General features: G+C 71.4%; 105 protein-coding genes, 7 tRNA genes and 2 pseudogenes (1 of these 114 cut by a window edge). 84 read left to right on the top strand and 30 right to left on the bottom strand.

Going from position 1 to position 115016, the window contains the following annotated elements; genetic code table 11:
- Positions 1–107: 107 nt before the first annotated feature.
- The 3 genes from LN251_RS01345 to LN251_RS01335 all read left to right on the top strand — a co-directional run bounded on the left by LN251_RS01345 (position 108) and on the right by LN251_RS01335 (position 1952).
- Positions 108–305 (top strand): hypothetical protein, encoded by a 198-nt coding sequence (locus tag LN251_RS01345; protein ID WP_058926448.1) that lies wholly within the window; start codon positions 108–110, stop codon positions 303–305.
- A gap of 301 nt (positions 306–606) precedes the next feature.
- Positions 607–1572: a phosphotransferase gene (locus LN251_RS01340; protein WP_458242712.1), complete on the top strand. Its 966-nt coding sequence runs from the start codon at positions 607–609 to the stop codon at positions 1570–1572.
- Between the two features lie 80 nt (positions 1573–1652).
- On the top strand, positions 1653–1952 hold the full coding sequence (locus tag LN251_RS01335; RefSeq protein WP_079078205.1) for a TFIIB-type zinc ribbon-containing protein: 300 nt from the start codon (positions 1653–1655) through the stop codon (positions 1950–1952).
- A 54-nt stretch (positions 1953–2006) separates the two neighbouring features.
- Here the strand turns inward: LN251_RS01335 and LN251_RS01330 are convergent.
- The 5 genes from LN251_RS01330 to LN251_RS01310 all read right to left on the bottom strand — a co-directional run bounded on the left by LN251_RS01330 (position 2007) and on the right by LN251_RS01310 (position 2469).
- A tRNA-Val gene (locus LN251_RS01330) sits at positions 2007–2078 on the bottom strand.
- A gap of 31 nt (positions 2079–2109) precedes the next feature.
- Positions 2110–2181: transfer RNA gene (locus LN251_RS01325), tRNA-Val, on the bottom strand.
- Positions 2182–2210: 29 nt separating this feature from the next.
- Positions 2211–2282, bottom strand: a tRNA-Val gene (locus LN251_RS01320).
- A gap of 1 nt (position 2283) precedes the next feature.
- Positions 2284–2357 (bottom strand) — tRNA-Cys (locus LN251_RS01315).
- 39 nt (positions 2358–2396) lie between these two features.
- Positions 2397–2469 (bottom strand) — tRNA-Gly (locus LN251_RS01310).
- A gap of 177 nt (positions 2470–2646) precedes the next feature.
- Here LN251_RS01310 and LN251_RS01305 point away from each other — a divergent pair.
- The 3 genes from LN251_RS01305 to LN251_RS01295 are packed head-to-tail and all read left to right on the top strand — an operon-like array spanning position 2647 to position 5398.
- Positions 2647–3702, top strand: coding sequence for a chorismate-binding protein (locus LN251_RS01305; protein ID WP_458242711.1), 1056 nt, complete (start codon positions 2647–2649; stop codon positions 3700–3702).
- Positions 3699–4520: an aminotransferase class IV gene (locus LN251_RS01300; protein WP_458242710.1), complete on the top strand. Its 822-nt coding sequence runs from the start codon at positions 3699–3701 to the stop codon at positions 4518–4520. Before LN251_RS01305 ends, LN251_RS01300 begins: the two co-directional genes overlap by 4 nt.
- A gap of 53 nt (positions 4521–4573) precedes the next feature.
- On the top strand, positions 4574–5398 hold the full coding sequence (locus tag LN251_RS01295; RefSeq protein WP_458242709.1) for a GNAT family N-acetyltransferase: 825 nt from the start codon (positions 4574–4576) through the stop codon (positions 5396–5398).
- A gap of 19 nt (positions 5399–5417) precedes the next feature.
- Here the strand turns inward: LN251_RS01295 and LN251_RS01290 are convergent, their stop codons facing one another.
- A complete protein-coding gene (locus LN251_RS01290) occupies positions 5418–5927 on the bottom strand; it encodes a DsbA family protein (RefSeq protein ID WP_362987546.1) in 510 nt (169 codons plus the stop codon).
- Positions 5928–6165: 238 nt separating this feature from the next.
- Between LN251_RS01290 and LN251_RS01285 the strand changes: the two genes are divergently transcribed.
- Positions 6166–6615 (top strand): hypothetical protein, encoded by a 450-nt coding sequence (locus tag LN251_RS01285; protein WP_458242708.1) that lies wholly within the window; start codon positions 6166–6168, stop codon positions 6613–6615.
- Between the two features lie 154 nt (positions 6616–6769).
- A complete protein-coding gene (locus LN251_RS01280) occupies positions 6770–6922 on the top strand; it encodes a hypothetical protein (RefSeq protein WP_362987550.1) in 153 nt (50 codons plus the stop codon).
- Positions 6923–6993: 71 nt separating this feature from the next.
- Here LN251_RS01280 and LN251_RS01275 read toward each other — a convergent pair whose 3' ends face one another.
- The gene (locus LN251_RS01275; RefSeq protein ID WP_458242707.1) at positions 6994–7554 is read right to left on the bottom strand and encodes a CGNR zinc finger domain-containing protein; all 561 of its coding nucleotides are present in this window, start codon (positions 7552–7554) and stop codon (positions 6994–6996) included.
- A 282-nt stretch (positions 7555–7836) separates the two neighbouring features.
- Positions 7837–8250 carry an SsgA family sporulation/cell division regulator gene (locus LN251_RS01270; protein WP_004002642.1) on the bottom strand — a complete coding sequence of 138 codons (414 nt, stop codon included), beginning with the start codon at positions 8248–8250 and terminating at the stop codon, positions 7837–7839.
- Positions 8251–8499: 249 nt separating this feature from the next.
- On the opposite strand from LN251_RS01270, the gene LN251_RS01265 reads away from it, so the two are divergent.
- The 7 genes and pseudogenes from LN251_RS01265 (at position 8500) to LN251_RS01235 (ending at position 16312) form a co-directional block, all read left to right on the top strand.
- On the top strand, positions 8500–8931 hold the full coding sequence (locus tag LN251_RS01265; RefSeq protein ID WP_458243241.1) for a TIGR02611 family protein: 432 nt from the start codon (positions 8500–8502) through the stop codon (positions 8929–8931).
- 57 nt (positions 8932–8988) lie between these two features.
- Positions 8989–9060 (top strand) — tRNA-Val (locus tag LN251_RS01260).
- A 635-nt stretch (positions 9061–9695) separates the two neighbouring features.
- A pseudogene (locus LN251_RS01255) lies at positions 9696–10982 on the top strand (ABC transporter substrate-binding protein); the annotation flags it as partial.
- Between the two features lie 36 nt (positions 10983–11018).
- Positions 11019–11975 (top strand): carbohydrate ABC transporter permease, encoded by a 957-nt coding sequence (locus tag LN251_RS01250; RefSeq protein WP_362988581.1) that lies wholly within the window; start codon positions 11019–11021, stop codon positions 11973–11975.
- On the top strand, positions 11972–12859 hold the full coding sequence (locus tag LN251_RS01245; RefSeq protein WP_458242706.1) for a carbohydrate ABC transporter permease: 888 nt from the start codon (positions 11972–11974) through the stop codon (positions 12857–12859). The genes LN251_RS01250 and LN251_RS01245 overlap by 4 nt, the downstream gene beginning before the upstream one ends.
- A 10-nt stretch (positions 12860–12869) precedes the next feature.
- Complete coding sequence (locus tag LN251_RS01240) at positions 12870–13460, top strand: hypothetical protein (RefSeq protein WP_458242705.1); 591 nt, start codon at positions 12870–12872, stop codon at positions 13458–13460.
- Positions 13461–13576: 116 nt separating this feature from the next.
- A complete protein-coding gene (locus tag LN251_RS01235; protein WP_458242704.1) occupies positions 13577–16312 on the top strand; it encodes an exo-rhamnogalacturonan lyase family protein in 2736 nt (911 codons plus the stop codon).
- Positions 16313–16387: 75 nt separating this feature from the next.
- Here the strand turns inward: LN251_RS01235 and LN251_RS01230 are convergent, their stop codons facing one another.
- A complete protein-coding gene (locus tag LN251_RS01230) occupies positions 16388–18787 on the bottom strand; it encodes an SCO7613 C-terminal domain-containing membrane protein (protein WP_458242703.1) in 2400 nt (799 codons plus the stop codon).
- Between the two features lie 102 nt (positions 18788–18889).
- Here LN251_RS01230 and LN251_RS01225 point away from each other — a divergent pair, with 102 nt between their 5' ends.
- Together LN251_RS01225 and LN251_RS01220 are read left to right on the top strand one after the other, a co-directional pair.
- Positions 18890–19336 carry an SRPBCC family protein gene (locus LN251_RS01225; RefSeq protein ID WP_458242702.1) on the top strand — a complete coding sequence of 149 codons (447 nt, stop codon included), beginning with the start codon at positions 18890–18892 and terminating at the stop codon, positions 19334–19336.
- Positions 19337–19375: 39 nt separating this feature from the next.
- Positions 19376–19447 (top strand) — tRNA-Val (locus tag LN251_RS01220).
- Between the two features lie 37 nt (positions 19448–19484).
- On the opposite strand, the gene LN251_RS01215 is transcribed toward LN251_RS01220, so the two are convergent.
- Entirely contained in the window at positions 19485–20210 is a 726-nt protein-coding gene (locus LN251_RS01215) for an exonuclease domain-containing protein (RefSeq protein ID WP_458242701.1), read from the bottom strand.
- Positions 20211–20379: 169 nt separating this feature from the next.
- Between LN251_RS01215 and LN251_RS01210 the strand changes: the two genes are divergently transcribed.
- The 3 genes from LN251_RS01210 (at position 20380) to thrS (ending at position 24259) form a co-directional block, all read left to right on the top strand.
- Complete coding sequence (locus LN251_RS01210) at positions 20380–20946, top strand: DUF4365 domain-containing protein (RefSeq protein ID WP_058926466.1); 567 nt, start codon at positions 20380–20382, stop codon at positions 20944–20946.
- Entirely contained in the window at positions 20943–22169 is a 1227-nt protein-coding gene (locus LN251_RS01205) for a hypothetical protein (RefSeq protein ID WP_458242700.1), read from the top strand. Before LN251_RS01210 ends, LN251_RS01205 begins: the two co-directional genes overlap by 4 nt.
- 110 nt (positions 22170–22279) lie before the next feature.
- The gene (gene thrS, locus LN251_RS01200) at positions 22280–24259 is read left to right on the top strand and encodes a threonine--tRNA ligase (protein WP_458242699.1); all 1980 of its coding nucleotides are present in this window, start codon (positions 22280–22282) and stop codon (positions 24257–24259) included.
- A 30-nt stretch (positions 24260–24289) separates the two neighbouring features.
- On the opposite strand, the gene LN251_RS01195 is transcribed toward thrS, so the two are convergent.
- Complete coding sequence (locus tag LN251_RS01195) at positions 24290–24946, bottom strand: potassium channel family protein (RefSeq protein WP_458242698.1); 657 nt, start codon at positions 24944–24946, stop codon at positions 24290–24292.
- A 67-nt stretch (positions 24947–25013) separates the two neighbouring features.
- On the opposite strand from LN251_RS01195, the gene LN251_RS01190 reads away from it, so the two are divergent.
- Positions 25014–25574 (top strand): HIT family protein, encoded by a 561-nt coding sequence (locus tag LN251_RS01190; RefSeq protein WP_458242697.1) that lies wholly within the window; start codon positions 25014–25016, stop codon positions 25572–25574.
- 140 nt (positions 25575–25714) lie between these two features.
- Here LN251_RS01190 and LN251_RS01185 read toward each other — a convergent pair whose 3' ends face one another.
- Together LN251_RS01185 and LN251_RS01180 are read right to left on the bottom strand one after the other, a co-directional pair.
- On the bottom strand, positions 25715–27370 hold the full coding sequence (locus LN251_RS01185; RefSeq protein WP_458242696.1) for a hypothetical protein: 1656 nt from the start codon (positions 27368–27370) through the stop codon (positions 25715–25717).
- A 295-nt stretch (positions 27371–27665) separates the two neighbouring features.
- Complete coding sequence (locus tag LN251_RS01180; protein ID WP_458242695.1) at positions 27666–29864, bottom strand: elongation factor G-like protein EF-G2; 2199 nt, start codon at positions 29862–29864, stop codon at positions 27666–27668.
- Between the two features lie 218 nt (positions 29865–30082).
- Here LN251_RS01180 and pgsA point away from each other — a divergent pair, with 218 nt between their 5' ends.
- From pgsA to LN251_RS01105, 15 genes are all read left to right on the top strand, one after another.
- Positions 30083–30826: a phosphatidylinositol phosphate synthase gene (gene pgsA, locus LN251_RS01175; RefSeq protein WP_362988824.1), complete on the top strand. Its 744-nt coding sequence runs from the start codon at positions 30083–30085 to the stop codon at positions 30824–30826.
- The gene (locus LN251_RS01170; RefSeq protein WP_458242694.1) at positions 30823–31743 is read left to right on the top strand and encodes a phosphatidylinositol mannoside acyltransferase; all 921 of its coding nucleotides are present in this window, start codon (positions 30823–30825) and stop codon (positions 31741–31743) included. Before pgsA ends, LN251_RS01170 begins: the two co-directional genes overlap by 4 nt.
- The gene (locus LN251_RS01165; protein WP_458242693.1) at positions 31740–32909 is read left to right on the top strand and encodes a glycosyltransferase family 4 protein; all 1170 of its coding nucleotides are present in this window, start codon (positions 31740–31742) and stop codon (positions 32907–32909) included. Before LN251_RS01170 ends, LN251_RS01165 begins: the two co-directional genes overlap by 4 nt.
- 44 nt (positions 32910–32953) lie before the next feature.
- A complete protein-coding gene (locus tag LN251_RS01160) occupies positions 32954–33496 on the top strand; it encodes a hypothetical protein (RefSeq protein ID WP_458242692.1) in 543 nt (180 codons plus the stop codon).
- Positions 33497–33644: 148 nt separating this feature from the next.
- Positions 33645–34556 (top strand): pyridoxal 5'-phosphate synthase lyase subunit PdxS, encoded by a 912-nt coding sequence (gene pdxS, locus LN251_RS01155; RefSeq protein WP_450852499.1) that lies wholly within the window; start codon positions 33645–33647, stop codon positions 34554–34556.
- A gap of 13 nt (positions 34557–34569) precedes the next feature.
- Entirely contained in the window at positions 34570–35172 is a 603-nt protein-coding gene (pdxT, locus tag LN251_RS01150; protein WP_458242691.1) for a pyridoxal 5'-phosphate synthase glutaminase subunit PdxT, read from the top strand.
- A gap of 52 nt (positions 35173–35224) precedes the next feature.
- Entirely contained in the window at positions 35225–35977 is a 753-nt protein-coding gene (locus LN251_RS01145) for a YebC/PmpR family DNA-binding transcriptional regulator (RefSeq protein WP_351580797.1), read from the top strand.
- A gap of 126 nt (positions 35978–36103) precedes the next feature.
- Positions 36104–36664 (top strand): crossover junction endodeoxyribonuclease RuvC, encoded by a 561-nt coding sequence (ruvC, locus tag LN251_RS01140; protein WP_362988610.1) that lies wholly within the window; start codon positions 36104–36106, stop codon positions 36662–36664.
- Positions 36661–37266 carry a Holliday junction branch migration protein RuvA gene (ruvA, locus tag LN251_RS01135; RefSeq protein ID WP_362988612.1) on the top strand — a complete coding sequence of 202 codons (606 nt, stop codon included), beginning with the start codon at positions 36661–36663 and terminating at the stop codon, positions 37264–37266. The genes ruvC and ruvA overlap by 4 nt, the downstream gene beginning before the upstream one ends.
- Before the next feature lie 25 nt (positions 37267–37291).
- The gene (gene ruvB, locus LN251_RS01130; RefSeq protein ID WP_058926482.1) at positions 37292–38359 is read left to right on the top strand and encodes a Holliday junction branch migration DNA helicase RuvB; all 1068 of its coding nucleotides are present in this window, start codon (positions 37292–37294) and stop codon (positions 38357–38359) included.
- A gap of 187 nt (positions 38360–38546) precedes the next feature.
- A complete protein-coding gene (gene yajC / locus LN251_RS01125) occupies positions 38547–39038 on the top strand; it encodes a preprotein translocase subunit YajC (RefSeq protein WP_458243240.1) in 492 nt (163 codons plus the stop codon).
- A 133-nt stretch (positions 39039–39171) separates the two neighbouring features.
- Positions 39172–40938 (top strand): protein translocase subunit SecD, encoded by a 1767-nt coding sequence (secD, locus tag LN251_RS01120; protein WP_458242690.1) that lies wholly within the window; start codon positions 39172–39174, stop codon positions 40936–40938.
- A 1-nt stretch (position 40939) separates the two neighbouring features.
- Entirely contained in the window at positions 40940–42058 is a 1119-nt protein-coding gene (gene secF / locus LN251_RS01115; protein ID WP_458242689.1) for a protein translocase subunit SecF, read from the top strand.
- Positions 42055–42594 (top strand): adenine phosphoribosyltransferase, encoded by a 540-nt coding sequence (locus LN251_RS01110; RefSeq protein WP_458242688.1) that lies wholly within the window; start codon positions 42055–42057, stop codon positions 42592–42594. The genes secF and LN251_RS01110 overlap by 4 nt, the downstream gene beginning before the upstream one ends.
- Positions 42595–42835: 241 nt before the next feature.
- The gene (locus LN251_RS01105; RefSeq protein WP_458242687.1) at positions 42836–45370 is read left to right on the top strand and encodes a RelA/SpoT family protein; all 2535 of its coding nucleotides are present in this window, start codon (positions 42836–42838) and stop codon (positions 45368–45370) included.
- Positions 45371–45437: 67 nt separating this feature from the next.
- On the opposite strand, the gene LN251_RS01100 is transcribed toward LN251_RS01105, so the two are convergent.
- Complete coding sequence (locus LN251_RS01100) at positions 45438–46667, bottom strand: DUF349 domain-containing protein (protein ID WP_458242686.1); 1230 nt, start codon at positions 46665–46667, stop codon at positions 45438–45440.
- A gap of 157 nt (positions 46668–46824) precedes the next feature.
- Complete coding sequence (locus LN251_RS01095) at positions 46825–47643, bottom strand: peptidylprolyl isomerase (RefSeq protein ID WP_249835922.1); 819 nt, start codon at positions 47641–47643, stop codon at positions 46825–46827.
- Positions 47644–47832: 189 nt separating this feature from the next.
- On the opposite strand from LN251_RS01095, the gene LN251_RS01090 reads away from it, so the two are divergent.
- Both LN251_RS01090 and hisS read left to right on the top strand, forming a co-directional pair.
- Positions 47833–48540: an MBL fold metallo-hydrolase gene (locus LN251_RS01090; protein ID WP_249835921.1), complete on the top strand. Its 708-nt coding sequence runs from the start codon at positions 47833–47835 to the stop codon at positions 48538–48540.
- A gap of 11 nt (positions 48541–48551) precedes the next feature.
- Positions 48552–49814, top strand: coding sequence for a histidine--tRNA ligase (gene hisS, locus LN251_RS01085; protein WP_458242685.1), 1263 nt, complete (start codon positions 48552–48554; stop codon positions 49812–49814).
- A gap of 40 nt (positions 49815–49854) precedes the next feature.
- Here hisS and LN251_RS01080 read toward each other — a convergent pair whose 3' ends face one another.
- The 4 genes from LN251_RS01080 to LN251_RS01065 are packed head-to-tail and all read right to left on the bottom strand — an operon-like array spanning position 49855 to position 53382.
- Positions 49855–50481, bottom strand: coding sequence for a response regulator (locus LN251_RS01080; RefSeq protein ID WP_458242684.1), 627 nt, complete (start codon positions 50479–50481; stop codon positions 49855–49857).
- Positions 50478–51716 (bottom strand): sensor histidine kinase, encoded by a 1239-nt coding sequence (locus LN251_RS01075; RefSeq protein WP_458242683.1) that lies wholly within the window; start codon positions 51714–51716, stop codon positions 50478–50480. The genes LN251_RS01080 and LN251_RS01075 overlap by 4 nt, the downstream gene beginning before the upstream one ends.
- Positions 51674–52519, bottom strand: a complete 846-nt coding sequence (locus tag LN251_RS01070) for an ABC transporter permease (protein ID WP_458242682.1) — start codon at positions 52517–52519, stop codon at positions 51674–51676. The genes LN251_RS01075 and LN251_RS01070 overlap by 43 nt, the downstream gene beginning before the upstream one ends.
- Positions 52516–53382, bottom strand: coding sequence for an ABC transporter ATP-binding protein (locus LN251_RS01065; protein WP_458242681.1), 867 nt, complete (start codon positions 53380–53382; stop codon positions 52516–52518). The genes LN251_RS01070 and LN251_RS01065 overlap by 4 nt, the downstream gene beginning before the upstream one ends.
- 146 nt (positions 53383–53528) lie before the next feature.
- Here LN251_RS01065 and LN251_RS01060 point away from each other — a divergent pair, with 146 nt between their 5' ends.
- From LN251_RS01060 to rpsD, 3 genes are all read left to right on the top strand, one after another.
- Positions 53529–54188: a vitamin K epoxide reductase family protein gene (locus LN251_RS01060; protein WP_058926495.1), complete on the top strand. Its 660-nt coding sequence runs from the start codon at positions 53529–53531 to the stop codon at positions 54186–54188.
- A gap of 41 nt (positions 54189–54229) precedes the next feature.
- Positions 54230–55585 carry a replication-associated recombination protein A gene (locus tag LN251_RS01055; protein WP_458242680.1) on the top strand — a complete coding sequence of 452 codons (1356 nt, stop codon included), beginning with the start codon at positions 54230–54232 and terminating at the stop codon, positions 55583–55585.
- 297 nt (positions 55586–55882) lie between these two features.
- A complete protein-coding gene (gene rpsD / locus LN251_RS01050) occupies positions 55883–56497 on the top strand; it encodes a 30S ribosomal protein S4 (RefSeq protein ID WP_058926497.1) in 615 nt (204 codons plus the stop codon).
- Positions 56498–56521: 24 nt separating this feature from the next.
- On the opposite strand, the gene LN251_RS01045 is transcribed toward rpsD, so the two are convergent.
- A complete protein-coding gene (locus LN251_RS01045) occupies positions 56522–58675 on the bottom strand; it encodes an ATP-binding protein (RefSeq protein WP_458242679.1) in 2154 nt (717 codons plus the stop codon).
- Positions 58676–58828: 153 nt separating this feature from the next.
- Between LN251_RS01045 and LN251_RS01040 the strand changes: the two genes are divergently transcribed.
- From LN251_RS01040 to nusB, 13 genes are all read left to right on the top strand, one after another.
- Positions 58829–59272 (top strand): DUF948 domain-containing protein, encoded by a 444-nt coding sequence (locus tag LN251_RS01040; RefSeq protein ID WP_458242678.1) that lies wholly within the window; start codon positions 58829–58831, stop codon positions 59270–59272.
- 9 nt (positions 59273–59281) lie between these two features.
- Positions 59282–59635, top strand: coding sequence for a hypothetical protein (locus tag LN251_RS01035; protein ID WP_458242677.1), 354 nt, complete (start codon positions 59282–59284; stop codon positions 59633–59635).
- Positions 59635–62307: an alanine--tRNA ligase gene (gene alaS, locus LN251_RS01030; RefSeq protein ID WP_458242676.1), complete on the top strand. Its 2673-nt coding sequence runs from the start codon at positions 59635–59637 to the stop codon at positions 62305–62307. Before LN251_RS01035 ends, alaS begins: the two co-directional genes overlap by 1 nt.
- Before the next feature lie 35 nt (positions 62308–62342).
- Positions 62343–62807 (top strand): Holliday junction resolvase RuvX, encoded by a 465-nt coding sequence (gene ruvX, locus LN251_RS01025; RefSeq protein ID WP_058926501.1) that lies wholly within the window; start codon positions 62343–62345, stop codon positions 62805–62807.
- A 129-nt stretch (positions 62808–62936) separates the two neighbouring features.
- On the top strand, positions 62937–64610 hold the full coding sequence (gene mltG / locus LN251_RS01020) for an endolytic transglycosylase MltG (RefSeq protein ID WP_458242675.1): 1674 nt from the start codon (positions 62937–62939) through the stop codon (positions 64608–64610).
- Complete coding sequence (locus LN251_RS01015) at positions 64610–65425, top strand: shikimate dehydrogenase (RefSeq protein WP_458242674.1); 816 nt, start codon at positions 64610–64612, stop codon at positions 65423–65425. The genes mltG and LN251_RS01015 overlap by 1 nt, the downstream gene beginning before the upstream one ends.
- Positions 65426–65579: 154 nt before the next feature.
- Positions 65580–66764, top strand: coding sequence for a chorismate synthase (aroC, locus tag LN251_RS01010; RefSeq protein ID WP_458242673.1), 1185 nt, complete (start codon positions 65580–65582; stop codon positions 66762–66764).
- Entirely contained in the window at positions 66761–67276 is a 516-nt protein-coding gene (locus LN251_RS01005) for a shikimate kinase (protein ID WP_458242672.1), read from the top strand. Before aroC ends, LN251_RS01005 begins: the two co-directional genes overlap by 4 nt.
- Positions 67273–68364, top strand: a complete 1092-nt coding sequence (gene aroB / locus LN251_RS01000; protein WP_458242671.1) for a 3-dehydroquinate synthase — start codon at positions 67273–67275, stop codon at positions 68362–68364. The genes LN251_RS01005 and aroB overlap by 4 nt, the downstream gene beginning before the upstream one ends.
- Before the next feature lie 165 nt (positions 68365–68529).
- Positions 68530–69381: a Pro-rich N-terminal domain-containing protein gene (locus tag LN251_RS00995; protein WP_458242670.1), complete on the top strand. Its 852-nt coding sequence runs from the start codon at positions 68530–68532 to the stop codon at positions 69379–69381.
- Positions 69382–69556: 175 nt separating this feature from the next.
- Positions 69557–70663, top strand: a complete 1107-nt coding sequence (locus LN251_RS00990; protein WP_458242669.1) for an aminopeptidase P family protein — start codon at positions 69557–69559, stop codon at positions 70661–70663.
- A gap of 52 nt (positions 70664–70715) precedes the next feature.
- The gene (gene efp / locus LN251_RS00985) at positions 70716–71282 is read left to right on the top strand and encodes an elongation factor P (protein ID WP_458242668.1); all 567 of its coding nucleotides are present in this window, start codon (positions 70716–70718) and stop codon (positions 71280–71282) included.
- Between the two features lie 2 nt (positions 71283–71284).
- Positions 71285–71719, top strand: coding sequence for a transcription antitermination factor NusB (nusB, locus tag LN251_RS00980; RefSeq protein WP_058926510.1), 435 nt, complete (start codon positions 71285–71287; stop codon positions 71717–71719).
- A gap of 162 nt (positions 71720–71881) precedes the next feature.
- Here the strand turns inward: nusB and bldD are convergent, their stop codons facing one another.
- The gene (gene bldD / locus LN251_RS00975) at positions 71882–72382 is read right to left on the bottom strand and encodes a transcriptional regulator BldD (RefSeq protein ID WP_007829306.1); all 501 of its coding nucleotides are present in this window, start codon (positions 72380–72382) and stop codon (positions 71882–71884) included.
- Between the two features lie 254 nt (positions 72383–72636).
- Between bldD and pyrR the strand changes: the two genes are divergently transcribed.
- The 14 genes from pyrR (at position 72637) to LN251_RS00905 (ending at position 89251) form a co-directional block, all read left to right on the top strand.
- Positions 72637–73203, top strand: coding sequence for a bifunctional pyr operon transcriptional regulator/uracil phosphoribosyltransferase PyrR (pyrR, locus tag LN251_RS00970; protein ID WP_458242667.1), 567 nt, complete (start codon positions 72637–72639; stop codon positions 73201–73203).
- An 84-nt stretch (positions 73204–73287) separates the two neighbouring features.
- Positions 73288–74265 carry an aspartate carbamoyltransferase catalytic subunit gene (locus LN251_RS00965; protein WP_142150447.1) on the top strand — a complete coding sequence of 326 codons (978 nt, stop codon included), beginning with the start codon at positions 73288–73290 and terminating at the stop codon, positions 74263–74265.
- 5 nt (positions 74266–74270) lie between these two features.
- Positions 74271–75557: a dihydroorotase gene (locus LN251_RS00960; RefSeq protein WP_249835902.1), complete on the top strand. Its 1287-nt coding sequence runs from the start codon at positions 74271–74273 to the stop codon at positions 75555–75557.
- A complete protein-coding gene (locus LN251_RS00955) occupies positions 75554–76114 on the top strand; it encodes a PH-like domain-containing protein (RefSeq protein ID WP_458242666.1) in 561 nt (186 codons plus the stop codon). Before LN251_RS00960 ends, LN251_RS00955 begins: the two co-directional genes overlap by 4 nt.
- Entirely contained in the window at positions 76111–77253 is a 1143-nt protein-coding gene (gene carA / locus LN251_RS00950) for a glutamine-hydrolyzing carbamoyl-phosphate synthase small subunit (protein ID WP_362988665.1), read from the top strand. The genes LN251_RS00955 and carA overlap by 4 nt, the downstream gene beginning before the upstream one ends.
- Positions 77246–80554, top strand: a complete 3309-nt coding sequence (gene carB / locus LN251_RS00945; protein ID WP_458242665.1) for a carbamoyl-phosphate synthase large subunit — start codon at positions 77246–77248, stop codon at positions 80552–80554. Before carA ends, carB begins: the two co-directional genes overlap by 8 nt.
- A gap of 51 nt (positions 80555–80605) precedes the next feature.
- Positions 80606–81712 carry a quinone-dependent dihydroorotate dehydrogenase gene (locus LN251_RS00940; RefSeq protein ID WP_458242664.1) on the top strand — a complete coding sequence of 369 codons (1107 nt, stop codon included), beginning with the start codon at positions 80606–80608 and terminating at the stop codon, positions 81710–81712.
- Positions 81709–82554, top strand: a complete 846-nt coding sequence (gene pyrF, locus LN251_RS00935; RefSeq protein WP_458242663.1) for an orotidine-5'-phosphate decarboxylase — start codon at positions 81709–81711, stop codon at positions 82552–82554. The genes LN251_RS00940 and pyrF overlap by 4 nt, the downstream gene beginning before the upstream one ends.
- Positions 82555–82891: 337 nt before the next feature.
- Positions 82892–83215 (top strand): integration host factor, encoded by a 324-nt coding sequence (locus tag LN251_RS00930; RefSeq protein ID WP_003977346.1) that lies wholly within the window; start codon positions 82892–82894, stop codon positions 83213–83215.
- Between the two features lie 59 nt (positions 83216–83274).
- The gene (gene gmk / locus LN251_RS00925) at positions 83275–83868 is read left to right on the top strand and encodes a guanylate kinase (protein WP_058926519.1); all 594 of its coding nucleotides are present in this window, start codon (positions 83275–83277) and stop codon (positions 83866–83868) included.
- 53 nt (positions 83869–83921) lie between these two features.
- Positions 83922–84194 (top strand): DNA-directed RNA polymerase subunit omega, encoded by a 273-nt coding sequence (gene rpoZ, locus LN251_RS00920; RefSeq protein ID WP_003988945.1) that lies wholly within the window; start codon positions 83922–83924, stop codon positions 84192–84194.
- 134 nt (positions 84195–84328) lie between these two features.
- Complete coding sequence (gene coaBC, locus LN251_RS00915; RefSeq protein ID WP_458242662.1) at positions 84329–85531, top strand: bifunctional phosphopantothenoylcysteine decarboxylase/phosphopantothenate--cysteine ligase CoaBC; 1203 nt, start codon at positions 84329–84331, stop codon at positions 85529–85531.
- Positions 85532–85771: 240 nt separating this feature from the next.
- Positions 85772–86980, top strand: a complete 1209-nt coding sequence (metK, locus tag LN251_RS00910) for a methionine adenosyltransferase (RefSeq protein ID WP_458242661.1) — start codon at positions 85772–85774, stop codon at positions 86978–86980.
- Between the two features lie 111 nt (positions 86981–87091).
- Positions 87092–89251: a primosomal protein N' gene (locus LN251_RS00905; protein ID WP_458242660.1), complete on the top strand. Its 2160-nt coding sequence runs from the start codon at positions 87092–87094 to the stop codon at positions 89249–89251.
- A 201-nt stretch (positions 89252–89452) separates the two neighbouring features.
- On the opposite strand, the gene LN251_RS00900 is transcribed toward LN251_RS00905, so the two are convergent.
- The gene (locus LN251_RS00900; protein ID WP_458242659.1) at positions 89453–89995 is read right to left on the bottom strand and encodes a hypothetical protein; all 543 of its coding nucleotides are present in this window, start codon (positions 89993–89995) and stop codon (positions 89453–89455) included.
- A gap of 275 nt (positions 89996–90270) precedes the next feature.
- Here LN251_RS00900 and fmt point away from each other — a divergent pair, with 275 nt between their 5' ends.
- Both fmt and LN251_RS00890 read left to right on the top strand, forming a co-directional pair.
- On the top strand, positions 90271–91200 hold the full coding sequence (gene fmt / locus LN251_RS00895; RefSeq protein WP_458242658.1) for a methionyl-tRNA formyltransferase: 930 nt from the start codon (positions 90271–90273) through the stop codon (positions 91198–91200).
- A 70-nt stretch (positions 91201–91270) separates the two neighbouring features.
- Positions 91271–92698 (top strand): RsmB/NOP family class I SAM-dependent RNA methyltransferase, encoded by a 1428-nt coding sequence (locus tag LN251_RS00890; protein WP_458242657.1) that lies wholly within the window; start codon positions 91271–91273, stop codon positions 92696–92698.
- On the opposite strand, the gene LN251_RS00885 is transcribed toward LN251_RS00890, so the two are convergent.
- Entirely contained in the window at positions 92679–94838 is a 2160-nt protein-coding gene (locus LN251_RS00885; RefSeq protein WP_458242656.1) for an MMPL family transporter, read from the bottom strand. The genes LN251_RS00890 and LN251_RS00885 overlap by 20 nt on opposite strands.
- Positions 94839–94972: 134 nt before the next feature.
- On the opposite strand from LN251_RS00885, the gene rpe reads away from it, so the two are divergent.
- From rpe to LN251_RS00850, 7 genes are all read left to right on the top strand, one after another.
- Entirely contained in the window at positions 94973–95659 is a 687-nt protein-coding gene (gene rpe / locus LN251_RS00880; RefSeq protein ID WP_383673054.1) for a ribulose-phosphate 3-epimerase, read from the top strand.
- 88 nt (positions 95660–95747) lie between these two features.
- Positions 95748–96794: a sugar-binding transcriptional regulator gene (locus tag LN251_RS00875; protein ID WP_458242655.1), complete on the top strand. Its 1047-nt coding sequence runs from the start codon at positions 95748–95750 to the stop codon at positions 96792–96794.
- Between the two features lie 40 nt (positions 96795–96834).
- Positions 96835–97212, top strand: a complete 378-nt coding sequence (locus LN251_RS00870) for a ribonuclease domain-containing protein (RefSeq protein ID WP_458242654.1) — start codon at positions 96835–96837, stop codon at positions 97210–97212.
- Complete coding sequence (locus tag LN251_RS00865; RefSeq protein WP_458242653.1) at positions 97209–97511, top strand: barstar family protein; 303 nt, start codon at positions 97209–97211, stop codon at positions 97509–97511. Before LN251_RS00870 ends, LN251_RS00865 begins: the two co-directional genes overlap by 4 nt.
- 131 nt (positions 97512–97642) lie before the next feature.
- Complete coding sequence (locus LN251_RS00860) at positions 97643–99085, top strand: GuaB1 family IMP dehydrogenase-related protein (protein ID WP_458243239.1); 1443 nt, start codon at positions 97643–97645, stop codon at positions 99083–99085.
- Between the two features lie 350 nt (positions 99086–99435).
- Positions 99436–100902, top strand: coding sequence for an amino acid permease (locus tag LN251_RS00855; RefSeq protein WP_458242652.1), 1467 nt, complete (start codon positions 99436–99438; stop codon positions 100900–100902).
- A 10-nt stretch (positions 100903–100912) separates the two neighbouring features.
- Entirely contained in the window at positions 100913–101365 is a 453-nt protein-coding gene (locus LN251_RS00850) for an Lrp/AsnC family transcriptional regulator (protein ID WP_058926532.1), read from the top strand.
- Here the strand turns inward: LN251_RS00850 and LN251_RS00845 are convergent.
- Complete coding sequence (locus LN251_RS00845) at positions 101354–101815, bottom strand: hypothetical protein (RefSeq protein ID WP_458242651.1); 462 nt, start codon at positions 101813–101815, stop codon at positions 101354–101356. The genes LN251_RS00850 and LN251_RS00845 overlap by 12 nt on opposite strands.
- A gap of 151 nt (positions 101816–101966) precedes the next feature.
- Here LN251_RS00845 and LN251_RS00840 point away from each other — a divergent pair, with 151 nt between their 5' ends.
- The 3 genes from LN251_RS00840 to LN251_RS00830 all read left to right on the top strand — a co-directional run bounded on the left by LN251_RS00840 (position 101967) and on the right by LN251_RS00830 (position 105837).
- Positions 101967–103193 carry an MFS transporter gene (locus tag LN251_RS00840; RefSeq protein WP_458242650.1) on the top strand — a complete coding sequence of 409 codons (1227 nt, stop codon included), beginning with the start codon at positions 101967–101969 and terminating at the stop codon, positions 103191–103193.
- A 101-nt stretch (positions 103194–103294) separates the two neighbouring features.
- Entirely contained in the window at positions 103295–104083 is a 789-nt protein-coding gene (locus tag LN251_RS00835) for a carbon-nitrogen hydrolase family protein (RefSeq protein WP_458242649.1), read from the top strand.
- Between the two features lie 50 nt (positions 104084–104133).
- Positions 104134–105837, top strand: a complete 1704-nt coding sequence (locus LN251_RS00830; RefSeq protein WP_458242648.1) for a flavin monoamine oxidase family protein — start codon at positions 104134–104136, stop codon at positions 105835–105837.
- 12 nt (positions 105838–105849) lie between these two features.
- Here LN251_RS00830 and LN251_RS00825 read toward each other — a convergent pair whose 3' ends face one another.
- Together LN251_RS00825 and LN251_RS00820 are read right to left on the bottom strand one after the other, a co-directional pair.
- Positions 105850–106782, bottom strand: coding sequence for an LLM class F420-dependent oxidoreductase (locus tag LN251_RS00825; RefSeq protein WP_458242647.1), 933 nt, complete (start codon positions 106780–106782; stop codon positions 105850–105852).
- Positions 106783–106816: 34 nt separating this feature from the next.
- The gene (locus LN251_RS00820) at positions 106817–107503 is read right to left on the bottom strand and encodes a DUF5995 family protein (RefSeq protein WP_458242646.1); all 687 of its coding nucleotides are present in this window, start codon (positions 107501–107503) and stop codon (positions 106817–106819) included.
- A 169-nt stretch (positions 107504–107672) separates the two neighbouring features.
- On the opposite strand from LN251_RS00820, the gene LN251_RS00815 reads away from it, so the two are divergent.
- Positions 107673–108797, top strand: coding sequence for a glycoside hydrolase family 6 protein (locus tag LN251_RS00815; RefSeq protein WP_458243238.1), 1125 nt, complete (start codon positions 107673–107675; stop codon positions 108795–108797).
- On the opposite strand, the gene LN251_RS00810 is transcribed toward LN251_RS00815, so the two are convergent.
- Positions 108776–110155, bottom strand: coding sequence for a uracil-xanthine permease family protein (locus LN251_RS00810; protein ID WP_458242645.1), 1380 nt, complete (start codon positions 110153–110155; stop codon positions 108776–108778). The genes LN251_RS00815 and LN251_RS00810 overlap by 22 nt on opposite strands.
- A gap of 137 nt (positions 110156–110292) precedes the next feature.
- Here LN251_RS00810 and LN251_RS00805 point away from each other — a divergent pair.
- Together LN251_RS00805 and LN251_RS00800 are read left to right on the top strand one after the other, a co-directional pair.
- Positions 110293–110739, top strand: a pseudogene (locus tag LN251_RS00805) (alginate lyase family protein); the annotation flags it as partial.
- Between the two features lie 118 nt (positions 110740–110857).
- Complete coding sequence (locus tag LN251_RS00800; RefSeq protein ID WP_058926541.1) at positions 110858–111316, top strand: acyl-CoA thioesterase; 459 nt, start codon at positions 110858–110860, stop codon at positions 111314–111316.
- Here LN251_RS00800 and LN251_RS00795 read toward each other — a convergent pair.
- The gene (locus tag LN251_RS00795; RefSeq protein WP_458242644.1) at positions 111276–112490 is read right to left on the bottom strand and encodes an MFS transporter; all 1215 of its coding nucleotides are present in this window, start codon (positions 112488–112490) and stop codon (positions 111276–111278) included. The genes LN251_RS00800 and LN251_RS00795 overlap by 41 nt on opposite strands.
- Before the next feature lie 144 nt (positions 112491–112634).
- Between LN251_RS00795 and LN251_RS00790 the strand changes: the two genes are divergently transcribed.
- Positions 112635–113876 (top strand): ROK family transcriptional regulator, encoded by a 1242-nt coding sequence (locus LN251_RS00790; protein ID WP_458242643.1) that lies wholly within the window; start codon positions 112635–112637, stop codon positions 113874–113876.
- 13 nt (positions 113877–113889) lie between these two features.
- On the opposite strand, the gene LN251_RS00785 is transcribed toward LN251_RS00790, so the two are convergent.
- The gene (locus LN251_RS00785; protein WP_458242642.1) at positions 113890–114630 is read right to left on the bottom strand and encodes an SDR family oxidoreductase; all 741 of its coding nucleotides are present in this window, start codon (positions 114628–114630) and stop codon (positions 113890–113892) included.
- 89 nt (positions 114631–114719) lie between these two features.
- On the bottom strand, positions 114720–115016 hold the 3' end of the coding sequence (locus LN251_RS00780; RefSeq protein WP_458242641.1) for an RNA polymerase sigma-70 factor. 591 nt of this gene lie beyond the right edge of the window; only the last 297 of its 888 coding nucleotides appear in the window; its start codon lies off the right edge, out of view; the stop codon is at positions 114720–114722.

Raw genomic sequence — 115016 nt, 5'->3', positions numbered from 1 at the left:
CACGCCGGACGCCTAGATTTGAGGTCAAGCGGCGGGTGCAGCACTCGTCCCCCGAGGTCAGACACCCGCCGCTGCCAATGACAACAAGATCGGTCAGGAGAGGGACCATGGCCTGGACGGCACCGCGGACACAGTTCCGCACGCTGGAGCGCAGTACGCTCCGCCCCCGCCGCACGGGCCGCCGCCACCCCCTGGTGGCGACGCTCATGGTCCTCCCCCTGGCGGCCCTGCTCTTCTTCGTCTTCGACGGCTGGGAGACCGTGGCCACACAGGCGTCGTCCGTGGGAGTGATGCTGGGGCGCTGAGCGGCGACCCCAGGCCCGGAAGAGCGGTCCGGGCGGGGACCTCCACCCATGAAACCCCGTGGGGACGGGGGTGCGGCGGACGGCACAAAATGCCGGCGCAGCTGGGGAGCTGCGCCGGCATTGCCGTGCCCGGGCACGCTCACCACCACGCGACGTGGCCACGGCCACCACCACGCGACGTGGCCACGGCCACCACCACGCGACGCGGACCCGGCCGGCACGATCTGCGCACCCGGCCCGTACGACCGTCGCACCCGAAGCCGTACCCTGCGCAGGCAGCCGCACCGCCCCAGGGAGCCTCGTGACCGCCACCCCCTTGCTCGCCGAGCTCACCGTCCGGGCCGAGGCCACGGCCCACACCCGCACCCCGAGCTGCCCCTGCGGCGAATCCGTCACCCTCGCCGACCGGCCGGACGCCACCGTCGTCCGGCACGCGGACACGGTCGCCAAGGCCCACGCCCCCCGCACCGGCCTGCGCGACCTCGCCCCCCGCCTCGCGGTCGCCGCCCATCTCCCCGGCATCCTCCTGCCCCCACTGATCGTCACCCCTGTCGACCTGCACGGCCGCGTCGTGACGTTCTGGCCCTACGGCACCCCCGTGGACCCGGACACGCCCGACGCCGCGCCCTGGGAGGCCGCCGCCACGCTCCTCGCCCGCCTCCACCGCACCCCGGTCCCGCCCGCGGCCGCCCCCCTGCCGCCCATGCGCGGCCCGGCGAAGGCGGCCGACGCCGTCGCCCGTCTCGCTGCCACGGCCACAGGTTCGGCCGCGGCCGGCCACCCCGCCGTCGCACCCGTCCTGCGGGCCTGGGCCACGCTGCCCGCCTGGGCCCGCGGCGAGGCCCCCATGCCGGACACCACCACCCTCTGCCACGGCGACCTCCACCTCGGCCAGCTCGTCCGCCATCCCGCCCCCGACGGCGCGTGGCTCCTCATCGACGTCGACGACCTCGGCACCGGCGTCCCCGCCTGGGACCTCGCCCGCCCGGCGGCCTGGTACGCCTGTGGGCTGCTCCCGCCCGACGAATGGACCCGCTTCCTCACCGCCTACCGCGCCCGAGGGGGCCCGGCGGTCCCGGCCGACGGCGACCCGTGGCCCGCGCTGGACGTCCCGGCCCGCGCCCTGACCGTCCAGACCGCCGCCCGGGCCGTCACCAAGGCGATCACCGGCAACCGCCCCCTCGACGAGATCGAGATGTCCGTGATCGACGCATGTGCCCGAATGGGTTCCCTCCCGCCGCAGTTGATCCCGTCGCGCGCGAAGTAGTGTGCAACCGACCGCAGCCGGACAGTGTCTGTCCTGGCGAAACACGAAGCAGGACCGACCGGCGAGGAGTTGAGCCGACCATGCAGTGTCCGAAGTGCCATGCGCCGATGCACACGTACAACCGCAACGGCGTCCAGATCGAGCAGTGCAGCGGCTGCCGCGGGATCTTTCTCGACTACGGCGAGCTGGAGTCGCTGACCCGGCTGGAGTCCCAGTGGTCCCAGCCCGCCCCGCCGCCTCCGCCCGCGCCGCAGGCCTACCCGGCCCCGCCCGCGCCGGCCTGGGGCGCCCCGCACGGTGGCCACGGCGGTGGTCACTACGGCGGCCACGGCGGTCACCACCGCCACAAGAGCTTCGGCCACATGCTGTTCTCCAGCTGACCGAACCCACGAAGAAGCCCCCGGCCGTCTGAGACGGCCGGGGGCTTCGGTGTGTGCGCGATACTGGGATTGAACCAGTGACCTCTTCCGTGTCAGGGAAGCGCTCTCCCGCTGAGCTAATCGCGCGGGAACCACGATCGAGATCGTGTGTACTGCGTGCGCGATACTGGGATTGAACCAGTGACCTCTTCCGTGTCAGGGAAGCGCTCTCCCGCTGAGCTAATCGCGCGGGTCAGACCTTCGATGCCGAAGATCCAGTGGACGATACTGGGATTGAACCAGTGACCTCTTCCGTGTCAGGGAAGCGCTCTCCCGCTGAGCTAATCGTCCTTGGAGGTGGAGACGGGATTTGAACCCGTGTAGACGGCTTTGCAGGCCGTTGCCTCGCCTCTCGGCCACTCCACCAGGAGTGCAGGGGTTCGGGAAGATCCCCTTGTTCCTTCGAGCGGACGACGAGGCTCGAACTCGCGACCTCAACCTTGGCAAGGTTGCGCTCTACCAACTGAGCTACGTCCGCTTGTCGTTTCGTTCCGCTCTCGCGGCCCGGCGACGTGTTGAACTCTAGCGGATACCGCGGCCAGTACAAAAACGCGTTTGCGCAGCGTGCTGCGCTGCGCCTGCTCAGGGGCGTGGTCAGGGCCTCCGGCGGGACACGCCGAGGTCACCTTTCGGACACCCGCCCTAGACTCGACGCGTGCACGACCTCCCTCCCCTCGCCCGCTTCGGCACCCGCGTCGCCACCGGTCTCCGCGACGTCACCGCCGACCCCGCCGCCCTGGACTCCACCGGTTTCTGGGCCGTCGTCGCGGACTTCGAGGGCCGCCTGACCTGCGCCCGCTTCGACGACGTACGGGAGGAGCCGGTGCCCGCGCCGGTCCCGGGCCGCTGGCAGGGGCCGGCGGTGGGCGACTGGTCGTCGTCCCTCGACCGCGCCGCGTACACGGCCGGAGTGCGCCGGATCCGTGAGCACATCGCGGCGGGCGAGGTCTACCAGGCGAACCTCTGCCGGGTGCTCGCCGCCCCCGTGGCCGCCGACGCCGATGTGGACGACCTCACGGCGCTGCTGGCCCGCGGCAACCCGGCGCCGTACGCAGGAACGATCCGGCTGCCGGAGCACGGCGTCGAGACGGCCACCGCCTCGCCGGAGCTCTTCCTCCGCCGCCGGGGCCGGGTCGTGGAGTCCGGGCCGATCAAGGGCACCGGGCGCACGGAGGCGGACCTCCTGGAGAAGGACTACGCCGAGAACGTCATGATCGTCGACCTGGTCCGCAACGACATGGGCCGGGTGTGCGCCACCGGCAGCGTCACCGTCCCCGACCTGTGCGCCGTGGAGAAGCACCCCGGTCTGGTCCATCTCGTCTCCACGGTCCGCGGCGAGCTGCGCGACGGCGCCGGCTGGCCCGAGCTGCTCGACGCGGCCTTCCCGCCCGGCTCCGTCACCGGCGCGCCCAAGTCCAGTGCCCTGCGAATCCTCGACGCCCTGGAGCCCGTGCCCCGCGGGCCGTACTGCGGGGGCATCGGCTGGGTGGACGCCGACCGCGGGACCGGCGAGCTGGCGGTCGGCATCCGCACCTTCTGGATCGACCGGACCGCCGGGGGCCGGGCCCTGCTGCGCTTCGGCACCGGCGCCGGCATCACCTGGGGCTCCGACCCGGAAGGGGAGTGGCGGGAGACCGAGCTGAAGGCGTCCCGACTGCTCGCGGTAGCGTCGGGGACGTACGAGGTGAGTGGAGAGGGAATCACGACGTGAAGATCTGGCTCGACGGCGCGCTGCGGGACCTCGAGTCCGCCCGCGTCTCCGTCTTCGACCACGGCCTGACCGTGGGCGACGGCATCTTCGAGACGGTGAAGGCGGTCGACGGCAAGCCGTTCGCGCTGACCCGCCATCTCGACCGGCTGACCCGCTCGGCGCGCGGTCTCGGTCTGCCCGACCCCGACCACGACGAGGTGCGCCGCGCCTGCGCCGCCGTCCTCCAGGCCAACCCGATGCCGCTCGGCCGGCTGCGCATCACCTACACCGGCGGCCACGGCCCCCTCGGCTCCGACCGGGGAGAGTACGGACCCACCCTCGTGGTCGCGCTCGGCGAGACCGCCCGCCGCCCCGACTCCACGGCCGTGATCACCGTGCCCTGGACGCGCAACGAACGGGGCGCCCTGACCGGCCTGAAGACGACCTCGTACGCCGAGAACGTGGTCGCCCTCGCCCGCGCCCACGAACACGGCGCCTCCGAGGCCCTGTTCGCCAACACGGTCGGGCAGCTCTGCGAGGGCACCGGCTCGAACGTCTTCGTCGTCCTCGACGGCGAGATCCACACCCCGCCGCTCGCCTCCGGCTGCCTCGCGGGCATCACGCGCGCGCTGGCGATCGAGTGGACCGGCGCCGCGGAGACCGAGCTGCCCCTGGACGTGCTGGAGCGGGCCGACGAGGTCTTCCTCACCTCCACCCTGCGCGACATCCAGGCCGTCCACCGCGTCGACGACCGCGAACTGCCCGGCGCGCCGGGCCCGGTGACCGCCAAGGCCATGCGCGTCTTCGACGAGCAGGCGGGCGCCGACCAAGATCCGTGACAGACACGGAAAATGGGCTGACGCATGGCCTCCCGGCGGGTAGAACTCCCCTGATGACGACGACCCTGCGGCCGACCGAGCCGCTCCAGCGTGCCGACGACGGGGCGCTGTCGCGCCACTACCAAGTGTGCGTGAACGGCCGCCCCGTGGGCACGGTGCACCTCGCCACGAGTCCCGCCTTCGGCGAGGCGGTGGCCCAGATCCTGGACCTGACCATCGAGGAACCCGACCGCCGGCGCGGCCGGGGCACGGTGGCCGCGCTCGCGGCCGAGGAAGTGCTGCGCGGCTGGGGCTGCAAGAGGATCGAGGCGTCGGTTCCGGCCGGCGCCGAGGCGGCGCTCCGGCTGGCGAGGACCCTCGGGTACGTCGTCCGCAACCGTCACATGGAGAAGCCGCTCGGTGCCACCGCACCCGAGTTGCCCGCCGGGAGCCGCGGCCGGCCCATGACCCAGGAGGAGTTCGGGCCCTGGGAGGAGCAGGACAAGGAGAGCTACGCGCAGAGTTGGATCGAGCGCGGGGTGCCCGAGGCCGAGGCCCGTGCCAAGGCCGAGCGGGACCATGCCCTCGCGCTGCCGGACGGACCGGACACCCCGGGAATGGATCTGAGCGTCCTGGAGCACGAGGGGGAGAAGGTCGGCGTCCTCTGGATGGGCGCCCGCGACGGCAAGGGCTTCGTCTTCAAGGTGGAGTCCGCCCCGAACCACCGGGGCCGGGGCCACGGCCGCGCGCTGATGCTCCTGGCGGAGGTCCAGAGCGTGGCCGCCGGTCGCCCCGCGATCCAGCTGAACGTCTTCGCGGGCAACACCCCCGCCGAGCGGCTGTACGAGTCGCTCGGCTACGAGACGATCACCTACCACCTGTACAAGGAACTGCTCTAGGCGCTGGCGGCCGGCACGCTCACGGGTTCCCGGCGAGCAGCCGGTCCGCGATCTCCTCGATCCGTTCGCGCAGGCCCTCCTGGCCCTTGCCGCCGTCCAGGCGCTCGCCGTCGATGACGTACGTCGGCGTGCCGGTGACACCGATCGCCTTGCCCTCCGCCTGGTCGGCGTCGACGATCAGGATGTGTCGGCCGTCGATCAGCGCGGTGTCGAACTCCTCGGCGTCGAGACCGAGTTCGCGGGCGACCTCGACGAGGAAGGACTCGCCCGCGCGGTCCAGCTCCTCCACCCGGCCCAGCACTGCCTCCACGTACTCCCAGCCCTTGCCCTGCTCAAGCGCCTCCTCGGCGGCCTGCGCGGCGGCGAAGGCGTGCTTGTGCTTCTCCAGCGGGAAGTGGCGCAGGCGCAGCTCCAGCCGGTCGCCGTAGCGGGCGCGCAGGGCACGCAGGTCGTCCAGGGCGGTGCGGCAGTCCGGGCACTGGAGTTCGCACCAGACGTCGAGGACGGGGGCGGGGGAGGAGTCGCTCATGGGGACAGTCTTCCAGTCCGGCCGCGCCGGTCCCAATCGGCCGGTACGCCGGTGACCTGCGGGCCCTGCCCAAAGCCCCTCCCAAGGAAGCGCCCGGGGACGGCACCTGCGGAGGAGCCGACCCGGAGATCTCCCTGATGTCCGCCGGAGGCATGGCCCGGCGGGGGCCGGTCGGTGCAGGATGGAAGGGAAGGGACGAACCGCCCCTGCCTGATCGAACCGCGCCCTGGAGGACCGGATGATCGCCGAGACAGTCTGTTCCGCCGTGGCCGCGGCCGGCCTGGGCATCGCGGCGGTCACCGCCTACCGCAAGCGTTTCCTCTCGGCCGCCCGCATCGCCGCCTACTCGCTGGTGCCCCTCGGCCTGGTGATGACCGGGGTCGTCCAGTGGCTGGCGGACACCGCCTTCAGTGTCACGGCCTGGGCCGGCTTCGCCGTGCTCGGCCTCTCCTGGCTGCTGTTCGCGACGACACGCGCGGTGGAGCGCCGCCGGGGCGGCACCCGCAAGGAGCGCAGGGAGGCCAGGGCGGCCGAACGGCGCGCCGCGGCCCCCACGGCTCCCACCGCCTCCGCTCCCTCCCTCGGTCCGGGCACGCGCGCCTCGACCCGGCCGGCGACCGCGCCGCGCGGCGACTCCGCGGACGACTTCAGCGACATCGAGGCCATCCTGAAGAAGCACGGCATATGACCTGCGGATGACGCCTGAAACGTCACAGTGGACCAAGGTGTCGCCCGGAAGTGATCACGCCCGAAACGGGACGTCACGGGATTCGGTGAACTCCCGGTCATTTCGGGTGCCTTGATCGCGCCGAGGGTGTCGTTTGCGCCATCATCGCCGCGAGATGCTGGACACGACACCAAGGGATACCGCGCCGCCGAAGGACGAGCCGCGCGGGTGCCTCTTCGCCCTTTCCCAGCCACCGCTGATGATCTTCCTTGCGGTGATCGGGTGTCTGCTGCTCATGGCTGCGCTGCACGATCTGCTGCTGCTCTGAGCCGTACCCGTGGTCCCCGGCGTCACCCGTCGGGGACCACGTCGACATCGTCGGACGGCCGTCGGCCGGCCTCAGCCCGCCGCCTCCTTGCGGCGCGCCCGGTACGCGGCCACGTGCAGGCGGTTGCCGCAGGTCCGGCTGTCGCAGTACCGCCGTGACCGGTTGCGGGAGAGGTCGACGAAGGCGCGCCGGCAGTCGGGCGCCTCGCAGCGGCGCAGCCGTTCCTGCTCCCCGGCCACCACGAAGAAGGCGAGAGCCATCCCGCAGTCGGCCGCCAGATGGTCGGCGACGGAGGCACCGGGGGCGAAGTAGTGCACATGCCAGTCGTAGCCGTCGTGGTCCGTGAGGCGGGGCGTGGTGCCCGCCGCGGCGACCAGTTCGTTGATCAGTCCGGCCGCCCTGCGGGCGTCGGGCGAGGCGAACACCGAGGCGAACCGGCCGCGGATCTTGCGCACCGCCGAGAGGTCGAACTCCGACAGCACTCCGACGTCGCTGATCTCGTGGTTTCGTACGAACTCCTCGAGTGCCGGGACGTCCGGCAGCGCGTCCGGCGTCGTGTCGTCCTCCGGCGCGGTGTTCACCAGATCGACCACGGTGTCGAGGGCGCACCGGGTGTCGTGGGTGATCAGCACGTTTCGCTCCCTGGCCTGGGGGGTCGGGCACACGCCCGCCGATGCTGGCCGATGGTAATGCGTCCCACGGCGTACGGACCGGCGCCGAGCGTCACGCGAGGCCGTCAGACGGGCGTGGAGGGGCGGACGCAGCCCTCTGGGGCGCAGGAGGCGTGGAAGCGGACACGCCGACGCCGTCCCGTGACGGACACGGGACGGCGTCGGCGTGAGCCCTATGCGATTGTTCCGGCCCGAGCCGTCTCCCCGAGTCGACGGCGCCGGGCGGCTTGGTGCTCGCTCGGCCTAGCTCTCCGCCAGGATGTGCGAGAGCTCCTGATCGAGATCGAAGTGCCGGTGTTCCGTGCCGGGAGGCACGGCGGCGTCCGTCCGCTTCAGGAAGGACTCCAGAGCCCGCGCCGGAGCTTCCAGCAGGGCTTCGCCCTCCGGGGAGCTCAGGGCGATGCACACGACGCCCTGACCGTGACTGCGTGACGGCCAGACACGGACGTCGCCTGTGCCGGTCGGGCGGTGCAGGCCTTCCGCGAGAAGGTCGCGGGCGAACACCCACTCGACGGTCTCCTCGGCTCCGGTGTGGAAGGTGGCGTGCACGGCGTAGGGGTCGGCCGTGTCGTACCGCAGTCCTGCGGGGACAGGCAGGGAGGACTCGCTCGACACAACGAGGCGCAGGTGCAGCTCGCAGCTGACCGTGGTGTTCATAAGCGCCAGGGCCTTTCGCTCAGTGTGCGCTCGGGGATTCGCACGTCGGCGAAATCGACATGCCACCTACGGTGCCGTTGTAAACCCCTCTGAGTGTTTTGCGTGCGTTTACGTAACTCTTCCGGCCGAGAGCTCCTTCGTACGGTACGGCCATTCCGGTGACTGGTTTCCGGTCAGTAAAGTAAGGTAAAGTTTGGCCGCATGGATACGGGGAGTAACCGGGCGGGCCCGGCCGGCGGGGAGATCGTCATGGCGCCGGGGGAGTCCGAGGCGGCCGGGATCGAGGCGAGCGAGGTGAGGGACACGCAGGGGCTCGGCTCCAGGGCGCCGACGTTCATCAAGCGCCGCCGCGCCCTGCATCTGAGCTGGCAGGTCGGCGTCTTCGTCGTCGGGCTCGCCGTCGTCGCCGCCGGCATCGTCATGCTGCCGCTGCCCGGTCCGGGCTGGGTCGTGATCTTCGGCGGCATGGCCATCTGGGCGACCGAGTTCGTCTGGGCCCAGCTGGTGCTCCGCTGGACCAAGCGCAAGGTCACGGAGGCGGCCCAGCGGGCCCTCGACCCCAAGGTGCGGCGGCGCAACATCACGCTGACCGTCATCGGGCTCGTGATCATCGGCGTCCTGGTCGGTATCTACGTGTGGAAGTTCGGCGTCGTGATGCCCTGGAAGATCGAGGACCAGTGATCTTCACACGAGGGTGCGGGGCGCCGCCTGACATGGGGTAATGTTCTTCCTGTGCCCGGGCGATTAGCTCAGTGGGAGAGCGCTTCGTTCACACCGAAGAGGTCACTGGTTCGAACCCAGTATCGCCCACCCGGAAACGGCGGCCCATCTGCTTCAGTGCAGGTGGGCCGCTGTTGTGTTGTGCGGGAGGCGGCCGCGGCGCGGGCGTGGTGGCCCAGGAGTGGGGTGCTCCGGCGGCGGGTGTAGGTCGCTGGGGGCGCGGTCTCGCGAGGGGAAGTCGGCCGGGTGGCAGGGTCGGTCCCCTGGCGGTCCGCCGCCCAGCACGCCCCCGGCACCCCCGCGACGCGCGCCCCCGGCACCCCCGCGACGCGCGCCCCCCGGCACTCCCGCGATGCGCGCCCCCTCAGCACCCCGCGATGCGCGCCCCTCCCTGCCCCGCCCCACCGCCACCCGTTCGACCACACCCCGTCACCCATCGCCGGACGCCCCGTCAACTCGCGTCCGCGCGGCCCTCTTTCGGCCGGGCCGCTTTCTCCCTCCCCGGCCCGCCGACCGTTCGGCCGCCCGACCGCGCGCCCCTCACCTGCGGAATCTCCCCGCCGCCCGCATCGACCGGCCCCTCTCCGTCACCCGGCCTCCCGTGAGCCCCCGAGAAATTCCTGTCCGAGTCATTGACGCACCCCGAGCCCCTCCGTAACTTGTGCCAGCAAGCGCTTACTTGAAACGATTCATGCATGCGGCGACGATGCCGGGGAGGCCCGACTGTGGGAACCAGCAGGAATGTTGAGAGGCGTACGATCCTCAAGGCCGCGGGGGCCACGGCGGCCACGCTGGGGCTGGCCGCGACGACGGGGTGCGGAGGGGACAGCGGCACGTCGGCCGACGGGACGGTGACGATCCGTTACTCGTGGTGGGGTGCCGACGAGCGGGCCAAGAAGATCAACCAGACCATCAAGCTCTTCGAGAAGAAGTATCCGAAGATCAAGGTGAAGACGGACTTCCAGGACTACGTCTCATTCTGGGAGAAGTTCCAGACGCAGGCTTCCGGCGGAAATCCCCCGGACGTTTTCCAAAACGCCGTCACATTCCTTCGGAAGTACGACAAGAGAAGTGTTCTGCTCGACCTGAAGTCGCAGATCGACGCGGGCAATCTCAGCCTCGACAACTTCCGTGCGGGCGTCACCAAGGTGGGCGAGGTCGACGGCAAGCAGCTCGGCGTCCCCGTCGGCTCCAACACCATGGCGCTGGTCATCGACAAGAAGGTCTTCCGGAAGGCCGGCGTCGAGCCGGCGCCCGGCTGGACCTGGGACGACTACTTCAAGGCCCTGAAGACCGTCTACGACAAGACCAAGGTCCCCGGGGACACCGGCTACTTCAGCATCATGTACCTGTACGACCTGTACCTGCGCCAGAACGGCAAGGCCTTCTACACCAAGGACGGACTCGGCTTCGACAAGGCCGACCTGACGGAGTGGTGGCAGGACGGCTACAACCGGACGAAGGCCGGCATCATCACCAGCCCGAAGATCGTCGCGCAGGACCGCCCCAAGTCCTCGCTCTCCGCGGGACACGGCGCCTCGGAGTTCACCTGGGACAACTTCACCGTCCGCTACACGGCCGAGGGCGACAGCGAGTACGGCCTCGCCCCGATCCCGACGACGGACGGCAAGCACACCGGCCAGTACCTCGCCTCCCTGATGCTGAGCGCGTCCGCGCGCACCCAGCACCCCAAGGAGGTCGCCCAGTTCATCGACTTCATGGTCCACGACCCCGAAGTCGGCAAGATCATGGGCTACGACCGGGGCATCCTCGCCTCCACCGAGCAGTACGACGCGTTCAAGCCGACGGACCCCGTCAACAAGGAGATCGCGCAGTACGAGGCCGACACCGCCAAGGCGGGCGTACTCGGCACGATCACCCCGCACCCCTCCGGCGCCGACACCATCGAGGCGGCCTTCCTGCGCATCGGCGGCGACCTCGCCCTCGGCAAGTCGTCGGTCTCCGCCGCGGTGAAGCAGTTCTTCGACGAGTCGCAGGCCGCCTTCCAGGGCCTGACCGGACCGCACCGGAACCGATTGGGAAGCACCGTGACGCTCGTCAAGGACTCACCGCCCACCGCCCGCAAGGTCCGCTCCATCGCCCCCGCCGCCGAGAAGCGGCGGGGCCGCCGGGAGAACCTGGCCGGCTACCTCTTCATGTCCCCGTGGATCGCGGGCTTCCTGCTCCTGACCGCGGGCCCCATGGTCGCCTCGCTCTACTTCGCGTTCACCGACTACAACCTCTTCAACACCCCGAAGTGGGTGGGTCTCGACAACTTCACCAAGATGTTCGACGACCCGCGATGGCAGAAGTCGGTCGAGGTGACCGCCAAGTACGTCGTCATCGGCACTCCGCTGAAGCTGCTCCTCGCGCTCGGGGTCGCCCTCCTGCTCGCACAGAGCCGCCGCGGCCAGGCCTTCTACCGGGCCGCCTTCTACGCTCCCTCGCTCATCGGCGCGAGTGTCTCCGTGGCCTTCGTCTGGCGGTCGATCTTCTCCGACAACGCGATCGTGGACCGCGCCCTGTCCGCCGTCGGCATCCACGCCGGCGGCTGGGTCGGCAACCCCGACTGGATCCTGTACTGCCTGGTCGCGCTGACGGTGTGGCAGTTCGGCGCTCCCATGGTCATCTTCCTCGCCGGCCTCAAGCAGGTGCCGAGGGAGCTCTACGAGGCCGCCGAGCTGGACGGAGCGGGGGCCCTGCGCAAGTTCTGGAGCATCACGCTCCCGATGATCTCCCCGGTGCTGTTCTTCAACGTGCTGCTGGAGACCATCCACTCCTTCCAGATCTTCGGCTCGGCCTACGTCGTCTCCAACACCTACTGCGGTCCGGCCGACGCCACGCTCGTCTACACCTGCTACCTCTACCAGCAGGGCTTCAAGAACGCCCAGATGGGCTTCGCCTCCGCGATGGCGTGGATGCTTCTGATCGCCGTCGCCCTGGTGACGGCCGTCCTGTTCTGGTCGCAGAAGAAGTGGGTGCACTACGAGGAGGACGCCCGATGAGCGCGACCACGACCGAGCCCGCTGCCACGAAACCCCTGGCCCTCGGCCGCCGCCGGACCGGCTCCCTGGCCTGGCACATCGGCGCGCTGGTGATCCTCGCGGTCATCCTCTATCCCGTGCTGTGGGTCATCGGCGCGTCGTTCAAGCCGAGCAAGGACATCATCAACAGCCTGCAGCTGTTCCCGTCCCGCCCGATCCTCGGCAACTTCAAGGGCCTCGCCGACGGCATAGCCGACATCTCCATCTGGACCTTCTTCCAGAACTCGCTGTTCTACGCGGGCGGGGCCGTCGTCGGCATCCTCGTCTCCTGCTCGCTCACCGCGTACGCCTTCGCCAAGATCCGGTTCGCCGGCCGGAACCTGCTGTTCTCCCTGATGATCGGCACGCTCCTGCTGCCGTATCACGTGCTGCTCATCCCGCAGTACGTGATGTTCCAGAAGCTGGAGCTGATCAACACCTATGTGCCGTTGCTGCTGGGCAAGTACCTGGCCACCGAGGCGTTCTTCGTCTTCCTGATGGTGCAGTTCATGCGCAACCTGCCGAGGGAACTGGACGAGGCGGCGCGCATCGACGGCTGCGGGCATCTGCGGATCTACTGGTCGATCGTGCTGCCGTTGTGCCGGCCGGCGCTCATCACCAGCGCCATCTTCACCTTCATCAACGCCTGGAACGACTTCATGGGCCCGCTGATCTATCTCAACGAGCCCGGCAAGTACACCGTCTCGCTCGGCATGATGATGTTCCGCGACTCCGACGGCGTCGCCGCCAACTACGGCGGCCTGATTGCCATGTCGCTGGTGGCGCTCCTGCCCGTCCTGCTGTTCTTCCTCGCCTTCCAGCGCTATCTGATCGACGGAATGGCGACCTCCGGACTGAAGGGCTGAGGCGCTGACCATGGTCCAGGGGCGCGTGAAGGCACGCAAGGAGTCCGTGCTCGCCGAGCGGTTCGCCGTGTTCGCCGAGTGCCTGCTCACCGGGGTGTGGATCGCGGTGGCCTCGCTCGGCGTGGTCACCTACCCGGCGGCGTTCGCGGCCGGTGCACGGCATCTGCGTCGGCGCACCGCCCATCAGGGCGGCGGATGGCGGGAGTTCACGGACGACTTCCGCGCGGCCCTGCGCGGCGGCTGGGCCGTGGGGCTCGGCGGGTGGGCCGCGGCGGCGGTGGTCTGGGTGGACGTCCAGGCCGTACGTGCCGGGATTCCCGGCGGGCCGCTGGTCGGGGCCGTCGGGCTGTTCGCGCTGATCGGCGCCGCGGTCGCCGGGCTGCGGGCGGCGGCGGTCTGGGCTCCGGGCGCGCGCTGGCGGGACCTGCTCGGCGCCGCCGGCCGCCGTACCGTCCTCGACCCCGCCGGGTCCTTCCTGCTCATCGGCGGGTCGGCGCTGGTCGCCCTTTCCGCCTGGGTCGTCGCGCCGCTGGCGGTCCCCGTCCTGGGGGCCGTCGCGGCGGCCGCCGTCGCCGTGGAGGAGCGCTACCGGCACCGCTGACGGGCGGTGCCCGCGCCCAAGGCCGGCGCCATCGGCGCCGTCCCTCGCCCTGTCATGCCCCTGACCAGCTGCAAGGAACGCACGCTTCCCGCACGGAAAGGAAAGGCTGAACTCTCATGTCTCCCATCCCCCGCAGGTCCCTCCTCAAGGCGGCCGCCGTCGCCGGAGCCGCCGCGCAGTTCAGCTGGGCGCTGGGCGCCAAGGACGCGCAGGCAGCGCCGAGAGCCGAGGCCGCCGACGCCGATCCGGTGACTCTGGACTGGCTGGAGGACGGCGGCCTCGGCGCCGCACCCGGCTCCACGGTCGGTGTCCCCTGGCCGAAGGGCGCGTACGAGGCCGACCAGACCTTCGCGCTGACCGACGCCGACGGCAAAGCCGTCCCCGTGCAGACCTGGCCGCTCGCGTACTGGCCCGACGGCTCCCTCAAGTGGACCGCGCACGCGGTGAGTTCGGGTTCGGGCAAGCTCACCCTCGCCGCCGGTGACGCGGCCGCCCCCGACAAGAAGGTCACCGTCGACCGAAGCGGCGGCACGGTCGACGTCTCCACCGGCGTCATCACCGTGAAGATCGGCAAGGACGGCTCCACTCTGGTCAAGTCGGTCCGGCGCGGCTCGACCGAGATCGCCAGGAACGGCCGGCTCGTGCTCATCCGCCAGCCCGAGATCGAGGACGAGGACCAGGGCACCGTCAAGACCGAGCGCTTCGACGGCGCCATCGGCGAGGTCACGGTGGAGCAGGACGGGCCGGTCCGCGCGGTCGTCCGCATCGACGGCAAGCACCGCAAGGGCAGCCGGAGTTGGCTCCCGTTCTCCGTCCGCCTGTACTTCTACGCCGGCGCCGACTCCTTCCGCATGGTCCACACCATCACCTACGACGGGACGCAGGAACCCGGCAAGGCGAGCGGCGACTTCGTCCGCGGGCTCGGCGTCCGCTTCTCCGTCCCTCTGCGGGACGCGGCCTACGACCGGCACATCCGCATCGGCGGCGAGGGCAAGGGCCTGCTGCGGGAGGCCGTGAAGGGCATCACCGGTCTGCGCCGCGACCCGGGCGCCGCCGTGCAGGCCGCCCAGTACGCGGGGCAGAAGCTGCCCGATCCCTCCACCTGGGACCAGCGGGTCACGACCCGGCTGCAGTACATCCCCGAGTGGGGCGACTACACCCTCGCCCAGCTCTCCGCCGACGGCTTCACCCTGCGCAAGCGCACCAAGAAGGGTCACGGCTGGATCGGCGCCGGCGGCGGCAGACGGGCCTCCGGCTTCGGGTACGTCGGAGGCGCGAGCGGCGGACTCTCCTTCGGCCTCAGGGACTTCTGGGAGAAGCACCCCGCCCAGCTCGACATCCGCGACGCCCACACCGACGAGGCCGAGGTCACCCTCTGGCTCTGGTCGCCCGAGGCGCAGCCCATGGACCTGCGCTTCTACCACGACGGCATGGGCCAGGACACCTACGCCGAACAGCTCGAGGGCCTCAACATCACCTACGAGGACTACGAGCCCGAGTTCGGCACCCCCTACGGCATCGCCCGCACCTCGGAACTGCTGTTCTGGGCCAACGAGTCGACACCCTCCGCGGACACCCTCGCCCAGCAGGTCGAGGCCGTACGGACCCTGCCGCAGCTCGCCGCCCCGCCCAGGCAGCTCATCAAGGCCAAGGTCTTCGGCCCCGGCCTGTACTCCGAGCCCGACCGCTCCACCCCGGCCAAGGCGAAGATCGAGGACCACCTCGACTTCCTCTTCACCTACTACAAGGACCAGGTGGAGCAACGCCGTTGGTACGGCTTCTGGGACTACGGCGACATCATGCACACGTACGACACCGTGCGGCACGTGTGGCGCTACGACGTCGGAGGCTACGCCTGGGACAACTCCGAGCTCTCGCCCGACCTGTGGCTCTGGTACGCGTACCTGAGAAGCGGCCGGGCGGACATCTTCCGCTTCGCCGAGGCCATGACCCGGCACACCGGCGAGGTCGACGTCTACCACCTCGGCAAGTGGGCCGGCCTGGGCACCCGGCACGGGGTGCAGCACTACGCCGACAGCGCCAAGCAGCAGCGCATCGCCAACACCACCTACCGCCGCTTCTACTACTTCCTCACCGCCGACGAGCGGGTCGGCGACCTCATGCACGCCAACGTCGACTCCGACGAGACCTTCCTCGTCCTCGACCCGCTGCGCAAGGTGCGCACCGACCCCTACACGCCCGACCGGCACGCCCTGTCCGTCGGCTTCGGCACCGACTGGAGCGGGCTGGTGTCCGCCTGGCTGACCGAGTGGGAGCGCAAGGGGCCCAAGTGGGAGAAGGCGAAGGCCCGCGTGCTGTCGACGATGGAGGGCATCGCCGCCCAGCCCAACGGATTCGTCCAGGGCAGCGGGCTGTACGACCTCGACACCGGGAAGTTCGCGGTCGCCTCGGCGCCGGTGGTGTCGGTGTCCCACCTGTCCGCGGTCTTCGGCCTCAACGAACTGTGCGCCGAGCTGATCGACCTGGTCGACATGCCGAAGTTCAACGACGCCTACTTCGACTACTGCCGGTACTTCAACGCCACCAAGGCCGAGCAGAAGGCCCGTTACGGCTCCGACTTCGGCACGCTCCTGCTGTTCCAGGGGCATGCGCGGCTGGACGCCTACGCCGCCGTGCAGACGGGGGACGCGGCGCTGGCGAAGCGGGCGTGGACGAAGTTCTACGGCTCCGACGGGTACACCGAGTCCTCGCCGTGGAAGACGGAGGCCGTGAACGGGCCGATGGCGTTGGTCGCGGGCCGTGAGGCGAGTTGGGTGTCGTCGAACGACACCGCGTTGTACGGGCTCGCCGCGATCGAGAATCTGGCGTTGCTGGGGGACAAGATGCCGTAGACGGAAAGGCAGTGGGGAACCGCGCGACCGTTGTGGCTGGTCGCGCAGTTCCCCGCGCCCCTTTCGGAGCGTGTTTCAGTGCATGCCTCCCAGGAAGTCGCGGAAGTGGCGGGCCTGGCTCAGGCGGCGTTCGTAGGTGGCGCCCAGGGTGAGCAGGAGGAGGCCGGCCAGGGCGAAGGGGGCCCAGCGGGGGAGGGCACCGGTCAACTGGACCAGGTACGGCGTCAGTTCGTGCAAGGCGTCCAGCACCAGGACCGAGCCACCGAGGACGAGCGGGGCCTGGAGCCGGTGCCGGGCACCCACCAGGGTGGTCACCAGCGCCGCGGCGGCCAGCAGGACGGGACGCACCCAATGCGGGTCGGCCCAGGCCGCGGCGAGGCTCGGCAGGAGCGTGGCGGCCAGGCCGGGGCCGTACGCCGTCCAGGACGAGGCCCGGGAATCACGGCGCCTGCGCAGCCCGCCCACGACCAGCGCCGGAACGGTCACCGGCAGGGTGTACGCCTCCACCGTGCCGACGTCCCAGGCCGCCAGCCGCACCCAGGCGGCCAGGACGAAGAGGATGGCGGCCGCGTAGCCGACGGGGCGGCGGTCCGGACGTACGGCCGTCCCGGCGGCGAGTACCCCGCACAGGGCCAGCACCAGCGCGAGCATCGGCCGGTCCGCCACCGCCAGACCGATCGCGAGCACGGCGGCGGCGACACCGGACACCTCGACCGGCACGGTGGCGCGGTGCTCGCCGAGGCGCGCGGCGAGCAGGGCCGCGGCCGTCGGCACCGCGAGGACCAGCAGCGCCGTGTGCTGCGGAGCCCAGTCCGCCGCCGCGCCCGTCGCGCAGGCCAGCGCGGTGGCGTGGACGAGCGCGGTCGGCGCGGTCACCGGCGTCAGCCGCGGGCGCAGGGACGCCGCCGCGAACAGCGCGGTCAGAGCCGACAGCACGGCAAGGGTGGCCGACTGGGAGGGCAGGGCGAGGAAGACGAGGGGGACGGAGGTGCCGACGGCGAGCGTGGCCCAGGGCTGCGGGCGGGAGGCTGCCGACGCGAGGGCGGCGGCGGTGAGGAGGCCCGGTACCAACAGGGCGACGAGATAGGGCAGTTCGAAGGCGGACGGGAGGGTCATGACGGTCACCCACGCGAGGACCGTGGCACCGGTCAGCGCCCTCGGCCGCCATGTCGTGTCGCGCACGAGCAGAGCGAGTACGACGGCCACGACCGCGGGGGCGAGGAGCAACTGGGTCGGGAAGACCGGCCAGGGCGTGTGGACCGTCACCGCCGCTCGCGCGTCGGAAGGCGCACCGGACCAGGGCTCCCGCGCCCACCCCAGCGGGCCGAGGAGCGCGACGACGACCAGGGGCAGCGCACTCACGGTGGCGACCGCCTGCACGGCGCCGGAGGCCCACACGAAACCGCGCCGGACGGCCGTCGGCAGCGGCCCCCGCAATGCCGCCGTCAGCGCGACACCGCAGGCCAGGTACGCGGGCACGGTCCACTCTCCGGGCAGCGGCACCCGCAGCAGGCCGCCGCCGGCCAGCACCAGAAGAAGCGCACCGGCCAGCGCGTGACCGAAGGCGCCGCCGGCAGCCCCGGCACCTGTCCCACCGTCGCTCACCGACCTCGCGAGGCGCCACGAGGCCGCGAGCGCGATCCCCGCCGCGAGGAGGAGGAGCGCCGCCGCACGGGCGGCGGCGCTCGGGCCGGTTGCGGTCCAGGAGAGCAAGCCGGCCGTCAGGACGCCCCAGCCGCCCGTGCCGTACGCGCCGACCATGGCCGTGAGGCGTACGGATGCGGGGGCCGAAGAGGCAGGGCGCAGGGCCACGAGCGTGTCGAGTCCGGCCGTCACCAGCAGCGCGGTCGCGCAGCCGTACGGTCCGGTCTCGGCCGCCAGGGCCCAGAGCAGCAACGGGAGTTGGCCGGCGACCACCGACGCCGGCACCGGCAGCCGCAGGGCCGACGTGCGCGGCAGCAGGCCGTACGCCGCCCACAGGACCGCCAGGGCCGTCGTGGCGGCCGCCGCGTAGGCCGTGCCGTCCGTTCCCGCGAACACGGTCTCGTGCAGGGCGTACGCGTCCAGCGCCGTGAGCGCCAGCCCGAGCCCGGCCATCGACTCCGCCGTCGAGCGCAGCCCGCGTCGCAGCAGCGGCACCGGCGCCGCGAGGACGCCCAGCGTGAGCACGCCGAGCACCGCGGCGCGCCCGGCGATCCCCAGATGCCCCCAGCTGACCAGCGTGAACACCATGGCGGCGACGGTCAGCAGCACACCGCCGAGAAGGAGCAGCACGTTCTGAACGCGCGGCGCGTCCGTCTCGGGGCGGGGTGGCAGGGTGTGCGGCGCGGGGGCGCCGGGCGGTCGCGGTACCGCCTGCAGGGCCGCGACCAGCCAGGCGCGGCGTGCGAGCAACTGGGCCCGGCGGTTGTCGAGCTGCCACAGCTCGGCGTCGAGGAGCCGCAACTCCTCGGCCGGTGGCGGAACATGCGTCATGCCACGAAGTGTGGTGCCGGTCACGCGCCACGACATGAGCGCAGGTACTCAGTGCCTACTCAGATCCCGCACGAAAGCACCTGGTGCGGGCAGACTCCTCCCATGGACTGGTCCCACTACCGCTTCCGCAGCCTGTGGCGGCTGACCGCGCCGCCCGCCGTCGTGTACGAGACGCTGGAGCGGGCCGACGACTACCCCCGGTGGTGGCCGCAGATCCGCGAGGTCACCCGGCTCGACGACACCGCCGGCATCATCCGCATCCGCTCCGTCCTCCCGTACGACCTGCGATTCACCGCGCGCGAGACGCGCCGCGACCCCGGGGCCGGCGTCCTGGAGATCGCCATGACCGGCGACCTCGACGGCTGGGCGCGCTGGACGCTCACGGTGGACGGCACCGGCACCCTCGCCCGCTACGAGCAGGTCGTCGACGTGAACAAGCCGCTGCTCAGGCGGTTCGCGGTCCCGGGGCGGCCGGTGTTCCGGGCCAACCACCGGGTCATGATGCGCTCCGGACGGCGCGGCCTGGCCGCGTACCTGGAAGCGGTTTGAAGGAAACCCGCGGAGACCTGTATGGTTCAGTGCGTTCCCGGGCGATTAGCTCAGTGGGAGAGCGCTTCGTTCACACCGAAGAGGTCACTGGTTCGAACCCAGTATCGCCCACCGGGAGAGCCGGTCCGCAGCAGCGGACCGGCTTTTTTCATGCCGCCGCCGGCAGCTCCGGGCGCAGCGGCCACGACGTGTCCACGATCTCGTCGGTGCCGCTGCGCGCGAACCACGCCTGCAGCCCACGGGCCTGCGCCGCGTGCCACGTCGCCTGCAGCGAGTGCAGCTCGGCGGGGGAGAGGCGCTCCAGCCGGGCCGCGAAACGCCGCCCGAGCGCCCGTACGACGTCCAGCGCGGCCAGCGCGTCGGCGGCCGCGTCGTGCGCGCCCTCCAGCGTCACCTCGTAGTGCGCGCACAGGTCCGTCAGGGTGCGGCGGCCCTTGCGGTAGCGGTCCAGGTGCTTGTCCAGGACCCTCGGGTCCAGGACCCGCAGCGCCGACGCCTGCAGCCAGCGGTCCAGCGACGAGGCGCGATGCCGGCGCAGCTCGCGGTCCAGCAGCGTCAGGTCGAAGGGCGCGTTCATCACGACCAACGGGCGGTTCATCGCCGCCTGTTCGGCCAGCACCTCCGCTATCTCGTACATCACCGGCGCCGGCCAACGGCCGTTGCGCTGCAGGTGTTCGTCCGTCAGACCGTGCACCGCCGTCGCCGCCTCGGGCACCGGCACACCCGGGTTGACCAGCCAACGCGTCACCCGGGGCCGGCCGCCCGGCGCGTCCTGGACGACGACGGCGGCCGACACGATCCGGTCGGTCTCCACGTCGACGCCCGTGGTCTCCGTGTCGAAGGCCGCGAGGGGCCCCTCGTACCAGCACGTCATGCCTACCCAACTCCTCCATCGCGCCTGGCAGCTGACGTCCCGTCTTCTGCCCGTTTGGTGATACCCGGGCTGTTTGCGCACTACGCCGGAAGGACACAACAGGAGTACGGGTCTTTGCAGTTCAGCGGCCCGCCACGGGGAATCCTTTGGCTTGGAAGGCTGTTTGGTCATGGCGATAGCGCAGCCCGAGCGGGGCGGGCTGCTGCCCGAACGCACGGGCCCCCTTCGCGGCACACTCGCCACCACCGCGTGCATGGAGACACTGCAGGTGGGCTATCTGCACGCCGTCGCCGCGGCGGCCGGCTGCTCGCTGTCGCAGCCGTTCCCGGACAACGGCATCGACTGGCACGTCAGTCACGGCTCGCCCGGGCACACCGTCGACGACGAGGTGACCATCAAGGTGCAGCTGAAGTGCACCTACCAGGTGCCGCCCAACCCGCCGGGCCGCTTCTTCTCCTTCACACTCGACAACGACCATCTGCGCAAGCTCGCGCGCACCCCGGTCTCCGTGCACAAGATCCTGGTCGTGATGCTCGTCCCGCGGACCCAGGACGACTGGCTCCGAGCCAGCCACGACCGCCTCGACCTGCGCCACTGCTGCTACTGGGTCAACCTCGCCGGCCACCCGGTCACCGGCCGCACCCGCACCACCGTCCGCATTCCGACCTCACGCATCTTCGACGACCGAGCGCTGTGCGAGATCATGACGCGGGTCGGGACGGGAGGCAGACCATGACCCACCGCCCTTTGGAGGAGCCCGTCCGAGCGGTGCGGCCGCACCCCGTGGACGTCGCCTGGCACCGCGCCCCCGAGCCCGGCGAGGTCGACCCCGCCGTACTCGCCGCCCTGCTGCACCGGCACGGCTGGCAGCGCCGCGGCGGCGCCGCCGGACGCTACGGCCGCTGGACCCCGCCCGGCCCCGGCGGCAGCGGCACCAGCCTCCTGGTGCCCGAGAGCCGCGCGTTCCCCGACAGCGACGACCTGCTCGGCGAGGCCCTTCTCGCCCTGACCCGCAGCGGCACCCCCTCCGCCCGGGAGGTCCTGGTCGGCCTCGCCGTGCCCAGCGACGAGATCCGCTGGTGGCGCGACGTACCCGCCGGTCCCGCCGACACCGCGCCCTGGATGGTCGAGGAACAGCTGCGCTCCGCCGCCCGCCAGATGCTGCTCGCCGCCGCGCTCGCCACCCGCGCGCGGGCCGGCTACTACGGCGCCCGGCACCGCCGCTCCGCCGCCGCCCTGCTGGAAAGCGTCCTCGTCGGCCCCGCTACCGGCGGCGGACGGCTGGCCGCCTTCGTGCCCGTCGGCACCGGCAGGCCCCTCGCCGTACGCCTCCACCAGGCCCTGTACGCGGCCCGGGAGGCCATCGACTACCGGCGGGCCGCCGGCGGCATGGACGCCTTCGACGGGGCGGTCGAGGCGGGCGTCAGCCGCGAGCTGACCGAAGCGCTCATCGCCCTCGTGCGCGGCACCGAGGGCGCCCGGATCGCCGTCGAGTGGGCGCCCGCCGCCGGGGTGCCCGAGGACTGCGGGGCGGGCGTCGAGCCCGTGGAGTTCTCGCCGGGCGACCTGCCCGTGCTGCGCGAGGCCGGCGCCCGCTTCCTGCGCGACGAACCGTCCGTGCCGGTCCACGTCACCGGAGCCGTGATCCGGATGCGCAGGTCGGGGCCGCGCGGCGAGGGCAGCGTACGGCTGCGGGTGCTCGCCGGCGCCGACATACCGCACCTGCGCGTCACCCTGGACGAGGAGGACTACCGCATCGCCGGACACGCCCACCTCGTGGGACTGCCGGTGCGGGTGCGCGGCCTGCTGGAGAGCCGGGGCGGCTTCCGTCGGCTGACCGGCGCCGAGGGCGTCGCACCGGTGCAGGTGGACGACGCGGAACGGGACCGGCTGATGAAGGCGCTGCACGAGAACCTCGACTTCTTCGAGGAGGCGTGCGGCGGCGAGGAGTGCGACTGAGCACCTGCTCCGGTGACCGTTTCGCGGTCGGTGTGTCGGGGTCGGTACGATCCCACTCATGCGCGCGCTCCTGGTATGGCGCCGCACCCACCTTCAGTCAGGAGAGACCGGTGTCAGACGTCCGTGTGATCATCCAACGCGATTCCGAGCGGGAAGAGCGCGTGGTGACGACGGGCACTACGGCCGCCGAGCTCTTCGCCGGCGAGCGCTCGATCATCGCCGCACGCGTGGGCGGGGAGCTGAAGGACCTCGCGTACGAGGTCCGCGACGGGGAGACCGTCGAGGGCGTCGAGCTCTCCTCCGAGGACGGCCTGAACATCCTGCGCCACTCCACCGCGCACGTCATGGCGCAGGCCGTGCAGGAGCTCTTCCCCGAGGCCAAGCTGGGCATCGGCCCGCCGGTCAAGGACGGCTTCTACTACGACTTCGACGTGGACAGGCCCTTCCACCCCGATGACCTCAAGGCCATCGAGAAGAAGATGCAGGAGATCCAGAAGCGGGGACAGAAGTTCTCCCGCCGAGTGGTCACCGACGAGCAGGCCCGCGAGGAGCTGGCGAACGAGCCGTACAAGCTCGAGCTCATCGGCCTCAAGGGCTCCGCCGCCTCCAGTGACGACGGCGCGGACGTCGAGGTCGGCGCCGGCGAGCTGACGATCTACGACAACCTGGACGCCAAGACCGGCGAGCTGTGCTGGAAGGACCTCTGCCGCGGTCCGCACCTGCCCTCCACCCGCCTCATCCCGGCGTTCAAGCTGATGCGCAACGCGGCCGCCTACTGGCGCGGCAGCGAGAAGAACCCCATGCTCCAGCGCATCTACGGGACCGCCTGGCCGTCCAAGGACGAGCTGAAGGGCTACCTCGACTTCCTCGCCGAGGCCGAGAAGCGCGACCACCGCAAGCTCGGCTCCGAACTCGACCTGTTCTCCATCCCGGAACAGATCGGCTCCGGCCTCGCCGTCTTCCACCCCAAGGGCGGCATCGTCCGCCGGGTCATGGAGGACTACTCGCGCCGCCGGCACGAGGAAGAGGGCTACGAGTTCGTCTACACCCCGCACGCGACCAAGGGGAAGCTCTTCGAGACGTCCGGGCACCTGGACTGGTACGCCGACGGCATGTACCCGCCCATGCAGCTCGACGAGGGCGTGGACTACTACCTCAAGCCGATGAACTGCCCGATGCACAACCTGATCTTCGACGCGCGCGGCCGCTCCTACCGTGAACTGCCGCTGCGCCTGTTCGAGTTCGGCACCGTGTACCGCTACGAGAAGTCGGGCGTCGTGCACGGCCTGACCCGCGCGCGCGGCTTCACGCAGGACGACGCGCACATCTACTGCACCCGCGAGCAGATGTCGGAGGAGCTCGACAAGACGCTCACCTTCGTCCTCGGCCTGCTGCGCGACTACGGCCTGACCGACTTCTACCTGGAGCTGTCGACCAAGGACCCGGAGAAGTTCGTCGGCTCCGACGAGGTGTGGGAGGAGGCCACGGAGACGCTGCGCCAGGTCGCCGAGAAGCAGGGCCTGCCCCTCGTCCCGGACCCGGGCGGCGCCGCCTTCTACGGCCCGAAGATCTCCGTCCAGACCAAGGACGCCATCGGCCGCACCTGGCAGATGTCGACGATCCAGCTCGACTTCAACCTCCCCGAGCGCTTCGACCTGGAGTACACCGGCCCCGACGGTTCCAAGCAGCGCCCGGTCATGATCCACCGCGCCCTGTTCGGTTCGATCGAGCGGTTCTTCGCGGTGCTCCTGGAGCACTACGCGGGCGCCTTCCCGGCCTGGCTGGCCCCGGTGCAGGCGGTCGGCATCCCGATCGGCGACGGGCACGTGGAGTACCTGCGGAAGTTCGCCGCCGAGGCCAAGAAGAAGGGCCTGCGCGTCGAGGTGGACTCCTCCTCCGACCGCATGCAGAAGAAGATCCGCAACGCCCAGAAGCAGAAGGTGCCCTTCATGGTCATCGCGGGCGACGAGGACATGGCGGGCGGCTCGGTGTCCTTCCGCTACCGCGACGGCTCGCAGGAGAACGGCATCCCGTTCGACGAGGCCATCGCGAAGATCATGAAGGTCGTCGAGGAGCGGGTGCAGGTCTGACGCCCGACCGGCACGAAGGCCCCCGGGAGCTCAGTCTCCCGGGGGCCTCTCGTCGTCCTCCCGTGCGAACACCTGCAGCAACCAGGAGGCGAACGTGCCGGTCACCGCGCCCAGCAGGGCCAGGCCGACGGCCATCATGCCGACCGCGATCACCCGGCCCATCGGTGTCACCGGGGTGACGTCGCCGTAGCCGACGGTGCTGAGGGTGGCGCAGGCCCACCAGACCGCGTCCCCGAACGACGTCATGGTCGTGCCCGGAGCCCCTCGTTCCTGCTGGTAGACGGCGAGCGCGCCGGCGAAGCCGAGCAGCACGGTGGAGAGCCCCGAGTAGAGGATCACGCGCGCGTGCAGCGCCAGCCGCGGCTTGCCGTGCCGGCGCTGGACGGCCTCGTAGACCTTGACGACCCGGAGAGGGCGCAGCAGCGGCAGGACCACCACCACCGCGTCCAGGGGGTGCTTGCGCACGAAGCTCAGCCCCTGTCCGCTCAGGCGCCACAGCACCGCGTAGTTGGCGGCGAACAGGACCCAGGAGGCCAGCAGCACCGCGAGGGCCACGGTCTGCAGCAGGTCCGTCAGACCGGGCGCGAGGACGCGGACGGCATAGGCGGCGAGAAAGGCCAGCGAGGCGACGGCGAGCGGCAGCTCGGTGCGCTGCTCCCAGCGTGCTCTGCGAGTGTCATCGTCCACGAGCCCAGCTTGGCGCGGCGGGCTTTTCCCACAACCCCGCCGACACGCCGCGAACGGGCGACGCCATATGCTGCACTGCATGACGAGTGAGCCGGAGCAGCAGTGGGGAGTGGGCACCCAGGACGCCTTCCAGCGTCTGTGGACGCCCCATCGGATGGCCTACATCCAGGGCGAGAACAAGCCGACCGGCCCCGGGGCCGACGACGGCTGCCCCTTCTGCTCCATCCCGGCGAAGTCCGACGAGGACGGGCTCGTCGTCCGGCGCGGCGATCAGGTCTACGCCGTCCTCAACCTCTACCCCTACAACGGCGGCCACCTCATGGTCGTCCCCTACCGTCATGTCGCCGACTACACGGACCTCACGGACGCCGAGACGGTCGAGCTCGCCGCCCTCACCAAGCAGGCGATGACGGCCCTGCGCGCGGCCTCGGGCGCCCACGGCTTCAACATCGGCATGAACCAGGGCTCGGTGGCGGGCGCCGGCATCGCGGCCCACCTCCACCAGCACATCGTGCCCCGCTGGGGCGGCGACACGAACTTCATGCCGGTGGTGGGCCACACCCGCGTCCTGCCCCAGCTCCTGGCGGACACCAGGAAGATGCTGGCGGACGCCTGGCCGGCGACCTGATCAAGCTGCGTCCGGCCTCATTCAGCCCGTCCGGCGCTTGAGGACGAGGCCGAAGGCCGAAAGGGGGGCCTGGGGGCGCAGCCCCCAGAGACGCACACCCCCACCCACCCGCACCAAAACCCGGCCCAACCGCCGGAGGCTCACGCGTCGTACACGTCCGCCTTCCGCGGCGTCGGATCCTGCACCTGCGTGCTCAGGAACGCCGACCTCGTACCGAACTTCTCCGTGTCCACGCCGTTCTCCTGCAGCACCCGTATCGCCGCCGAGTGCACCACCCGCAGCACCGGCGTGGCCGCGCGCAGCGCGTCGTCGGCCATGAAGCGGTGCCGCCAGGGCTGATCGGCCCACGCGTGCCGCAGACCGAACGGCTCGGGCAGGGCTATCGTGCCGCCGAGCCAGTTCAGCAGCGGCGGGTACCAGGAGAGCGGGGCGCGCACGGCCAGCCGTACGACCTCGTCGGTGTTGACCAGCGGAAGCGCCACCTTGCGGGTCTCCCACGGCTTGAACGACTTCTGGACCTCCTTGGACGGCGCCTCGGGCTTGCTGGTGAACAGGCCGTTGACGGGGCCCAGCGCATGGCCGGTGACCTCGATGCGCAGCGTCTGGTGCAGCACGGTCACCGTGATCATCATCGTGATGACCAGCTGGCCGTCCCAGAGTGTCCACTGCACGCCCAGATAGTGCCGGTCGCCGGCGCCGAACTGCTGCTTGTTGCAGATGTCCTGTATCGCGTGCGACTTGACCTGGAAGGCGTCCACGTCCGTGCCCTCGGGCCGGGAGACGGCCTTCGCGCCCTCCGCGATCGGCGTGACGATCCAGTGCCGTACGGACGGGGTGGGGAAGCCGCCGGTGTTGATGGTGTTGCGCTCCAGCATGCGCAGGTCGTCGTGGATCGCCCTGATCACGTCCCAGCTGCGGAACGGGTGGATCTCCCGGTTCGGGTCGGCCGCCACGAGGTCCTCGGCGAGCTGCCAGCTGCCCCAGCGGGTGCCCATGCCGAGGATGCCCTTCGGCCCGGCGTAGAACACGGAGTTGGACTGCTGCTCGGCGGCGAGCCGGGCCAGCGACTGGCGCAGCGCGTCCGCCTTCGTCTCACCGGGGCTGGTGGGCACCGCCTCGGGCACCTTGGCGCCGATGCTGCTGCCGGCGAGCAGGCTGTCCCAGCGCCCGCGCAGATCCTTCGCCGTGCGCTCGCAGATCTGCTTGGCCCAGAACCAGCCGATGACCGGCATGACGACGCACGCACGCGCGTACAAGGCCCAGAAACCGGTGAACGGCATACGGATCAGGAAGATCACCGCGAGGGCGCCCACGGCCACCAGGAGCGTCGTGCCCAGGGCGCCGGCCCGCCGGTCCGCACTCCGGGAGACCGCCATGCGGATCTGGAAGACCATCAGCCAGACGAGCAGGCCCGGCAGGAACAGCACTCCGCACAGCACCATCACGATGGACAGCATCTGGTCGCGGGCCTTGCGGATGTTGTTCGCCGCGAGGGCGTGCTCCACGGCGACCTGCGGCTCGGAGCCGAAGGACTGGATGAGCGGCTTGCGGCCCGGACCCAGCATGCGGTCGACGATCGCCCGGGAGAAGGCCTCGCCCAGGTTGGGCCGGAATATCCTCGCCCGCCCCGGATTCACCCCGGTCTGGTGCCACTCGTTGTCGGCCTTCTTGATGTCCACCACCGGGTTGTCCCGGTAAGCCGCCGAGGCCAGCGCGAACGTCGCCGTCTGGCTCTCGTCCCCCGTGCGCGGCACCTGCGGACCGAAGATGTCCCCATAGCCGCTCTCAACGGTCATTCCCGCCCCCGATCGCCGCCGCATACCGCCTCTGCGGCTCTTCCCGACTTCCGTGCTCCGCACACCTGTTGATCAGGTCATCTCGCAGATGCGTTAATTCGACCACGAGTTGATTCGACGACGCGTCGATCCGACGAACGCTCCCGCGAGAACTTGATCAGCTTGTCATCAGCGTATCCGCAGCCACCGACGATCGTCGGCGGACGGCCGAAGCCGCCCGCCGACGCGGAGGGGAGCCTTCCGCGAAAGCCGTCCGCGTGCCCCCGTACGCCACTTGCGGGGCATCCGGCGGCAACTACGAGGCCTGCCGGGCCTCTTCACGAATCCTTTCCGCGATCTGCGGCGGCATCGGCTCGTGCCGCGCGTAGGAACGGTTGAAGCGCGCGGTGCCGTGCGAGAGGGAGCGCAGGTCCACGGCGTACCGCCCGATCTCGATCTCGGGCACCTCGGCCCGTACGACGGTACGGCCGCCGCTGGTCTGCTCCGTGCCCAGCACCCGGCCCCGCCGCCCGGACAGGTCGCTCATCACGGCGCCCACGTAGTCGTCGCCGACCAGCACGCTCACCTCGGCGACCGGCTCCAGCAGGTGGATCTTCACCTCGGCCGCGGCCTCCCGCAGCGCCAGCGCGCCCGCCGTCTGGAAGGCGGCGTCCGAGGAGTCCACGGAGTGCGCCTTGCCGTCGAGCAGCGTCACCCGGACGTCGATCAGCGGATAGCCGGCGGCGACTCCCTTGGCCGCCTGGGCCCGCACGCCCTTCTCGACCGACGGGATGAACTGCCGCGGCACCGCGCCGCCGATCACCTTGTCCACGAACTCGATGCCCGAGCCGCCGGGCAGCGGCTCCACCTCGATCTCGCAGATGGCGTACTGCCCGTGCCCGCCGGACTGCTTCACATGCCGCCCGCGCCCGCCCGACTTGCCGGCGAACGTCTCCCGCAGGGAGACCTTGTGCGGTACGACGTCCACCTGGACGCCGTAGCGGCTGCGCAGCCGCTCCAGTGCCACGTCCGCGTGTGCCTCGCCCAGGCACCACAGGACCACCTGGTGGGTGTCCTGGTTCTGTTCGAGCCGCATCGTCGGGTCCTCGGCGACCAGCCGGGACAGACCCTGCGAGAGCTTGTCCTCGTCGGCCTTGCTGTGCGCTTCGATGGCGAGCGGCAGCAGCGGGTCGGGCATCTGCCAGGGCTCCATCAGCAGCGGGTCGTCCTTGGCCGAGAGCGTGTCGCCGGTCTCGGCGCGGCTCAGCTTGGCCACGCACACCAGGTCGCCCGCGATGGCGTGCGTCACGGGCCGCTGCTGCTTGCCGAACGGTGTGGACAGGGCGCCGACGCGCTCGTCGACGTCGTGGTCCTCGTGCCCGCGGTCGGCGAGCCCGTGCCCGGAGACGTGCACCGTCTCGTCGGGGCGCAGGGTGCCGGAGAAGACGCGGACCAGGGAGATGCGGCCGACGTAGGGGTCGGACGCGGTCTTGACGACCTCGGCGACCAGCGGCCCCTCCGTGTCGCAGGCCTTGATCTCACGCGGCTTGCCGTCGATGGTCGTGACCCCGGGCGTCGGGTGCTCGAACGGCGTCGGGAAGCCGCCCGTCACCAGTTCCAGCAGCTCGACCGTGCCGAGCCCGTGCTTGGCGCCCTCCGCCGCGGGGGCGGCGGCCAGGACCGGGAAGAACACCCCGCGCGCGACGGCCCGTTCCAGGTCCTCGACGAGCGTCTTGACGTCGATCTGCTCGCCGCCCAGATAGCGGTCCATGAGGGTCTCGTCCTCGCTCTCCGAGATGATCCCCTCGATCAGCCGGTTGCGGGCCTCCTCGATCTCCGGCAGCTGGTCCTCGCCGGGCTCGGATTCCTTGCGCTCCCCGGTGGAGTAGTCGAACAGCTTCTGCGAGAGCAGCCCGACCAGGCCCGTCACGGGTGCGTGTCCGTCCGGGCCCTGGGGGCCGTGCAGCGGTGTGTAGAGCGGGAGCACGGCGTCCGGGTCGTCGCCGCCGAAGGCCTCCGCGCAGGTGCGCGTCATCTCCTCGAAGTTCGAGCGGGCGGCCTCCAGGTGCGTGATCACGATCGCCCGGGGCATGCCGACGGCCGCGCACTCCTCCCACACCATGCGCGTCGAGCCGTCCACGCCGTCGGAGGCGGAGACGACGAAAAGGGCCGCGTCCGCCGCTCGCAGACCGGCCCTGAGCTCACCGACGAAGTCGGCGTATCCGGGGGTGTCCAGAAGGTTGATCTTGATGCCGTCCCATTCGACCGGCACCAGGGAGAGCTGCACCGAACGGCTCTGCCGGTGCTCGATCTCGTCGTAGTCGGAGACGGTGCCGCCGTCCTCCACGCGGCCCGCCCGGTTCACCGCCCCCGCCGTCAGCGCGAGGGCCTCCACCAACGTCGTCTTGCCCGATCCGGAGTGGCCGACCAGCACCACATTCCGTACGGACGCGGGGTGGTCGGCCGCTGTTGCCCTGCCGGCGGCTCCGGGGTGTGCGTTCGCCTTGTCGCCCATGATCCTGCCTCCCGTGCACGGTGAGGTCACTGTGGGCGCGGGCGTGCCGGGCCGCGTGCGGTGACGGCTCCGATGACGCCCGCGGTTCTTCGAGCTTTCCACTCCCGTCACGGTGCGTCCATACGAAGGACGTGATCGTGCCCGTAGGTCCCTGCGCGACGGCCACTGGTCCTGCTCCGCGAGTGCCCGGCGGTCGCACACACGCGCGCGTGGCTACGATGGGCCAGCCGGTGGCCACAGGGGCCGAGCCGGTCACACCGACCGTCGGGAAGGCCATGCTGAACAAGTACGCGCGTGCATTCTTCACGCGTGTCCTCACGCCGTTCGCCGCGTTTCTCATCCGCCGGGGCGTCAGCCCGGACACGGTCACGCTGCTGGGCACCGCGGGGGTGGTCGCCGGCGCCCTGGTCTTCTACCCCATGGGCGAGTTCTTCTGGGGCACGGTCGTCATCACGCTGTTCGTCTTCTCCGACCTGGTCGACGGCAACATGGCCCGCCAGCTCGGACGCAGCAGCCGCTGGGGTGCGTTCCTCGACTCCACGCTCGACCGCGTCGCCGACGGCGCCATCTTCGGCGGATTCGCCCTCTGGTACGCCGGTCACGGTAACGACAACGTCCTGTGTGCCGTTTCCATCTTCTGCCTGGCCAGCGGCCAGGTGGTGTCGTACACGAAGGCCCGGGGCGAGTCGATCGGCCTGCCGGTCGCCGTCAACGGCCTCGTGGAGCGCGCCGAGCGCCTGGTCATCTCGCTCGTCGCGGCCGGACTCGCCGGCCTCCACAAGTTCGGCGTGCCCGGGATCCAGTACCTGCTGCCCGTCGCCCTGTGGATCGTCGCCGTCGGCAGCCTCGTCACCCTCGTCCAGCGCGTCGTGACGGTCCGCCGCGAATCGGCCGAGGCCGAGGCGGCGGCCGCCGCCCAGGAGAGCGAGAATGCCTCCCAGGGGAGTGAGGCGGCGAAGTGACGTTCCGCGATCAGCTGACCGACGGGCTGTACGGCCTGGGCTGGAGCACGGTCAAGAAGCTTCCGGAGCCGGCCGCCGTGCGGCTCGGCCGGAGCATCGCCGACCTCGCCTGGAAGCGGCGCGGCAAGGGCGTGCAGCGCCTGGAGGCCAACTACGCGCGCGTGGTGCCCGACGCGGGCCCCGAGCGCCTCGCCGAGCTCTCGCGCGCGGGCATGCGCTCCTACCTGCGCTACTGGATGGAGTCCTTCCGGCTGCCCGCGTGGAGCGCCGAACGCGTCAGGACGGGCTTCGAACCCAAGGACCTGCACTACCTGACCGACGGGATCGCCGCCCGCAACGGCGTGATTCTCGCGCTGCCCCACATGGCCAACTGGGACCTGGCCGGCGCCTGGGTCACCACCGCACTCGAGACGCCGTTCACCACGGTCGCCGAACGCCTCAAACCCGAGAGCCTGTACGACCGTTTCGTCGCCTACCGCGAGGGCCTCGGCATGGAGGTCCTGCCGCACAGCGGCGGCACCGCCTTCGGCACCCTGGCCCGCCGGCTGCGCGACGGCGGCCTGGTCTGCCTGGTCGCCGAACGCGACCTGTCCTCCTCGGGCGTCGAGGTCCGGTTCTTCGGCGAGGCCACCCGGATGCCGGCCGGCCCCGCCCTGCTGGCCCAGCAGACCGGCGCGCTCCTGCTGCCGGTCACCCTCTGGTACGACGACTCGCCCGTCATGCAGGGACGGGTGCATCCACCGGTCGAGGTCCCCGAGACAGGCAGCCGGGCCGAGAAGACGTCCTTCATGACACAGGCGCTGGCCGACGCCTTCGCCACCGGCATCGCCGACCATCCGGAGGACTGGCACATGCTGCAGCGGTTGTGGCTCAAGGACCTCGACCCCGCGCGTGATCCCGCCAAGGGGGCCTCGTGAGGATCGGCATCGTCTGCCCGTACTCCTGGGACGTACCGGGCGGCGTCCAGTTCCACATCCGCGACCTGGCGGAGTACTTCATCCGGCTCGGCCACGAGGTGTCCGTGCTGGCACCCGCCGACGACGACACCCCGCTGCCGCCGTACGTCGTCTCGGCCGGCCGCGCGGTCCCGGTGCCGTACAACGGCTCGGTGGCCCGCCTGAACTTCGGTTTCCTCTCGGCGGCCCGGGTGCGCCGCTGGCTGCACGACGGCCACTTCGACGTCGTGCACATCCACGAGCCGACCTCGCCGTCGCTGGGCCTGCTGACCTGCTGGGCGGCGTCGGGCCCGATCGTGGCCACCTTCCACACCTCCAACCCGCGCTCCAAGGCGATGATCGCCGCGTACGCGATCCTCCAGGCCGCCCTGGAGAAGATCAGCGCGCGGATCGCGGTGAGCGAGTACGCCCGCCGCACCCTGGTCGAGCACCTCGGCGGCGACGCGGTCGTCATCCCGAACGGCGTGGACGTCGACTTCTTCGCCAAGGCCGAGCCCAACCCCGACTGGCAGGGCGACACGATCGGCTTCATCGGCCGCATCGACGAGCCGCGCAAGGGCCTGCCGGTGCTGATGCGGGCCCTGCCGGGGATTCTCGCGGCCCGGCCGCAGACGCGGCTGCTGGTCGCGGGCCGGGGGGACGAGGAGGAGGCCGTCGAGTCGCTGCCCGCCGAGCTGCGCTCCCGCGTCGAGTTCCTGGGCATGGTCAGCGACGAGGACAAGGCCCGCTTCCTGCGCAGCGTCGACCTCTACGTCGCCCCGAACACCGGCGGCGAGAGCTTCGGCATCATCCTGGTCGAGGCGATGTCGGCGGGCGCGCCGGTCCTCGCCTCCGACCTGGACGCCTTCGCGCAGGTGCTGGACCAGGGAGCGGCCGGCGAGCTGTTCCCCAACGAGGACTCCGACGCGCTGGGGGACGCGGCGGTACGGCTCCTCGGGGACCCAAAGCGCCGCGCCGAGCTGCGCGAGCGGGGCAGCGCGCACGTACGGCGGTTCGACTGGTCGACGGTCGGGGCGGACATCCTGTCGGTGTACGAGACGGTGACGGACGGCACGACGGCGGTCGCCGCGGCGGAGGACGAGCGGGCGCCGGGGCTGCGGGCGCGGTTCGGGCTGGCGCGGGACTGATGCCCCCTCCGGGCGCCGTGACGTGCCCGGTAACGTGAGCGCCCGTGACCGCAACCCTGATCTGGATTTTCGTCGCCCTCGTCGCGATCGGCCTGTACCTGAGCTGGACCGCGGGCCGCCTGGACCGGCTGCACACCCGGATCGACGCCGCCCGCGCCGCACTCGACGCCCAGTTGCTGCGCAGGGCGTCGGTGGCCCAGGAACTGGCCACCTCCGGAGTCCTCGACCCCGCCGCCTCGATCGTCCTGTACGAGGCCGCGCACGCCGCCCGGCAGGCCGAGGAGGAGCAGCGGGAGGTCGCCGAGAGCGAGCTCAGCCAGGCGCTGCGGGCCGTGTTCGCCGAGCACGCGCAGGTCGAGGTGGTGCGCGAGGCGCCCGGCGGCGAGGCGGCCACCCACGAGCTCACGGAGGCCGTGCGCCGGGTGCCGATGGCGCGCCGCTTCCACAACGACGCGGTCGGCGCGGCCCGGCGGCTGCGCGAGCACCGCAAGGTCCGCTGGTTCCGCCTGGCCGGTCACGCCCCCGTTCCGTTGTCCTTCGAGATGGACGACGAACCCCCGGCGGCCCTGGTGGACCGGATGGCGTGAGCCGGCGGCCCGGCGGCTGGCGGTCCCGCATCGGGCGGATCGGAGACAAAACGATCCACCGGGTTGTCATTGGCCCTTGCCGTGGACTGGTGTGCTCGCGTTTCCTCGGGGATTGCAGAAACCCTCTTTCCCTTCAGTGAGGTCATCCGTGTCCAGCACGCTCTCCGAAAACCAGGCCCCCGAGACCGGCACCGCGCGCGTGAAGCGCGGTATGGCCGAGCAGCTCAAGGGTGGCGTGATCATGGACGTCGTCACGCCGGAGCAGGCGAAGATCGCCGAGGACGCGGGCGCCGTCGCCGTCATGGCCCTGGAGCGGGTCCCGGCCGACATCCGCAAGGACGGCGGCGTGGCCCGCATGTCCGACCCGGACATGATCGAGGGCATCATCGAGGCCGTCTCCATCCCGGTCATGGCCAAGTCCCGCATCGGCCACTTCGTCGAGGCCCAGGTGCTGCAGTCCCTCGGCGTCGACTACATCGACGAGTCCGAGGTCCTCACCCCGGCCGACGAGGTCAACCACTCCGACAAGTGGGCCTTCACCACCCCCTTCGTCTGCGGCGCCACCAACCTGGGCGAGGCCCTGCGCCGCATCGCCGAGGGCGCGGCCATGATCCGCTCCAAGGGCGAGGCCGGCACCGGCAACGTCGTCGAGGCCGTCCGTCACCTGCGCCAGATCAAGAACGAGATCGCCCGCCTGCGCGGCTACGACAACAACGAGCTGTACGCCGCCGCCAAGGAGCTGCGCGCCCCGTACGAGCTGGTCAAGGAGGTCGCCGAGCTCGGCAAGCTCCCCGTGGTGCTGTTCTCCGCCGGTGGCGTCGCCACCCCGGCCGACGCGGCCCTGATGCGCCAGCTCGGCGCCGAGGGCGTGTTCGTCGGTTCCGGCATCTTCAAGTCCGGAGACCCGGCCAAGCGCGCCGCCGCCATCGTCAAGGCCACCACCTTCTACGACGACCCGAAGATCATCGCGGACGCGTCCCGCAACCTCGGCGAGGCCATGGTCGGCATCAACTGCGACACCCTGCCCGAGGCCGAGCGCTACGCCAACCGCGGCTGGTAAGGCACCGGATCACATGAACACCCCCGTCATAGGCGTCCTGGCCCTCCAGGGCGACGTACGGGAGCACCTCATCGCCCTGGCCGCGGCCGACGCCGTGGCCAGGCCGGTCAGGCGCCCCGAAGAACTCGCCGAGGTGGACGGCCTCGTCATCCCCGGCGGCGAGTCCACCACCATCTCCAAGCTGGCCGCCCTCTTCGGCGTGATGGAGCCCCTCCGCGCGCGTGTGCGGGCCGGCATGCCCGTCTACGGCACCTGCGCCGGCATGATCATGCTCGCCGACAAGATCCTCGACCCGCGCTCGGGCCAGGAGACCTTCGGCGGCATCGACATGATCGTGCGCCGCAACGCCTTCGGCCGGCAGAACGAGTCCTTCGAGGCGGCGGTCGACGTCAAGGGCGTCGAGGGCGATCCTGTAGAGGGCGTCTTCATCCGCGCCCCCTGGGTGGAGTCCGTCGGCGCCGAGACCGAGGTGCTCGCCGAGCACGAGGGCCACATCGTCGCGGTCCGCCAGGGCAACGCGCTCGCCACGTCGTTCCACCCGGAACTGACCGGCGACCATCGCGTGCACTCCCTGTTCGTCGACATGGTGCACGCGAACCGGGCGACGGAGTCCTAGTAGGATTCCTGGCGTTCGTTGCAGAGATGGGTTACGCGAAGGAGACAGGCAGATGTCCGGCCACTCTAAATGGGCCACGACGAAGCACAAGAAGGCCGTGATCGACGCCAAGCGCGGCAAGCTCTTCGCGAAGCTGATCAAGAACATCGAGGTCGCGGCGCGTATGGGCGGCGTGGACCTCGACGGCAACCCGACGCTCTACGACGCCGTCCAGAAGGCCAAGAAGTCGTCGGTCCCGAACAAGAACATCGACTCCGCGATCAAGCGCGGCGGTGGTCTCGAGGCCGGCGGCGCCGACTACGAGACGATCATGTACGAGGGCTACGGCCCGAACGGCGTCGCGGTGCTCATCGAGTGCCTCACCGACAACCGCAACCGCGCCGCCTCCGACGTCCGCGTCGCCATGACCCGCAACGGCGGCTCGATGGCCGACCCCGGCTCGGTGTCCTACCTGTTCAACCGCAAGGGCGTCGTCATCGTCCCCAAGGGCGAGCTGGCCGAGGACGACGTCCTCGCCGCCGTCCTGGACGCGGGCGCCGAGGAGGTCAACGACCTGGGCGAGTCCTTCGAGGTGCTCAGCGAGGCCACCGACCTGGTCGCGGTCCGCACCGCCCTGCAGGACGCCGGGATCGACTACGACTCCGCCGAGGCCAACTTCGTCCCGACCATGCAGGTCGAGCTGGACGAGGAGGGCGCCAAGAAGATCTTCAAGCTGATCGACGCGCTCGAGGACAGCGACGACGTGCAGAACGTCTTCGCCAACTTCGACGTCAGCGACGAGGTCATGGAGAAGGTCGACGCGTAGCGCTGCCGCGGGCTGAGCGGTTTTCGGCGGGCCGATGGGACACGTCCCACCGGCCCGCCGCTGTTGTCAGTGCCGGCGGATAGCCTTGCGGCAGTCAGTGATCACCGCAGAGAGGGGAGGGGCGCGGTGCGCGTACTCGGGGTGGACCCAGGCCTGACCCGATGCGGAGTCGGCGTCGTCGAGGGGGTGGCGGGCCGGCCGCTGACCATGGTCGGCGTGGGTGTCGTACGGACGCCCGCGGACGCCGAACTGGGACACCGTCTCGTCGCGATCGAGCAGGGCATCGAGGCCTGGCTGGACGAGCACCGGCCCGAATTCGTCGCCGTGGAGCGGGTGTTCAGCCAGCACAACGTCCGGACCGTCATGGGCACCGCCCAGGCCAGCGCCGTCGCCATGCTCTGCGCCGCCCGCCGCGGCATCCCCGTCGCCCTGCACACCCCCAGCGAGGTCAAGGCGGCCGTCACCGGCAGCGGACGCGCCGACAAGGCCCAGGTCGGCGCCATGGTCACCCGCCTCCTGCGGCTCGACGCGCCCCCCAAGCCCGCCGACGCCGCCGACGCCCTCGCGCTCGCCATCTGCCACATCTGGCGCGCCCCCGCCCAGAACCGTCTCCAGCAGGCCGTGGCCCTGCACACCGCCCAGGCGGCCCAGGCGGCCCGGGCATCATCGAAAGGCCGTATCGCATGATCGCGTTCGTCAGCGGCCCGGTCGCCGCCCTCGCACCCGACTCCGCGGTGGTCGAGGTGGGCGGGATCGGCATCGCCGTCCAGTGCACCCCCAACACCCTCTCCGGGCTGCGCATGGGCCAGCAGGCCAAGCTCGCCACCTCCCTGGTCGTACGGGAGGACTCGCTCACCCTGTACGGCTTCGTGGACGACGACGAACGCCAGGTCTTCGAGCTGCTGCAGACGGCGAGCGGAGTCGGCCCCCGCCTGGCCCAGGCGATGCTGGCCGTGCACAGCCCCGACGCCCTGCGCCGCGCGATCGCCACCAATGACGAGAAGGCCCTGACCGCCGTCCCCGGCATCGGCAAGAAGGGCGCCCAGAAACTGCTGCTGGAGCTGAAGGACCGGCTCGGCGAACCGGTCGGCGCCCCCGCGGTCGGCGCCCCCGTCACCCAGGGCTGGCGCGACCAGCTGCACGCCGCGCTCATCGGCCTGGGCTACGCCACCCGCGAGGCCGACGAGGCGGTGACCGCCGTGGCACCGCAGGCCGAGGCGGCCGAGGGCACCCCGCAGGTCGGCCAGCTGCTCAAGGCGGCCCTGCAGACCCTCAACCGCGCCCGCTGACCCCTTCGAACCCGAGGCACACCACATGAACTGGGACGACACCACCGACACCTCCGCCGAGCGGCTCGTCGGTGCGTCCGCCGACCGTGAGGACCAGGCCGTCGAGGCCGCCCTGCGCCCCAAGGACCTGGGCGAGTTCATCGGCCAGGAGAAGGTCCGCGAGCAGCTCGACCTGGTGCTGCGCGCCGCCCGCGCGCGCGGCGCCACCGCCGACCACGTGCTCCTCTCCGGCGCCCCCGGCCTCGGCAAGACCACCCTCTCCATGATCATCGCGGCGGAGATGGGCGCCCCCATCCGCATCACCAGCGGACCCGCCATCCAGCACGCCGGCGACCTGGCCGCGATCCTGTCCTCCCTGCAGGAGGGCGAGGTCCTCTTCCTCGACGAGATCCACCGCATGTCCCGGCCCGCCGAGGAGATGCTGTACATGGCGATGGAGGACTTCCGCGTCGACGTCATCGTCGGCAAGGGCCCCGGCGCCACCGCGATCCCGCTCGAACTGCCCCCGTTCACCCTGGTCGGCGCCACCACGCGCGCGGGTCTGCTGCCGCCCCCGCTGCGCGACCGCTTCGGCTTCACCGCGCACATGGAGTTCTACGAGCCCGCCGAGCTGGAGCGGGTCATCCACCGCTCCGCGAACCTGCTCGACGTGGAGATCCAGGCCGACGGCGCCGCCGAGATCGCCGGCCGCTCCCGCGGCACGCCCCGCATCGCCAACCGCCTGCTGCGCCGCGTACGGGACTACGCCCAGGTCAAGGCCGACGGACTGATCACGCGCGACATCGCGGCCGCGGCCCTCGCGGTGTACGAGGTGGACGCCCGCGGCCTGGACCGCCTCGACCGCGGGGTGCTGGAGGCGCTGCTGAAGCTGTTCGGCGGCGGACCCGTCGGTCTGTCCACTCTCGCCGTCGCGGTGGGGGAGGAGCGCGAGACCGTAGAGGAGGTCGCCGAACCCTTCCTCGTACGGGAGGGACTGCTGGCCCGAACCCCGCGCGGACGGGTCGCCACGCCCGCCGCATGGGCGCATCTCGGCCTCACCCCGCCCCGGTCCGCTACTGCGGGAAACGGACAACAGGACCTGTTCGGGACGTGATGCCATTGTGACGGCGCAGGCATTGGCCGGGGCAGGAACCCAGGTGCCATGCTGAGCGTTGTTCCATGCGCGCGGACTCGCTTAGACTCCGCCGATGCCGCTTTTGTCGGCGGTATACATACCCCCATCCATGAGGCCGCTCTCCATCGCGGTCGTGCGAAGGAAATTCCGTCCCGTGAATATCACCATGCTCCTCCCGTTCATCGTGCTCATCGGGGCCATGTTCCTCATGACCCGTTCGGCCAAGCGCAAGCAGCAGCAGGCCCAGCAGATGCGGAACGAGATGCAGCCCGGCAGCGGCGTCCGCACCATCGGGGGCATTTACGCGACGGTCAAGGAGGTCAACGAGGACACGGTCCTCCTCGACGCCGGTCCGGGCGTCGAACTCCTCTTCGCGAAGAACGCCATCGGTACCGTGCTCAGCGACGACGAGTACAACCGCATCGTGCACGGAATCGAGCACGACCTGAAGTCCGACACCGACGTCGTCCCGGACGACGCCTCCTCCCTCACCGAGACCGACGACTCCGCCGACGAAGCTGCCGCCGCCTCCGACGACAAGTCCGTCGACCTCGGCAAGAAGGACGCGACCGAGGAGCCGGCCGACGAGACGGCCGCCACGGAGACGAAGTCGGACGAGGAGCCGAAGAAGACCGACGGCGACTCCGACGCGAAGTAGTCACGTCCCGGGGCGCGCGGCCGACCTCGCGCGCCCCGGGACGTGTCGTCTCGCACACGGGGATCCCGACACCATGTCATGGCCGACACCGCGCTGACCCGGCACGGAGCGGCCCGAGAGGGAGTACGAGAAGGTGGCAGCACCTAAAAAGGGCCGAAGCGCGAGCGCCCAGAGCAAGCCAGGGCGCTCGCTGGCCCTCATTCTGATCGCCATCGTGGCGCTCACCGCCGGCATGTTCGCCTCCGGCAACACCACTCCGCGCCTCGGCATCGACCTTGCGGGCGGTACGAGCATCACGCTGCGGGCGGTTCCGGAGAAGGGCCAGGAATCCGCGATCAACAAGACCAACATGAACACCGCGGTCGACATCATGAACCGCCGTGTCAATGGTCTCGGTGTCTCGGAGGCGGAGGTTCAGACCCAGGGCGACCGCAACATCATCGTCAACATCCCCAAGGGCACGAACTCCAAGGAAGCTCGCCAGCAGGTCGGCACCACCGCCAAGCTGTACTTCCGCCCGGTGCTCGCCACCGAGGCCGCCGGCGGCAGCGCGACGGCCAGCCCGTCCCCGACCGCCACGGGCGGAGCGTCCGCCAAGCCGTCGGCCGGGGCCTCCGAGAAGGCCACCGGCAAGTCGACCGCGTCGCCCTCCGCCGGCGCCACCTCCCAGGGCCGCGCCGTCACCGACGGCCTCAAGGCGGACGCGACGCCGAGCGCCACCGCGTCCTCAGGCAGCAAGGCGTCCGCCAGCCCCACCCCGTCGGCGAGCGGCAGCTCCGCCGCCAGTGACGCCGCGGCCAAGCTCCAGGCGCAGTACGCCGCCCTCGACTGCACCAAGAAGACGGTGCAGAACACCGCCGGCAAGAGCGCCAAGGCCACCGAGCCCACCGTCGCCTGCGGCAAGAACTCCTCCGGCCAGTGGCAGAAGTACGTCCTCGGCCCCGCCGCGGTCGACGGCACGGACGTGAAGAAGGCCCAGGCCGTCTTCAACACCCAGACCGCCGCCGGCTGGACCGTCACCATGGAGTTCACCTCCAAGGGCACCAAGAAGTTCGCCGACATCACCGGTCAGCTCGCCCAGAAGCAGACGCCGCAGAACCAGTTCGCGATCGTCCTCGACGGCAACGTGGTCTCCGACCCGTACGTCAAGGAGGCCCTCACCGGCGGCAGCGCGGAGATCTCCGGCAGCTTCAACCAGACGGAGGCCCAGGGCCTCGCGAACATGCTGTCGTACGGCGCCCTGCCGCTGACCTTCAAGGAGGACAGCGTCACCACGGTGACCGCCGCGCTCGGCGGCGAGCAGCTGCACGCCGGTCTGATCGCGGGCGCGATCGGCCTCGGCCTGGTCGTGATCTACCTGCTGATCTTCTACCGCGGCCTGTCGATGATCGCGATCCCCTCGCTGCTGGTCTCCGCGGCCCTCACCTACGCGATCATGTCGCTGCTCGGTGAGGCCATCGGCTTCGCGCTGAACCTGCCGGCGGTCTGCGGCGCCATCGTCGCCATCGGCATCACCGCGGACTCGTTCATCGTGTTCTTCGAACGCATCCGGGACGAGATCCGCGAGGGCCGCTCGCTGCGCCCCGCCGTCGAGCGGGCCTGGCCGCGCGCCCGGCGCACCATCCTGGTCTCCGACTTCGTGTCGTTCCTCGCCGCGGCGGTGCTGTTCATCGTCACCGTCGGCAAGGTCCAGGGCTTCGCGTTCACGCTGGGGCTGACCACCGTGCTGGACGTGGTCGTCGTCTTCCTCTTCACCAAGCCGCTGATGACGATCCTCGCCCGCCGGAAGTTCTTCGCCAACGGCCACAAGTGGTCCGGTCTGGACCCGAAGGCGCTCGGCGCGAAGCCACCGCTGCGCCGCACTCGTCGTCCCGCCCCCGTCGACCCGAAGGAGGCGTGAGATGTCGAAACTCGGCAGCATCGGCGCCCGTCTGCACCGCGGCGAGGTCGGTTACGACTTCGTCGGCAACCGCAAGATCTGGTACGGCATCTCGATCCTGATCACCATCACGGCCATCGTCGGCCTGGCGGTGCGCGGCCTGAACATGGGCATCGAGTTCCAGGGCGGCGCCGTCTTCACCACGCCGAAGAACACGTCGGCCTCGGTGGCCCAGGCCGAGCGGTACGCGAAGGAGGCCTCGGGCCACGACGCGGTCGTCCAGAAGCTCGGCAACGGCAGCCTGCGCATCCAGGTCGCGGGCATCGAAACCGGCAAGGCCGACAGTGTCTCGGCGCAGCTCGCGAAGGACATGAACTTCGCGGAGAAGGACGTCACCGCCGACCTGGTCGGCCCCAGCTGGGGCGAGCAGATCGCCGCCAAGGCGTGGCAGGGCCTGGCGATCTTCATGATCCTCGTGGTGATCTACCTGGCGATCGCGTTCGAGTGGCGCATGGCCGTCGCCGCGCTCGTCGCCCTGATCCACGACATCACGATCACCACCGGCATCTACGCCCTCGTCGGCTTCGAGGTCACGCCGGGCACGGTGATCGGTCTGCTCACGATCCTCGGTTACTCGCTCTACGACACGGTCGTCGTCTTCGACAGCCTCAAGGAGCAGACGAAGGACATCACCAAGCAGACCCGCTGGACCTACAGCGACGTCGCCAACCGCTCGATCAACAGCACCCTGATGCGGTCCATCAACACGACCGTGGTCGCGCTGCTGCCGGTCGCGGGCCTGCTGTTCATCGGTGGCGGCTTCCTCGGCGCCGGTGTCCTCAACGACATCTCGCTGTCGCTGTTCGTCGGCCTCGCGGCCGGTGCGTACTCCTCGATCTTCATCGCCACGCCGCTCGTCGCCGACCTCAAGGAGCGCGAGCCGCAGATGAAGGCGCTCCGGAAGCGCGTCCTCGCCAAGCGCGCGCAGGTCGCCGCCGAGGGCGGGCAGCCCCGGCAGGAGACCATGGACGACGAGTACGCCGACGAGCCCGAGGACGCCGCTGCGGCGGTCGTCGGCCCGCGCAACCAGCCCGCGTCCCGAAACCGCGGCCGCGGCCGTCCGTCGGGGAAGCGCCGATGACCGACATCCAGGAGCTGCTGCTCAGCCGTATCCGCGACGTCGCGGACTACCCGGAGCCGGGCGTGATGTTCAAGGACATCACCCCGCTCCTGGCGGACCCGGCGGCGTTCACGGCGCTCACCGACGCCCTCGCCGAGATCGCGGCGAGCACGGGCGCCACCAAGGTCGTCGGCCTGGAGGCCCGCGGCTTCATCCTCGGCGCCCCGGTCGCCGTCCGCGCCGGCCTCGGCTTCATCCCCGTGCGCAAGGCGGGCAAGCTCCCCGGAGCCACCCTCGCCCAGGCGTACGACCTGGAGTACGGCTCGGCGGAGATCGAGGTCCACGCCGAGGACCTGTCGGCCGACGACCGCGTCCTCATCGTCGACGACGTCCTCGCCACCGGCGGCACCGCCGAGGCCTCGATCCAGCTGATCCGCCGGGCGGGTGCCGAGGTGGCGGGCCTCGCGGTCCTGATGGAGCTGGGCTTCCTCGGCGGTCGCGCCCGCCTGGAGCCGGCCCTCGGGGCCTCCCCGCTGGAAGCACTGCTGGCGCTCTGATCCCGAGCCCGACGAGAACGGCCGTCCCGCCATCCATGGGACGGCCGTTCCGTTTCGGCACGGGTGCCGTCGGTGCCCCCGGCTCCGGGCGCCGGACCCCCAGGAATCCCGCGGACGCCTCTCGTGTTCCTGGGGTAGACGGTCCTCACATCGGCCTGAAGGCGATCCTGAGGCCCAGGATCGCTACCATGGGTGCTCCGGAGCCTGACCGGGGGACCCGGATCGCGCACGAGGAGTCCTCTTGCCAGACGAGGCCCAGCACCTGACCGCCGCCAAGCCCGAGTCCGCCTCGGCAGCCGCGGCCAAGCCCGCGCCGACCGAACCGGTCGCCAAGAACGACACCCGCGGGCCGGTCGAGCACGCCCAGTCCGCGCCCGTCGACAAGTCGGCCGAGCAGGTCCGCCCCAAACCGGCCCCGTCCGACAGCCCGACGCCCACGGCCCCCGCGGTGCGCCCGAACACCGGTCAGCCCGCCCGCTCCGGTTCCTCCAACCGCGTCCGCGCCCGCCTCGCCCGCCTCGGCGTGCAGCGCTCCAACCCGTACAACCCGGTGCTGGAGCCGTTGCTGCGGATAGTGCGCAGCAACGACCCGAAGATCGAGACGGCCACGCTCCGCAAGATCGAGACGGCCTACCAGGTCGCCGAGCGCTGGCACCGCGGCCAGAAGCGCAAGAGCGGCGACCCGTACATCACGCACCCCCTCGCGGTGACGACGATCCTCGCCGAACTGGGCATGGATCCGGCCACGCTGATGGCGGGCCTGCTGCACGACACCGTCGAGGACACCGAGTACGGCCTCGACCAGCTGCGCCGCGACTTCGGCGACTCCGTCGCCCTGCTCGTAGACGGCGTCACCAAGCTGGACAAGGTCAAGTTCGGCGAGGCCGCGCAGGCCGAGACCGTGCGCAAGATGGTCGTGGCCATGGCCAAGGACCCGCGCGTCCTGGTCATCAAGCTCGCCGACCGTCTGCACAACATGCGCACCATGCGCTACCTCAAGCGCGAGAAGCAGGAGAAGAAGGCGCGCGAGACGCTGGAGATCTACGCGCCGCTCGCCCATCGCCTGGGCATGAACACCATCAAGTGGGAGCTGGAGGACCTCGCCTTCGCGATCCTCTACCCCAAGATGTACGACGAGATCGTACGGCTGGTGGCGGAGCGGGCGCCGAAGCGCGACGAGTACCTGGCCATAGTGACCGACGAGGTGCAGCAGGACCTGCGCGCGGCCCGGATCAAGGCGACCGTCACCGGGCGCCCGAAGCACTACTACAGCGTCTACCAGAAGATGATCGTCCGCGGCCGGGACTTCGCGGAGATCTACGACCTGGTGGGCATCCGCGTCCTCGTGGACACCGTCCGCGACTGCTACGCGGCCCTCGGTACCGTGCACGCCCGCTGGAACCCGGTTCCGGGGCGGTTCAAGGACTACATCGCGATGCCGAAGTTCAACATGTACCAGTCGCTGCACACGACGGTCATCGGCCCCAACGGCAAGCCCGTCGAGCTGCAGATCCGCACCTTCGACATGCACCGCCGCGCCGAGTACGGCATCGCCGCGCACTGGAAGTACAAGCAGGAGGCCGTCGCCGGTGCCTCCAAAGTGCGCACCGACGTGCCCAAGGCCGGCAAGAAGGACGACCACCTCAACGACATGGCGTGGCTGCGCCAGCTGCTGGACTGGCAGAAGGAGACCGAGGACCCGGGCGAGTTCCTGGAGTCCCTGCGCTTCGACCTGTCCCGCAACGAGGTCTTCGTCTTCACCCCCAAGGGTGACGTCATAGCGCTCCCGGCGGGTGCCACCCCGGTGGACTTCGCGTACGCGGTCCACACCGAGGTCGGCCACCGCACGATAGGAGCACGGGTCAACGGCCGCCTCGTACCGCTGGAGTCGACGCTCGACAACGGCGACCTGGTGGAGGTCTTCACCTCCAAGGCGGCCGGCGCGGGCCCCTCCCGCGACTGGCTGGGCTTCGTCAAGTCCCCGCGCGCCCGCAACAAGATCCGGGCGTGGTTCTCCAAGGAGCGCCGTGACGAGGCGATCGAGCAGGGCAAGGACGCCATCGTCCGCGCCATGCGCAAGCAGAACCTGCCGATCCAGCGCATCCTCACCGGCGACTCGCTGGTCACGCTCGCCCACGAGATGCGCTACTCCGACATCTCCGCCCTGTACGCGGCGATCGGCGAGGGCCATGTCTCCGCGCAGAACATCGTGCAGAAGCTCGTTTCCGCGCTCGGCGGCGAGGAGGCGGCCACCGAGGAGATCGACGAGGCGGTCCCGCCCACCCGCAGCCGGCGCAAGCGGCGCTCCAGCTCCGACCCGGGCGTCATCGTCAAGGGCGTCGAGGACGTGTGGGTCAAACTGGCCCGCTGCTGCACGCCCGTCCCCGGCGACCCGATCATCGGTTTCGTCACGCGGGGTAGTGGCGTATCGGTTCACCGCAGCGACTGCGTCAACGTCGAGTCACTGTCCCGCGAACCCGAACGCATCCTGGACGTCGAGTGGGCGCCCACCCAGTCCTCGGTCTTCCTGGTCGCCATCCAGGTCGAGGCCCTGGACCGCTCCCGGCTCCTGTCCGACGTCACCCGCGTCCTGTCCGACCAGCACGTCAACATCCTCTCGGCGGCCGTCCAGACCTCCCGCGACCGCGTCGCCACCTCGCGCTTCACCTTCGAGATGGGCGACCCCAAGCACCTGGGTCACGTCCTGAAGGCCGTACGCGGCGTCGAGGGCGTCTACGACGTCTACCGGGTCACATCGGCCCGCAACCGCACCTAGAGAGCACGAGAGGGGCCCCGTACGCGATGTACGGGGCCCCTCCAGTCGTATCCGCCGGGGGAGCGGACTAGCCGCCGAACTCCTGCAGACCCTTCAGTGCCTGGTCCAGCAGGGCCTGGCGGCCCTCCAGCTCACGCTCGAGCTTGTCGGCCCTGGCGGTGTTGCCCTGGGCGCGCGCCTGCTCGATCTGGCCCTTGAGCTTGTCCACCGCGGCCTGGAGCTGGCCGGTCAGACCCTCGGCACGCGCGCGCGCCTCCGGGTTGGTCCGGCGCCACTCGGCCTCCTCGGCCTCCTGGATGGCCCGCTCCACCGCGTGCATCCGCCCCTCGACCTTCGGGCGGGCGTCGCGCGGCACATGGCCGATGGCCTCCCAGCGCTCGTTCACCGAGCGGAAGGCGGCCCGCGCGGCCCGGAGGTCCGTCACCGGGAGGATCTTCTCGGCCTCCTCGGCCAGCTCCTCCTTCAGCTTCAGGTTCTCCGACTGCTCCGCGTCCCGCTCGGCGAAGACCGAGCTGCGGGCGGCGAAGAACACGTCCTGGGCGCCGCGGAAGCGGTTCCACAGGTCGTCCTCGTGCTCGCGCTGCGCACGGCCCGCGGCCTTCCACTCGGCCATCAGCTCGCGGTAGCGGGCCGCCGTCGGACCCCAGTCCGTCGAGCCCGACAGCGATTCGGCCTCGGAGACCAGCCGCTCCTTGGTTCGGCGGGCCTCCTCGCGCTGCGCGTCGAGCGCCGCGAAGTGCGCCTTGCGCCGCTTGGAGAACGCCGAGCGGGCGTGGGAGAAGCGGTGCCACAGCTCGTCGTCCGACTTGCGGTCCAGCCGCGGCAGGCCCTTCCAGGTGTCCACCAGCGCCCGCAGCCGCTCACCGGCGGCCCGCCACTGGTCGGACTGCGCCAGCTGCTCCGCCTCGGCGACCAGCTCCTCCTTGGCGTGCCGCGCCTCGTCGGACTGCTTGGCCCGCTGCTGCTTGCGCTCCTCCCGGCGGGCCTCGACGGTCTGGACGAGCTTGTCCAGCCGCTGCCGCAGCGCGTCCAGGTCGCCCACCGCGTGGTGGGCGTCGACCTGCTCGCGGATGTGGTCGATGGCCGCCTGGGCGTCCTTCGCGGACAGGTCGGTGGTCTTCACCCGCTTCTCGAGGAGGCCGATCTCCACAACCAGGCCCTCGTACTTGCGCTCGAAGTAGGCCAGCGCCTCCTCGGGGGAGCCGGCCTGCCAGGAACCGACGACCTGCTCGCCGTCGGCCGTACGCACGTACACGGTCCCCGTCTCGTCGACGCGGCCCCACGGGTCGCTGCTCACAGCGCCTCCTCCACATGATGCCTGCGAGGGGCCTCACTGCCCCCGGGCATCGTCCACAGTTTCGTCACGGCCAACATAGGCGACGTGCGGGCGGCCTGTCCGCATCCCGCACGACCGAAATTTCGCACCTCGGGGTCGGGATGCGGTGCCCAAAGGATCAGGACTTCGTGACCGTGGCCTTGTTGATCACGACCGTGGCGTTCGGCGCGCCGTCGCCCTGCCCCGTGCTCTCGCCCGCGGCGGCGATCTTCTTGAGGACCTTCATGCCCGACGCGGACACGGTACCGAACGGTGTGTAGCTGGGCGGCAGCTGACTGTCCTGGTAGACGAGGAAGAACTGGCTGCCGCCGGTGTGCTTCTGCCCGGTGTTGGCCATCGCGATCGTGCCCGCCGGGTAGACACCGCCCTTCAGGCTTTTGTCCTTCAGGTTCTCGTCCGGGATCGTGTACCCGGGACCGCCGCTGCCGGAGCCCGTCGGGTCGCCGCACTGCAGCACGTAGATGCCGTTGGTGGTGAGCCGGTGGCACTTCGTGTGGTCGAAGAAGCCCTTCGAGGCAAGGAAGTCGAAGGAGTTCACGGTGTGCGGGGCCGCCGACGTCTTCAGCGCGATGTCTATGTCACCGCACGTCGTGGCGAGCTTCATCGTGTACTTCGCCGACTTGTCGATCGTGACCGCCGGCTCCTTCTTCCAGCTGAGCTTCTTCACCGAGCCCGCCGCCGGCTTGGCGCACGGGTCCGGAGCCTTGCTGGTGGGCGTGGCGCTGGGCGTCGTCTGGGAGCTGGCGTTGGCCTTGTCGTCGCCCTTCATCACCCCGGTCGTGTACAGGGCCACGCTGCCGATCAGGATCACGCCGAGCACCGACGCGATCACCGAGTTGCGCATGCGTGCCTTGCGCCGCGCCTCCGTACGCCGTTGCTGCTGCCGCAGAAACTTCTCCCGCGCGAGCTGCCGCTTCCGCTGTTCCTGGCTGACCACCGGGTTTTCTCCTCATGCGTCTCGTACGCCGACTGGGACGCGTGCGTCTTGTGAGCCGACCGCCTGCGTGTGCCCCGTACCGTATATGGGTTCGCTGAGGATTCGGCAGCGCCGGTAGGCTCTGGCAGTGGCCGAGGCCGTCGCGCACGGCCACCGCAGCCGCCCGTACCGACACAACGAAGGACGATCGTGCTCATTGCCGGGTTCCCCGCCGGGGCCTGGGGGACGAACTGTTATCTCGTCGCCCCCGCCGCCGGTGAGGAGTGCGTGATCATCGACCCGGGCCACCAGGCCGCCGAAGGAGTCGAGGAAGCGCTGAAGAAGCATCGGCTCAAGCCCGTCGCCGTCGTCCTCACCCATGGCCACATCGACCATGTGGCCTCGGTCGTCCCGGTGTGCGGCGCGCACGACGTGCCCGCCTGGATCCACCCCGAGGACCGCTACATGATGGCGGACCCCGAGAAGGCGCTCGGCCGTTCCATCGGGATGCCGCTCATGGGCGAGCTGACCGTGGGGGAGCCGGACGACGTCAGGGAGCTGGCCGACGGCGCGCAATTGAAGCTGGCGGGACTGGAGTTCTCCGTCGCGCACGCGCCGGGCCATACCAAGGGGTCGGTGACCTTCCGGATGCCCGAGACGACCGATGTCCCGTCGGTGTTCTTCTCCGGGGATCTGCTGTTCGCCGGCTCCATCGGACGCACCGACCTGCCCGGCGGTGACATGGCCGAGATGCTCGACTCGCTGGCCCGCGTGTGCCTGCCGCTCGACGACTCGACCGTGGTGCTGTCCGGCCACGGCGCCCAGACGACCATCGGCCAGGAGCGCGCCACCAACCCGTATCTGCGGCAGGTGGCCGCCGGCCAGGGAGCCGCCGAGGCTCCCCGACGAGGAATGTGACGAGAGACTTCGTGAGCACCTTCAAGGCCCCCAAGGGCACGTACGACCTGATCCCGCCGGACTCCGCGAAGTTCCTGGCGGTGCGCGAGGCGATCGCCGCCCCGCTGCGCGCCGCCGGCTACGGCTACATCGAGACCCCCGGCTTCGAGAGCGTCGAGCTGTTCGCGCGCGGTGTCGGCGAGTCCACCGACATCGTGACCAAGGAGATGTACGCCTTCGAGACCAAGGGCGGCGACCGGCTCGCCCTGCGCCCCGAGGGCACCGCCTCCGTGTTGCGCGCGGCGCTGGAGGCCAACCTGCACAAGCTGGGCAACCTGCCCGTCAAGCTCTGGTACTCGGGCTCCTACTACCGCTACGAGCGCCCGCAGAAGGGCCGTTACAGGCACTTCTCCCAGGTCGGCGCGGAAGCGATCGGCGCCGAGGACCCGGCGCTCGACGCCGAGCTGATCATCCTGGCGGACCAGGCGTACCGCTCGCTGGGGCTGAGCAACTTCCGCATCCTGCTCAACAGCCTGGGCGACAAGGAGTGCCGTCCGGTCTACCGGGCCGCGCTGCAGGACTTCCTGCGCGGCCTCGACCTCGACGAGGACACCCTGCGCCGCGCCGAGATCAACCCGCTGCGCGTCCTCGACGACAAGCGCGAGTCCGTGCAGAAGCAGCTCGGCGACGCGCCGCTGTTGCGCGACTACCTCTGCGACGCCTGCAAGGCGTACCACGAGGAGGTCCGCGAGCTGATCACGGCGGCGGGCGTGGCCTTCGAGGACGACCCCAAGCTGGTCCGCGGCCTGGACTACTACACCCGTACGACCTTCGAGTTCGTGCACGACGGTCTGGGCTCGCAGTCCGCGGTGGGCGGCGGCGGCCGCTACGACGGCCTGTCGGAGATGATCGGCGGCCCCGCGCTGCCGTCGGTCGGCTGGGCGCTCGGTGTCGACCGCACGGTCCTGGCCCTGGAGGCGGAGGGCGTCGAGCTCGAACTGCCCTCCACCACCAGCGTGTTCGCGGTACCGCTCGGCGAGGAGGCCCGCCGGATCCTGTTCGCGAAGGTCACCGAACTGCGCAAGGTCGGTGTCGCCGCGGACTTCTCCTACGGCGCCAAGGGCCTCAAGAGCGCGATGAAGAACGCCAACCGCAGCGGCGCCCGCTACGCGATCGTCGCCGGCGAACGCGACCTCGCCGAGGGCGTCGTCCAGCTCAAGGACATGGAGTCCGGCGAGCAGACGGCCATCGGCGTGAACGAGATCGTGGCGGAGCTGGAGTCACGGCTCGGCTGACGACGGGACAAGGGCGCCGGAGACCCCTCCGGCGCCCTTCTCACTGCTCCAGCAACCCGGACCGCATGGCGCTCGTCACCGCTGCTGTCCGGTCGTCGACGTTCAACTTGCCGAAGACGCGCAGCAGATGGGTCTTCACGGTCGACTCGCCGATGAACAGACGTCGGCCGATCTCCGCGTTGGTGCAGCCCTCCGCCACCAGGCGCAGCACCGCCGTCTCCCGCTCCGACAGCCGGGGCCGCTCCGGCTTCGTCCGCAGCCGGTCCACCAGCCGTGCCGCGACCGACGGGGCCAGGACCGTCTCGCCGCGCGCCGCCGCCCGTACGGCCTCCGCGAGTTCACCGCGGGGCATGTCCTTGAGCAGATAGCCGGCGGCCCCGGCCTCCACGGCCCGCAGGATGTCCCGGTCCGTCTCGTACGTCGTCAGGACGACCACCCGGCAGGCCAGCCCCGCCTCGCTCATCCGCACGATCGAGTCGACGCCTCCGCCGCCCGGCATCCGCAGGTCCATCAGGACGATGTCGGGCCGCAGTTCGGCCGCCAGCGCCTCCGCCTGCGGACCGCTCGCCGCGTCGGCGACCACGTCGAGGTCCGGCTCGGCGCTGAGCATCGCCCGCAGACCCTCGCGGACGACGGGATGGTCGTCGGCGAGGACGATACGGATCACGGCGAACTCCTCATCGGAGACAGGGGCAGGCTGACCGTCACCGTCGTACCGCCGCCCGGCGCGCTGTCGATCCGTGCCGTGCCGCCGACCTCGGTGGCCCGGGCGCGCAGCCCCGACAGGCCGTAACCGTCGCAGGGGGCACCCGGGTCGAAGCCGCGGCCGTCGTCCCGTACCCACAGCGTGAGCGCGTCGTCGGCGTACGTCAGCTCGATGCCCACCAAGGCCGAACTCCCCGCGTGCTTACGGGCGTTGGCCAAGGCCTCCTGGCAGGAGCGCAGGGCCACGACCTCGGGCCCGGCCGGCAGCGTGCGCTCCGGGCCGCGCACCCGGAGCGTCGCCCCGTGGCGGGCTGCCAGGCGGCGCAGGGCGTCGGGGAGGGAGGCGCCGTCGAGGTCGGCCGGCGCGGCACCGGCGACCAGGGCGCGCGCCTCGGCGAGGTTCTGCCGGGCCGTCTCGTCCATCAGCGCGAGGTGCCGGCGGGCCTCGGGCAGGTCGTGGTCCAGTTCCGCCTCCACCGCCTGGACCAGCATCAGCAGGCTGGTGAAGCCCTGCGCCAGGGTGTCGTGGATCTCCCGGGCCATCCGCTCCCGCTCGGCCAGGGCGCCGTGCGCGGCCGACAGCCGGGAGATCTCGTGGCGGCTGGCGTCGAGTTCGGCGATCAGCTCGGCCCGCTCCTCACTCTGCTCGATGATCCGGATGATCCAACTGCCCACCACCGTCGAGAAACCGAGACTGACCAGCGCGGACAGCGAGTTCCCCAGCAGGTCACGGCCGTCCGGGTGCCACAGCAGCGCCCAACCGGCCACCGGCGCGACATTGATCAGCGTGACGGCGACGAGCGCCCGCCGCATCCGCAGCGCCATGAAGCACTGGGGCACGAGCGCGAACGCCATCAGCCGGGTCTCGCCGGCCAGTACCGACGACGGCAGGAACAGCGCCATCGTCCCGCCCAGATACCGCAGCGCCCGGCGCTCGTTCGGCTGCGACTGCTGCAACAGGGCACGCCCCAGGGCGATGTACCAGGGCACGAGGGGCACGAGCAGTGCGGCGGCGACCGCGCGCGCCGGACCCCGCGAACCCCCGCCGACCAGAACGAACGCCAGGGTGGCGGCCCACGCGAGCGCGAAGTAGACGTCCCACAGCCGGATCGTGCGGTCCCACGCGTGGTCGCCGCGGGCCGCGCTCCGGCCGGTCAGCCGTCGCGCCGGTCCTTCCAGCGAAAGGTCAGCAGACACAGCACCAATCCTCCGACGCACCAGGCGGCCAGCACCAGGGCGACCTTCCCGAACTCCCAGCTCCCGGCCTGCTCCAGGACCCGCGCCGAGTCCGGCAGGAAGACGCCCCGAAGACCCTGGCACAGCCACTTCAGCGGGAACAGGGCACCGACGTTCAGCATCCAGTCGGGGATCGTGTCGATGGAGATGTACACCCCGGAGATGAACTGCAGGACCAGGAAGGGCAGGACGACCACGGAGCTCGCGCTCTTCGCCGACCCGGGCAGCGAACTGATCGCGATGCCGAGCAGCGAGCAGCCCGTCAGCCCGAGCACGAAGATCCAGCCGAAGTCGATCCAGCGGGAGGCGTCCGACGGCAGCCGCACGCCGTAGAAGGCGGTGCCGGCGAACAGCAGGATCGCCGTCTCCACGGCCCCGGTGAACAGAACCAGCCAGATCTTGCCCAGGAAGTACGCGGCCGGCGGCATCGGCGTGCCGCGCAGCCGGCGCAGCACCTTCTCGTCGCGCTCCACGGCGATCGAGATGCCCAGCGACTGGAAACTGGTCGACATGAGGCCGGAGGCCATCATCGCGGGGACGTACAGCTGGGAGGCGTTGACCCCGGAGCCGCGCACGTCGTCGTGGAAGATCGCCGCGAACAGGAACAGGAAGACGACCGGGAAGGAGAAGGTGAAGACGACCTGGTCGCGCTGGCGGAAGAACTGCCTGATCTCCAGCGCTCCCCGGCTCAGCCCCAGGTTCCAGGCCCCGGGCAGCCGCCCGGTCCGCGCCCGGTTCCCGGTCGCCACGGCGGTCGAGGTCATCGCGCGTCCTCCTGTCCGGTCAGCCGGAGGTAGACGTCCTCCAGGGTGGGGCGGGTCACCAGCAGCCCCGGGATCTCGCCGTCGAAGCGGTGCGTGAGCTCGCCGACCGTCCTGGTCGGGGTGTCGGTGCGCTCGCGGCGCACGGTGCCGTCGGCCTCGGTCCACTCGACCGTGGCTCCGGTGCCGTACCGCTCCCGGAGGGCGGCGGGCTCGCCCTCGGCCACGACGCGGCCCCGGGCGACCACCGCGAGCCGGTCGGCCAGGGCCTCCGCCTCCTCCAGGTAGTGCGTGGTCAGCAGGATCGTCGTGCCCTCGTCGGCCAGCAGCCGGATCAGGTCCCAGAACCGGCGGCGGGCGGCCGGGTCGAAGCCGGTCGTCGGCTCGTCCAGGAGCAGCAGTTCGGGATCGCCGATCACACCCAGGGCCACGTCGAGACGGCGGCGCTGGCCGCCCGACAGCGCCTTGACGCGGCTGCCCGCCTTCGCCTCCAGACCCACCAGTGCGATGACCTCCTCGGGGTCGCGCGGTGCGGGGTAGTAGCGGGCGAAGTGCCGTACCGTCTCGTGGACCGTCAACTCCGCGGGTGCCGATTCGTCCTGCCAGACGATTCCCACACGCGATCTCCACGCGCGCGTGCCGTTCGCCGGGTCGGACCCGAGCACCGACACCTCGCCCGCGTCCCGGCCGCGGTTGCCCTGGAGGATCTCCACGGTGGTGCTCTTGCCCGCGCCATTGGGTCCGAGCAGGCCGAACACCTCACCGCGCCGGATGCCGAGGTCGATGCCGTCCACCGCGGTCAGATCCCCGTAGCGCTTGCGCAGCCCCCGAACATCCACGGCGAGATCGTTCACGTGTGCCGTCATGACGTCGAGCCTCGTCCGGAACCGAACGCTCGGGGACGACCGTACGTACCTCCTTATGTCCATCGAACGGTGGACAGGGTGCCGGGTGCGGCAGAATGGCCCGTGCCCGATGAAGGTCCATATCCCCAGCAGACGGAATCGACGTGATGAGCAAGACCACAGTCAAAGACGTCTCCACCGAGCCCGAGCCGAGCGACGCGGCGGCCTCCGAGACGCGCACGGTCGGCGGCAGCCGCGCCTTCGCCCTGCTGCTGATCATCACCGGCGCGGCAGGCCTGCTCGCCGCGTGGGTCATCACGATCGACAAGTTCAAGCTGCTCGAGGCCAAGGTCGAGGGCAAGACCTTCACCCCGGGCTGCAGTCTCAACCCGGTCGTCTCCTGCGGCAGCGTGATGGAGTCCAAGCAGGCCGCCGCCTTCGGGTTCCCCAACCCGATGCTCGGCCTGGTCGCCTACGGCATCGTCGTCTGCGTCGGCATGAGCCTGCTGGCCCGCGCCCGCTTCCCGCGCTGGTACTGGCTGACCTTCAACTTCGGCACGCTCTTCGGCGTGGGCTTCTGCACCTGGCTGCAGTTCCAGTCGCTGTACCGGATCAACGCGCTGTGCCTGTGGTGCTCGCTGGCCTGGGTCGCGACGATCATCATGTTCTGGTACGTGACCTCGTTCAACGTCCGCAACTCCTTCCTGCCCGCCCCGCGCTGGCTGAAGGGCTTCTTCGGCGAGTTCACCTGGGTCCTGCCCGTCCTGCACATCGGCATCATCGGCATGCTGGTCCTGACCCGCTGGTGGGACTTCTGGACCAGCTGACGGCGCGCCGCGTTGTCAGTGCCGTGATTTAGGGTTTCAGCGTGGAGCCCGACCTGTTCACCGCAGCCGCAGAAGAACGCCAGGAGAAGGATCCGGCAGGAAGCCCCCTGGCGGTGCGCATGCGCCCGCGCACCCTCGACGAGGTCGTGGGCCAGCAGCACCTGCTCAAGCCCGGCTCGCCCCTGCGCCGCCTGGTCGGCGAGGGAGCGGGCGGCCCGGCGGGCCCCTCCTCCGTGATCCTGTGGGGCCCGCCCGGCACCGGCAAGACCACCCTCGCGTACGTCGTCTCCAAGGCCACCAACAAGCGCTTCGTCGAACTGTCGGCGATCACCGCGGGCGTCAAGGAGGTCCGCGCGGTCATCGACGGCGCCCGCCGCGCCACCGGCGGATACGGCAAGGAGACCGTCCTCTTCCTGGACGAGATCCACCGCTTCAGCAAGGCCCAGCAGGACTCCCTGCTGCCCGCGGTGGAGAACCGCTGGGTCACCCTGATCGCGGCGACCACGGAGAACCCCTACTTCTCGGTGATCTCCCCGCTGCTGTCCCGCTCCCTCCTGCTCACCCTCGAACCCCTCACCGACGACGACGTCCGCGGCCTGCTCAGGCGGGCGCTGAGCGACGAGCGCGGCCTCAAGGACGCCGTCACCCTCCCCGAGGACACCGAGGACCACTTCCTGCGCATCGCCGGCGGTGACGCCCGTCGCGCCCTGACCGCCCTGGAGGCCGCCGCGGGGGCCGCCCTCGACAAGGGCGAGACCGAGATCTCCCTGACCACCCTGGAGGAGACCGTCGACCGGGCGGCGGTCAAGTACGACCGCGACGGCGACCAGCACTACGACGTGGCCAGCGCCCTGATCAAGTCCATCAGGGGCTCGGACGTCGACGCGGCCCTGCACTATCTGGCCCGCATGATCGAGGCCGGCGAGGACCCCCGCTTCATCGCCCGCCGGCTGATGATCTCGGCGAGCGAGGACATCGGGCTCGCCGACCCGAACGCCCTGCCGATCGCCGTGGCCGCCGCCCAGGCCGTCGCCATGATCGGCTTTCCCGAGGCCGCCCTCACCCTCAGCCACGCCACCATCGCCCTCGCCCTGGCCCCGAAGTCCAACGCCGCGACGACCGCGATCGGCGCCGCCCTGGACGACATACGCAAGGGACTGGCGGGAGCCGTGCCGCCGCACCTCAGGGACGGGCACTACAAGGGCGCCGCCAAGCTCGGCCACGCGCAGGGGTACGTGTATCCGCACGACCTGGCCGAGGGTATCGCCGAACAGCAGTACGCCCCGGACGCCCTCAAGGACCGCGAGTACTACACCCCGACCCGGCACGGGGCGGAGGCGCGGTACGCGGACGCCGTGGAGTGGACCCGGACGCACCTCGGTCGGAAGCGCCCCTGAGAAGCCTGTAGACTTCGCCGGAGTGCCGAGTCCCGCGCTGTCAGAGCGGGACATCCGGCCGGAACCCCCAGCGGGTTCCAGGAGCGTCGCGCACCGTTCGAATGGTGTCGCGGGCAGCCCACCACCACCCGTCGCGAGGCGGGAAAGGTCGGTGGGCCACTCGCGTGCTGCACGTATGTGCCCAGACCAGGGGAGCGGCTGCCCACCGAGTCCGCCAGGACGCGGAGGGTTTCCCCGGCTGCGGATGCGACCTCCTTCAACCCTGACAAGCCGAATATCAGAAGGAAGAAAGAGACAGTGGCGAACCAGTCCCGCCCCAAGGTCAAGAAGTCGCGTGCCCTCGGCATCGCGCTGACCCCGAAGGCCGTCAAGTACTTCGAGGCCCGCCCCTACCCGCCGGGTGAGCACGGCCGTGGCCGCAAGCAGAACTCGGACTACAAGGTCCGTCTGCTGGAGAAGCAGCGTCTGCGCGCGCAGTACGACGTCTCCGAGCGCCAGCTGGTCCGTGCCTACGAGCGTGCCTCCAAGGTGCAGGGCAAGACCGGTGAGGCCCTGATCGTGGAGCTCGAGCGCCGTCTCGACGCCCTGGTCCTGCGTTCGGGCATCGCCCGCACCATCTACCAGGCCCGTCAGATGGTCGTTCACGGCCACATCGAGGTCAACGGCCAGAAGGTCGACAAGCCGTCGTTCCGCGTCCGTCCCGACGACGTCGTGATGGTCCGCGAGCGCAGCCGCAGCAAGACGCTGTTCGAGGTGGCCCGCGCCGGTGGCTTCGCCCCCGACGGCGAGACCCCGCGCTACCTCCAGGTGAACCTCGGCGCCCTGGCGTTCCGCCTGGACCGCGAGCCGAACCGCAAGGAGATCCCGGTGATCTGCGATGAGCAGCTCGTCGTCGAGTACTACGCCCGCTGATCCTCGGCAGGCGGCAGTACCACCTCAGCCCGCCGTCTCCCCGCCCTTCCGGGCGCGGGAGGCGGCGGGTTCGTGCGTCTGCGGGCTGGGCGTCGCGTACCGCACGGGCTCCCGCGGCGCCGGCATGGCCCCAAGCGGCCGCCCCAGCGCCCGCGACACGGCGGCCTCCCGCGCCAGTCGCGCCCCCTCCCGTACGCACTCCTCGTACCGCTCGTCGCCGAGCCGCTGCCTGGCCGTCGCCTCGCACTGCTGGTGCGCGGCGTTGAAGCAGGCCGAGCCGAACAGCGGCAGCCCCACCGACGGCCACATCCGGCCCGCCGCGCCCTGCAGCACCGCGGCCTCGGCCGCGTCGCCCTCCACCGCCGTGACCAGGGCCAGCAGCTCCACCGCCAGCACCGAGCCGAGCAGGTCGTGGAAGGAGTGGGCGCCGGTGAGGCAGTCGACGAGCAGGGCACGGGCCCGGGCGGGATCGCCGTCGGCCCAGGCCGCGTACGCCAGGACGTACAGCGCGTAGGTGCGCGCCCACCGCTCGCCGTGGTCCTCGCAGACCCGGCGCACGTCCTCGCACATCCGCACCGCGCCCGGCAGATCGCCCTGGAAGGCGCGCGCCATCGCCAGCTCGACCCGGCCCATCAGCACATTGCTGTTGAGCTCGCCGATCTCCTCGTAGCGCTCCAGCGCCGAGCGCAGCAGCCGCTCCGCGCGCGGCATGTCGTCCGTGACCAGGGCCAGACAGCCGGTGCGGTGCTCCGCGTACGCCACCGCCGTCGCATCCCCGCAGCGCTCCGCCTCCTCGCGGCACTCCCGCAGCGCCGCCAGCGCGGGCACCGTGTCGCCCTGCAGGATCGCCACGTACCCGAGCACCCACAGCGCCTTCAGCCGCGACCGGTCATGGCCCGAGTCCAGCCGCACGACCTGCTCCAGCCAGTGCCGGCCCTCGGCCAGCCGCCCGCAGCCCGCCCAGCAGAACCACAGCGAACCCGCGAGGTACTGGCCCAGGTGGGCCTCCTCCGGCTCGGTCAGACAGTGCTCCAGGGCGCAGCGCAGATTGGGCAGCTCCGCCTCCACCCGTGCGGCCACCTCGTCCTGGCGCGGCGAGAACCACTCCAGCTCGCACCAGATCGCCAGGCCCAGGTACCAGTCCCGGTGCCGCCGCCGCAGCCGGGCCGCGTCCCCCGTCGCCTCCAGCCAGTCGGCTCCGTACGCCCGCACGGTGTCCAGCATCCGGTAGCGCACTCCGGCCGGCGTCTCCTCCCGCGCGACCACCGACTGCGCGAGCAACTCGGTCAGTACGTCGAGGACGTCGTCGGCGTCGAGACCGTGCCCGGCGCAGACGTACTCGACGGCCTCCAGGTCGAACCGTCCGGCGAAGACCGAGAGCCGCGCCCACAGCAGCCGCTCCCGCGGGGTGCACAGTTCGTGGCTCCAGCCGATCGCCAGACGCAGCGTCCGGTGCCGGGCGAGCCCGTCCGAGCCGCCGCCGGTCAGCAGGCGGAACCGGTCCTCCAGCCGCTCCAGCAACTGACCCGGGGACAGTGCCCGCAGCCGCCCCGCCGCCAGTTCGACCGCGAGCGGAATCCCGTCGAGGCGCCGGCACAGCGCGCGCACGTCCTCGCCGTCCGGGACCGGCACGCCGTGCAGCCCGGCCCGCTCGGCGAGCAGCTGCACCGCCTCGTCCTCGCCGAGCGGAGCCAGCGGGAACACCCGCTCTCCCGGCACGCCCAGCGGGCGGCGCCCCGCCGCGAGCACCCGGAGCCCGGGCACGGCCCGCAGCAACTCGCCCACCAGCTCGGCGCACGCCTCCACCAGGTGCTCGAACCCGTCCAGGACCAGCAGGAGTTGACGCCCGGCGAGATGGGCGAGCAGCGTCTCGCGCGGCGGCCGGGCCGTGTGGTCGGTCAGACCGAGCGCTTCCGCGACGGCGTGATCGACGAACCGCGGATCCCGCACCGGCGCCAGTTCCGCGCGCCGGACCTCGTCGCGCGGTGCGTGCAGAGCGGCCGCCCGTGCCGCGAGCCGCGACTTGCCGACCCCGCCCGCGCCGGTCACGGTGACCAGCCGAGCGGTGTCGAGCGCCCCTGCCAGCCCGGCGAGTTCGACCGAGCGTCCCACGAACGCGTCGAGCTCCTCGGGGAGGTTGCCGCCCACGGGACCGCCGTCGCGCTGATGTTGCCGCATGGGATACGGAGCGTACTGAACCGTATTCAGTCCGTACAATCGCCTTGCGCGACCCGGCCCGCGTGTGGAAGGGAAACCGGTGCGGAGCGCCACCCCCGGCGCGATAGGCTCGGCCCACGACTTTTTCGATGTTCGGGCAAGCTGAGGGAGCGGGTGCGCGTGGTGTCCGGTGGTGAGGTGGCCGGGATCCTGGTGGCCGTGTTCTGGGCGATCCTGGTCTCCTTCCTCGCGGTGGCCCTCGCGAGGCTGGCCCAGACGCTCAAGGCGACCACCAAGCTGGTCGCGGACGTGACCGACCAGGCCGTCCCGCTGCTGGCCGACGCCTCCGCCGCGGTGCGCTCCGCGCAGACCCAGATCGACCGGGTCGACGCGATCGCGACCGACGTCCAGGAGGTCACCTCGAACGCCTCCGCCCTGTCGACCACCGTCGCCTCCACCTTCGGCGGCCCCCTGGTCAAGGTCGCGGCTTTCGGGTACGGCGTCCGCAGGGCGCTGGGTACCCGCCGGGACGACATGCCCACGAAGGAGCCGAGGCGTACCGTGATCGTGGGCCGGACCGTCCCGACGTCTCGGCGGGGCAAGCGGAAGAAGGACTGAGACCTAGCGATGTTCCGCCGTACGTTCTGGTTCAGCACGGGCGTGGCCGCCGGTGTGTGGGCCACCACCAAGGTCAACCGCAAGCTCAAGCAGCTCACTCCCGAGAGCCTGGCCGCCGCCGCGGCCAACAAGGCGATCGAGGCCGGCCACCGGATCAAGGACCGCGCGGTCGGCTTCGCGCTCGAGGTCCGCGACAACATGGCCGTGCGGGAGGAGGAGCTGGGGGAGGCCCTGGGCATCAACGCGGCCCCCGAACTCCCCGCGCCCCGGCGCCACACCGCCATCGAGAACCGCAACAACCCGAAGTACGTCGAGGGCTCGACGTACCAGACGCACTCGTACAACCGGAATGAGGACCACTGATGGAGTCGGCCGAGATTCGCCGCCGCTGGCTGAGCTTCTTCGAGGAGCGCGGGCACACCGTCGTCCCTTCGGCGTCGCTCATCGCGGACGACCCGACTCTGCTCCTCGTCCCCGCCGGCATGGTGCCCTTCAAGCCCTACTTCCTCGGTGAGGTCAAGCCGCCCTTCCCGCGCGCCACCAGCGTGCAGAAGTGCGTGCGCACCCCCGACATCGAAGAGGTCGGCAAGACCACCCGGCACGGCACGTTCTTCCAGATGTGCGGCAACTTCTCCTTCGGCGACTACTTCAAGGAAGGCGCCATCAAGCTCGCCTGGGAGCTGCTCACCAGCCCCCAGGACAAGGGCGGTTACGGCCTGGAGCCGGAGAAGCTCTGGATCACCGTCTACAAGGACGACGACGAGGCCGAGCGCATCTGGCACGAGGTGGTCGGCGTGCCCATGGAGCGCATCCAGCGCCTGGGCATGAAGGACAACTTCTGGTCCATGGGCGTCCCCGGCCCGTGCGGCCCCTGCTCCGAGATCAACTACGACCGCGGCCCCGAGTTCGGCGCCGAGGGCGGCCCCGCCGTCAACGACGAGCGGTACGTGGAGATCTGGAACCTCGTCTTCATGCAGTTCGAGCGGGGCGAGGGCACCGGCAAGGACAACTTCGAGATCCTCGGCGACCTCCCCAGCAAGAACATCGACACCGGCCTCGGCCTGGAGCGCCTCGCCATGATTCTGCAGGGCGTGCAGAACATGTACGAGATCGACACCTCCATGGCCGTCATCAAGAAGGCCACCGAGCTGACCGGGGTCCACTACGGCGCCGCCCACGCCTCCGACGTCTCCCTGCGCGTGGTCACCGACCACATGCGCACCGCCACCATGCTCATCGGCGACGGCGTCACCCCCGGCAACGAGGGCCGCGGCTACGTCCTGCGCCGCATCATGCGCCGCGCCATCCGCAACATGCGCCTGCTCGGCGCCACCGGCCCGGTCGTCCTGGACCTCGTCGAGACCGTGATCGGCATGATGGGCCAGCAGTACCCCGAGCTGGTCACCGACCGCGAGCGCATCGAGAAGGTCGCCGTCGCCGAGGAGAACGCCTTCCTCAAGACGCTGAAGGCCGGCACCAACATCCTCGACACCGCCGTCACCGAGACCAAGCAGTCCGGCGGCACCGTCCTGCCCGGCGACAAGGCGTTCCTGCTCCACGACACCTGGGGCTTCCCGATCGACCTCACCCTCGAGATGGCCGCCGAGCAGGGGCTGTCCGTGGACGAGGACGGCTTCCGCCGCCTGATGAAGGAGCAGCGGGAGCGCGCCAAGGCCGACGCCCAGTCCAAGAAGACCGGCCACGCCGGCGCCGGCGCCTACCGGGAGATCGCCGACAAGGTCGGCGAGACCGACTTCATCGGCTACAGCGACACCGAGGGCGAGTCCACCATCGTCGGCATCCTCGTCGACGGCGCCTCCTCCCCGGCCGCCACCGAGGGCGACGAGGTCGAGATCGTCCTCGACCGCACCCCCTTCTACGCCGAGGGCGGCGGCCAGATCGGCGACACCGGCAAGATCAAGGTCGACTCCGGCGCCGTCATCGAGGTCCGCGACTGCCAGAAGCCGGTCCCGGGCGTCTACGTCCACAAGGGCGTCGTCCAGGTCGGCGAGGTCACCGTCGGCGCCAAGGCCGTCGCCTCGATCGACGCCCGCCGCCGCAAGGCCATCGCCCGCGCCCACTCGGCCACCCACCTCACCCACCAGGCGCTGCGCGACGCGCTCGGCCCGACGGCCGCCCAGGCCGGCTCCGAGAACCAGCCCGGCCGCTTCCGCTTCGACTTCGGCTCGCCCTCCGCCGTTCCGCACTCGGTGATGACCGACGTCGAGCACAAGATCAACGAGGTGCTCGCCCGCGACCTCGACGTCCGCGCCGACGTCATGGGCATCGACGAGGCCAAGAAGCAGGGCGCCATCGCCGAGTTCGGCGAGAAGTACGGCGAGCGCGTCCGCGTCGTGACGATCGGCGACTTCTCCAAGGAGCTGTGCGGCGGCACGCACGTGCACAACACCGCCCAGCTGGGCCTGGTGAAGCTGCTCGGCGAGTCCTCCATCGGCTCCGGCGTCCGCCGTATCGAGGCCCTCGTCGGCGTCGACGCCTACAGCTTCCTCGCCCGCGAGCACACGGTCGTCAACCAGCTGACCGAGCTGCTCAAGGGCCGCCCGGAGGAGCTCCCGGAGAAGGTCTCCGCCATGCTCGGCAAGCTGAAGGACGCCGAGAAGGAGATCGAGAAGTTCCGCGCCGAGAAGGTGCTGCAGGCCGCCGCCGGCCTCGCCGAGTCCGCCAAGGACGTCCGCGGCATCGCGGTCGTCACCGGTCAGGTCCCGGACGGCACCACCCCGGACGACCTGCGCAAGCTGGTCCTCGACGTGCGCGGCCGCATCCAGGGCGGACGCGCCGCCGTGGTGGCCCTCTTCGCCGTCAACAACGGCAAGCCGCTGACCGTCATCGCGACCAACGAGGCCGCCCGCGAGCGCGGCATGAAGGCCGGTGACCTGGTCCGCACCGCCGCCAAGACCCTCGGTGGCGGCGGTGGCGGCAAGCCCGACGTCGCGCAGGGCGGCGGCCAGAACCCGGCCGCCGTCGGCGAGGCCGTCGACGCGGTCGAGCGGCTCGTGGCGGACACGGCCAAGTGAGCACCGGGCAGGAATCCGGTGAGAGCGGCCCCGTGATGCGCCGGGGCCGCCGCCTCGCCGTCGACGTCGGGGACGCCCGGATCGGGGTCGCGTCCTGCGACCCCGACGGGATCCTCGCCACCCCGGTGGAGACGGTCCCCGGCCGGGACGTCCCGGCCGCCCACCGCCGCCTGCGCCAACTGGTCGAGGAGTACGAACCGATCGAGGTCGTCGTCGGCCTCCCTCGCTCCCTCAAGGGGGGCGAGGGCCCGGCCGCGGCGAAGGTCCGCGCCTTCGCCCAGGAGCTGGCCAGGGGCATCAAGCCCGTGCCGGTCCGCCTGGTCGACGAGCGGATGACGACGGTGACGGCCAGTCAGGGACTGCGCGCCTCGGGCGTGAAATCCAAGAAGGGCCGCTCGGTCATCGACCAGGCAGCCGCTGTGATCATCCTTCAGCAGGCCCTGGAATCCGAACGGGTGTCAGGTAAAGCACCCGGCGAGGGCGTCGAAGTGGTCATCTGATCGCGATACGGTAACGTTCCGCGCGATTGCGCCGCTGAATCGAACAGCCGGTGCACAGCAAGAGGCGGAACCGGGAGCGGGCCCCCACCGAGGCCGCGTGATCAACCGCCTCGCGGCTCTAGGGGTTTGATGACTGAGTATGGCCGGGGCCAAGGCTCCGAACCGTGGCATCCGGAGGACCCGTATTACGGGGACGACGGATGGGGTGGACAGCAGGCCCAGGTGGGCCCGCAGTCCCCCTACGGCGGCCAGCCGCAGCACTATCCAGAGCAGCCGCAGCAGCAGGACCAGGGCGGCTGGCACGACGGCCAACAGACCGGCTACGGGCAGGCGCAGCAGTACCAGCAGTACGACCAGCAGTACTACGCGGGTCACACCCAGCAGCAGCAGTCGTACGACCAGCAGGCGTGGGGCCAGGGCACGCACTCCCATGTCCAGTACCAGGACGTCCCCTACACGGACCCGCACGACCCCTACGCCCAGCAGGCCGCCGCCTCCTACGGCGGTGACCAGTCGGACTACTACGGCACTCCGGACGCCTACCCTCCGCCGGAGCCGCCCAGCCGCCGGCAGGCCGAGCCCGAGCCGCCGCAGACCGACTGGGACCCGGGCCCCGACCAGGGCGAGCACGCCTTCTTCGCGGGCGACGACGAGGAAGAGGACGAGGACGACGACCCCGCCGAGGGGCGCAAGGCGCGCGGCGGCAAGAAGCCCAAGAAAAAGAAGAGCCGCAACGGCTGCGCCTGCCTCGTGCTCGTGCTGGTCTTCGGTGGCGGCCTCGGTGGCGTCGGCTATTTCGGCTGGCAGTTCTACCAGGATCGTTTCGGCCCGGCCCCCGACTTCGCGGGCGACGGCAACGGCCAGTCGGTCACCGTCGTCATCCCGAAGGGCGCCGGCGGCTATGTGATCGGGCAGAAGCTGAAGGAGGCGGGCGTCGTCGAGAGCGTCGACGCGTTCGTCTCGGCACAGCAGTCCAACCCCGACGGCAAGAAGATCCAGGACGGCGTCTACACGCTGGAGAAGCACATGTCGGCCGCCAGCGCGGTCGAGCTGATGCTGAGCCCCAAGAGCCGCGACAACCTCGTCATCGCCGAGGGCCTGCGCAACTCGCAGGTCTATGAGCTGATCGACAAACGTCTCGGGGTGGCGGACGGCACCACGGCGAAGGTCGCGAAGAACGACTACAAGAAGCTCGGCCTGCCCTCCTGGGCGCTGGACCATCCCAACGTCAAGGACCCGCTGGAAGGGTTCCTCTACCCCTCCAGCTACGCGGCCAGCAAGGGCCAGAAGCCCGAGGCGGTCCTCAAGGACATGGTCACCCGGGCCAGCGACAAGTACGCGGCGCTCGGCCTCGCGAACAAGGCCAAGGGCCTCGGCCTCGACAACCCCTGGCAGCTGCTCACCGTGGCCAGCCTGGTCCAGGCCGAGGGCGTCAGCCACGACGACTTCCGCAAGATGGCCGAGGTCGTCTACAACCGCCTCAAGCGCGCCAACCCCGAGACCTACGGCTCGCTCGAGTTCGACTCGACGTACAACTACATCAAGAACCAGAGCAAGATCGACCTGAGCATCTCCGAGCTGCGCAAGTACAACAACCCGTACAACACGTACTACGTCAAGGGCCTGCCGCCCGGCCCGATCGACAACCCCGGCGAGGAAGCCCTCAGGGGCGCGCTCAACCCCACGCACGACGGGTGGTACTACTTCATCTCGTTGGACGGCAAGACCAGCAAGTTCACCAAGACGCTCGCCGAGCACAACAAGCTGGTCGACGAATTCAATGCGTCGAGGAACAAGAACTGATGTCACCGACCCACAGGGCGGCCGTGCTCGGCTCGCCCATCGGCCACTCCCTGTCCCCGCGGCTGCACAACGCCGCCTACCGGGCGCTCGGCCTGGACGACTGGTCGTACGACAGGTTCGAGATCGACGAGGCCGCGCTGCCCGGCTTCCTCGAAGGGCTGGGTCCCGAGTGGGCGGGACTCTCCCTGACCATGCCGCTCAAGCGGGCGGTGATTCCGCTGCTCGACGAGATCACCGACACGGCGGCCTCGGTGGAGGCCGTCAACACCGTCGTCTTCGAAGAGGACGGCAAGCGCGTCGGCGACAACACCGACATCCCCGGGCTGATCGCCGCGCTGCAGGAGCGGGGCGTGGAGAAGGTCGAGTCGGCGGCCATCCTGGGCGCGGGCGCCACCGCCTCGTCGGCACTGGCGGCACTGGCCCGGCTCTGCACGGGCGAGGTCACGGTGTACGTCCGCAGCGAGCGGCGCGCCGACGAGATGCGGCAGTGGGGCGAACGACTCGGCGTCCAGGTCCGGCCGGCGGACTGGGCCGACGCGGTACGCGCCTTCGACGCCCCCCTGGTGATCTCCACGACGCCCGCCGGAGGCACCGACGACCTCGCGGCCCGGCTTCCCGCCCGGGTCGGCACCCTTTTCGACGTACTCTACGAGCCCTGGCCCACGCCCCTCGCCGCCGCCTGGCAGGACCGCGGTGGCCCGGTGCTGAGCGGCCTCGACCTGCTCGTGCACCAGGCCGTCTTCCAGTTCCGCCGGTTCACGAGGGACCCGCGGTCGCCGCTTGCGGCGATGCGCGACGCCGCGCGGACGGCCTGATCTGTCCGTTTGCCGGACGCGGATCGGAGTCCCACCCCGGACATGGGAGGATCGGGGGTGGCGGGCCGGATCCGCGCACCCGGTCGCGCCGTCGCCGTACGCGAGGACGCGCGTACGCAGGGCAGTACCGGGGCGCGAGCACTGAGGAGCACCGTTGAGCAGGTTGCGCTGGCTGACCGCGGGGGAGTCCCACGGTCCCGCACTCGTGGCGACGCTGGAGGGCCTTCCCGCCGGCGTGCCGATCACGACGGAGATGGTGGCGGACCACCTCGCGAGGCGCCGGCTCGGCTATGGACGCGGCGCGCGCATGAAGTTCGAGCAGGACGAGGTGACCTTCCTCGGCGGTGTCCGGCACGGCCTCACCCTCGGCTCCCCGGTCGCGATCATGGTGGGTAACACCGAGTGGCCCAAGTGGGAGCAGGTCATGGCGGCCGACCCGGTCGACCCGGAGATCCTCGCCGGACTGGCCCGCAACGCCCCGCTGACCCGCCCCCGTCCTGGCCACGCCGACCTGGCGGGCATGCAGAAGTACGGCTTCGACGAGGCCCGCCCGATCCTGGAGCGCGCCTCGGCCCGGGAGACCGCGGCCCGGGTCGCGCTCGGCGCCGTCGCCCGGTCGTACCTGAAGGAGACGGCCGGCATCGAGATCGTCAGCCACGTGGTGGAGCTGTGTTCGGTCAAGGCCCCGCACGGCGTGTACCCGACCCCGGCCGACGTGGAGAAGCTGGACGCCGACCCGCTGCGCTGCCTGGACGCGGACACCTCGAAGGCGATGGTGGCCGAGGTCGACCAGGCCCACAAGGACGGCGACACCCTCGGCGGCGTGGTGGAGATCCTGGCCTACGGCGTCCCGGTCGGCCTGGGCTCGCACGTGCACTGGGACCGCAAGCTGGACGCCCGCCTGGCCGGCGCGCTGATGGGCATCCAGGCGATCAAGGGCGTCGAACTGGGCGACGGCTTCGAACTCGCCCGTGTCCCCGGCTCCAAGGCGCACGACGAGATCGTCGGCACCGAGGAGGGCATCCGGCGGGTCTCCGGCCGCTCCGGCGGCACCGAGGGCGGCCTGTCCACCGGTGAGCTGCTGCGGGTGCGGGCGGCGATGAAGCCCATCGCGACCGTGCCGCGGGCCCTGCGGACGGTGGACGTGGCCACCGGCGAGGCCACCCAGGCCCACCACCAGCGCTCCGACGTCTCCGCGGTGCCGGCCGCCGGCATCGTCGCCGAGGCGATGGTGGCCCTGGTCCTGGCGGACGCGGTGGCGGAGAAGTTCGGCGGCGACAGCGTCGCCGAGACCCGCCGCAACGTGCGGTCGTACCTCGACAACCTGGCCATCCGATGACCGCTGCGCAGGTCGTCCTCGTCGGACCGATGGGTGTGGGCAAGTCCACGGTGGGCCGGCTGCTGGCCGAGGCGCTGGGCGTGGGCTTCCGGGACACCGACGACGACATCGTCGCCGCCCAGGGCCGCACCATCGCCGAGATCTTCGTCGACGACGGCGAGCCGGCCTTCCGGGCGATCGAGAAGGCCGCCGTGAGCGAGGCGCTGGCCGGGCACGACGGCGTGCTGGCGCTGGGCGGCGGCTCGATCCTCGACACCGACATCCGGGCGCTGCTGGCCGGGCACCGGGTCGTCTACCTCTCGATGGACGTCGAGGAGGCCGTCAAGCGCACCGGGCTGAACGCCGCCCGCCCGCTGCTCGCGGTCAACCCGCGCAAGCAGTGGCGCGAGCTGATGGAGGCCCGGCGCGCGCTGTACGAGGAGGTCGCCACGGTCGTCGTCGCGACCGACGGCCGTACCCCCGAAGAGGTCGCGCAAGTCGCCCTCGACGCTTTGGAGTTGAAGCAGGCATGAGCGAGGCAGTCACCCGTATCCAGGTCGGCGGCACGGCGGGGTCCGAGCCGTACGAAGTCCTGGTGGGGCGTCAACTCCTGGGCGAACTGGCCGGGTTGATCAGCGAGAAGGCCAAGCGCGTCGCCGTGATCCACCCCGAGGCGCTCGCCGAGACCGGCGACGCGCTGCGGGCCGACCTCGCCGAACAGGGCTACGAGGCGATCGCCATCCAGGTGCCGAACGCCGAGGAGGCCAAGACCGCCGAGGTCGCCGCCTACTGCTGGAAGGCCCTGGGCCAGTCCCACTTCACCCGCTCCGACGTCGTCGTCGGCGTCGGCGGCGGTTCCACCACGGACCTGGCCGGGTTCGTCGCCGCGACCTGGCTGCGCGGGGTGCGCTGGATCGCCGTACCGACCACCGTGCTGGCCATGGTGGACGCCGCGGTCGGCGGCAAGACCGGCATCAACACGGCCGAGGGCAAGAACCTGGTGGGCGCGTTCTTCCCGCCGGCCGGTGTGCTGTGCGACCTGGCCGCGCTGGACTCCCTCCCGGTCAACGACTACGTCTCCGGGCTCGCCGAGATCATCAAGGCGGGCTTCATCGCCGACCCGGTGATCCTGGACCTCATCGAGTCCGACCCGCAGGCCGCCCGCAGCCCCCAGGGCCCGCACACGGCCGAACTCATCGAGCGCTCCATCCGGGTCAAGGCCGAGGTCGTCTCCGCGGACCTCAAGGAGTCGGGACTGCGCGAGATCCTCAACTACGGCCACACGCTGGGCCACGCCATCGAGAAGAACGAGCGCTACCAGTGGCGGCACGGCGCCGCGGTCTCGGTCGGCATGCACTTCGCCGCCGAACTCGGCCGTCTGGCCGGCCGGTTGGACGACGCGACGGCGGACCGGCACCGCACGGTCCTCGAGTCCGTCGGCCTCCCGCTGCACTACCGCTACGACCAGTGGCCCAAGCTGCTGGAGGCGATGAAGGTCGACAAGAAGTCCCGCGGCGACCTGCTCCGCTTCATCGTCCTCGACGGCCTGGCCAAGCCCACCGTCCTGGAGGGCCCCGACCCGGCCGTGCTGCTCGCCGCGTACGGCGAAGTGGGCGAGTAAGTCCGCCGGAGCGCCTTGCGTCCCATTTGCCTTGCGGGCGTGGGCACTTCGGGCCGTCCCCGGCCGTTCAGCAAACGGCGGCCGGGGAAGGTACCGTTCGGTAGGAAGCGGGGCCCGTACCCTGCCGCCAGGGTCAATCGCCTGTACGAGACGGAGTGGCACCGGATGCAGCACGCAGTGGGTTCTCCGCTGCCGCCGCCCCACCAGCCGGGGCACGGACCTGGCGCCGGCTGGTCGCCGGCCGCACACCACCCGGGCCACCCGGGGCCGCACCAGGGCTCCGCCCCCGTGCCTCCGCCGCCTCCCGCGCCGGGCTTCGCACCCCAGGGCCCGGTCCCGGCCGGCCCGCCCCACAGCCCGGCCCCGCCGCCCCCGGACACCACCGGCCATGTCCCGCTGCCGCCGGGCGGCCCGGTCACCATGCCCGGCATCGCCCCCGCGAGCGCCCCCGACCCGGCCACCACGACCCTCGCGGTCCTGCTGATCGGACCCGCGGGCGCCGGCAAGACGAGCGTCGCCAAGTTCTGGGCCGAGCACCGCAGGGTGCCCACGGCCCACATCAGCCTCGACGACGTGCGCGAGTGGGTCCGCTCCGGCTTCGCCGACCCGCAGTCCGGGTGGAACGACAACTCCGAGGCCCAGTACCGCCTGGCCCGCCGCACCTGCGGCTTCGCCGCCCGCAACTTCCTGGCCAACGGCATCTCCTGCATCCTCGACGACGCCGTCTTCCCCGACCGCCCCGTGGTCGGCCTCGGCGGCTGGAAGCGGCACGTCGGCCCGGGCCTGCTGCCGGTCGTCCTGCTCCCGGGGCTGGAGATCGTCCTGGAACGCAACGCCGAGCGCTCCGGCAACCGCCGCCTCACCGACGAGGAGGTCGCCCGGATCCACGGCCGCATGGCGGGCTGGTACGGCTCCGGCCTCCCGATCATCGACAACAGCCAGCTGGACGTCCCCCAGACGGCCAGGGTCCTGGACGACGTACTGGCACGGTCGATCGCAAGCCCGCCGAGCTGGTAGACGCCGAGGGCGGGAGCCGGCTGAAGGGGCGCGGGGCTGCGTCGACATGCGGCTCCGCCGCGGGGCGCGATCAGCCTCCACAGACCCGCACCCGGCACACCACCTCTCCGGGCACCCCGTCCCCCGATCGACACCAGAACCGGCACAAATCGCCCACTCCTCCTACGCTCATCTCATGTCAGAGATGCACGCGAACCGCCGAACCCGGCTCAGGGAGCAACACAGCGCGGCCGGCCACGCGGCAGCGCTCGTCTCCCGCCCCGCCAACGTCCGCTACCTCGCCGGCGCCGCCCCGCACGGCGCCGTCCTCCTCCTGGGCCGGACGGAAGACCTCCTGGTCTGCCCCGGCCCACCCGGCGACCGCCCCACGGAAGGCCGGCCCGACGAGGCTCTGCGGGTGCAGTACCTCGCCGCGGGCCAGGGTGATCCGGCGGTCGCCGCCGCCGACCTCGCCGCGGCCCAGGGCGCCGACTCCCTCGCCGTGGAGGAACACCACCTCACGGTCGCCCGGCACCGCGAGATCCGCTCCGTCGCCCCCCGCCTGCGCATCGCCGACCTGGGCGGCGCCGTCGAACAGCAGCGGGTGGTGAAGGACGAGGAGGAGATCTCCTGCCTCCGCATCGGCGCCGAGATCGCCGACCAGGCACTCGGTGAACTCCTGGAGTCCATCCTGGTGGGCCGCACCGAACGCCATCTCGCCCTCGAACTCGAACGCCGGCTGGTCGACCACGGCGCCGAGGGCCCCGCCTTCCCCACCTCGGTCGCCACCGGTCCGAACTCCGGCCGCCGCGCGCACCGCCCCACCGACCGGCGCGTGGAGGAGGGTGACTTCCTCTCCGTCTGCCTGGGCGCCACCTATCGCGGCTACCGCTGCGAGATCGGCCGGACGTTCGTGATCGGCACCTCGCCCGCGGACTGGCAGATCGAGCTCTACGACCTCGTCTTCGCCGCCCAGCGTGCCGGACGGGAGGCCCTCGCACCCGGCGCGGCCTGCCGTGACGTCGACCGCCTCACCCGCCAGGTGCTCGACACCGCGGGGTACGCCGAGGCACTGCCGTCCCTCACCGGCCACGGCGTGGGACTCGAAATCGACGAGGACCCGCAGCTGGTCCCTGCGGCCATGGGTAAACTGGACGCTTGCGTGCCGGTCACCGTCGAACCGGGGGTCCACCTCCCGGGCCGGGGCGGCGTCCGGATCGATGACACGCTCGTCGTCCGCCCCGAGGCGGACGGCGGACCCGAGCTACTCACCATCACGACCAAGGAGCTGCTCGCACTATAGAGAAGGTGCGTGCGCCGGGGTCGTCCACGTCAGTCCAGGAGATTCCGCAACCGTGGCTTCCACGAACGACCTCAAGAACGGCCTGGTGCTCAAGCTCGAAGGCGGCCAGCTCTGGTCCGTCGTCGAGTTCCAGCACGTCAAGCCCGGCAAGGGCCCCGCCTTCGTGCGCACCAAGCTCAAGAACGTGCTCTCCGGCAAGGTCGTCGACAAGACCTTCAACGCCGGCGTCAAGGTCGAGACGGCCACTGTCGACAAGCGCGACATGCAGTTCTCGTACATGGACGGCGAGTACTTCGTCTTCATGGACATGGAGACCTACGACCAGCTGATGGTCGACCGCAAGGCCGTCGGCGAGGCCGCCAACTTCCTCATCGAGGGGTTCACCGCCACCGTCGCGCAGCACGAGGGCGAGGTGCTCTTCGTCGAGCTGCCGGCCGCCGTCGAGCTCGTCGTCCAGGAGACCGAGCCGGGCCTGCAGGGCGACCGCTCCACCGGCGGCACCAAGCCCGCCACCCTGGAGACCGGTCACCAGATCCAGGTCCCGCTCTTCATCACCACCGGTGAGAAGATCAAGGTCGACACCCGTACCAGCGACTACCTCGGCCGGGTGAACAGCTAACCGTGGCTGCCCGCAACACGGCCCGCAAGCGCGCCTTCCAGATCCTCTTCGAGGGCGACCAGCGCGGCGCCGACGTGCTGACCGTCCTCGCGGACTGGATCCGGCTCTCCCGGAACGACACCCGGCAGCCGCCGGTGAGCGAGTACACGATGCAGCTGGTCGAGGGCTACGCCACGCAGGCGAAGCGGATCGACGAGCTCATCGCGCAGTACTCGGTCGGCTGGACGCTCGACCGGATGCCGGTCGTGGACCGCAACATCCTGCGCCTGGGCGCCTACGAGCTGATCTGGGTGGACGAGGTCCCGGACGCCGTCGTGCTCGACGAGATGGTGCAGCTGGCGAAGGAGTTCTCCACGGAGGAGTCGCCCGCGTTCGTCAACGGTCTGCTCGGCCGGCTCAAGGAGCTGAAGCCCTCCCTGCGCCGCGACGAGGCGTAGAAGGCGGTACATCGCCAGGGGGCCCGCAGCGTGACCGCTGCGGGCCCCCTGGCGTTCCCGCACCGCACTGGCGTCCGAAGGGCGCAGAAAGCCGCCGGGGTGGCCGGAACCGTGAAGTTCCGGCCACCCCGGCGGCACGTTTCTGCTGTGGTGCGGTGGGGCTCAGCCCTCCTCGTGAGCCACCGCGCGGCGCGCGTCGGCGTCGAGCACGCCCCAGCTGATCAGCTGCTCGGTCAGGACCGAGGGCGACTGGTCGTAGATGACGGCGAGTGTGCGCAGGTCGTCCTGGCGGATCGACAGCACCTTGCCGTTGTAGTCACCGCGCTGCGACTGGATCGTGGCCGCGTAGCGCTGCAGGGGGCCGGCCTTCTCGGCCGGGACGGTGGCCAGCCGCTCCAGGTCCAGGACCAGCTTCGGCGGGGGCTCCGCCGCGCCGCCGGGCGTGGTGCCCGGAAGCAGCTCCTGCACGGGAACGCCATAGAAATCCGCCAGTTCGGCAAGGCGCTGTACGGTCACCGCGCGGTCACCGCGCTCGTACGACCCGACCACGACCGCCTTCCAGCGTCCCTGGCTCTTCTCCTCGACACCATGGAGGGAAAGGCCCTGCTGGGTGCGGATGGCCCGGAGCTTGGCCCCGAGCTGTTTGGCGTATTCGCTGGACATATAGCTCCCCGGACACTGGGTCGACGCGGCTGCGGATGTTCCGCCGCCGCGCGTCTGGTAACTCACTGTGAGGTTACGCAGCGTGATTCTCCTGCGTCAAGCCGAATGGTCCACACCGACTCTTCCGTGGTGGCGGTGGCCGATTAGGCCAGGGGGGTGATCAGGGGAGTCGCGCGGGCCTGCTACCGTGGATGGCGCAAATCCGACGTCCTTTAAGGTCCGTCCCGTGAGGCGGAGAAGGGGGTCCGTTTCGTATGGACAAGCACGACACGCACGGCTCCGATGCCCGGCCCGTTCTGGAGGGCCCCGACATCGCGCGGGTACTGACCCGCATCGCCCACGAGATCGTCGAGCGCGCCAAGGGCGCCGACGACGTGGTGCTCCTCGGCATTCCGACCCGGGGCGTCTTCCTCGCCCAGCGGCTCGCCGCCAAGCTCGAGGAGATCACCGAACGCAAGATCCCGGTCGGCTCCCTCGACATCACCATGTACCGCGACGACCTGCGGATGCACCCGCCGCGCGCGCTGGCCCGCACCGAGATCCCCGGTGACGGCATCGACGGCAAGCTGGTCGTCCTCGTCGACGACGTGCTCTTCTCCGGCCGTACCGTCCGGGCCGCCCTGGACGCCCTGAACGACGTCGGGCGCCCGCGCGCGGTCCAGCTCGCGGTCCTCGTCGACCGTGGGCACCGCGAACTGCCCATCCGCGCCGACTACGTCGGCAAGAACCTCCCCACGTCGCTGCGGGAGACGGTCAAGGTCCAGCTCGCCGAGGAGGACGGTCGGGACACCGTGCTGCTCGGTGCGAAGCAGACCCCGTAGCGGCCGCTGGGCACGCGCCCTTTCGGCGTGCCCTGGTCTGCCCGGAATCTCCCGAATCCCGAATTGCCTTACGGAGCCTGACAGATGCAGCGTCATCTCATCTCGGCCGCCGACCTCACCCGCGACGACGCCGTCCTGATCCTCGACACCGCCGAGGAGATGGCCCGGGTCGCGGACCGGCCGATCAAGAAACTGCCGACCCTGCGCGGCCGTACGATCGTCAACCTCTTCTTCGAGGACTCCACGCGCACGCGTATCTCCTTCGAAGCCGCCGAGAAGCGCCTCTCGGCGGACGTGATCAACTTCACCGCCAAGGGCTCCAGCGTCTCCAAGGGCGAGTCCCTGAAGGACACCGCCCAGACGCTGGAAGCCATGGGCGTCGATGCCGTCGTCATCCGGCACGGCGCCTCCGGGGCCCCGTACCGCCTCGCCAACTCCGGCTGGATCGACGCCGCCGTCATCAACGCCGGCGACGGCACCCACCAGCACCCCACGCAGGCCCTGCTGGACGCCTTCACCATGCGCCGCCGCCTCGTCGGCCGGGACGCCGGGCTCGGTCAGGACCTGGCCGGCCGGCGCATCACGATCGTCGGCGACGTCCTGCACAGCCGGGTCGCCCGCTCCAACGTCGACCTGCTGCACACCCTCGGCGCCGAGGTCACCCTGGTCGCCCCGCCCACCCTGGTGCCGGTCGGCGTCGAGACCTGGCCCTGCGAGGTGTCGTACGACCTCGACTCCACCCTCACCAAGTCCGACGCGGTGATGATGCTGCGCGTCCAGCGCGAGCGCATGAACGCCGCCTTCTTCCCGACCGAGCGCGAGTACTCGCGACGCTACGGTCTCGACGGCGACCGCATGGCGCGGATGCCCGAGCACGCCATCGTGATGCACCCCGGCCCGATGGTCCGCGGCATGGAGATCACCGCCGAGGTCGCCGACTCCGACCGCTGCACCGTCGTCGAGCAGGTCGCAAACGGAGTCTCCATCCGGATGGCCGTCCTGTACCTGCTGCTCGGTGGCAACGAACCCGCCGTCACCCACGCCCGTATCGAGGAGAAGTAAGTCACATGAGCAAGATCCTGATCCGTGGTGCGAAGGTGCTCGGCGGCGAGGCGCAGGACGTCCTGATCGACGGCTCCGTCATCGAGGCGGTCGGCACGGGGCTGTCCGCCGAGGGTGCCGAGGTCGTCGAGGCCGACGGCAAGGTCCTGCTGCCGGGCCTGGTCGACCTTCACACCCACCTGCGCGAGCCCGGCCGCGAGGACTCCGAGACCGTGCTGACCGGCACCCGCGCCGCGGCGAGCGGCGGCTTCACCGCCGTGTTCGCCATGGCCAACACCTTCCCGGTCGCCGACACCGCCGGCGTCGTCGAGCAGGTCTACCGGCTCGGCCAGGAGCACGGCTACTGCGACGTGCAGCCCATCGGCGCCGTCACCGTCGGCCTGGAGGGCAGGAAGCTCGCCGAACTCGGCGCCATGCACGAGTCGGCCGCCGGCGTCACCGTCTTCTCCGACGACGGCAAGTGCGTCGACGACGCCGTGATCATGCGGCGGGCGCTGGAGTACGTGAAGGCCTTCGGCGGTGTCGTCGCCCAGCACGCGCAGGAGCCGCGGCTGACCGAGGGCGCCCAGATGAACGAGGGCATCGTCTCCGCCGAGCTGGGGCTCGGCGGCTGGCCCGCGGTGGCCGAGGAGTCGATCATCGCCCGGGACGTCCTGCTCGCCGAGCACGTCGGCTCCCGCGTGCACATCTGCCACCTCTCCACCGCCGGGTCCGTCGAGATCGTCCGCTGGGCCAAGTCCCGCGGCATCGACGTCACCGCCGAGGTGACCCCGCACCACCTGCTGCTCACCGACGAGCTGGTGCGCACCTACAACCCGGTCTACAAGGTCAACCCGCCGCTGCGCACCGAGCGCGACGTGCTCGCCCTGCGCGAGGCGCTGGCCGACGGCACGATCGACATCGTCGCCACCGACCACGCCCCGCACCCGCACGAGGACAAGGACTGCGAGTGGGCCGCGGCCGCCATGGGCATGGTCGGCCTGGAGACCGCGCTGTCGGTGGTGCAGGAGACCATGGTGGACACCGGGCTCCTCACCTGGGCCGGAGTCGCCGAGCGCATGTCCTTCAAGCCGGCCGCGATCGGCGGGGCGAAGGGCCACGGGCGTCCCGTCTCGGCTGGTGAGCCCGCCAACCTCACGCTCGTCGACACGGCATACCGTGGGTCGGTGGACCCCGCGGGCTTCGCCTCGCGCAGCCGCAACACCCCGTACGAGGGGCGTGAGCTGCCGGGCCGTGTGACGCACACGTGGCTGCGGGGCAAGGCCACGCTCGTCGACGGGAAGCTCACGTGACACCTGTAATCCTGCTGGCCGCCGAGAAGAAGTCGGCCGAGGTCACCGACTGGGCCGCGCGCATCGGCTGGCTCGTCGGGCTCGCGCTCTTCGTCGCGCTCGTCTACTGGCTGATGCGCGAGGGCTGGAAATGGCGCGGCACGCTCCAGGGCGACCTGCCCGAGCTGCCCAGCGCGCCGGACGAGCCCGGCGAGGCCAGACTGACGATGAGCGGCCGCTACCACGGCTCCACCACCGCCGGTCAGTGGCTCGACCGCATCGTGGCGCACGGCCTCGGCACCCGCAGCCGGGTCGAGCTCACGCTGACGGACGCGGGCCTGGACGTCGTACGCCCCGGGGCGAGCGACTTCTTCGTCCCGGCGGCGCGACTGCGCGAGGCCCGGCTGGACAAGGGCATCGCCGGCAAGGTGCTGACCGAGGGCGGCCTGCTCGTGGTGACCTGGCAGCACGGCGAGCGGCTGATCGACTCCGGCTTCCGCTCCGACCACGCGGCCGAGCACACGGAGTGGGTCGACACCCTGAACCAGATGATCAACAAGACGGAAGGCGCACGATGACAACCTCCACCAGGGGAGCCAGCAGGACTCCCGCCGTACTCGTCCTGGAGGACGGCCGGATCTTCCGCGGCCGTGCCTACGGGGCCGTGGGGGTGACCTTCGGCGAGGCGGTCTTCTCGACCGGCATGACCGGCTATCAGGAGACCCTGACCGACCCCTCGTACCACCGCCAGGTCGTCGTGATGACCGCCCCGCACGTCGGCAACACCGGCGTGAACGACGAGGACCCGGAGAGCAAGCGCATCTGGGTCGCCGGATACGTCGTGCGCGACCCCGCGCGCGTGCCGTCCAACTGGCGCTCGCGCCGCCCGCTCGACGACGAGCTGCGCCACCAGGGCGTCGTCGGCATCTCCGGCATCGACACCCGCGCGCTCACCCGCCACCTGCGCGAGCGCGGCGCCATGCGCGTCGGCATCTTCTCCGGCAACGCCCTGCCCGACGAGGGCACCATGCTCGCCGAGGTCCGCCAGGCCCCCGAGATGAAGGGCGCCGACCTCTCCGCCGAGGTCGCCACCAAGGAGGCGTACGTCGTCCCGGCGATCGGTGAGAAGAAGTTCACCGTCGCCGCCGTCGACCTCGGCATCAAGGGCATGACCCCGCACCGGATGGCCGAGCGCGGCATCGAGGTGCACGTCCTGCCCGCCACGGCCACCGCCGAGGACGTCTTCGCCGTCGAGCCCGACGGCGTGTTCTTCTCCAACGGCCCCGGCGACCCGGCCACCGCCGACCACCCGGTCTCCGTGATGCGGGCGGTCCTGGAGCGCGGCACCCCGCTGTTCGGCATCTGCTTCGGCAACCAGATCCTGGGCCGCGCGCTGGGCTTCGGCACCTACAAGCTCAAGTACGGCCACCGCGGCATCAACCAGCCGGTGCAGGACCGCACCACCGGCAAGGTCGAGGTCACCGCGCACAACCACGGCTTCGCCGTGGACGCCCCGCTCGACCAGGTCTCCGAGACCCCCTACGGCCGTGCCGAGGTCTCCCACGTCTGCCTCAACGACAACGTGGTGGAGGGCCTGCAGCTCCTCGACCGCCCGGCCTTCAGCGTCCAGTACCACCCCGAAGCGGCAGCCGGCCCGCACGACGCCGCCTACCTGTTCGACCGCTTCGTATCCCTGATGGAGGGCCAGCGTGCCTAAGCGCACCGATATCCAGTCCGTCCTGGTCATCGGCTCCGGCCCGATCGTCATCGGCCAGGCCGCCGAGTTCGACTACTCCGGCACCCAGGCGTGCCGCGTCCTGAAGTCCGAGGGTCTGCGCGTGATCCTCGTGAACTCCAACCCGGCGACGATCATGACCGACCCGGAGATCGCCGACGCCACCTACGTCGAGCCGATCACCCCGGAGTTCGTCGAGAAGATCATCGCCAAGGAGCGCCCCGACGCCCTGCTGCCCACCCTGGGCGGCCAGACGGCCCTCAACACGGCCATCTCCCTGCACGACAACGGCGCCCTGGAGAAGTACGGCGTCGAACTGATCGGCGCCAACGTGCAGGCGATCCACAAGGGCGAGGACCGCGACCTGTTCAAGGAGGTCGTGGAGGAGGTCCGCAGGAAGATCGGGCACGGCGAGTCCGCCCGCTCCGTCATCTGCCACTCCATGGACGACGTCCTCGCGGGCGTCGAGACCCTCGGCGGCTACCCGGTCGTCGTCCGCCCGTCCTTCACCATGGGCGGCGCCGGCTCCGGCTTCGCCCACGACGAGGAGGAGCTGCGTCGCATCGCCGGGCAGGGCCTGACCCTCTCGCCGACCACCGAGGTGCTCCTGGAGGAGTCCATCCTCGGCTGGAAGGAGTACGAGCTGGAGCTGATGCGCGACAAGCACGACAACGTCGTGGTCGTCTGCTCCATCGAGAACTTCGACCCCATGGGCGTGCACACCGGCGACTCGATCACCGTGGCGCCCGCGATGACCCTGACCGACCGCGAGTACCAGGTGCTGCGCGACGTCGGCATCGCGATCATCCGCGAGGTCGGCGTCGACACCGGCGGCTGCAACATCCAGTTCGCGGTCAACCCCGAGGACGGCCGGGTCATCGTCATCGAGATGAACCCGCGCGTGTCGCGCTCCTCGGCCCTCGCCTCCAAGGCCACCGGCTTCCCGATCGCCAAGATCGCCGCCAAGCTCGCCGTCGGCTACACCCTCGACGAGATCCCGAACGACATCACGCAGGAGACCCCGGCCTCCTTCGAGCCCACGCTCGACTACGTGGTCGTCAAGGCCCCCCGCTTCGCCTTCGAGAAGTTCCCGCAGGCCGACTCCACGCTGACCACGACCATGAAGTCGGTCGGCGAGGCCATGGCCATCGGCCGCAACTTCACCGAGGCCTTCCAGAAGGCGCTGCGCTCGCTGGAGAAGAAGGGCAGCCAGTTCACCTTCGTCGGCGAGCCCGGCGACAAGGAAGAGCTGCTGCGCGCGTCGGTGCGGCCCACCGACGGCCGGATCAACACCGTCATGGGGGCCATTCGTGCGGGCGCCACGCCCGAGGAGGTCTTCGAGTACACCAAGATCGACCCTTGGTTCGTCGACCAGCTCTTCCTCATCAAGGAGATCGCGGACGAGCTGGCCGAGGCGCCCGAGCTGACGTCCGAACTGCTCGCCGAGGCCAAGCGGCACGGCTTCTCCGACCAGCAGATCGCCGAGATCCGCGGCCTGCGCGAGGACGTCGTGCGCGAGGTGCGGCACGCGCTGGGCATCCGCCCGGTGTACAAGACGGTCGACACCTGCGCTGCCGAGTTCGCCGCCCGGACGCCGTACTTCTACTCCTCCTACGACGAGGAGACCGAGGTCGCGCCTCGCGAGAAGCCCGCGGTCATCATCCTGGGCTCCGGCCCCAACCGCATCGGCCAGGGCATCGAGTTCGACTACTCGTGCGTCCACGCCTCCTTCGCGCTGAGCGACGCGGGCTACGAGACGGTGATGGTCAACTGCAACCCCGAGACCGTCTCCACCGACTACGACACCTCCGACCGCCTGTACTTCGAGCCGCTGACGCTGGAAGACGTGCTGGAGATCGTCCACGCCGAGCAGCAGGCCGGTCCGGTGGCGGGCGTGATCGTGCAGCTGGGCGGCCAGACCCCGCTGGGCCTGTCGCAGGCGCTCAAGGACAACGGCGTGCCGATCGTGGGCACCTCCCCGGAGGCCATCCACGCCGCCGAGGACCGCGGAGCCTTCGGCCGCGTGCTCGCCGAGGCCGGCCTGCCGGCCCCCAAGCACGGCACCGCCACCACCTTCGCCGAGGCCAAGGCCATCGCCGACGAGATCGGCTACCCGGTCCTGGTGCGGCCGTCGTACGTCCTCGGCGGGCGCGGCATGGAGATCGTCTACGACGAGACCCGCCTCGCGTCCTACATCGCCGAGTCGACCGAGATCAGCCCCTCCCGGCCGGTCCTCGTCGACCGCTTCCTCGACGACGCCATCGAGATCGACGTCGACGCCCTCTACGACGGCACCGAGCTCTACCTCGGCGGCGTCATGGAGCACATCGAGGAGGCCGGCATCCACTCCGGCGACTCGGCGTGCGCGCTGCCGCCGATCACCCTGGGCGGCTTCGACATCAAGCGGCTGCGGGCCTCCACGGAGGCCATCGCCAAGGGCGTCGGCGTGCGCGGCCTGATCAACATCCAGTTCGCGATGGCCGGGGACATCCTCTACGTCCTGGAGGCCAACCCGCGCGCGTCCCGCACCGTGCCCTTCACCTCGAAGGCGACCGCGGTGCCGCTGGCGAAGGCCGCCGCCCGCATCTCGCTCGGTGCCACCGTCGCCGAACTGCGGGCCGAGGGCCTGCTCCCGGCGACCGGCGACGGCGGCGAGCTGCCGCTCGACGCGCCGATCTCCGTCAAGGAGGCGGTCATGCCGTGGTCGCGCTTCCGCGACGTCCAGGGCCGCGGCGTCGACACGGTCCTCGGTCCGGAGATGCGCTCCACCGGCGAGGTCATGGGCATCGACGCCGTCTTCGGCACGGCCTACGCCAAGTCGCAGGCCGGCGCCTACGGCCCGCTGCCCACCAAGGGCCGCGCCTTCATCTCGGTCGCCAACCGCGACAAGCGGTCGATGATCTTCCCCGCGCGCGAGCTGGTCGCCCACGGCTTCGAGCTGATGGCCACCTCCGGCACCGCCGAGGTCCTCAAGCGCAACGGCATCAACGCCACCGTCGTGCGCAAGCAGTCCGAGGGCACCGGCCCGAACGGCGAGAAGACCATCGTCCAGCTCATCCACGACGGCGAGGTCGACCTCATCGTCAACACCCCGTACGGCACCGGAGGCCGCCTCGACGGCTACGAGATCCGTACGGCGGCCGTGGCGCGCTCGGTCCCGTGCCTGACGACGGTCCAGGCGCTCGCCGCAGCCGTCCAGGGCATCGACGCCCTCAACCACGGTGACGTGGGAGTGCGTTCGCTCCAGGAACACGCCGAACACCTGACCGCGGCCCGCGACTAGCAGCCGACAGGGGGACACCGGAAACGGTGTCCCCCTCGTCGTGAGGACACCATGTACAAGATCTTCTTCAACCTCGTCTTCCGGCGCATGGACCCGGAGGCGGCGCACTACCTGGCCTTTCGCTGGATCCGCCTCGCCGCCCGCGTCCCCGTGCTGCGCACCTTCGTCGCCGCCGCCCTCGCGCCCCGTCACAAGGAGCTGCGCACCGCGGCCTTCGGGCTGCGCATGCACGGCCCGTTCGGGCTGGCCGCGGGCTTCGACAAGAACGCCGTGGCCATCGACGGCATGTCGATGCTCGGCTTCGACCACGTCGAGATCGGCACCGTCACCGGGGAGGCCCAGCCCGGCAACCCGAAGAAGCGGCTGTTCCGCCTGGTGCCGGACCGGGCGCTGATCAACCGGATGGGCTTCAACAACGAGGGCTCGCTGGCCGTCGCGGCCCGCCTGGCCTCCCGCGAGCCGGTCTTCAGGACGGTCGTGGGCGTCAACATCGGCAAGACCAAGGTCGTCCCGGAGGAGGAGGCCGTCGGCGACTACGTGAAGTCGACCGAGCGGCTCGCGCCGTACGCCGACTACCTGGTCGTGAACGTCTCCTCCCCGAACACGCCCGGGCTGCGCAACCTGCAGGCCACGGAGGCCCTGCGGCCGCTGCTGAGCGCCGTCCGCGAGGCCGCCGACCGCACGGTGACCACGCGCCGGGTGCCGCTCCTGGTCAAGATCGCGCCGGACCTCGCCGACGAGGACGTCGATGCCGTCGCCGACCTCGCCGTCGAACTCGGCCTGGACGGGATCATCGCCACCAACACCACCATCGCGCGCGAGGGGCTCGGTCTGACCTCCGACCCCGCTGTGGTGAAGGAGACGGGCGGGCTCTCCGGCGCACCGCTCAAGGCACGCTCCCTGGAGGTGCTGCGCCGTCTCTACGCGCGCGTGGGCGACCGCATCACCCTGGTGGGCGTCGGCGGCATCGAGAACGCCGAGGACGCCTGGCAGCGCATCCTCGCCGGCGCCACGCTCGTGCAGGGCTACAGCGCGTTCGTCTACGAGGGGCCCTTCTGGGGCCGAGCCATCCACAAGGGCCTCGCCGCGCGCCTGCGCACGAGCCCGTACGCCACCCTCGCCGACGCGGTCGGCGCCGACGTGAGGAAGTCCGCATGAGCGTTCTCGAACCCTTCGGCACCCGTCTGCGCCGCGCCATGGACGCCCGCGGCCCGCTGTGTGTCGGCATCGACCCGCACGCGTCCCTGCTCACCGAGTGGGGCCTGAACGACGACGTGGCCGGCCTGGAGCGGTTCAGCCGCACGATGGTCGAGGCGGTGGCCGACCGGGTCGCCGTCCTCAAGCCGCAGAGCGCCTTCTTCGAGCGCTTCGGCTCACGCGGCGTCGCCGTCCTGGAGAAGACGGTCCAGGAGGCGCGCGCGGCCGGGGCGCTGGTCGTGACGGACGCCAAGCGCGGTGACATCGGCTCCACCATGGCCGGGTACGCCGAGGCGTTCCTGCACAAGGACTCCCCGCTGTTCTCGGACGCGCTGACCGTCTCGCCGTACCTGGGCTACGGATCGCTCAGCCCGGCCGTCGCCCTGGCCCGCGAGAGCGGCACGGGCCTGTTCGTGCTCGCCCTGACCTCCAACCCGGAGGGCGGCGAGGTCCAGCACGCGGTGCGCCCGGACGGCCGGAACGTCGGCGCGACGATCCTGGCCCACCTGGCGGCCGAGAACGAGGGGGAGGAGCCGTTGGGCTCCTTCGGCGCCGTCGTCGGCGCCACGCTGGGCGACCTGTCCTCCTACGACCTGGCGATCAACGGCCCGCTTCTGGCGCCCGGCGTCGGCGCCCAGGGGGCCACTCCGGCCGACCTTCCGAAGGTCTTCGGGGCCGCCGTGCGCAACGTCGTGCCGAACGTCAGCCGGGGCGTGCTCCGGCACGGACCCGACCTCGCTGCGCTGCGCGCTTCCGCGGACCGTTTCGCCGAGGAGATCCGGACGGCGCTGGCCGGCGTGTGAGGTGTACCACGTCAAGGGCCCCCGAGACGGCCGCATGAGGCGTTCATGACGGCCGTCTGCGGCGTTCCAGAAGGTCGCGGGAGTCTTCCAACAGGTGTTCGGGAGCCCGCTTGAGTCTGAATACATCCTCAAATCCAGGGCATTATGTCCTAAATGTCCGGCCTGGCGGAGGCTGACCAGGACTTTTCCGCTGTTCTCGCTGACTCTGGCGGACTTGACCGCTAGTCTCCGACGAGAGTCAAAGGGCAAGCGTGTTGCTCGTGGCTCCCCAGGTGTGGGGCGACTAGGTTCCTCACCGGTCCGTATCCGACAGTTCGACATCCGAGGTGACGTAGGCGTGGCTCTTCCGCCCCTTACCCCTGAACAGCGCGCAGCCGCGCTCGAAAAGGCCGCCGCGGCTCGCCGGGAGCGGGCCGAGGTCAAGAATCGACTCAAGCACTCCGGCGCCTCCCTGCACGAGGTCATCAAGCAGGGCCAGGAGAACGACGTCATCGGCAAGATGAAGGTCTCCGCGCTGCTCGAGTCCCTGCCGGGCGTGGGCAAGGTCCGCGCCAAGCAGATCATGGAACGACTCGGCATCTCCGAGAGCCGCCGGGTTCGCGGCCTCGGCTCCAACCAGATCGCTTCCCTGGAGCGTGAGTTCGGCAGCACCGGTTCCTGACTCCGGGACCTCCGGACCGGGAGTCCCGGGCACACCGGGATTGCTGGAATAATCGCTGCATGGCTGCAACATTCCGGGGGACGACCCCCGAGCCCCCGGACGTACGTCCGCGGCTGACCGTGCTCTCCGGCCCCTCCGGGGTCGGCAAGAGCACGGTCGTCGCCCATATGCGCAAGGAACACCCCGAGGTCTGGCTCTCGGTGTCGGCGACGACCCGCAAGCCCCGCCCCGGCGAGAAGCACGGCGTCCAGTACTTCTTCGTCACCGACGAGGAGATGGACAAGCTGATCGCCAACGGCGAGCTGCTGGAGTGGGCCGAATTCGCCGGCAACCGCTACGGCACGCCGCGCGCGGCCGTCCTGGAGCGGCTGGAGGCGGGGGAGCCCGTCCTGCTGGAGATCGACCTCCAGGGCGCCCGGCAGGTGCGCGAGTCGATGACCGACGCCCAGCTGGTGTTCCTGGCGCCTCCCTCCTGGGAGGAGCTCGTGCGCCGGCTCACCGGGCGTGGCACCGAACCGCCCGAGGTGATCGAGCGTCGCCTCGACGCGGCGAAGGTCGAACTGGCCGCCGAGCCGGAGTTCGACGTGACCCTGGTCAACACCTCCGTCGAGGACGTGGCTCGCGAGCTGCTAGCCTTGATGGATGTTCTGTGATCGCACGTGATGTGATCACGACCGATCTTTTCCCATCCATCGGAAGGTAGAGCGTGTCCTCTTCCATCTCCGCGCCCGAGGGCATCATCAACCCGCCGATCGACGAGCTCCTCGAGGCCACCGACTCGAAGTACAGCCTCGTGATCTACGCGGCCAAGCGGGCCCGCCAGATCAACGCGTACTACTCGCAGCTCGGCGAGGGCCTCCTCGAGTACGTCGGTCCGCTCGTCGACACCCACGTGCACGAGAAGCCGCTCTCGATCGCCCTGCGTGAGATCAACGCGGGTCTGCTGACGTCCGAGGCCGTCGAAGGCCCCGCGCAGTAGCACGTTCATATCGCGGTTGACTTATCCACAGGCCCGGCAGCGCGACTGTCGGGCCTGTGGTCTGCCGGGGGGCGCGGGGTCGCCCCCGCTGTGGTGCAGCATGGGGTCGTACGTTGCCGAGCCGGGGAGAGACGGTGGACAAGCCGAAGGTCGTTCTGGGGGTCAGCGGTGGCATCGCCGCGTACAAGGCCTGTGAGCTGCTGCGCCGGCTGACGGAGTCGGGTCACGACGTCCGCGTGGTGCCGACGGCCTCCGCGCTGCACTTCGTGGGCGCCGCCACCTGGTCGGCGCTCTCCGGCCACCCCGTCTCCACCGAGGTCTGGGACGACGTCCACGAGGTCCCGCACGTCCGCATCGGCCAGCACGCGGACCTGGTCGTCGTCGCCCCCGCCACCGCGGACATGCTCGCCAAGGCCGCCCACGGGCTCGCCGACGACCTGCTCACCAACACCCTCCTGACCGCCCGCTGCCCGGTCGTCTTCGCCCCCGCCATGCACACCGAGATGTGGGAGCACCCGGCCACCCAGGAGAACGTGGCGACGCTGCGCCGCCGCGGCGCCGTCGTCATCGAGCCCGCCGTCGGCCGCCTCACCGGCGTCGACACCGGCAAGGGCCGGCTGCCCGATCCCGCCGAGATCTTCGAGGTCTGCCGGCGCGTCCTCGCCCGGGGCGTCACCGCGCCCGACCTCGTCGGCCGACATGTCGTCGTCAGCGCGGGCGGCACCCGCGAACCCCTCGACCCGGTCCGCTTCCTCGGCAACCGCTCCTCCGGCAAGCAGGGCTACGCCCTCGCCCGCACCGCCGCCGCGCGCGGCGCCCGCGTCACGCTGGTCGCCGCCAACACCGGCATGGCGGACCCGGCCGGCGTCGACGTCGTCCAGGTCGGCACGGCCGTGCAGCTGCGCGAGGCGGTGCTCAAGGCCGCCGCGGACGCCGACGCGGTCGTCATGGCCGCGGCCGTCGCGGACTTCCGCCCCGCGGCCTACGCCGCCGGGAAGATCAAGAAGAAGGACGGCCAGGACCCCGAGCCGGTCGTGCTGGTGCGGAATCCGGACATCCTCGCGGAGATCTCCTCCGAACGGCCCCGTGACGGGCAGGTGATCGTGGGCTTCGCCGCCGAGACCGACGACGTCCTGGCCAACGGCCGTTCCAAGCTGCGGCGCAAGGGCTGCGACCTCCTCGTGGTGAACGAGGTGGGCGAGCGCAAGACGTTCGGCTCCGAGGAGAACGAGGCGGTGGTGCTGGGCGCCGACGACACCGAGACGCCCGTGCCGCACGGGCCGAAGGAACATCTGGCCGAAATCGTCTGGGACCTGGTGGCGGAGCGGCTCCACTGAAGGTTTCATTCGCTTCTCGGACCCCTCAAACCTCTGCCACAGGGGTGTGGCGACCCTGGCCAAGCCCGCAGGGGATTGGGCAGAATGCCCGTGCCGCTGGTCACAGCCCTCCCGAGAGGCGAGACGGGGAGGCCAGTGGCCGAGACCGACCGATAAACTGTTCTCGGACGGTGCCGGGCGCAGCCCCCGAGCCCGTCCGCCCATGATCAGCCAGCAGCCGCTGCAACCCCAGGGAGCGTTGTGTCCCGTCGCCTGTTCACCTCGGAGTCCGTGACCGAGGGTCACCCCGACAAGATCGCTGACCAGATCAGCGACACCATTCTCGACGCGCTCCTGCGCGAGGACCCGACCTCCCGGGTCGCCGTCGAGACGCTGATCACCACCGGCCTGGTGCACGTGGCCGGAGAGGTCACCACCAAGACCTACGCGGACATCGCGACCCTCGTCCGCAACAAGATCCTCGAGATCGGCTACGACTCCTCCAAGAAGGGCTTCGACGGCGCTTCCTGCGGTGTCTCGGTCTCGATCGGCGCCCAGTCGCCGGACATCGCGCAGGGCGTGGACACGGCGTACGAGTCCCGGGTCGAGGGCGACGAGGACGAACTCGACAAGCAGGGCGCCGGCGACCAGGGCCTGATGTTCGGCTACGCCACGGACGAGACGCCGACCCTCATGCCGCTGCCGATCTTCCTGGCGCACCGCCTGTCGAAGCGCCTGTCCGAGGTCCGCAAGAACGGCACCATCCCCTACCTGCGCCCCGACGGCAAGACCCAGGTCACCATCGAGTACGACGGCGACAAGGCCGTCCGCCTCGACACGGTCGTCGTCTCCTCGCAGCACGCGTCCGACATCGACCTCGACTCGCTCCTCGCGCCCGACATCCGCGAGTTCGTCGTCGAGCCGGAGCTCAAGGCGCTCCTGGACGAGGGCATCAAGCTCGACACCGAGAACTACCGCCTCCTGGTCAACCCGACCGGCCGCTTCGAGATCGGCGGCCCGATGGGCGACGCGGGCCTGACCGGCCGCAAGATCATCATCGACACGTACGGCGGCATGGCCCGCCACGGCGGTGGCGCGTTCTCGGGCAAGGACCCGTCCAAGGTGGACCGCTCGGCCGCCTACGCGATGCGCTGGGTCGCCAAGAACATCGTCGCGGCCGGCCTCGCCTCCCGCTGCGAGGTCCAGGTCGCGTACGCGATCGGCAAGGCCGAGCCCGTCGGCCTGTTCGTCGAGACCTTCGGCACCGCCACCATCGACCACGAGAAGATCGAGAAGGCGATCGACGAGGTCTTCGACCTGCGTCCGGCCGCCATCATCCGCGACCTCGACCTGCTCCGCCCGATCTACGCCCAGACGGCGGCCTACGGCCACTTCGGCCGCGAGCTGCCCGAGTTCACCTGGGAGCGGACGGACCGGGTGGAGGCACTGCAGAAGGCCGTCGGCCTGTAACCTCCCCGTCGTCGCAGGGCCCGGTTCCCCTCGGGGGGCCGGGCCCTGTTCGTCGTTCCCGGGGGATCGCCACGGCGCCGTCTGTCAGTGGCATTTGGTAAGAATGCAAGCGTGAGCAGCGAGAACGGATCGGGGGACGGCGGCGAAGGTGCGCCGCCGGAGCAGCTTGCGCTCATCAGGGAGAGTGTGCGGAAGGCCAGGGAGCCGCGGGCCAAGCCGCGGACCTGGCGGGGCGCCGCGCTGGCCGGGCAGCTGCCGGTCGCCCGGGTGCTCGTCGACAAGGGGGTGCTGCACCTCGACCGGTACTTCGACTACGCGGTGCCGGAGGAACTCGACGCCGACGCGCAGCCCGGCGTCCGGGTGCGGGTGCGGTTCGGAGCCGGGCGGCACCGCGTGCGGGAAGGGCGCCGCGAGGGCGGCGGGCTGATCGACGGCTTCCTGATCGAGCGGCGCGCCGAGTCCGACTACTCGGGGCCGCTGGCCGCGCTCGCCCAGGTCGTCTCGCCCGAGCCGGTGCTGAGCGAGGAACTGCTGGGGCTCGCCCGAGCCGTCGCCGACCGGTACGCGGGCAGCCTCGCCGACGTGCTTCAGCTCGCCGTGCCGCCGCGCAGCGCCCGCGCCGAGCAGCGGCCCTCGCCCGAGCCCCTGCCGCCGCCCGGCGCGCCGGAGACGGGGTCCTGGGCGCGGTACGAGCGGGGGGCCGCGTTCCTTCAGTCGCTGGCGTCCGGCGGATCCCCCCGTGCCGTGTGGAACGCGCTGCCCGGGCCGGCGTGGAGCGAGGAGATCGCGCGGGCCGTGGCGGCGACGCTGGCCTCCGGACGCGGGGCCCTCGTCGTCCTGCCGGACGGGCGGGCCGTCGCGCGCGTGGACGCCGCGCTGACGGCTCTGCTGGGGGAGGGGCGGCACGCGGTGCTCACCGCCGACGCCGGGCCCGAGAAGCGCTACCGGGAGTGGCTGGCGGTGCGGCGAGGGTCCGTACGGGCCGTCGTCGGGACCCGGGCCGCCATGTTCGCGCCCGTGCGGGACCTGGGGCTCGTGGCCATCTGGGACGACGGCGACGACAGCCACAGCGAACTGCACGCCCCTCAGCCGCATGCGCGCGAGGTGCTGCTGTTGCGGGCCGCGCTGGACAAGTGCGGTTTCCTGCTGGGGGGGTGGAGCTGCACCGTCGAGGCGGCCCAGCTCGTCGAGAGCGGCTGGGCACGGCCGCTCGTCGCCGCGCGGGAGCAGGTGCGGGCTTTCGCGCCGCTCGTGCGGACCGTGGGGGACACCGATCTCGCGCGCGACGAGGCCGCCCGGGCCGCCCGGCTGCCGACCCTCGCCTGGCAGGCCGTCCGCGAGGGACTGCGCCACGGACCGGTGCTCGTACAGGTGCCCCGACGGGGATACGTGCCGCGCATGGCGTGCGCCGACTGCCGTGCGCCCGCCCGGTGCCGGCATTGTGCGGGGCCGCTGGAGGCGCAGGAGTCGGGGGCGGCGCTGCGGTGCGGGTGGTGCGGGCGCGAGGAGAGCGGCTGGCACTGCCCGGAGTGCGGCGGATTCCGGCTGAGGGCGCAGGTCGTCGGAGCGCGCCGGACGGCCGAGGAACTCGGGCGGGCCTTCCCGGCCGTGCCGGTGCGGACCTCGGGGCGTGAGCAGGTGCTGGACACCGTGCCGGAGGCGCCCGCGCTGATCGTCAGCACGCCGGGGGCCGAGCCCGTCGCCGAGGGCGGCTATGCGGCCGCGCTGCTGCTGGACGGCTGGGCGATGCTCGGACGGCCCGATCTGCGGGCCGGCGAGGACGCGCTGCGGCGGTGGATCGCGGCCGCCGCGCTCGTCCGGCCGCAGGGCGCCGGGGGCACCGTGGTCGTCGTAGCGGAACCGACGTTGCGGCCCGTGCAGGCGCTGGTGCGCTGGGATCCCGTCGGACACGCGGTGCGGGAACTCGGCGAGCGGGCCGAGCTGGGCTTTCCGCCCGTGTCCCGGATGGCGGCGGTGTCGGGGACGTCAGAGGCGGTCGGCGAGTTCCTGCGCATGGCCGAACTGCCGCCGGAGGCCCAGGTGCTGGGGCCCGTTCCCCTGCCGGTCACGTCGGCGGGCCGGCCGCGGCGGGTGGGGGCGCCGCCTCCCGGTGAGCACTGGGAACGGGCGCTGGTGCGCGTGCCGCCCGGCAGCGGAGCCGCGCTCGCCTCGGCGTTGAAGGCCGCACAGGCGGCGCGGACGGCCCGGGGTGCCGGGGCCGGCGAAGCGGCGGCGGTCCGGGTGCGCATCGACCCACCGGACATCGGCTGAGCCCCCTCGACTCCCGTCTCCGGCACCGCCGTTGCAGCCGTCCGCGGGGCGGCATCAGGCGTCCGTCTGCCGACACGGAGGCCACCCAGAGGAAAGGCTGCCCCAGCGGCAGAGCCGGCACGTCGCCTGCCGGTGTCCCGGGCAAGCGTCTGCCCTCCCGGAGCCTGATATGGGCCGGGAGGGCAGGCAGGAAAAGGTGGTTCAGCCGTTGCGTGGGCCGGGAAAGGCCGTCGGTCGGGCCTCCTCGCGGAGGACGGGGCTGCCCGCCGTCGGCTGGGTGGGCATGGCGCGGGCCGCGGGGACCGTGGGCACCGCAGGGAGGCCGGTGTTCACGCCGACCGTCCTGCTCGCCGAGGGCTCGGCCGTGCGCTCGGCCTCGGCGGCCGCCTGGGCCGCGGCCCGACGGGCGCCGTAACGGCGGTGCACCGCCTGCTTGGTGACGCCGAGTGCGGAACCCACCGCGTCCCACGAGAAGCCGAGGGAGCGGTCGAAGTCGACCGCCGCCGTCACCAGGGTCTCGACACTGTCCCGCAGTTCCTGGGCGAGCCGGACGGTCGGGGCGGGGGCCCGTCCGTAGACGACGAAGCCCGTGGAGGGGCCGGAGCGGCGCGGGCGGTAGACGTTGCCCAACTGGGCGGTGAGCGTGCGCAGTGCGTCCACCTGCCGGCGGACCCGCTCGATGTCCCGCACCAGCAAGTGCAGGCTGGCCCGAGCCTGGGCGTCGTGGGTTGCATGGTCGGCCATGAACAAGCCTCTCGAACCGGCGTTGAAAAGGATCGGGCCGCGCTCAAGCGGCCCTTTGTGGTCAACTCTTTCTTGACCAACGCGTCAACGCTCCGCGGGTCACGCAGTGGGGGCGTGTGGGTATATTCGCGCGCCCCGACCGGGGACGGCGCGCCTCGGCCGCCGGCCGCGGGGTCGGCCCTTCTCCCGCCCGCACCAGCCGTTTCCCGTCGACCCCGAGGTCATAGACTGGGTCGCTGCCCGCACCCCGCTCCCCGAGAGGTCCGAACCCACCCATGAAGCTCGTCTTCGCCGGGACCCCCGAGGTCGCCGTTCCCGCCCTGGACGCTCTGATCTCCTCCGGGCGGCACGAGGTCGCCGCCGTCGTCACGCGGCCCGACGCGCCGGCGGGACGGGGGCGCCGGCTGGTCGCGTCGCCCGTGGCGCAGCGGGCGGAGGAAGCCGGCATCGAGGTGCTGAAGCCGCTCAAGCCGCGGGACCCGGAGTTCCTTGACCGGCTGCGGGAGATCGCGCCCGACTGCTGCCCCGTCGTGGCCTACGGCGCCCTGCTGCCGCGCGTGGCCCTCGACGTCCCCGCCCGCGGCTGGGTCAACCTGCACTTCTCGCTGCTGCCCGCCTGGCGGGGCGCGGCGCCGGTGCAGCACTCCCTGATGGCCGGGGACGAGATCACGGGAGCGTCGACCTTCCTGATCGAGGAGGGACTGGACTCCGGGCCCGTCTACGGCACCGTCACGGAGGAGATCCGGCCCACCGACACCAGCGGCGACCTGCTCACCCGGCTCGCCTTCGCCGGCGCCGGCCTGCTCGCCGCGACCATGGACGGCATCGAGGACGGCACGCTGAAGGCCGTACCGCAGCCCGCCGACGGCATCACCCTGGCCCCGAAGATCACCGTCGAGGACGCCCAGGTGGACTGGCGGGCACCGGCGCTGCGGGTCGACCGGGTCGTGCGCGGCTGCACGCCCGCGCCCGGCGCCTGGACCGTCTTCCGGGGCGAGCGGCTCAAGCTCATCCAGGTCACGCCCGTGCCGGAGCGGACCGACCTCGCGCCCGCGGAGCCGGCCGTCGGCAAGAACAGCGTGCACGTCGGCACCGGCTCGTACGCCGTGGAGCTGCTGTGGGTGCAGGCCCAGGGCAAGAAGCCCATGCGGGCCGCCGACTGGGCCCGCGGGGTGCGCATCGCCGACGGCGAGAGCCTCGGCTAGCAACCGGCCGGCCCGGGCGACGTACGCTGGGGACGTATTTCCCTGATCTCACCTCCGGAGCACCTTTTTCGTGAGCGACACCCCCCGTGGGCCCCGCAAGCCCGGCAAGCCCTACCGGCGGCCCAAGAAGGACCCCGTCCGCCTCCTCGCCTTCGAGGCGCTGAGGGCCGTGGACGAGCGGGACGCCTACGCCAACCTCGTCCTGCCGCCGCTGCTGCGCAAGGCGCGGGAGAAGGAAGGGCCCGACCGCTTCGACGGGCGGGACGCTGCGCTGGCGACCGAGCTGGTCTACGGGACGCTGCGGTGGCAGGGGACGTACGACGCGGTCATCGCGGCCTGTGTCGACCGGCCGCTGCGGGAGGTCGACCCGCCGGTGCTCGACGTGCTCAGCCTCGGCGTGCACCAGCTGCTGGGGACCCGGATCCCGACGCACGCCGCCGTCTCCGCCTCCGTGGAGCTCGCGCGCGTCGTGCTCGGCGACGGGCGGGCCAAGTTCGTCAACGCCGTGCTGCGCAAGGTCGCCCAGCACGATCTCGACGGGTGGATCGAGCAGGTCGCGCCGTCCTACGACGAGGACCCCGAGGACCATCTCGCCGTCGTGCACTCGCATCCGCGCTGGGTGGTCTCCGCGCTGTGGGACTCGCTCGGCGGCGGACGCGCCGGCATCGAGGCGCTGCTGGCGGCCGACAACGAGCGGCCCGAGGTGACGCTCGTCGCGCGTCCCGGCCGCTGCACGACCGAGGAGCTGCTCGACGAGGAGGCCGCGGTGCCGGGGCGCTGGTCGCCGTACGCCGTGCGGCTGACCGAGGGTGGCGAGCCCGGGGCGATCGCGGCCGTGCGGGAGGGACGGGCCGGCGTGCAGGACGAGGGCAGCCAGCTCGTCGCGCTCGCGCTGGCCAACGCACCGCTCGACGGGCCCGACGAGCGGTGGCTCGACGGGTGCGCGGGACCGGGCGGAAAGGCCGCGCTGCTGGCGGCCGTGGCCGCCGCCCGCGGGGCGGTGCTGCTCGCCTCCGAGAAGCAGCCGCACCGGGCCGGCCTGGTCGCCAAGGCACTCAGCGGCAACCCCGGGCCGTATCAGGTCATCGCCGCCGACGGCACCCGCCCGCCGTGGCGGCCCGGCTCCTTCGACCGGGTGCTGGTGGACGTGCCCTGCACCGGGCTCGGCGCCCTGCGGCGGCGGCCCGAGGCGCGCTGGCGGCGCCGCCCCGAGGACCTGGAGGGCTTCGCGCCCCTGCAGCGGGCCCTGCTGCACTCCGCCCTGGACGCCGTGCGCGTCGGCGGCGTGGTCGGCTACGCCACCTGCTCGCCGCACCTGGCCGAGACCCGGGCCGTCGTCGACGACGTGCTCAAGCAGCGCCCGGAGACCGAGCTCCTCGACGCCCGGCCGTTGCTGCCGGGCGTGCCGGACCTCGGCGAAGGCCCCGACGTACAGCTGTGGCCGCATGTGCACGGGACGGACGCCATGTATCTGGCGCTCATTCGGAGGACTGGCTGACCCTGGGCCCGACCGCCTCGGCGGGACGGGTCTCCCCGTCGGCGCGCGACAGGTGGTGCGGCCACCACACCTTCTTGCCCACGTCCAGGAAGAGCGACGTCACCAGCACGGACCGCACCACGAACGTGTCCAGCAGCACGCCGAGCGCCACCGCGAAGCCGATCTCGGCGAAGCCCACCATGGGCAACGTGCCCAGCGCCGCGAAGGTGCCCGCGAGGACCAGGCCGGCCGAGGTGATGACCGCGCCGGTGGCGGCGAGACCCGTGACCACGCCGGGGCGGGTGCCCTGGCGCACGGCCTCCTCGCGGATGCGGGTGGTCAGGAAGATGTTGTAGTCGATGCCGAGAGCCACCAGGAAGACGAAGACGAAGAGCGGGAAGGCCACGTCCTCGCCCGCGTAGCCGAATATGTGCCGGAACACCAGGGCGCTCAGCCCCAGCGCGGTGGCCAGCGACAGACAGACGGTCGCGACCAGCAGCAGCGGGCCCACCAGCGCGCGCAGCAGGAGGGCGAGCACCAGCAGCACGACGGCCAGGACCAGCGGGATCACCAGGTAGTTGTCGTGGACCTGGGCGTTCTCCATGTCCAGCAGCGCCGCCGTGCCACCGCCCACCACGGCGTGGGCGCCGGGCACGGCGTGCGCCGCGTCACGCACCCGCTCCACGGTCGCCTTGGCCGCGTCGCTGTCGGAGGGCGCCCGCATGGTCGCCTCCAGCAGCACCTGCCCGTTGTGCTCGGGCGCCGCGCCGGGCGGTATGCCGATGCTCTGCGGGACGACACCGCGATCCGCGGCGACGGCGCGGCCCACCTGCTCGGCCCGCGCCCGGTCGGCGACGATGACGAGCGGATCGCCGGTGCCCGCCGGGAAGTAGCGTGCGGAGACCTTCTGCCCGGTGATGGAGTCCGGGGTGTTGGTGAAGGCGTCCGCGTTGGCGATCCCGTCCGCCCGCAACTGGAACAGGCCGAGCGACAGCGCGACCAGCACCGCGGTCGTGATGCCCCAGATCATGCGCGGGCGCACGGCGATCCGGCGGCCCATGCGGGCCCAGATGCCTCGCTCGGTGGGATCGGCCGAGCCGTGGTGCGGGATCGCGGGCCAGAAGATCCACCGGCCGAAGACCAGCAGCAGGGCCGGGAAGAGGGTGAGCATGGCCAGCAGCGCGACCACGACGCCGATGGCGGCCACCGGCCCCAGGCCCCGGGTGGAGTTCATCTCGGCGACCAGGAGCACCAGCATGCTCAGCACGACGGTGGCGCCGGAGGCGAGGACCGCGGGGCCGGCCCGGTTCATGGCGAGTTCCATCGCCTCGTGGCGGTCCGTGTGCCGCCGCAGCTCTTCCCGGTAGCGGGCGACGAGCAGCAGGGCGTAGTCGGTCCCCGCGCCGAAGACGAGCACCGTCAGGATGCCCGCGCTCTGCCCGTTGACCGTCAGGCCGGCGTGTTTGGCGAGCACATAGATCAGCGCCTGTGCCGTGAACAGGGCTGCCACCACCCCGATCAGCGGCACGAACAGCAGCGTCGGACTGCGGTAGGTGAACAGCAGGATCACCACGACGATGGCCATCGCCGAGAACAGCAGCGTGGAGTCGATGCCCTCGAAGGCCTTGGAGAAGTCCGCGGACGTGCCGCCCGGCCCGGTGATGTGCACCGCCAGTCCGGCGCCGCCCCTGCCCGCCTGTTCGCGGATGGAGTCGACCGCGGGCGCGATGCGCTGCCAGCCCTGCGCGTCCATGGTGATGGGCACGTAGATCTGGGCGGCGCGCGGCGCGGTCGCACGGTCGTAGACCGGGCCGCGGGTCTCGGCGCCGCGAACGCCGTGGGCGCGCAGCGTCCTGATCTGCCGGACGTCCTGCGCGATCTGCTGCCGGTCGCGGACCGTCAGGCCGTCCGGGCGGGCGTAGACGACCACCGCGGGGATCTGCTCGGGCCTGAAGTGCTCGGAGGCGTTCAGGGCCCGGGTGGACTCGGCGGAAGCGGGCAGCCAGGACTGGGCGTCGTTGTCCTGGGCGCTGTTGAGCTTCGAACCGAACGGGGCCGCGATCACCAGGACCACCAGCCACAGGATCACGATCAGCCACTTCGAGCGCCGGCCGCACACGAACCGGACGGCGTTCCGCTTCCAGGCGTACAGCTGCCGCATGGCTACCCCCGTGGATGTACGTGGTGCCGTACGGCGGCCCAGCATGGCACGCGCAGACCGCGGACGGCATCCGATGAACGGCTTAGGTCCGGACCGGCGCGAACAAACGTGCCCGGACATGGCAGGCTTGGGTCATGGCCGTGCAGATCAACCCCAGCATCCTGTCCGCAGACTTCGCCCGCCTCGCGGACGAGGCGAAGGCGGTCAAGGGAGCCGACTGGCTCCACGTCGACGTCATGGACAACCATTTCGTCCCGAACCTCACGCTCGGTGTGCCGGTCGTAGAGTCCCTGGCCCGTGCGACGGACACCCCGCTGGACTGCCATCTGATGATCGAGGCCCCCGATCGGTGGGCGCCCCAGTACGTGGAAGCGGGGGCCGGTTCCGTCACCTTCCACGTCGAGGCGGCCACCGCTCCGGTGCGGCTGGCCCGGGAGATCCGGGCCAAGGGCGCCCGTGCCTCCATGGCGCTGCGGCCCGCGACGCCCATCGAGCCGTACGAGGATCTGCTGCCGGAGCTCGACATGCTGCTGATCATGACGGTGGAGCCGGGCTTCGGCGGGCAGGCGTTCCTGGACATCATGCTTCCGAAGATTCGGCGCACCCGCGAGTTGATCAGCAAGCACGGGCTGGAGCTGTGGCTCCAGGTCGACGGCGGGGTGTCGGCCGCCACCATCGAGCGCTGCGCGGAGGCCGGCGCGGACGTCTTCGTCGCGGGCTCCGCGGTGTACGGGGCCGACGACCCCGCCGAGGCGGTACGTGCCCTGCGCAACCAGGCGGAGACGGTCACCGCCGGGGCGTCCTGGGCGTGCGACCACTGAGCCACAGGTCGGTGAACAGCTGTGAACGGCGCCCATCGGGGCGGATCAACTACGCCGGATCTGCAAGGATGAACGGCGAATCCAGAGTGTGAACAGCAGTGAGGAGAACGCCGTGTCGGGTATGACGGCGGGCGGCCGGTCAGCAGTGCGGATGGGACCCGCCGAGCTGGTGCAGGCGGCGGCCATGGCCCGCCGCTTCTACCTCGAGGGCAAGTCCAAGATCCAGATCGCGGAGGAGTTCGGCGTCAGCCGCTTCAAGGTGGCCCGGGTCCTGGAGACCGCCCTCGAACGGGATCTCGTACGCATCGAGATCCGGGTCCCGGCCGAGCTGGACGCCGAGCGCTCGGACGCGCTGCGCGCCCGCTACGGCCTCAGGCACGCCGTCGTGGTGGAGTCCCCGGCCGAGGCCCAGGACTCGCCCGACCCCGAGAACCTCGGTGAGGTGGCCGCCGACCTGCTCGGCGAGCTGGTCAACGAGGGCGATGTCCTCGGGCTCGCCTGGGGTCGCTCCACCATCCACATGGCCGCCGCCCTGGACCGGCTGCCACCGTGCACGGTGGTGCAGCTGACGGGCGTGTACGACGCCGGTACCGCCGAGCGCGGCTCCGTCGAGGCCGTGCGCCGCGCCGCCCAGGTCTCCGGCGGCGACGCCCACCCCATCTACGCGCCGATGCTGCTGCCGGACGCGGCCACCGCGGCGGCGCTGCGCCACCAGACCGGCATCGCGCGGGCCTTCGAGTACTTCGACAAGGTCACCGTCGCCTGTGTCTCCATCGGCTCCTGGGAGCCCGGTATCTCGACGGTGCACGACATGCTCAGCGACGAGGAGCGTGCGCACTACGCCTCCCTCGGTGTCGCCGCCGAGATGTCCGCGCACCTGTTCAACGCCGAGGGACGCCGGGTCGGACGGGACCTCGGGGAGCGGTGCATCACGGTCAAGGCCGACCAGCTGCGCCGTATCCCGGAGGTCGTCGCCATAGCGGGCGGCGCGCGCAAGGCGTCGGCGATCGACGCGGTGCTGCGCTCCGGGCTGGTGACCAGCCTGGTGACGGACACCTCGGCCGCGGACGTGCTGATGACGGCGGGGCCGACGCCGAGGTCGGCCCTCAACAGGGCGGACCCCGACGGGCCCTGACGGAAGGTCACGAGGGGACGGCCGTGGCAGCATCGGGCGCATGGTGCTCCGGTTCGTCCCCCGTGTGCTGCTCTGCCTGCTCCTCGCACTGCTGACGGCGTGCTCGTCGGGCGACGCGACGACCCCGCGGTCCCCTTCCGGCACGGCGACCGTCCAGGCGGCCCGGCTCCCCGCCGAGGCCCGGCACACGCTTGCCCTCATCGACGAGGGCGGCCCCTTCCCGTACGCCAAGGACGGTGCCGTCTTCGGCAACTTCGAAGGGCTGCTGCCCCGGCAGCGGCGCGGCTACTACCGCGAGTACACGGTCCCCACGCCGGGCTCGCGCGACCGCGGGGCCCGGCGCATCGTCACCGGGCAGGGCGGCGAGATCTACTACACCGATGATCACTACCAGTCGTTCGAGGTGGTACGGAGATGACGGAGCACGTGGTCACGCTGGACCTGGACGGGGTCCGGGACAAGGCCGGGCTGATGGACCGGTGCGCGCGGGACCTGCGGCTGCCAGACTGGTTCGGCCGCAACTGGGACGCGCTGGCCGACGTCCTGTCGGACCCGGGCGTGTGGCCCGAGGAGGCCGCCGGCAGGGGGCTGCTGGTCGTCGTGCGCAACTGGCGGCCGTACGCCGAGACGCGGCCGGAGGAGTGGCGGACCGCTCTGGACGTCTTCACGCACGCCTCCGCCGCCACCGTGGCCCTCGCTCTTGGAGCATCCTCCTAGCACCCCCCTGACCTGCCTGGACGATCCGCCCGGGCATCGCATTCCGGCCGCCATGGGACAATGAAGTACGTGCTCTTCCCCCTGGCTGACCTGTCCGGGGGCCACCTCTGATCGACTGGGATGTGCAGCACGTGCGTTTCCTCAACGACATCCAGCCCCCGTACGACCTGACGTACGACGACGTCTTCATGGTCCCGAGCCGCAGCGCGGTCGGCTCGCGGCAGGGCGTGGACCTCAGCTCCCCGGACGGCACGGGCACCACGATCCCGCTGGTCGTCGCCAACATGACCGCCATCGCCGGCCGCCGCATGGCCGAGACGATGGCCCGGCGCGGCGGACTGGTGGTCATCCCGCAGGACATCCCCATCGAGGTCGTCACCGACGTCATCTCCTGGGTCAAGAGCCGCCACCTGGTCCTCGACACCCCGATCGTCCTCACCCCGCACCAGACCGTCGCCGACGCGCTGTCCCTGCTGCCCAAGCGGGCGCACAACGCCGGCGTCGTCGTCGACGGGGAGGGCCGGCCCGTCGGTGTCGTCACCGACCGGGACCTCTCCGGCGTCGACCGGTTCACCCAGCTCGAGGTCGTCATGTCGAAGGACCTGCTGCTCATCGACGCCGACATCGACCCGCGCGAGGCCTTCAACCGCCTCGACGGCGCCAACCGGCGCTACGCCCCCGCGGTGGACGCCGAGGGCCGCCTGGCCGGCATCCTCACCCGCAAGGGCGCCCTGCGCGCCACGCTCTACACGCCGGCCGTCGACGCGAACGGCAGGCTGCGCATCGCCGCCGCCGTCGGCATCAACGGCGATGTCGCGGGCAAGGCCAAGCAGCTCCTCGACGCGGGCGTCGACACCCTCGTCATCGACACCGCGCACGGCCACCAGGAGTCGATGATCAGCGCGATCCGCACGGTCCGCGCGCTCGACCCGGGCGTGCCGATCGTGGCGGGGAACATCGTCGCCGCCGAGGGCGTCAGGGACCTCGTCGAGGCCGGTGCCGACATCATCAAGGTCGGCGTCGGACCGGGCGCCATGTGCACCACCCGCATGATGACCGGCGTCGGCCGGCCGCAGTTCTCCGCCGTGCTGGAGTGCGCGGCCGAGGCCCGCAAGTACGGCAAGCACGTGTGGGCCGACGGCGGTGTCCGGCATCCCCGCGACGTCGCCATGGCCCTCGCGGCCGGCGCCTCCAACGTGATGATCGGCTCCTGGTTCGCGGGCACCTACGAGTCGCCGGGCGACCTCCAGCAGGACTCCTCCGGCCGGCTCTACAAGGAGTCCTTCGGCATGGCGTCGGCCCGTGCCGTGCTCAACCGCACCTCCGAGGAGTCGTCCTACGACCGCGCCCGCAAGGCGCTGTTCGAGGAGGGCATCTCGACCTCCCGCATGTTCCTCGACCCGTCCCGCCCGGGCGTCGAGGACCTGATCGACTCGATCATCGCGGGCGTCCGCTCCTCCTGCACCTACGCCGGCGCGGGCTCCCTGGAGGAGTTCACCGAGAAGGCCGTCGTCGGCATCCAGAGCGCCGCCGGCTACGCCGAGGGCCAGCCGCTGCACGCCAGCTGGAACTAGCCGCCCCGCTCGGGGGCGCTGGTCGCTCCGCTCGGGAGCGCTCAGGTCGTGGGGCAGCTGCGGGCCGGTTCGTGGCCGGTCGCGCAGTTCCCCGCGCCCCCGGGGGCGTCGTGGCGCCCGCCCGTGACACGTTCCGGCGGCACCGGTGCAACGAACCCCCATCCCCCTTCCGATGAACGCAACGATCTTGCGTGGATGCGCAAGGTTGCTGCATTTCGCCTGCGAAGGCCCGGCCCGTAGGGTCATGCGCTGTACCTGGCGTGGCACGGACCCCGCTCGACGGGTCCCTGCTCGCGCGGGGACGCCTGACGGTCCCGCCGCGCCGACCGCAGCGACGAAGGAGTCAGCGCGTGCTCGACCAAGGCGCACCCCCGCACAGCAGTACCACCGAAGCCCCGCCGTCCCCGGGCCTCGGCGCGCGCCTCATGCGTCGCAAGCCGGTGGAACGCCTGGTCGCGGAGGGCGGTCAGGGCGAAGGCGGCAGTCTGCGCCGGTCCCTCGGGCTCTGGCAGCTCACCATGATCAGCATCGGTGCCACCCTGGGCACCGGCATCTTCGTGGTCCTCGGCGAGGCCGTCCCCAAGGCCGGCCCGGCCGTCACCCTCTCCTTCGTCATCGCCGGTCTCACCGCGCTGTTCTCGGCCCTGTCCTACGCCGAACTGGCAGGCACCATCCCCGTCTCCGGCTCCTCGTACTCGTACGCATACGCAACGATGGGCGAGCTGATCGCCTGGATCTGCGGCTGGTGCCTGGTCCTGGAGTACGGCGTGTCCGTGGCGGCCGTCGCCGTCGGCTGGGGCGAGTACCTCAACGAACTCCTCGACGGCACCATCGGCGTCACCATCCCCGACGCCCTGTCCGCGCCCCCCGGCGACGGCGGCGTCTTCAACCTGCCCGCGCTGATCGTCGTCCTGCTCGCCATGGCCTTCCTGCTCGGCGGCGCCCGCGAGTCGGCCCGCGCCAACACGATCATGGTGTGCGTGAAGATCGCCGCGCTGGTGCTGTTCTGCGCCATCGGCATCCAGGGCTTCCGCTCCGGGAACTACGCGCACTTCATGCCGCTGGGCATGGCCGGTGTGAGCGCCGCCGGGGCCACGCTGTTCTTCTCCTACATCGGCTTCGACGCCGCCTCCACCGCCGGTGAGGAGGCCAAGGACGCCCAGCGCGACCTGCCCCGCGCCATCATGCTGTCGCTGGTCATCGTCACCGCGTTGTACGTCCTCGTCGCCGCCGTCGCCGTCGGCGCCAAGCCCTGGCGGCGGTTCAACGACTCCGAGGCCGCGCTCGCCCAGATCATGCGCGACGTCACCGGGCAGAACTTCTGGGGCACCCTGCTCGCCGCCTGCGCCGTCATCGCCATCGCCAGCGTCGTGCTGACCGTCCTCTACGGCCAGACCCGCATCCTCTTCGCGATGTCCCGCGACGGCCTGGTGCCCAAGGTGTTCGCCAAGGTCCACCCCAAGACCGGCACCCCCCGCGCCAACACCGTGATCGTCTCCCTGTTCTGCGGTGTCCTCGCCGCCGCGATCCCGCTCGGCCAGCTCGCCGACGCCACCAGCATCGGCACCCTGTTCGCCTTCGCCCTGGTCAACATCGCCGTCGTGGTGCTGCGCCGCACCCGCCCGCACATGAACCGCACCTTCCGCGTCCCGCTCTCGCCCGTCCTGCCCGCGCTCGGCTTCGGCTTCTGCGTGTGGATGATGGGCAGCCTGTCCGCCGTCACCTGGGTGGTCTTCGGTGTCTGGATGGCCGTCGGGCTCGTGTTCTACTTCGGGTACGGCCACCGCCGCTCCCGACTCGCAACGCCTGAAAGCTGAACGACCCACCGTGCTGAACGATCTCGACGAACGCATCGTGCACGCCCTCGCCGAGGACGCCCGCCGCTCCTTCGCGGACATCGGGCAACTGGTCGGCCTGTCCGCGCCCGCCGTCAAGCGGCGCGTGGACCGGCTGCGCGCCACCGGGGCCATCACCGGCTTCACCGTCCGCGTCGACCCCTCGGCCCTCGGCTGGGAGACCGAGGGGTTCGTCGAGATCTACTGCCGGCACAACACCTCGCCGGAGACCATCCGGCGCGGACTGGAGCGCTACCAGGAGGTCGTGGCCGCGTCGACCGTCACCGGCGACGCGGACGCGATCGTCCAGGTCTTCGCCTCCGACATGCGGCACTTCGAGCGGGTGCTGGAGCGGATCGCCGGGGAGCCCTTCGTGGAGCGCACCAAGTCCGTCCTGGTGCTGTCGCCGCTGCTGCGCCGCTTCTCGTCCGGCTCACCCACCTGACGCCTCGGCACGGCGCCGGACCGTCGCCAGCAGGCGTCCGGTCAGCAGCGCGTGCGCGCCCGTGCCGATGACCAGCCGCCGGTAGAGGGCACCGCCGGGCCCGGGGAACCGGGCCCGGGTCTCGGCCCGCAGCCGGGTGCGCCCGCTCCCGGCCGCCTCCAGACGGAAGAGCAGGGCGTACGTCGAGAAGTGGTGCCGGCCGACGAGCACCAGCTCCCGTCCCGGGACCGCGTCGGTCACCCGGAACCCGGGAAACGCCGACCCCGGGGCGAGGGGCCGGGGCCCGGACGCCGTCCGGTCGGCGACGCCGACGAGACGGGCGTAGCGAGCGGAGCGCGGTCGTGCGAAGGACCGCTCCAGGGTCTCGCCGAGCGCGTGCCAGACGGCACCGTCCTCGGCCGCGACCACCGTCGCGTGCTCGTCGATCCTCGGCAACTCCTCGATGTTCACCGCATCCTCCGCATTCTCGCTGGGCGTAGCGCCCGGAACTCTCTAGCATCGGTCGCATGACCTGGCGACATTGATCCACCGACCGGGCCTCCCGAGGGCCGCCTCGGACGCCGTACCCACGACGTCCGAACCGCCCCTCAGGGAAGGCCACATGACACTCTCCTCCACCCGTCCGCCCGCGACAGCTGTCCGCCGGCTGACAACCACCCTGTACGGCTACTCGTTCCTGGACGAGTGCGTGCTGCTCTACCCGGTGTACACGCTGCTGTTCAGCGACACCGGGCTGTCCGTCTGGCAGATCTCCTCCCTGTTCGCCCTGTGGTCGCTCACCGGCGTGCTGCTGGAGGTGCCCTCCGGCGCCTGGGCCGACGCCGTCTCGCGGCGGCTGCTGCTCCGGCTGGGCCCGCTGCTGACCGCCGTCGGCTTCGCGCTGTGGGTGCTCGTGCCCTCGTACTGGGCCTTCGCCGTGGGCTTCGTGCTGTGGGGCGCGCGCGGAGCATTCGTCTCCGGGGCACTGGAGGCCCTGGTGTACGAGGAGCTGGAGCGGCTCGGTGCGGCCGAGCGGTACGCCCGTCTCATGGGCCGGTCCCGGGCGGTGGGCCTGGTCGCGGTCATGACGGCGATGGGGCTCGCCGGGCCCGTCCTCGCCCGGGGCGGCTACGGCGCCGTCGGCGCGGCGAGCGTGCTGGCCTGCGTGGCGTCCGCAGTGACGGCGGCCGCGTTCCCCGAGCACCGGTCCGCCGCCGCGCACGACGGCGGGAGCGGGGCCGCGACCCTGAGGGCCGGACTCACGCGTATCCGGCGCGAGCCCTCGGTGCGCGGGGCGATCCTGCTCGTCCCGGCCGTGGCCGCCGTGTGGGGCGCGCTGGACGAGTACACGCCGCTGCTGGTGCGGGAGACCGGGGTGCCCGACGCCCGGGTGCCCTACCTGCTCCTGCTGATCTGGGCGGGCGCCACGGCCGGCAGCCTCCTCGCCGGCCGCTTCGAACGCCTGGGGACCAGGGGGCTGGCCCGGCCCCTCGGGGTGGCCGCGATCGCCCTCGCCGCGGGTGCGGTGGCCGGGACACCGCTCGCCCTCGGGCTGGTGGCCGTCGCCTTCGGCGGCTTCCAGCTCGCGACCGTCCTCGCCGACGTCCGCCTCCAGCGGCGTCTCGACGACACCGGCCGCGCCACCCTCACCTCGGTCGCGGGTCTGGGCACGGAGCTGGTCACGGTCGCGGTGTACGCCGGATACGCGGCGATCGCGTCCAGGGCCGCCCACAGCACGGCCTTCGTGCTGTTCTCGCTGCCGTATGGACTGACGGCGCTCGTCCTGGCGTTCCGTGCCCGCGCGGGGGCGCGCAACGAATCGCCGCGTCAGGGCTGTCGTACGCAATGAACCGCTCACCGGCGCGCAACGGCTCCTTCTTGCTGGTCGCGGCCCGCCGACCGTACCTTCTAAATGGCCCTTACACCCCTGCGCACCGTCGAGGAACACGCATGCGTACCGCCCTGCTCCAGAGCTCCGGCCGCCCCGGATCCGTCGCCGAGAACCTCAAGGTCCTCGACGCGGCCGCGAGCCGTGCCGCCGCCGGGGGCGCCGCGCTGCTGGCCGCGCCGGAGATGTTCCTCACCGGGTACGCGATCGGCGACGACATCGCCCGTCTCGCCGAGCCCGCCGACGGGGACTCCGCGGACGCGGTCGCCGACATCTCCGGGCGGCACGGGCTCGCGATCGCCTACGGATACCCGGAGCGCGACGGCGAGACGGTGTTCAACTCCGCGCAGCTGATCTCCGCCGACGGCACGCGGCTCGCGAACTACCGCAAGACCCACCTCTTCGGCGCCGCCGAGCGCGAGCACTTCACCCCGGGCGAGCAGTCCCTCGTCCAGGCCCGGCTCGGCGGCCTCACCGTCGGCCTCATGATCTGCTACGACGTCGAGTTCCCCGAGAACGCCCGCGCCCACGCCCTGGCCGGCACCGACCTGCTCGTGGTGCCGACGGCGAACATGCACCCGTTCCAGTTCGTCGCCGAGTCGATGGTTCCGGTGCGGGCCTGGGAGAACCAGATGTACGTCGCCTACGTCAACCGGGTCGGCGCCGAGGGCGAGTTCGAGTTCTTCGGGCTGTCCGCCCTCGCCGGGCCCGACGGCATCGCCCGCACCCGTGCCGGCCGCGGTGAGGAACTGGTCGTCGCCGACGTCGACCCCGCCTTCCTCGCCGCCTCCCGCGAGGCGAACCCGTACCTGAAGGACCGCCGCCCCGGTCTGTACCGGTCGCTCGTCTGAACACCCTCTTCCAGCCCTCACCAGCAGTTCTCGCAAGGAGTCCGTACCCCATGACGTCCACCGTGCCCAACGCCGTCGAGCATGCGGACGAGCAGCAGCTGCCGCCGATCACCATGTTCGGTCCGGACTTCCCCTACGCCTACGACGACTTCCTCGCCCACCCGGCGGGCCTCGGCCAGATACCGGCGACCGAGCACGGCACCGAGATCGCGGTGATCGGCGGCGGGCTCTCCGGCATCGTGGCCGCGTACGAGCTGATGAAGATGGGCCTGAAGCCGGTCGTCTACGAGGCCGATCAGATCGGCGGCCGGCTGCGCACCGTCGGCTTCGACGGCCCCAGCACCGAGGGCCTGACCGCCGAGATGGGCGCGATGCGCTTCCCGCCCTCCTCCACCGCCCTCCAGCACTACATCGACCTCGTCGACCTGGAGACCCGGCCCTTCCCCAACCCCCTTGCCGAGGTGACCCCTTCGACGGTCGTCGACCTCAAGGGCGAGTCGCACTACGCCGAGACGATCGACGACCTGCCGCAGGTCTACCGCGATGTCGCCGACGCCTGGAACAAGTGCCTCGAAGAGGGCGCCGACTTCTCCGACATGAACCGCGCGCTGCGCGAGCGGGACGTGCCGCGCATCCGCGAGATCTGGGGCCGGCTCGTCGAGAAGCTCGACAACCAGACCTTCTACGGCTTCCTCTGCGACTCCGAGGCCTTCAAGTCCTTCCGGCACCGCGAGATCTTCGGCCAGGTCGGCTTCGGCACCGGCGGCTGGGACACCGACTTCCCCAACTCCATCCTGGAGATCCTGCGGGTCGTCTACACCGAGGCCGACGACCACCACCGCGGGATCGTCGGCGGCTCCCAGCAGCTGCCGCTGAGGCTGTGGGACCGCGCGCCCGGCAAGATCGTCCACTGGGCCCAGGGCACCTCGCTGGCGACCCTGCACGTGAACGGCGAGCCCCGCCCGGCCGTCACCCGCCTGCATCGCGCGGCCGGCAACCGGATCACCGTCACCGACGCGGCCGGCGACATCCGCACCTACAAGGCGGCCGTCTTCACCGCCCAGTCCTGGATGCTGCTGTCGAAGATCGCCTGCGACGACTCGCTCTTCCCGATCGACCACTGGACCGCCGTCGAGCGCACCCACTACATGGAGTCCAGCAAGCTCTTCGTGCCCGTCGACCGGCCGTTCTGGCTGGACAAGGACGAGGAGACCGGCCGGGACGTCATGTCGATGACCCTCACCGACCGCATGACGCGCGGTACCTACCTGCTGGACGACGGTCCGGACAAGCCGGCCGTGATCTGTCTGTCGTACACCTGGTGCGACGACAGCCTGAAGTGGCTGCCGCTGTCCGCGAACGAGCGGATGGAGGTCATGCTGAAGTCGCTCGGTGAGATCTATCCCAAGGTCGACATCAGGAAGCACATCATCGGCAACCCGGTGACCGTCTCCTGGGAGAACGAGCCGTACTTCATGGGCGCGTTCAAGGCCAACCTGCCCGGCCACTACCGCTATCAGCGGCGCCTGTTCACGCACTTCATGCAGGACCGGCTGCCCGAGGAGAAGCGGGGCATCTTCCTCGCCGGCGACGACATCTCCTGGACGGCCGGCTGGGCCGAGGGCGCCGTCCAGACCGCGCTGAACGCGGTCTGGGGCGTCATGCATCACCTCGGCGGCTCGACCGACCCGTCCAACCCGGGCCCGGGCGACCTCTACGACGAGATCGCCCCGGTCGAACTGCCCGAGGACTAGCGGCAGCCGGCGTCAGATCCCGGCCGCGCGGACCGCTTCGTGGATCTCGGCGGCCACGTCCTTGAGCTCCTCGGCGTCCCGGGCGCTGCCCTGGAGTTCGAAGAAGAACGCGTCGAGGCCGGTGCCGTCGACGTGGGCCGCGAGGTCCTCGACGATCTGCGCGGTGCTGCCCTGGAAGGGGGAGCGGTCCGCGCCGTCGTACGCCTTCGGGGAGTGCCGGGCGTTGATCCGCACCACCGTCTCGATCGGCTCGGTGCGGCCGCGCTCGGCCGCCAGGTCCCGCAACTGCCGCCACTGCGCGGCCAGTTGCTCGACGCCCATGGCGATGGGCATCCAGCCGTCGGCGCGGTCGACGAGCCGGGTCATCGCCTTCTTGCTGTTGGTGGGCAGCAGGATGGGGATCGGCCGGGCGGGCTTGGGCGCCACCACGGCGGAGGCGATCTTCGTGATCCGGCCCTCGTACGTCACCGGGTCCGGGCCCCACACCGCCCGGCAGACGCCGATGATCTCGTCCAGGACCCGGCCCCGCTCCTCGAACGGCGCCACGCCGGCTGCGGCGTACTCGTCGAGGGACCAGCCCGTGCCGAGGCCCGCCAGCACCCGGCCGCCGCTCGCCGCGTCGAGCGTCGCGAGGGACTTGGCCAGCTGGAAGGGGTTGTGCAGCGGCGCGACCAGGATGCTCGTGCCGAGCCGGGCCCGCTCGGTCGACGCGGCCGCCAGGGTCAGCGTCACCAGGGGGTCGGGCACTCCGCGGTACATGTCGGGCCACGCCAGCCCCTCGATGCCGTACAGGCCCTGGGTCGCCGGCTCGGGGAACAGGGCCCGCTCGTAGACCCACAGGCTCTCGTAACCGATCCGTTCGGCGGCGCGGGCCACGTCGGGCACGTCCCGTCCGATGTCGTACTGCCGCGCTTGGGGAACGCTCAGTCCCAGCCGGATGCCCATGCGTACGCTCCTTTGCGTCGGTACAACGGTCAACTTAATCGGGGAGCGGCGTCAGCAACATGCGGCCCGCGAAGCCGACGGCCGTATCCAGCCGTTCGGTGAACTCCTCGGCCACGTCGGGCAGCCGGCGCAGTGCCCACAGGGCCCGCGCGGCCGTCCAGGTGGCCTCCCGGGCCCGCTCCAGGCTCCACGACCCCAGCAGATGAGTGAGCGGGTCGGCGACCTGGAGGAGGTCGGGGCCCGGCATCAGCTCTTCGCGGATGCGCTCCTCCAGCGAGACGAGGAGGTCGCCCACGCGGTCGAACTCGTCCTCCAGATCGGCCGGTTCGCAGCGCAGGCTACGACAGCTGTCCACCACGGCGAGCGCCAGGTCGTGCCCGATGTGCGCGTTGATGCCCGCCAGCGCGAACTGCAGCGGACGTACCCCGGGATGCCGGCGGAACTGGAACAGGGGCCGCCAGCAGGCGGGCGGACGCCGCCCGTCGGACACCGTGTCGACGGCGGCGAGATAGTGCTCCGCGAACCGCACGTCCAGGGTGATCGCCGCCCGGGCGTCCGGGAAGCGGCCGGCGTCGATCCGGCGGTCGACGGCCTCGGTGACGGCGAGGTAGACACGGTTGAACACCGCGATCCCGTCCCGCTCCGGCAGGGCCGCGTCGAGGGCGCGCATACGCGAGACCACCGCGTCCACGGTCGGGTCGAACTGTTGCAGTTGCGGCATGGGGGAAGGGTCCCAGGCCTACGCTGACCGCAGTGGCGGCGGGCCCGAGGCTTCCCCGAAACGGGGGAACGCCCCGCCGTGGGGGAGGGGGAGCGACGCGGTGTCAGGCTTACGCGCGCAGCGTCTGGCCGCCCGCCGGGCCCGGCGCGCCCGCGCCCGGCGCGCCGCGATGGTCGCGGCGGCCTCGGCGGTGGTCGCCGTGGCGACGGTGACCGGAGCGATCTCCGCCCTCGACGACGGCCGCGGCGCCGAGGCCGCCCAGCCCGCGGCGACCGTTTCGCCGCACCTCGACCGGCGGACGGCGGCACCCTCCCCGTCCGCCGCCACCCCGTCCCCCTCGCCGACCCCGACCTCGCCCGTGTCCTCACCGGGCCGGACCGCCTCCGCGCCCACGGCGTCCAAGAAGAAGCAGCGTTCCCCGGCCGTCTCCGCCCCTCTCTACCGCCATCCCGACTCCCACGTCCTCGACTGGGTCCGCGCCCACCCGGCCGACCCGCGTACGCCGGTCATCGCCTCCCGGATCGCCGACCGGCCCGCCGCGGTGTGGTTCACCGACCCCTCGCCGTCGGCCATCGCCTCCCAGGTCCGCGCGGTCACCTCGGGCGCCGCCGCGCAGCGCCGGGTGCCGGTGCTCGTGGCGTACGCGGTCCCGGACCGCGACTGCGGCGGGGCCTCCCGGGGCGGGGTGCCGGATCTCGCCGCCTACGACGGCTGGATCGACGCGTTCGCCTCGGGCCTCGGCTCCGGCGAGGTCGTCGTCGTGCTGGAGCCCGACTCCCTCGCCCAGGCCGGCTGCCTGTCCGCCGACCGGCGTGCCGCGCGCCTCGCGTCGCTGGCCCGCGCCGGCCGCGTCCTGAAGTCCGCCGACCCCGAGGCCCGGGTCTACTACGACGCCGGCCACTCGGGCTGGCACCCCGCCGAGGCGCAGGCGGCCCTGCTCCGGCAGGCGGGCGCCGCATCGCCGGCCTCCTCCGACGGGATCTTCAGCAACGTCTCCAACTTCCGTCCGACCTCGGACGAGATCAACTACGACCGCCGGGTCCTGGACGCCCTCGGCGGCCCCGCGCGCCTCGGCGCCGTCATCGACACCAGCCGCAACGGCAACGGCGCCCCGGCCGACGGCTCCTGGTGCGATCCGGCCGGCCGCAGACTCGGGCAGGCGCCGACGCTGCGCACCGGGCAGGCGCGGATCGACGCCTACCTGTGGGTGAAGCTGCCGGGGGAGTCGGACGGGTGCAAGGGGGCGCCGGGGACGTTCAGCCCGTCGTACGCCTACGCCTTGGCCTCGTCGTAGGAGGAGGTGCCCTCGTCGAGCAGCGGCTCCTGCCGCTTGAGGTGGGCGGGGGCCACGGCACGCAGCGCGTGGTAGCCGGTGATGACGACGATCGTCCCCAGCGCGATGCCGCTGAGGGAGAAGTGGTCGGAGAACTTCATGGTGACGTCGCCGACGCCGATGATGATGCCCGCGGCGGCCGGGACCAGGTTGAGCGGATTGCGTAGGTCCACCCGGGCGTTGGTCCAGATCTGCGCGCCGAGCAGGCCGATCATGCCGTACAGGATGACGGTGATGCCACCGAGGACGCCGCCCGGGATGGCGGCGACGACCGCGCCGAACTTCGGGCACAGGCCGAACAGCAGGGCGAAGCCGGCGGCGGCCCAGTAGGCGGCGGTGGAGTAGACGCGGGTCGCGGCCATCACGCCGATGTTCTCGGAGTACGTGGTGTTGGGCGGGCCGCCGAGCGCGGTGGACAGCATGGAGCCGACGCCGTCGGCCGAGATCGCCGTGCCGAGCCTGTCGTCGAGCGGGTCGCCGGTCATCTCGCCGACCGCCTTGACGTGGCCGGCGTTCTCCGCGACCAGGGCGATGACGACGGGGAGTGCGACGAGGACGGCCGACCACTGGAAGGTCGGCCCGTGGAAGGAGGGCAGGCCGATCCAGTCCGCCTTGCCGACGCCGGAGAGGTCCAGCCGCCAGTGGTCGGTGACCTTGCCGCTCGCGTCTGCCGAGTGGATGCGGCCGAAGACCCGGTCGAAGACCCACGAGATGCCGTACCCGAAGACCAGCCCCAGGAAGATCGCGATCCGTGACCAGAAGCCGCGCAGACCGACGACCGCCAGAGCGGTGAAGACCATGACCAGCAGCGCCGTCCACTGGTCCTGCGGCCAGTAGGTGGAGGCCGTCACGGGCGCCAGGTTGAAGCCGATCAGCATCACCACCGCGCCGGTGACGACCGGCGGCATCGCGGCGTGGATGATCCGCGCGCCGAAGCGCTGCACGGCGAGACCGACCAGGAAGAGCGCGAAGCCGACGACGAGGACCGCGCCGGTGACGGTGGCGCTCGTGCCGCCCTGCGCGCGGATCACGGCCGCCACGCCGACGAACGACAGCGAGCAGCCCAGGTAGCTCGGCACCCGGCCGCGCGTGGCCAGCAGGAAGATCACGGTGGCCACGCCCGACATCATGATCGCCAGGTTGGGGTCCAGGCCCATCAGCACCGGCGCCACGAAGGACGCGCCGAACATCGCGACGACGTGCTGGGCGCCGAGGCCGACCGTGCGGGGCCAGGAGAGCCGTTCGTCGGGGCGTACCACCGCTCCGGGCGCGGGCGACCGCCCGTCTCCGTGCAGTTTCCAGCGCACGCCGAGGTCCATGGTGAGGGTTCGCTTTCTTCGTACCTGAAGTCTTGTCCGGACCATTGTCACGGGTACCTCGGGCTCCTACGCTCGCACGGTCCTCCTCGTGAACAACGTTCAAGTTTCTGACCACTCCTCGTTGGATGGGAGTCCGGATGAGTGGAAGATCCCGCACGGCCGTGCTGTTCGCGACGGTGGTGACCCTTGCGGCCGCCCTGGCCCCCTCCGCGCACGCGAGCCCCAGGACGCCCGAGACCGTCGTCCTCGACGGCGCCCGACTCCAGCGGACGAAAGCCCTCCTCGACCACGGCGACCGGCAACTCCGCCGAGAACTGGCGGCGTTGACCTCCCGCGCCGACGACTGGCTGCACCAGGGCCCCTGGACGGTCGTCGACAAACCCCGGCCCGCCCCCGGCGGCGACCCCCACGACTACCTCAGCCAGGCCCCCTACTGGTGGCCCACCACCCCCACCGACGACAACCCCTGGGGCTGCCCGTAGGTCCAGAAGGACGGACAGCGCAATCCCGAGGTCGACTCCGGCACCGACCGCCAGGACGCCGAGAAGGTCTTCGACTCGACCTACGACCTCGCGCCGGCCTGGTGCCACCAGCTGGACTCGATCGCGGGCTGACCAGGCCCTTCCCGACCGGGACTCCTGAGCGTCCGCTTAGGATGGAGTGACCCCACCGCTTCACCCTTGACGTTCAGGAGTCCCACCCGTGACCGCCGAAGCCCCGATCGCCCCCGCCCTGTCGTACGGCCGGCTGATCCCCGTCACCGTCCACTTCGACGATCTTGACGCGCTCGGACTGCTGCACAACGCCCGCTACCCGCTGAAGGTCGAGCAGGCATGGACCGAGCTGTGGCAGGAGCACGGCATCCACTTCGAGGGGGACTGGGCAGCGGCCGGAGACGCCTGCAACGCGGTCAAGGAGCTGACCGTCAGCTACGAGGCGCCGGTGACCCGGCCCGGCGAGTACGCCGTCCACCTGTGGCTGGAACGGCTCGGCAACACTGGCCTGACCTACGGCTTCCGGTTCTGCTCGGCCGACGGGACCGCGACCTACGCGCGGGGCACCCGGGTCCTGGTCCGGCTGGACGCGGCCACGATGCGTCCCGCGCCGTGGAGCGAGACCTTCAGGGCCGCGGGTCGGGCACTGCTGCGGCCTGCGGACTGACCCCGGCACGCACCCCGCGCTCGCCCGTGCGCAGGACGCCCGCGAAGACGGCGAGCCCCGAGGCCAGGACGGTCACCAGCACGAAGGACACCACCAGGCTCGTCGCCTGGGCCACCCCGCCGATCAGACTGGGCGCGATCAGGCCGGAGGTGTAGGTGATGGTGGCGACACCCGCGATGGCCTGGCTCGGGTTCGGTCCGCTGTGCCCGGCCGCCGCGAAGCACAGCGGTACGACGAGGGCGATGCCCAGACCCAGCAGCGCGAAGCCCGTCATCGCCACCGCCGGATGACCGGCCAGGACGATCAGCACGCCGCCGAGCACCGCGAACGCCCCGCCCGCCCGGACCGTACGGACCGCGCCGAGCCGGTCGACCACCGCGTCGCCCACCAGCCGGGCCGCCGCCATGGTCAGCATGAACCCGGTCGTGCACGCGGCCGCCAGGCCGGCCGAGGTCTCCAGCTGGTCGCGCAGGAAGACCGCCGACCAGTCGAGGCTGGCGCCCTCGGCGAACACCGCACAGAACCCGACCGCGCCGATCAGCAGCGCGGACTTCGGCGGCAGCGCGAACCGCGGCGGCGGCTCCTCGTCCTCGGCGGGCTGCAGGTCGAGCACCCAGGAGCAGGCCAGTACGCCGAGGAAGGTGAGGATCGCCGCCGCCAGTGCGAAGTGCAGCCGCGCGTCCGCCCCCAGGTGCGCGGCGAGCGTGCCGCCCGCCGAGCCGATCAGGGCGCCCGCGCTCCACATGCCGTGCAGCCCGGACATGATCGACTTGTTCAGCCGGTGCTCGATCTCCACGCCCAGCGCGTTCATGGCCACGTCCGCCATGCCCGCGCTCGCGCCGTAGACGAACATCGCCAGGCACAGGGTGAGCATGTTCGGCGCGACGGACGGCAGGACGAGGGAGAGCGTCCACAGGGCGATCAGCCCGCGCAGGGCGTTACGGCTGCCGAAGCGGTGGCTGATCCGGCCGGCCAGCGGCATCGAGCAGGAGGCGCCGAACGCGGTGAAGGCGAGCGCGAAGCCCAGTTCGCCCGCGCTGAGATGCGCGTGCTCCTGGACCCACGGCACCCGGGTCGCGAACGAGCCGGTGACGGCGCCGTGCACGGCGAACACCGCGGCCACGGCGTACCGGGAGCGCCTCACCTCACGCAGGTCCTCTGCCACGTCGCTCATTCTCCGTCCCCTCCCGTTTCTTCCCGGACCTCACTCGCGCCGCGTAAACTATCAGGGTCCCTTCCTGATAGATAGAGGATTACTGGCCGAGCGGGGTCCCGAGCCCCACCCTCGCGGCCCCGCCGATCTGGAAGGATCCCCGGCATGCCCGCATCCCCCAGCACCGCCCGGGCCATCAACGACCGGCTCGCCCTGCGTCTGCTGCAGCAGGAAGGCCCGTTGACGGCGGGGCAGTTGAAACAGCTCACCGGACTGTCCCGGCCGACGGTCGCCGACCTCGTGGAGCGACTGACCGAGGCCGGTCTCATCGAGGTGGTCGGGGAGGCGGGGGAGCAGCGTCGCGGACCGAACGCCAAGCTGTACGGGATCGTGGCCGACCGCGCCCGACTGGCCGCGCTGGACGTGCGCACCGACGGCGTCACGGTGGTCGTCGCCGACCTGGTGGGGCGGGTGCTGGCCGAGGCGTCGGTGCCGATCGGCGCGGAGACCGGCACGGGCCCGGTGGTGGAGCAGGCGGTGGCGCTGGTCGAGCGCGTCGCGAAGGAGGCCGAGGCGAGCGGTGCGCCGCCGCACGCGGAGGTGCGCGGCTGGGGGAGCCTGCACACCGTGGGCATCGGCGCACCCGGCCTCATCGACCCGGCCACCGGCGAACTCCGCGACTCCTCGGGGCTGCCCGCCTGGCACCGCCGCCTGGTCGCCGCCCTCCAGGACCGGTTCCCCGAGGCCCACGTGAGCATCGACAACGAGGCCAACCTCGCGGCCCTCGCCGAACAGCGCGACGGCACGGCCCGCGACCGCGACACGTTCGTCCTGCTCTGGCTGAGCTACGGCACGGGCGCGGCGGTCGTGCTGGACGGCGCGCTGCGCCGGGGGGCCTCCGGCGGCACCGGGGAGATCGGCTTCCTGCCGGTCCCCGGCACCACCGCACTGCCGTCCGCGACGGACTGCGACGGCGGCTTCCACTCCCTGGCCGGCTCGGCGGCCATCACGGAACTGGCCCGCCGGCACGGCGTGAACGCGACGACGACGGGGGAGGAGCCGTCGGCCGCGGCGCTGGTCAGAGCGGCGGTCGAACAGGAGGCGGCGCGGGAGCGGGCGCCGAGCGGGGCGGGTCGTTTTCTCGACGACCTCGCCGACCGGCTCGCCGTGGGGGTGGCCTCCGTCGTGGCGATCCTCGATCCGGGGTGTGTCGTGCTGGGCGGTGAGGTGGGCCAGGCCGGCGGCCAGGAACTCGCCGCACGGGTGGAGGAACGCGTGCGGCGGATGTCGCCCCTGGTCACCGAGGTCCGGCCGAGCGCCCTGGGCGGTGGCGCCGTACTGCGCGGCGCCCTGCTCACCGCCCGGGACCGGGCCCAGGACGACCTGTTCGCGCCGGCGGAGCGGTGACCGGGGCGCCGGTCTACTCCTGCAGCCGCGCCAGGTAGTCCTCGAACGTCCCCTTGCCGACCGCGTGTTGCGAGGTCAGGTGGCCGCCCTCGCGGAAGGCGCGGTACGCCTTGCCGAACAGGGGGACCTGGAGCACGGCGCGACGGCGCCCGGTCGCCTTGAGGTAGGAGCGGGCCAGCGACTCCAGGGTGCGGATCTGCGGACCGCCCATGTCCTCGACCCGCCCGGCGGGCTCGCCCTGCGCCAACTCGGCCAGCCGGTACGCCACTTCGGCCACCTCGATCGGCTGGTCCGCCACCCTCGCGGGCAGCAGCAGCACCGGCAGCCTGGCCAGCGTCCGGAACAGCATCACGGGCAGGTCGTGGAACTGGGTCGCGCGCAGCACCGTCCAGCCGAGCCCCGACTCCTCGACCGCCTTCTCGACGGCGAGTTTGGCCCGGTAGTACGGGAAGGGCACCCGGTCGACGCCGACGATCGAGATGTAGACCAGATGGCGCACGCCCGCCCGCCGTGCCGCCGCGATCAGGTGCGCCGCTGCCTTCTCGTCTCCGCCGGTCTGCGTGGAGGCGCAGTGCACGATCGTGTCGACGCCGTCGACCGCCGCGTCCAGCCCGGCACCGCCCTCGCGCAGATCGACGGCGTACGGCGGGGTGCGCCGGCTGAGCACGCGCACCTCGTGGCCGTCCGCGCGCAGCCGCTCGGTGACGAGTCGGCCGAGGGTCCCCGTCCCGCCGGTCACCAGAATCGTGGTCATGCCGTCAGTCCCTTCGAACGAGGGCGCTCCCCGCTGGAGCGCCCCACGTCAGCTGAGACCGCGCGGCCCCGGCGAAATGTGACACGCCCTTACGGCCGCGCGAGCTGACGCCGTACGAAGTCCAGCTTGTCCGGGTTCACCACGACCCGCAGATGGGCGATCAGACCGTCGCGCACCTCGAACGCGACCACGCCGGCCAGCACGTCGCCCGCCCACGCCGCCAGCCCGTACTCGCCGTTGATCTCGGCCGGCGTGTACCGGAGCCCGGCCGCGAACCGCTCGGCGCCGCCCACCGCGAGCCGCGCGACCTTCTCGCGCCCCTCGACCGGCCGGCGGGCCGCGCTGATCTTGCCGCCGCCGTCGCTCGACCAGGTCACGTCCGCCGT

Source organism: Streptomyces sp. MAI_2237 (assembly GCF_054189285.1).
The sequence above is the reverse complement of the archived record's forward strand: the minus strand, read 5'-3'. Positions and strand labels throughout refer to the sequence as shown.

Coding starts and splice junctions, on each gene's coding strand:
- pgsA (WP_362988824.1), top strand. CDS start 30,083: ATGGGCCAGCCGGTGGCCACAGGGGCCGAGCCGGTCACACCGACCGTC.
- LN251_RS01110 (WP_458242688.1), top strand. CDS start 42,055: ATGACCGACATCCAGGAGCTGCTGCTCAGCCGTATCCGCGACGTCGCG.
- mltG (WP_458242675.1), top strand. CDS start 62,937: ATGACTGAGTATGGCCGGGGCCAAGGCTCCGAACCGTGGCATCCGGAG.
- LN251_RS01335 (WP_079078205.1), top strand. CDS start 1,653: ATGCAGTGTCCGAAGTGCCATGCGCCGATGCACACGTACAACCGCAAC.
- LN251_RS00825 (WP_458242647.1), bottom strand. CDS start 106,782: ATGGGCATCCGGCTGGGACTGAGCGTTCCCCAAGCGCGGCAGTACGAC.
- LN251_RS01205 (WP_458242700.1), top strand. CDS start 20,943: ATGACCCACCGCCCTTTGGAGGAGCCCGTCCGAGCGGTGCGGCCGCAC.
- aroB (WP_458242671.1), top strand. CDS start 67,273: ATGAGCGAGGCAGTCACCCGTATCCAGGTCGGCGGCACGGCGGGGTCC.
- gmk (WP_058926519.1), top strand. CDS start 83,275: ATGGCTGCAACATTCCGGGGGACGACCCCCGAGCCCCCGGACGTACGT.
- carA (WP_362988665.1), top strand. CDS start 76,111: ATGACAACCTCCACCAGGGGAGCCAGCAGGACTCCCGCCGTACTCGTC.
- LN251_RS01070 (WP_458242682.1), bottom strand. CDS start 52,519: ATGACCTCGACCGCCGTGGCGACCGGGAACCGGGCGCGGACCGGGCGG.
- LN251_RS00790 (WP_458242643.1), top strand. CDS start 112,635: ATGCCCGCATCCCCCAGCACCGCCCGGGCCATCAACGACCGGCTCGCC.
- LN251_RS01185 (WP_458242696.1), bottom strand. CDS start 27,370: ATGACCGTTGAGAGCGGCTATGGGGACATCTTCGGTCCGCAGGTGCCG.
- LN251_RS00870 (WP_458242654.1), top strand. CDS start 96,835: ATGGTGCTCCGGTTCGTCCCCCGTGTGCTGCTCTGCCTGCTCCTCGCA.
- secF (WP_458242689.1), top strand. CDS start 40,940: ATGTCGAAACTCGGCAGCATCGGCGCCCGTCTGCACCGCGGCGAGGTC.
- pyrF (WP_458242663.1), top strand. CDS start 81,709: ATGAGCGTTCTCGAACCCTTCGGCACCCGTCTGCGCCGCGCCATGGAC.
- pdxT (WP_458242691.1), top strand. CDS start 34,570: ATGAACACCCCCGTCATAGGCGTCCTGGCCCTCCAGGGCGACGTACGG.
- ruvB (WP_058926482.1), top strand. CDS start 37,292: ATGAACTGGGACGACACCACCGACACCTCCGCCGAGCGGCTCGTCGGT.
- LN251_RS01285 (WP_458242708.1), top strand. CDS start 6,166: ATGATCGCCGAGACAGTCTGTTCCGCCGTGGCCGCGGCCGGCCTGGGC.
- LN251_RS01215 (WP_458242701.1), bottom strand. CDS start 20,210: ATGACGTGCTGGTACGAGGGGCCCCTCGCGGCCTTCGACACGGAGACC.
- LN251_RS00785 (WP_458242642.1), bottom strand. CDS start 114,630: ATGACCACGATTCTGGTGACCGGCGGGACGGGGACCCTCGGCCGACTC.
- fmt (WP_458242658.1), top strand. CDS start 90,271: ATGAAGCTCGTCTTCGCCGGGACCCCCGAGGTCGCCGTTCCCGCCCTG.
- ruvA (WP_362988612.1), top strand. CDS start 36,661: ATGATCGCGTTCGTCAGCGGCCCGGTCGCCGCCCTCGCACCCGACTCC.
- LN251_RS01245 (WP_458242706.1), top strand. CDS start 11,972: ATGAGCGCGACCACGACCGAGCCCGCTGCCACGAAACCCCTGGCCCTC.
- LN251_RS01235 (WP_458242704.1), top strand. CDS start 13,577: ATGTCTCCCATCCCCCGCAGGTCCCTCCTCAAGGCGGCCGCCGTCGCC.
- LN251_RS00795 (WP_458242644.1), bottom strand. CDS start 112,490: ATGAGCGACGTGGCAGAGGACCTGCGTGAGGTGAGGCGCTCCCGGTAC.
- alaS (WP_458242676.1), top strand. CDS start 59,635: ATGGAGTCGGCCGAGATTCGCCGCCGCTGGCTGAGCTTCTTCGAGGAG.
- LN251_RS00835 (WP_458242649.1), top strand. CDS start 103,295: ATGCGTACCGCCCTGCTCCAGAGCTCCGGCCGCCCCGGATCCGTCGCC.
- LN251_RS00810 (WP_458242645.1), bottom strand. CDS start 110,155: ATGGACCTCGGCGTGCGCTGGAAACTGCACGGAGACGGGCGGTCGCCC.
- LN251_RS01265 (WP_458243241.1), top strand. CDS start 8,500: ATGGCGCCGGGGGAGTCCGAGGCGGCCGGGATCGAGGCGAGCGAGGTG.
- LN251_RS00965 (WP_142150447.1), top strand. CDS start 73,288: ATGCAGCGTCATCTCATCTCGGCCGCCGACCTCACCCGCGACGACGCC.
- LN251_RS00865 (WP_458242653.1), top strand. CDS start 97,209: ATGACGGAGCACGTGGTCACGCTGGACCTGGACGGGGTCCGGGACAAG.
- LN251_RS00995 (WP_458242670.1), top strand. CDS start 68,530: ATGCAGCACGCAGTGGGTTCTCCGCTGCCGCCGCCCCACCAGCCGGGG.
- LN251_RS00815 (WP_458243238.1), top strand. CDS start 107,673: ATGGTCGCGGCGGCCTCGGCGGTGGTCGCCGTGGCGACGGTGACCGGA.
- LN251_RS01210 (WP_058926466.1), top strand. CDS start 20,380: ATGGCGATAGCGCAGCCCGAGCGGGGCGGGCTGCTGCCCGAACGCACG.
- LN251_RS00990 (WP_458242669.1), top strand. CDS start 69,557: ATGTCAGAGATGCACGCGAACCGCCGAACCCGGCTCAGGGAGCAACAC.
- LN251_RS01345 (WP_058926448.1), top strand. CDS start 108: ATGGCCTGGACGGCACCGCGGACACAGTTCCGCACGCTGGAGCGCAGT.
- LN251_RS00820 (WP_458242646.1), bottom strand. CDS start 107,503: ATGCCGCAACTGCAACAGTTCGACCCGACCGTGGACGCGGTGGTCTCG.
- LN251_RS00960 (WP_249835902.1), top strand. CDS start 74,271: ATGAGCAAGATCCTGATCCGTGGTGCGAAGGTGCTCGGCGGCGAGGCG.
- LN251_RS01005 (WP_458242672.1), top strand. CDS start 66,761: ATGACCGCTGCGCAGGTCGTCCTCGTCGGACCGATGGGTGTGGGCAAG.
- LN251_RS01290 (WP_362987546.1), bottom strand. CDS start 5,927: ATGAGCGACTCCTCCCCCGCCCCCGTCCTCGACGTCTGGTGCGAACTC.
- LN251_RS01065 (WP_458242681.1), bottom strand. CDS start 53,382: ATGACGGCACACGTGAACGATCTCGCCGTGGATGTTCGGGGGCTGCGC.
- LN251_RS01015 (WP_458242674.1), top strand. CDS start 64,610: ATGTCACCGACCCACAGGGCGGCCGTGCTCGGCTCGCCCATCGGCCAC.
- LN251_RS01045 (WP_458242679.1), bottom strand. CDS start 58,675: ATGCGGCAACATCAGCGCGACGGCGGTCCCGTGGGCGGCAACCTCCCC.
- LN251_RS00940 (WP_458242664.1), top strand. CDS start 80,606: ATGTACAAGATCTTCTTCAACCTCGTCTTCCGGCGCATGGACCCGGAG.
- LN251_RS01295 (WP_458242709.1), top strand. CDS start 4,574: ATGACGACGACCCTGCGGCCGACCGAGCCGCTCCAGCGTGCCGACGAC.
- LN251_RS00900 (WP_458242659.1), bottom strand. CDS start 89,995: ATGGCCGACCATGCAACCCACGACGCCCAGGCTCGGGCCAGCCTGCAC.
- LN251_RS01145 (WP_351580797.1), top strand. CDS start 35,225: ATGTCCGGCCACTCTAAATGGGCCACGACGAAGCACAAGAAGGCCGTG.
- LN251_RS01035 (WP_458242677.1), top strand. CDS start 59,282: ATGTTCCGCCGTACGTTCTGGTTCAGCACGGGCGTGGCCGCCGGTGTG.
- LN251_RS01225 (WP_458242702.1), top strand. CDS start 18,890: ATGGACTGGTCCCACTACCGCTTCCGCAGCCTGTGGCGGCTGACCGCG.
- rpe (WP_383673054.1), top strand. CDS start 94,973: ATGGCCGTGCAGATCAACCCCAGCATCCTGTCCGCAGACTTCGCCCGC.
- LN251_RS01060 (WP_058926495.1), top strand. CDS start 53,529: ATGAGCAAGACCACAGTCAAAGACGTCTCCACCGAGCCCGAGCCGAGC.
- ruvX (WP_058926501.1), top strand. CDS start 62,343: ATGCGCCGGGGCCGCCGCCTCGCCGTCGACGTCGGGGACGCCCGGATC.
- LN251_RS01180 (WP_458242695.1), bottom strand. CDS start 29,864: ATGGGCGACAAGGCGAACGCACACCCCGGAGCCGCCGGCAGGGCAACA.
- bldD (WP_007829306.1), bottom strand. CDS start 72,382: ATGTCCAGCGAATACGCCAAACAGCTCGGGGCCAAGCTCCGGGCCATC.
- yajC (WP_458243240.1), top strand. CDS start 38,547: ATGCTCCTCCCGTTCATCGTGCTCATCGGGGCCATGTTCCTCATGACC.
- LN251_RS01240 (WP_458242705.1), top strand. CDS start 12,870: ATGGTCCAGGGGCGCGTGAAGGCACGCAAGGAGTCCGTGCTCGCCGAG.
- LN251_RS01230 (WP_458242703.1), bottom strand. CDS start 18,787: ATGACGCATGTTCCGCCACCGGCCGAGGAGTTGCGGCTCCTCGACGCC.
- LN251_RS00830 (WP_458242648.1), top strand. CDS start 104,134: ATGACGTCCACCGTGCCCAACGCCGTCGAGCATGCGGACGAGCAGCAG.
- LN251_RS00840 (WP_458242650.1), top strand. CDS start 101,967: ATGACACTCTCCTCCACCCGTCCGCCCGCGACAGCTGTCCGCCGGCTG.
- LN251_RS01280 (WP_362987550.1), top strand. CDS start 6,770: ATGCTGGACACGACACCAAGGGATACCGCGCCGCCGAAGGACGAGCCG.
- LN251_RS01190 (WP_458242697.1), top strand. CDS start 25,014: ATGCTGCACTGCATGACGAGTGAGCCGGAGCAGCAGTGGGGAGTGGGC.
- LN251_RS01270 (WP_004002642.1), bottom strand. CDS start 8,250: ATGAACACCACGGTCAGCTGCGAGCTGCACCTGCGCCTCGTTGTGTCG.
- pyrR (WP_458242667.1), top strand. CDS start 72,637: ATGGACAAGCACGACACGCACGGCTCCGATGCCCGGCCCGTTCTGGAG.
- LN251_RS00885 (WP_458242656.1), bottom strand. CDS start 94,838: ATGCGGCAGCTGTACGCCTGGAAGCGGAACGCCGTCCGGTTCGTGTGC.